The sequence below is a fragment of the Pseudomonas sp. LFS044 genome (assembly GCF_047978245.1).
Taxonomy (GTDB): Bacteria; Pseudomonadota; Gammaproteobacteria; order Pseudomonadales; family Pseudomonadaceae; genus Aquipseudomonas.
The window spans coordinates 113829-224659 of record NZ_JBFPFX010000003.1 but is presented as its reverse complement, the minus strand read 5'-3'; the positions used below and the strand labels follow the sequence as shown (position 1 = coordinate 224659).

Below are 110831 nucleotides of genomic sequence, written 5' to 3'. Positions count from 1 at the left end.
GCGCGTCCTGCTCGCCCTCGGGCAGGCCGTCGACGAAGGTGCGGTCGATCTTCAGCACGTCGATGGGGAACTGCTTGAGGTAGTTCAGCGATGAGTAGCCGGTGCCGAAGTCGTCGACCGCGATGCTCAGGCCCAGCACCTTCAAGCCATCGAGAATCTGCATCGCTTCGTTCACATCGCGCATCAGGATACTTTCGGTCAGCTCCAGTTCGAGGCAGGCGGGCGGCAGGCCGGTTTCTTCGAGAATCGTGGCGATGCGGTTGCCCAACTGGCCGTCGGAGAACTGCCGCGCCGAGATGTTCACCGACACTTTGGGCACGCGCACCTTGGCCTTGTGCCAGGCCTTGAGCTGGCGGCAGGCCTCGCGCAGTACCCAGTCGCCAACATCCACCACCAGCCCCAGCTCTTCGATCACCGGTATGAAGTCGCCCGGCGGCACCAGGCCGCGGGTCGGGTGGCGCCAGCGCAGCAGCGCCTCGGCACCGGTCAGGCGCTTGCCGTCACCGCTGAACTGCGGCTGGTAGTAGAGGATGAACTCGTTCTGCTCCAGCGCGTGGCGCAGGTCGCTTTCCAGCTCCAGGCGCTCCAGGGCGCTGGCGTTCATCTCGGCCTGGTAGAACTGGAAGTTGTTCTTGCCGCGCTCCTTGGCGTGGTACATGGCAGTGTCGGCGTTCTTCATCAGCTGGCTCAGCTCGCTGCCGTCCTGCGGGCTGAGGGCGATGCCGATACTGGCGGTGACGAAGAACTCGCGGCCCTCCAGCACGAACGGCCGTACCAGGCTGGCGAGGATGTTCTCGGCCACGTGAATGGCGCGATTGAGCGCCATCTCGCGGGTGGCGCGCGATTGCAGCAGCAGGGTGAATTCGTCGCCGCCCATGCGTGCCACGGTGTCGTCGTCGTCGACGCAGGCCAGCAGGCGCAGGGCCATGTCCTTGAGCATGCGGTCGCCCGCGGCGTGGCCGAGGGAGTCATTGATCGGCTTGAAGCGGTCGAGGTCGAGGAACATCAGCACCACCCACGACTTCTGCCGTTCGGCCTGCTGCAGCGCGGTGTGCAGGCGGTCCTGGAACAGCGTGCGGTTGGGCAGGTGGGTCAGGGCGTCGTAGTAGGCCAGGCGGTGGATGCGTTGCTCGCTGGCCTTGCGCTCGCTGATGTCGGTAAAGAAGCACACGTAGCTGGCCAGGTCGCCTTCGTCGTCAAGCACCGCAGTAATGCCGACCCAGGCCGGGTAGCGCTCGCCATCGCGGCGCTTGAGCCATACTTCGCCTTCCCAGCTGCCGCGCTGGTGCAGCTGCTTGAGCACGTAGCGCAGGTGGCCTTCCTGTTGTTCGTCGACGGTGAGCATGCCGGGCAGTTGGTCGAGCACGTCGCTGACCGCGTAGCCGCTGACCCTGCTGAACGCTTCGTTGGCCTGCACGATGTACCCGGCCGGGTCGGTGATGAGGATGGCCGAGGTGGAGTGCTCGAACACCGTCGCGGCCATGCGCAGGTCTTTTTCCGCGCGGCGTTGCTGGCTGATGTCGCGGCCTACGCCCAGCACGCCCTCGAAGCGCTCGTGGTCGTCCCACACCAGCACCAGGCGCAGCTCGATGGGGATCTTGCGGCCATCGGCACGCAGGCAGTCGAACAGGAACAGCTGGGTCGGCAGCTGGCTGCGCAGTTGGGCCAGTTGCTCCCTGTCGCCCATGGCTTTGCTGACCCGCTCCATCAGGCTGTAGATGCCGGTGAGCTGGGACGGGTTGGCGACGATCGACTGCCAGCCGTTTTCGAAGATCCAGTCGGCCTGGTAGCCCAGCACGGCTTGCACCGAGGGGCTGACGTAATTGAGCTGCAGGCGGCTGTTGGTGGAGAAGATCACATCGCTGATGCTTTCGGCGAGCATGCGGTAGCGCTGTTCGCTGTCACGCAGCGACTGGCTGGCCTCGATCTGCACGGTGACGTCCTTGCCCACCCCGATGATGCGCGTAACCAGGCCATCGCCGTCGCGGGTCAGCACCTGTTCACGGATGTCGTAGCAGCGCCAGCCGCCGTCGCGGTGGCGAAAGCGCAGCTGGCAATGCAGCGGTTGGCCGTGGCCGTTGTCGCGCTGCTGCTGGCGCAGGGCCTGGTAATGCGCGGCGTCTTCGGGGTGCAGCAACAGCTCCCAGAAGCGGTCGCCCATCTGCGCCAGCTCGGTGCGGTTGTAGCCCAGGGTCTGGCCGAGATGGCGGTTGCTGAAGATCATCCGCTGGCTGAGCACGTCCTGCACATACAGCTGGTCGGGCACTCTACGCACCACGTCCGACCAGAAGCTTTCGCGCTCCAGCAGCGACAACTCCACCTGCTTGCGGCTGGTGATGTCGCTGATGCTGAGTATCACTGCTTGGTAGTCGCGGCGCTGCGTGGGCAGGCGCGCCATCAGCCACAGGTGCAGCTCGCCGCCCAGCGGGGCGGGCAGGCGGACTTCCAGTTCGAGCAACGGGCGCTGTTCGATCAGCGCGTCGATCAGTTGCATGCCAATGCTGTCCCGGCCGTCGCCGCTGCCGGCGATCAGGCGTTGCCAGGCGCCCTCGTGGCATTGGACATTGAGCAGCTGGCGCGCCACCTGGTTGATCTCGGTGATCTTCAGTTCCTGCAGCAGTGAACGGCGCAGGTCAGGGTCCAGCGCCAGGCTTTGCTTGAGCGCGGCGAGGTTGCGCAGGTGGTAGCGGTCGAGCTGGCCGGGCAGGCTGGAGAGGTCGAGCACGCACAGGGCCACGCCGGTGCCCTCGAAGATTTCGTGGTAGCGCCGGCGGTCTTCCTGCAGGGCGCGCTGGCGGCGGCGCATGTTGATCAGCGCCAGCACCGGCAGCAGGGCGCAGAACAACGCCAGCAGCACCTTGCCGAGCAGCGCCGGCAGCAGCTTGTGCTGGGCCAGGCTTGCATCGTACAGCCCACGCAATTGCCAGGCGCTGTTGTCGATGAACGCCAGCATCACGCTTTGCAGGGGCTCGCCGCTGGTCTGTGCGGGTGCATGGCGTTCCAGCACGTTGCCACTGCGGCTGTTTTCCAGCAGCCACAGCGGATGGCCGGGGCCGTCCAGGTGCACGGTGAGGGCGCGGTAATAGTCAGCGGTAAGGCGCAACAGCCAGTAGCCGCGGTCCTGCTCGGTGGCCTGGCGCAATAGCAGGTAGACGGTGCGGTTGTCTGCCGAATTGGAGAAGAAGTAGGGGCGCCCCTGGTTCAGCGTGACCAGCTCGTCAATCAGCTGACGGTCGGGGCTGCCGGCCAGGCTGTCGCCCAGCAACTGGCCACTGTGGTCCAGCCAGGCCATGTCGCGCAGGGTTGGCAGCCGTTCGCGCAAGGTGCCGAGCAGGCTGGGCAGGGCGGCGGGCGTCGGCGCTTTGACGTAGGGCTGGACCACATTCAGCGCCTGCTGGGCCTTGAGCGCCATGTTCAGGCCCAGGTGGTCGGCCAGTTCGGCACTCGCATCGAGGTGCTGCTGGCGTTGGTCGGCCTGGGTGTGGCGGAACTGCGCGAACAGTTGCCAAAGCAGCAAACTCAGCAGCACCAAGGCCAGCATGGCCAGCGCACCCTTGAGCGAACCGCGCAGCGAAGCACGCGGGTGCGGTAAGGCGGGGCGCAGCGGAGACGGATGATTGAGATTGGTCAAGCGTTGATCCTGCTACTGGGCTGGCGATGGCAGGGATTGATCATGCACGGTGTATGCCGGTGCTGCTGTGGCCGGACCGCGGTGGCGCACTATAAGGCCGGACACCTGAAACCGGCTAGCATGCCTGTCATTGTGGCAAAGTGCCAGCTGCGCTTCGAGGTGCCGATGGTCGTGGTGAAGGCTGGCGGTTCGGCAAGGCCTTGCTTCCTGTGCGAGAATGCCGGCCGCTTCAAATGACAACGCATCGGAGATGTTCGGTTTTGGTTACTCACTTTTCCACCAATGGCCTCGATTCCGCCTGCGGGCGCAGCAGTCAGACCCTTGTCAGCACTGCCGTGACCGAGGACGTATCCTGCAAGTCGTGCCAGCGTTCGCTGGTCAAACCGGAGGCTTCGGCCGCCAAGAACAAGACGCCGTCGCTGGCCGAACTGCGCAAGACCGCCAAGGCGGCTGCAGCACCGGTTGAGGTTGTGGCTGCGGCCAAGCCTGCGGCGAAGGTCGTCAGCACCACGCCAGCCAGCAAGCCTGCCGCCCAGCCGGCCAAGGTTGCCGAGCAGCCTGCCCGCAGCGGTGGCTTCACCGTCAAATCCGCCTGGGCCGCGCGCCTGGCGGAGCAGGGCGACCGTTGCCGGTTGCCGCGTGGCAAGGCCAAACAGCGTCACGTCTGATTTTTTGTGTGGCCAGTACTGGCCTCATCGCCGGCAAGCCGGCTCCCACAGGGTCACCACCACAGGCCCGTGGGGGGCGGCTGGCGATGGGCTGCACAGCGGCCCCAATTCGCCCCACCATCCGGCCACCCTGTGCAACGCCGCGCGTTGGCGTAGAATGGTCGACTTTGTTCAATGACACCCCGTAAACACATCCCCCTGGCCACCTGGCTGGGCGATCGTCGATGTCTTTACCTATCTGATTAGAGGGCTTGGTTTTGGCTCAATACGTCTACACCATGCATCGGCTGAGCAAAGTCGTGCCGCCGAAGCGGGAAATTCTCAAGAATATTTCCCTGTCGTTCTTCCCGGGCGCCAAGATCGGCGTACTCGGCCTGAACGGCGCGGGTAAATCGACCCTGCTGCGGATCATGGCGGGCGTCGACAAGGAATTCGACGGCGAAGCCCGTCCGATGCCCGACATCAACGTGGGTTACCTGCCGCAGGAACCGCAACTGGACCCGACCAAGACTGTGCGTGAAGTGGTCGAGGAAGCGGTCAGCGTGATCAAGGACGCCCAGGCTCGCCTGGACGAGGTCTACGCCGCCTACGCCGAACCCGACGCCGACTTCGACAAGCTGGCCGCCGAACAGGCCAAGCTCGAGTCGATCCTGCAGGCAGCCGACGGCCACAACCTCGAACGCCAGCTGGACGTCGCCGCCGACGCCTTGCGCCTGCCGGCCTGGGACGCAAAAATCGAACACCTGTCCGGTGGTGAGAAGCGCCGTGTGGCCCTGTGCCGCCTGCTGCTGTCGGCTCCCGACATGCTGCTGCTCGACGAACCGACCAACCACCTGGACGCCGACTCGGTGGCCTGGCTGGAGCGCTTCCTGCACGACTTCCCGGGCACCGTGGTTGCGATTACCCACGACCGTTACTTCCTCGACAACGTTGCCGGCTGGATCCTTGAACTGGACCGCGGCGCCGGTATCCCGTACGAAGGTAACTACTCGGGCTGGCTGGAGGCCAAGTCGGACCGTCTGGCGCAAGAGTCCAAGCAGCAGAGCGCCCACGAGAAGGCCATGAAAGAGGAGCTGGAGTGGGTGCGCAAAGGCGCCAAGGCCCGCCAGTCCAAGTCCAAGGCCCGTCTGCAGCGTTTCGAAGAAATGCAGTCGCAGGAATTCCAGAAGCGCAGCGAGACCAACGAGATCTACATCCCGGCCGGCCCGCGCCTGGGCGACAAGGTCATCGAGTTCAAGAACGTCTCCAAAGGCTATGGCGACCGCGTGCTGATCGACAACCTGTCGTTCGCCATGCCCAAGGGCGCTATCGTGGGTGTTATCGGCGGTAACGGTGCCGGTAAGTCGACCCTGTTCCGCATGCTGATGGGCAAGGAACAGCCGGATTCGGGCAGCATCGAGATTGGTGAAACCGTACAGCTGGCCTGTGTGGACCAGAGCCGCGAAGACCTGGACGGCGGCAAGACCGTGTTCCAGCAGGTTTCCGACGGTTCCGACATGATCAAGATCGGCAACTACGAGATTCCGTCGCGCACCTACGTTGGCCGTTTCAACTTCAAGGGCGGCGACCAGCAGAAGTTCGTCAAGGACCTGTCCGGTGGTGAGCGTGGCCGTCTGCACCTGGCCCTGACCCTGAAGGAGGGCGGCAACGTCCTGCTGCTCGACGAACCGTCCAACGACCTTGACGTCGAAACCCTGCGTTCGCTGGAAGAAGCCCTGTTGGACTTCCCAGGCGCCGCGATCGTGATTTCCCACGACCGTTGGTTCCTGGACCGTGTGGCCACTCACATCCTGGCGTACGAAGACGACTCGAACGTGATGTTCTTCGAGGGCAACTACACCGAGTACGAAGCCGACCGCAAGAAGCGCCTGGGCGATGCTGCTGCCCAGCCGCACCGTGTACGGCACAAGAAGCTGGCGCAGTAAGCCGGTTTCAGTTGCACAAGAATGGGGCCCTTGGTGGCCCCATTTTTGTGCTTGGGATAATTCGGGTTGGGCCTATCGCGGGCAAGCCCGCTCCTACAAGGGCCGCGCAATGCCAGGGTCAAGGAGGGCCTTTGTGGGGGCGGCCTTGTCCGCGATAGGTCGGCATTTTGTATACACTTATATAAAACGCACCAAATAATTTCATAAAAACGACATTTCGCCCTATTCCAGTGCGATTGCTTCTTGGTACATTCGGGAAAAAACCAATAAGTCCAATCCCTCTTGGTGAGACGTCTACCATGATCGAATCCGTCGACAACTTCCTCGCGCGCCTGAAGCAACGCGACCCGGCCCAGCCCGAATTCCACCAGGCGGTGGAAGAAGTTTTGCGCAGCCTCTGGCCGTTCCTCGAAGCCAATCCCCACTACCTGCAAGCCGGCATCCTCGAGCGCATGGTCGAGCCTGAGCGCGCCGTGCTGTTCCGTGTGTCCTGGGTGGACGACCAGGGCAAGGTTCAGGTCAACCGCGGCTACCGTATCCAGATGAGCAGCGCCATCGGCCCGTACAAGGGCGGCCTGCGCTTCCACCCGTCGGTGAACCTGGGCGTGCTCAAGTTCCTGGCCTTCGAGCAGGTGTTCAAGAACTCCCTCACCTCGCTGCCCATGGGCGGCGGCAAAGGCGGTTCGGACTTCGACCCGAAGGGCAAGAGCGACGCCGAAGTCATGCGCTTCTGCCAGGCGTTCATGAGCGAGCTGTACCGCCACATCGGCGCCGACTGCGACGTACCGGCCGGTGACATCGGCGTCGGTGCCCGCGAGATCGGCTTCATGTTCGGCCAGTACAAGCGCCTGGCCAACCAGTTCACCTCGGTGCTGACCGGCAAGGGCATGACCTACGGCGGCAGCCTGATCCGCCCTGAAGCCACCGGCTACGGCTGCGTGTACTTCGCCGAAGAAATGCTCAAGCGTCGCGACCTGCGCATCGACGGCCGCCGCGTGGCCATCTCCGGTTCCGGCAACGTGGCCCAGTATGCTGCGCGCAAGGTCATGGACCTGGGTGGCAAGGTCATCTCGCTGTCCGATTCGGAAGGCACCCTGTACGCCGAAGCCGGCCTTACCGACGCCCAGTGGGATGCGGTGATGGAGCTGAAGAACGTCAAGCGTGGCCGCATCAGCGAACTGGCTGCACAGTTCGGCCTGGAGTTCCGCAAGGGCCAGACCCCATGGACGCTGCCGTGCGACATCGCCCTGCCGTGCGCCACGCAGAACGAGCTGGACGCCGAAGACGCCCGCACCCTGCTGCGCAACGGCTGCATCTGCGTAGCCGAGGGCGCCAACATGCCGACCACTCTGGAGGCTGTGGATATCTTCATTGATGCCGGCATCCTGTATGCACCGGGCAAGGCCTCCAACGCCGGCGGCGTGGCCGTGTCGGGGCTGGAAATGTCGCAGAACGCCATGCGCCTGCTGTGGACCGCCGGTGAAGTGGACAGCAAACTGCACAACATCATGCAGTCGATTCACCATGCTTGCGTGCACTACGGTGAAGAGGCCGATGGCAAGATCAACTACGTGAAAGGCGCCAACATTGCCGGCTTCGTGAAAGTTGCCGATGCCATGCTGGCGCAAGGCGTGGTCTGATTTTGAAGTCTGGGGCTGCTTTGCAGCCCAATCGCCGGCAAGCCAGCTCCTACAGTCCCTGTGGGAGCCGGCTTGCCGGCGATTGGGGCGCGCAGCGGCCCTGATGTTTTTCAAGCCTCGCTAACGATCTCAATGATCTCGATCATCTGATCCCCCACCGGCCGCCGCCACACCACCTCGTCCCCCGGCGCCGCGCCCAACAACGCCCGCCCCAGCGGCGATGCCCAATTGATCAGCCCCCGGCTGGCATCGGCTTCATCTTCCCCAACCAGTTGCACCCGCTGCTCCTGGCCCTGCTCATCGCTAAACCTCACCCGGCTGCCAATCTGCACCTTGCTGTTCGAGGTAGCGGCAGGCACCACCTGCGCGCTCTGCACCCTGGCGCTGAAGTAACGCAAATCACGTTCGGTATCCGCCAGGCGCTGCTTGTCACCGCGTTCGCCCTGGGCCTGCAGCTCGGCTCGCAGGGCATTGAGTTCGGCGACGCGCTGCTGCAGCTGGCGCAGGCCACTGGCGGTAACGTAATTGGGCTGGTCGCTGACACGCCGCTCCACCGGCTGGTCGGCCTGGGCGGCGGCCTGGTCCTCGTTGACGAATGCTCGGCTCATGCTGGGGCCTCCTTTTGCTGGAGACCATGGTGGCAGGTTGCGGGTTTCAAAGGATGTCCGTTTGCGACTCAGTCGTGGCGGTAGGCCCGCGCGGCGCCGCGGTCCTTTTCCTGCTGCCACTCGCGGTCGCGATCGTCCCAGAAGCGCTCGTGGTACTGGCGCTGCTCTTCGCTGTTCTGCATCGCATGGCACTGGCGAAAGCCGTCGTCCCAGCCGCTTTCGTACTGGCGGTTGTGCAGGTAACGCGGCACGTCCTTGCGAAAGTTGCCCACCATCAGCCCGGCCGCCTGGCGGCCGCTGCTGCAGCCGTCCTGGTAACCGTCGGCGTAGGCAGGGGGATAGCCGCTCTGGACCATCTGCTCGTGAGTGGTTTCGCAACCGGAAAGCAACAATGCGATGCACACGCCAAACCAGTACCGCGACATGGCCACAAGACCCTCGGAATGATGCTGAAAAGTCTAGGTGGCCAGTTGTCGAGGCGCTGTCAAAACAGTGTCAAAGAGTCGGTTGGTTCACAGTGTCTAGTGGAGGCTTTGCCGGCCCTATCGCCGGCAAGGCTGTGGCGTACCTGTGGGAGCCGGCTTGCCGGCGATAGGGCCAGTACAGTCAATAGTGATACCACTTCAGCTCGAGCATCACTTCGTTCTGCGCCGTAGCCAGGTGGCTGAACTCCCGTGAAGCACTCAACCTCAACCCCAGGTTCTGGCTGATCTCCCACTGCTGGTTCAGGCTCACGCTGCGGCGCACCTCGCCATTGGTAAAGTAATCGCCCTTGGCCTCCAGCGTCATGTTGCCCAGGCCGTTGCGCCACAGCAGCCCGCCGTTGAACCCCGCCGCCGGGGCGATGAACTGGGCGAAGTCGTTGTGGTGCTCGACCCGCACGGTGCCCAAGGCAAAGCCCAGCAGCCCGTCGGCCAGTTGCCAGGTGCCGCCGGCACCACCGTTCACATGGCTGACCAGCACCTCGTCGTCATGCTTGCCCGGCACCCGCTCCAGGCCACCGGTAACCTGCCACGACCAGGGTTTGAGTAGTTCGTTACGCGGTGTCAGCGAGCGAATGGTCGCCAAGTCCAGCTGTTGCACCTGCCAGTCGTTGCCTTCGTACTGGCGCACCTTGAGCTGCAGAATCTCGATCTGCGCCCCGAGTGGGAAGCCGTAGGCGTTGTCGTTGAGGTCGTGATAGGCCATGCGCAGCCCGTATTCGGCGTAGGCGCGGTCTTCACGGGTGCCGACGCCAAGCTGCCAGGTGCGCGAGTCGTGGCCGTCCTCGGGCAAGCCTGGGCGTTCGATCTGCAGCGGCGGTGGCGGGTTGCGGTTGATCGCCCGCAGCAGCTCGAAGCTGCGCGTGGCCTGGCCCGGGTCGCGTTGCTGGCCGTTGGCGCGGTAGCGCTCCAGGCGGTAGGCGGCATCCTGTACCAGCGCCTGGCGGTCACGGGGCAGGGCGGTGAACGCGGGGCTTTGCAGCTGCGCGGTGTCGGCGCTCACGGCCAGTACCTGGCGCTTTTCGTCATGGTCCAGCGGCTCGGCGCGGGCCAGTAACTCACGTTCGCGCGAAGGGCGGTAGGTTTCGCTGGCGACCAGGCCGGATTGCTTGACGGCCTTGACCGTGTCGGTGGGGATCGCGGTCAGCGGGAACTGCGAGGTCAGATCAAGGCTCGGCCGGGCCACCTGCAGCAGCTCAAGCAGGCGATAGGAGCAGTTCTCGTCGAAGAAGAAATAATCGAACTGGACCTGCTTGAGCTCCCAGACGTGCTCGACCATTCGCCCGGTCTCTTCCGGCGTCAGGTCCAGCTGGTATTCCCACAGGTCGCGGTTTTCCAGGCTGCGGTATTCGGACAGCTTCTCCTGGTAGGGCATCAGCGCAAACAGGCCGGGATAACCGCCCATCAGGCCTTTCCAGGCATACAGGATGCTGTTGTCGCTGCCCTCGATATAGGCGCCGAAGTTGATGGCGTAGCTCAGCAGCGTGGTGTCGTCGCTGCGGGTATTGGACTGGTCGATGCGCAGCAAGGTATGGCCGAACATCGACGATGGACTGTTCAGGTAAGCGGCCGGGAAGATCAGCGCCGCGCTGTGCGGGTCGATCGACTGGTACCAGGTCTTGAACTCCTGGCAGTCCGGTTGCGGCAGGCCTTGCAGGCCGAGTTGCTCACGCAGCCAGCGGGTGCGCGCGGGGAATACGCACTGGGCATGCTTGTCGCCCAGGCTGGCCGGGGCGTACAGCGCCTGTACGGTGGCGCGCAGTTCCTGGTCCGGGTGGTGTGCACCGTCCTCGGCGAGGAAGAACTTGCGGTCGTCGACATAGCTGCGCCAGCCGCCGAGCTTGGCGGTTTCGTAATGGCCCAGGGCGATCCAGTAGGGGGTGTTGGCCAGTTGCTGGAGGCGGCCTTCATCCAGCGCAGGTGCGGCATGAACAGGGGCGCAGGCACACAGCGCCAGGTAAGCGAGGCGTTTGAGCATGTCGGGCAACTACTTCTTAACGATGCCGATAGAAAGGCGAAAACCCGCCCCGTGATGGGGCGGGAGCAGCCGCGCTTAAGCTTCGGTTGCGTACTTGGCCAGGCGTGGGTCGTTTTTCAGGACGGCCAGGGTGTTGGTGTGGACAGTTTCGGCAGTCACGTCGGCGCTGCTGAAGATCTGGTTGAAGTGCTGGTGGGCGACCGAGTTGAAGTAGCCGCGGTCTTCCGGCGCCACGCCCAGTACCACCGCGTAGGTGGTGAGCGCTTCGCCTTGGCCCATGGCCATGTCTTCGGACAGCTCGTTCATCATGCCATTCATGGCGAACCAGGACTTGCCGCCATAGGTCAGCGAAGCCTTGGTGGAGCAGCCGTTGGTGCCGGAGGTCATGCCGAAGGTGGCGTTGCCGGAGGTGCCGTTGGTGGTGGAGGCCAGGAAGTGAGCCGGGGTGCCGCGCTGGCCTTCGAACAGCATGTTGCCCCAGCCGCAGTTCGGGCCACCTGGCGCTTCGGCCATGGCGTTGAGGGAAACCACGGTGAACAGAGTACCCAGAAGAATCCGTTTCATAGCATTTGTTCTCTATTTGTCTTAACCAAGGGTCAGGTTTCTGGCAACTCGGTTGCCAAGTCGGGAAAGCGTTTCACCCACCCGCGCAGCTTGGAGTTTAGGCACGATCTAAAGGTTGCGTTGTTGATTGCGAAAAATTTGCTTGTGCATCAAGCGACCCGCCTGCGACATAAAGTCCCGAGGAGCCTTGCAAGGCGCGCGCGGGCAGCGCCAGAATGCTGCGTATCTGCCCGCCGAAGTAAGGAAACCCAATGCCCGATCCTGTCGCTGCGCGCCTGCGTCTCGCGCCTGAAGCTTTGACCAGGCGTTTTTCCCCCGAGCAGTTTGCCTTTGCCACCACCGACGATCTGGAGCCGTTTCGCGGAGTCCTGGGCCAGGAACGTGCTGTCGAGGCCCTGCAGTTCGGCGTGGCCATGCCACGCCCGGGTTACAACGTGTATGTGATGGGTGAGCCTGGCACCGGGCGCTTCTCGTTCGTCAAGCGCTACCTCAAGGCCGAGGGCAAGCGCCAGCAGACCCCGGCCGACTGGGTTTACGTCAACCACTTCGATGACACCCGCGAGCCGCGTGCCCTGGAGCTGCCGTCGGGCAGCGCCGCTGAATTCATCAGCGACATGGGTGGCCTGATCGACAACCTGCTGGCGACCTTCCCGGCGGTGTTCGAGCACCCGTCCTACCAGCAGAAGAAGGGCGCCATCGACCGCGCCTTCAACCAGCGTTACGACCGCGCCCTGGATGTGATCGAGCGCGCCTCGCTGGAAAAGGACGTGGCCCTGTACCGCGACGCCAGCAACGTGGCCTTCACCCCGATGGCCGACGGCAAGGCGCTGGACGAGGCGGAATTCGCCCAGCTGCCGGACGAAGTCCGCGAGCAGTTCCACGAGGACATCGCCTTCCTCGAGGAGCGCCTCAACGAAGAACTGGCCAGCCTGCCGCAGTGGAAGCGCGAGTCGAACAACCAGCTGCGCCAGCTCAACGAAGAAACCATCACCCTGGCACTGCAGCCATTGCTGGCGCCGCTGTCGGAAAAGTACGCCGAAAACGCGGCGGTGTGCGCCTATCTGCAATCGGTACAGGTGAACCTGCTGCGCACCGTGGTAGAGCAACTGGTCGATGACAGCAAGGCCGACGCCGTGGCGCGCAAGCTGCTCGAAGAGCAGTACGCGCCAAGCCTGGTGGTTGGCCATCACGCTGCCGGCGGTGCACCGGTGGTGTTCGAGCCGCACCCGACCTATGACAACCTGTTCGGGCGCATTGAATACAGCACTGACCAGGGCGCCCTGTACACCTCGTACCGCCAGCTGCGCCCCGGCGCGCTGCACCGTGCCAATGGCGGTTTTCTGATCCTCGAAGCCGAGAAGATGCTTGGTGAGCCGTTCGTCTGGGATGCGCTCAAGCGCGCCCTGCAGTCGCGCAAGCTGAAGATGGAGTCGCCGATCGGCGAACTGGGCCGCGTTGCCAGCGTCAGCCTGCAGCCGCAGATGATTCCGCTCAACGTCAAGCTGGTGATCATCGGCTCGCGCCAGCTGTACTACGCGCTGCAGGATCATGATTCGGACTTCCAGGAAATGTTCCGGGTGCTGGTCGACTTCGACGAAGACATGCCGATGGTCGACGAGAACCTGGAGCAGTTCGCCCAGCTGTTGCGCACGCGTACCAACGAGGAAGGCATGGCGCCGCTGACCAGCGATGCGGTGGCGCGCCTGGCCACTTACAGCGCACGCCTGGCGGAAAACCAGTCGCGCCTGTCGGCGCGTATCGGCGACCTGTTCCAGTTGGTCAGCGAGGCCGATTTCATCCGCCAGCTGGCCAGTGACGCGATGACTGACGCCGGGCACATAGAACGTGCGCTCAAGGCCAAGGCCACCCGCACTGGGCGCGTCTCGCAGCGGGTGCTCGACGACATGCTTGCCGGCATCATCCTGATCGACACCGAAGGCGCGGCCATCGGCAAGTGCAACGGCCTGACCGTGCTGGAAGTGGGCGACTCGGCGTTCGGCATGCCGGCGCGTATTTCCGCCACGGTGTACCCGGGCGGCAGCGGCATCGTCGACATCGAGCGTGAGGTCAACCTGGGCCAGCCGATCCACTCCAAAGGGGTGATGATCCTTACCGGTTACCTCGGTAGCCGCTACGCCCAGGAATTCCCGCTGGCGATTTCGGCGAGCATCGCGCTGGAGCAGTCCTACGGCTATGTGGACGGTGACAGTGCGTCGCTGGGCGAGGCGTGCACGCTGATCTCGGCGCTGTCGCGCACACCGCTCAAGCAGTGCTTTGCCATCACCGGCTCGATCAACCAGTTCGGTGAAGTGCAGGCAGTGGGTGGGGTCAACGAGAAGATCGAAGGCTTCTTCCGCCTGTGTGAAGCCCGTGGCCTGACCGGCGAGCAAGGGGTGATCATCCCGCGCGCCAACGTCGCCACGCTGATGCTCGACGAGCGCGTGCTGCAGGCGGTCGAGAACGGCATGTTCCATGTCTATGCGGTCAGCCAGGCCGATGAGGCGCTGAGCTTGCTGGTGGGCGAGGAGGCCGGCGTGCTGAACGACGAGGGCCTGTTCACCGAAGGCAGCGTCAATGCCCGGGTGGTCGAGCGCCTGCGGGAAATTGCCGAGATGATCAGCGAGGAAGACATCGAGAAGGCGGAAAAGGAACGCCTGGAAGAGGTCATTGCCCAGGCCAAACCGGCCTGAGTCAATAAATCGGCGCTGGCGGCCATGTGCTACCGTTCAGCGCCGGTTTTCCATCTTTTTACAGCATTATTCTATGCTGGAACTTAAGGACGGCAGCAGGGTTCAGGATGGAGACAGCCCGAACGTTTCGGGCTGAACAGGGCTTATTGGAGGGGGACGCTGCCATGCGCAACCTCAGCCTTACTCGCCAGTGCCTGGGCCTGGTGACCCGTATCGAATGCAGCATTCGTCCGCTGGCCGGCGACAACGGCATGTGGACCTTGCTGTTCGCCGCCGGCATGGCCGGTGAGCAACCCTCTGCCATCAAGGCCCAGGGGCCTTTCCATGGCCCGCTGGTGGCCGAGTCCGTGCTCAATGCCATCGTCGACAGCCTGACCCTGCATGGCTACCAGGTGGCCGAGGATCCGCAGATCTGGTGCCTGCACTTGCAGGCGCAACTACGACGGATCAACGGCGAGCGTTGCCGCAACCTTGGGGATTACCAGTTCCACCCCGAGACCTGAGAGCCTTCAGTCGCCTCACCGCCGACAAGCCGGCCCTCAGAGACGATGCAGGCCATGTGGGAGCCGGCTTGCCGGCGATTGGGCTGCGCAGCGGCCCGCCTTTCAAGCAGGCTTTTGCTGTAACAGGTGGCTGGCTATACTCGCTGTCGCTTTTTTAGTCACCTGACGAGTCCCAAACCCTCCATGGAACGTATTCTCGAAAACGCGATGTATGCCTCGCGCTGGCTGCTCGCCCCCATCTACTTTGGCCTGTCCCTCGGGCTGCTGGCCCTGGCGCTGAAATTTTTCCAGGAAGTTGTCCACGTCCTGCCCAATGTCTTTGCCCTGAGCGAAGCGGACCTGATCCTTGTGATCCTGTCGCTGATCGACATGTCGCTGGTTGGCGGCCTGCTGGTGATGGTGATGATCTCCGGCTACGAAAACTTCGTGTCGCAACTGGACATCGACGAAAGCAAGGAGAAGCTCAACTGGTTGGGCAAGATGGACTCATCGTCGCTGAAGATGAAGGTCGCCGCCTCGATCGTGGCCATTTCCTCCATCCACCTGCTGCGGGTGTTCATGGATGCCCAGAACATCTCCACCGATTACCTGATGTGGTACGTGATCATTCACATGACCTTCGTGGTATCGGCGTTCTGCATGGGTTACCTGGACAAGCTGACCAAGCACTGAGTGCTGCCAAGCCTGCGCCGCCCGTCCGTTGCAAAACGGACGGGCGGTGTCGTATTCGGCTTGTGCTTTCGGCGGGGCTGTACAAAAAATGAGCACTCATGCCTGGTTCCAGCAGCGAGGTGCTCTCATGAACCTGCATCAGCTCAATACCGAGGCCAGGGCCGGCCATGTCAACGAACTGAATCTGATCGCCATCGAAGGCGGGGATTACCTGCTCGAAGCCCGGGTCAACGGGCGCGCCCAGCCGCTCGATGACAGCCAGGGCAAACGCCTGCGCGTGCGCTCGGTGGAAGAGGCGCGGGAGTTGTTGAAACCTTTGCCGATGATGTCGATGAACCTGCTGCATTGGTCTGTGCAGGACGAGATGTGTGGCATGGGGCAACACCCGGAAGAAGACCTCAAGGTGCCCATCTCGCCGCGCTCGGCCTGGTAGCTGCTCGCAGCGCCCCAGTGTGCTAGGCTGCTCGCCCTTTTCATCAAGGGCGCGGCTGCACTGCGCCCTGCAGTGGAGCACGACAATGTCCGAACTCAACCTGTCCACCGACGAAACCCGCGTAAGCTACGGCATCGGCCGTCAGCTGGGCGGCCAGCTGCGCGACAACCCGCCACCGGGCGTTAGCCTGGAAGCTATCGTGGCCGGCCTGACCGACGCCTTCAACGGCGCCGACAGCCGCGTAAACGAAGCCGACCTGTCGGCCAGCTTCAAAGTGATCCGCGACATCATGCAAGCCGAAGCAGCAGCCAAGGCTGAAGCCGCCGCTGGCGCTGGCAAGGCATTCCTGGCCGAAAACGCCAAGCGTGAAGGCATCACCACCCTGGCTTCGGGCCTGCAGTTCGAAGTGCTGACCGCCGGCGAAGGCGCCAAGCCGACCCGCGAAAGCAACGTGCGTACGCACTACCACGGCACCCTGATCGACGGCACTGTGTTCGACAGCTCCTACGATCGTGGTCAGCCAGCTGAATTCCCGGTTGGCGGCGTGATTGCTGGCTGGACCGAAGCCCTGCAGCTGATGAACGCTGGCAGCAAATGGCGCCTGTACGTGCCGAGCGAGCTGGCCTACGGCGGCCAAGGCGTTGGCAGCATCCCGCCGCACAGCGTGCTGGTATTCGACGTCGAACTGCTCGACGTTCTGTAATGCCCCTGGGGCCGCGTTGCGGCCCTTTCGCCGGCAAGCCGGCTCCCACAAGGACCGCGCAGTACCTGAGTGTTGTGCTGTACCTGAGGGCTGCACGGTACTTGAGTGTTGTGCTGTACCTGTGGGCTGCACTGTACCTGTGGGAGCCGGCTTGCCGGCGATGAGGCCGGTACTGCCGGTCTCAATTCCAGTCTGTTCCCACCGGGCGCAAGGCCCGCGCATAGCAGAACAGGAACAGATTGCGCACCAACTCCTTGAGCACCACCGGCTCACTCGAATTCAAACCCTGCAGGTCCAGGTCGCCTTGGTCGCGCAGTTCGTCGAGCGCTTCTTCCTCGAGTACGGCGCACACTTCGCCGGTCTCGCGGTGCAAGATGCGCAGGTAAGGGTGGGGGCGGTCCAGCCAGGCGTCGATCAGATAGGTCATGGCTATTCTCCTTGGATAGCAGTTCCAATGAGAATAATTCTTATTATCAAAATAGCAAGAGACTATTGGAAGAATTCTTCCGAATGGTGCGGCTGATCCTGTTGCAGGATCTGTCAGGGCCACCGTGTGGCAGCCCGTCGCACACTAAAATCAGACCTTTCGCACGAATTCCGACTTCAACTTCATGGCACCGATGCCGTCGATCTTGCAGTCGATATCGTGGTCGCCGTCGCACAGGCGGATGTTCTTGACCTTGGTGCCGACCTTGACCACCAGGGAGGAGCCCTTGACCTTGAGGTCCTTGATCACGGTAACGGTGTCGCCATCCTGCAGCACATTGCCGACCGAATCCTTTTTCACCACGTCATCGCTGGCAGCATCGGCTTCGCCGTTGGCCGACCACTCGTGGGCGCATTCGGGGCAGATCAGCTGGGTGCCATCCTCATAGGTGTATTCGGAATTGCATTTTGGGCAGGCTGGCAGAGTACTCACTTCGGTTCCTTAAACAGACAGGCGGTTAAAGGCCCATATTGTATAAGGTTTTAGCCGGGAAATGTTTTGTCTGTACAAAAGCATTCGCGGGACAAGCCCGCTCCCACAGTTACACCCTCTGCCTTGAGCTTGGTGGGTAACCTGTGGGAGCGGGCTTGTCCCGCGAAGAGGGCGATGCTGGCTTAGTGTGTACGCGCGACCGCAAACTCACTCAGCTCAACCAGCGCATCCCGGTATTCACTGGCCGGCAGCACTTCCAGGCAGGCAATGGCACGCTTGACGTAATCGCGCGCCATTTGCGCGGTGTAGTCCAGCGCGCCAGAAGCCTCGACCGCTACGCGGATCTGCTCCAGGTCTTCCAGGCCACCTTTCTGGATTGCCTTGCGCACCAGTGCCGCCTGCTCAGGCGTGCCTTCACGCATGGTGTAGATCAGCGGCAGGGTAGGCTTGCCTTCGGCCAGGTCGTCGCCGACGTTCTTGCCCAGGGTTTCCGAGTCACCTTTGTAGTCGAGCAGGTCGTCGACCAGCTGGAAGGCCACACCCAGGTGGTCACCGAAGGTACGCAGGGCCTCGCGCTGCTCGTCGGTGGCTTCGGCCAGCGCGGCGGCGCTGTGGGTCGAGGCCTCGAACAGCATCGCGGTCTTGCCGCGGATGACCTCCATGTACACCTCTTCGGTGGTGCTGGCATCGCGCACGCGCGACAGCTGCAGCACTTCGCCCTCGGCAATCACCCGGGTGGCCTTGGAGAGGATCTGCATGACCGGCATCGAGCCCAGTTCGACCATCATTTCGAACGAGCGCGAGTAAAGGAAGTCGCCCACCAGCACGCTCGGCGCGTTGCCCCACAGCGCGTTGGCGGTGGAACGGCCGCGGCGCATGCCCGACATGTCGACGACGTCGTCATGCAGCAGGGTGGCGGTGTGCAGGAACTCGATGGTCGCGGCCAGCAGGCGCAGGTCGTCGCCTTCGCGGCCCAGGGCCTTGCCGCACAGCAGCACCAGCAGGGGGCGCAGGCGCTTGCCACCGGCGGACGTGATATAGTCGCCGATCTTCGATACCAGCGGCACGCGCGAGGTCAGCTGCTTCTTGATGATCTCGTCGACGGCGCTGAAATCGTCAGCTACCGCGCGGTAGAAGGTTTGGGGTTGCATCGGCTGCTCCATTGAGGTTGCGCGGCATGCTAGGTCGCGGGTCCCGTGGTGTCAAGGCGCGGTGCCCGGGCGGCGGGGCCGGTACTTGCAAGCAAAACCCGGGTTGCGTACAATCGCGCACCCTAACTTCCTGGGCAGCACCTGCCTTACGCAATTGCACCGGGCCGTTCCAGCCCCATGCAGCCATGCCAGCCAATACTCAATATATAAAGCGCTGGGTGAGCAGGATTATCGGAGAAATACCCATGTCTTACGCAGTAATCGTTACCGGCGGCAAGCAGTACAAAGTCGCTGAAGGTGAATTCCTCAAGATCGAAAAACTGGAAGTCGCCACTGGCGAATCCGTGACCTTCGATCGCGTTCTGCTGGTTGCCAACGGTGAAGAAGTCACCATCGGCGCTCCAGTCGTCGCTGGCGCTAAAGTTGTTGCCGAAGTCGTTTCGCAAGGCCGTCACGATAAAGTACGCATCATCAAGTTCCGTCGTCGTAAGCACCACATGAAGCGTATGGGCCACCGCCAGTGGTTCACCGAGATCAAAATCACCGGCATCCAGGCTTAATCCCCTAGATCCCCTGAATTTATTTGGAGAATTGAACCATGGCTCACAAGAAGGCTGGTGGTAGTACCCGTAACGGTCGCGACTCAGAATCGAAACGCCTTGGCGTGAAGATGTATGGCAGCCAGGTCGTCAAGGCCGGCAACATCATCGTCCGTCAGCGCGGCACCCAGTTCCACGCCGGCTACGGCGTTGGCATGGGCAAGGATCACACCCTGTTCGCCAAGATCGAAGGCGTGATCAAGTTCGAGAAGAAAGGCGAGTTCAACCGCCGTTACGTGAGCATCGTCGCCGCTTAATCGCGACGTCGCTCCAGAAGCCCCGTCATGCGACGGGGCTTTTTCGTTTGTGGTGAGCCTCTTGCAAAGCTGTTTGTATGGGCTGCCGGCGTGGGTTTCTACGGTCGTACGGGGCCGCCGCGCTCATTTTTGCAAGAGCCTCAGGTTTTTCAAGTATTCAGCTCGCCGGAAGGCGAGGGGCGGTTTTAAATGAAGTTTGTTGACGAAGTATCGATTCGGGTCAAAGCCGGTGACGGCGGCAACGGTTGCATGAGCTTCCGTCGCGAGAAATTCATCGAGAACGGTGGCCCCAACGGCGGCGACGGTGGCGATGGTGGTTCGGTGTACATGGTGGCCGACGAAAACCTCAATACCCTGGTCGATTACCGCTACACCCGTCACCACGAAGCCCAGCGCGGCTCCAACGGTGGCAGCACCGATTGCACCGGCAAGAAGGGTGAAGACCTGTTCCTGCGCGTGCCGGTCGGCACCACGGTGATCGACGCGTCCACCCAGGAAGTGATCGGCGACCTGATTACCCCAGGCCAGAAGCTGATGGTCGCCCAAGGCGGCTGGCACGGCCTGGGCAACACCCGTTTCAAATCCAGTACCAACCGTGCGCCGCGCCAGACCACCCCAGGCAAGCCGGGTGACCAGCGCGACCTGAAGATGGAGCTGAAGGTCCTGGCCGACGTTGGCCTGCTGGGCCTGCCAAATGCCGGCAAGAGCACCTTCATCCGTTCGGTATCGGCCGCCAAGCCGAAAGTCGCCGACTACCCGTTCACCACCCTGGTGCCAAACCTGGGCGTGGTCAGCGTCGACCGCTGGAAGAGCTTCGTCATCGCCGACATCCCCGGCTTGATCGAAGGCGCATCCGACGGTGCCGGCCTGGGTATCCGCTTCCTCAAGCACCTGGCGCGTACCCGCGTGCTGCTGCACCTGGTCGACCTGGCGCCGCTGGACGGCAGCAGCCCGGCCGATGCCGCCGAAGTGATCATCAACGAGCTGACCCGCTTCAGCCCGTCGCTGACCGACCGTGAGCGCTGGCTGGTGCTGAACAAGTCGGACATGCTGATGGACGACGAGCGCGACGAGCGGGTCAAGGAAGTGGTCGAGCGCCTGCAGTGGGAAGGCCCGGTCTATGTGATCTCGGCAATCTCCAAGCAAGGCACCGAGCAGCTCAGCCACGACCTGATGCGCTACATCGAAGACCGCGCGGACCGCCTGGCCAACGACCCGGCCTACGCCGAAGAGCTGGCCGAACTCGACCAGCGCATCGAAGACGAAGCCCGTGCCCAGCTGCAGGCCCTGGACGACGCCCGTACCCTGCGTCGTACCGGCGTCAAGAGCGTGCACGACATCGGCGACGACGATGCATGGGATGACGATTTCGAGGACGACGAAGACGGCCCGGAAATCATTTACGTGCGCGACTGACCGGTTGCAGTACACTAAACGCCGCTCTCTGGAGCGGCGTTTTTGTATCTACGGTATCTACAGATTCGACATAGGTTGGAAGAGAAGATGCGAAGCAAGGTGACTGGCGCCAAGCGCTGGGTCGTGAAGATCGGCAGTGCGCTGCTCACGGCGGATGGCAAAGGCCTCGACCGCGGCGCCATGGCCGTGTGGGTCGAGCAGATGGTCGCGCTGCGTGAAGCAGGCGTGGAGTTGGTACTGGTCTCCTCCGGGGCCGTGGCAGCCGGCATGAGCCAGCTGGGCTGGACTTCGCGACCGAGCGCGATGAACGAGCTGCAGGCCGCTGCTTCGATCGGCCAGATGCGCCTGGTGCAAGCCTGGGAGTCGAGCTTCGGCGAGCACGGCAAGCACACTGCGCAGATCCTTCTGACCCACGACGACCTGTCCGACCGCAAGCGTTACCTCAATGCCCGCAGCACCCTGCGCACGCTGGTCGACCTGGGTGTGGTGCCGGTGATCAACGAAAACGACACCGTGGTCACCGACGAAATCCGCTTCGGCGACAACGACACGCTGGCCGCGCTGGTGGCCAACCTGGTCGAAGCCGACCTGCTGGTGATCCTCACCGACCGTGACGGCATGTTCGACGCCGACCCGCGCAACAACCCCGAAGCACAGCTGATCTACGAAGCCCGTGCCGATGACCCGTCGCTCGACGCCGTGGCCGGTGGTACCGGTGGCGCCCTGGGCCGTGGTGGCATGCAGACCAAGTTGCGCGCTGCGCGCCTGGCTGCACGTTCCGGTGCCCACACCATCATCATTGGTGGCCGTATCGAGCGTGTGCTGGACCGCCTGAAGGCCGGCGAGCGCCTGGGCACTTTGCTGTCGCCCGAGCGCGGCATGCTGGCGGCGCGCAAGCAGTGGCTGGCTGGCCACCTGCAAACCCGTGGCACCCTGGTGCTCGATGCCGGTGCCGTGCAGGCCCTGCGTCAGGCCAACAAGAGCCTGCTGCCGGTTGGCGTGAAGACCGTGCAAGGCAGCTTCCGTCGCGGCGAGATGGTCGTCTGCGTGGGCCCCGACGGCCTGGAAGTAGCCCGCGGGCTGGCCAACTACAGCGCACTGGAAGCCCAGAAAATCATCGGCCAGTCGTCCGAGGCCATCGAATCGCTGCTCGGTTACAGCGCCGAGCCGGAGCTGGTGCACCGCGACAACCTGGTGCTGGTATGAGCCTGCTCAAGCGTGTAATTGCCGTGGCGGCGCTGGCGTTGCCGATGCTGGCCGGGGCAGAGGAGGTCGGCCAGGTCTCGACCGTGTTCAAGTTCCTCGGGCCGAACGACCGCATTGTGGTCGAGGCTTTCGATGACCCCAAGGTCGAAGGTGTGACCTGCTACCTGTCGCGTGCCAAGACGGGCGGCATGAAAGGTGGGCTGGGCCTGGCAGAAGACCGTGCGGAGGCGTCGATCGCCTGCCGCCAGGTCGGGCCGATCAGCTTCAAGGGTGAGTTGAAGGACGACGAGGAAGTGTTCAAGGAGCGCACCTCGCTGGTGTTCAAGACCATGCAGGTGGTGCGCTTCCTGGACAAGAAGCGCAATACGCTGGTGTACCTGGTGTACAGCGACCGCATGATCGAAGGTAGCCCGCAGAATGCGGTGACGGCCATTCCGATCCTGCCTTGGGCGCATTGATGTAATCGGGAGGCCTTTGGCCTCCAATCGCTGGCAAGCCAGCTCCCACAGGGTTATCACTGCGCTTGAGGGCTGTGGAGATCCCTGTGGGAGCCGGCTTGCCGGCGAAAGGGCCGCAAAGCGGCCCCATGACTCCAGACTCAGGCCAACTCCTCAGCCTGATCCTCTAGCACCACAGCCTTCTCCACATCCCGAGGGCTGATGAACTTCCAATCCGCCTCATCGATGTAGATGCCATTCGGCCCGCTACCGCCTTCCAGGTCGATCGCCACGTGCGCCGACACCTGCGGCTTCACGCTCGCCAGAATCGGCACGAAGCCCAACTGCAAACTGGTCTCCAGCAGTGCCGCCTGGTTGCGTTCGTCGATGTCCGCCGCTTCGTCCAGGTAGTACGGCAGGCGAATGCGCCCGGCCAGGTCGCGGTCCATCAGGTGCAGCAACAAGTACATGTTGGTCAGCGCCTTGATGGTCATGGTGGTGCCGTTGGACGCGGCGCCGTCGATGTCGGCGTGGATCACCGGCTGGCTGTTGATCTTGGTGATCTCGAACGCAAGCTCGAACAGGTCTTTGAGGCCCAACTGGTTATGGTTGGCCGCCACCAGCCGTGCCAGGTATTCCTTGGCCTCTTCGTTCTTGTGGTCCTGGTCCGAGTTCTGCGTCAGGTCGAATACCGACAGGGTCTCGCCTTCCTCGTACTGGCCGGCGCTGTGGATGATCTGGTCGATGTGCTTGAGCGCTTCCTTGTTCGGCGCCAGTACCACGCGGAAGCTCTCCAGGTTGGACACCTGGCGCTTGTTGATCTCGCGGTTGAACAGGGCTAGCTGGTGCTCGAGGCTGTCGTAGTCGCTGCGGATGTTGCGCAGGGTCCGGGCGATGTCGGTGACCGCAGCGCGGCGCGCCTTGGCCAGGGTCAGGGCTTCGTCGGTGCGGTGCGCATAGGCGTTCACCAGCAGCTGCAGGCGGCGCTCCATGTCGTCTTCGCTGTCGAACTTGGCCACGCCCTTCAGGCGCACCTGGGCGTACAGCGCCTCGATCTGGTTGTCGACGCGCTGCAAGCCCTGCCAGCTGTCCTGGTAGTCGTTGAGCAGTGGCAGCAGGTTGTCCATGGAGTCATCGACCGCTTCCATGAACGGCGTGCCGAACGGCAGGTCGGCCGGGAGCAGTTGGCGACGGCGCAAGGCGTCTTCCAGCGTGCGCTGTTTGGACTCCAGGTCGCCGATCTGGCGGCCGACCAGTTGCAGCTTGGCCGACAGTTGCTGAACGCGTTCGGTGAAGGCATCGCTGGAGCGCTTCAGCTCGTCCTGGGCGGCTTCCAGCTGCGCCAGTTGCTCCAGCTTCTCGGGCTCTTCAGCGGCCAGGGTTTCGCTGCGGCGGTAGTCTTCCAGGGCCTTCTGAGCATCCAGCACCTGTTGGTACAGGGCTTCGGTCTGCGCCTTGGAGGCGGTGCGGTCGGCGGCTACCGACTGCTGGGTCTTGAGCTGCTTGAGCTCGCGTTCCAGGCGGTCCTTCTGATCGCGCAGGGCGGCACGGTCGGCCAAGGCCTGCAGGGCGGGCGGGTCGATATGGGAGATGTCGATGGAAATGCCCGGGGCCTCGAAACGCTCGCCCTTGAAGCCATCGAGTACCGCTTCGAGCGATTTCACCCACAGGTCGCTGTCGTCCAGCTCGATGCCGCGGTCGCCCAACGGCAGGCTGAACAGCGCGCCGTTGAACAGGCGCATCAGGCGGTCGACGTCGGCCTGCGAGAACTCTTCGCGCAGGCGGGCATAGCTGTTGTTGTCGGCGTGGTCGAGTTGCTGCTTGACCTGCTTCATGCGTTTTTCGAGGTCACGCACGCGCTCGTCGAGGTCTTCGGCGGAGAACTGTCGCGATTGCGCCAGGGCGCCGGCCAGTTCGTCGTGGGCATCCTTGGCCGCCAGCAGTTGCTGTTCCAGAACCTTGACGTCGTCGACCAGGGCGAAGCGGTGCTTGAGCACCGACAGCTCGCCGAGCCAGCGCTGGATGCCCGTGATTTCACGCTCCAGGCGCATCAGCTCCTGGGTGCCGCCGCGCTGGTCGTTCTGCAGCCGGTCTTGTTCGCCACGGAAGTGCTCGGCCTGGATCACCAGCTCTTCCTTGCGCGCCATGGCGTATTCCTGCCAGGTACCCAGCAGGTTATCGAGCAGCGGCGAAAGGCGGTGCAGTTTGCCGCGCAGGATGTCGCGCTGGGCCACGCCGCCAGCCAGGGCCTCGACCAACGGGCCGGCGGCGACCAGGGCGTTATAGTCCTGCTCCATGCGGCGCACGTCGCGGAAGGCTTCTTCGCAGGCAGCAATGTAGTCGACGCTGCCCGAGCGCAGGCTGTGCTCGAAGGCGTCGAGGAACAGCTGCTTGAGCTTGGCGGCGGTGATTTCGCGCATGTGCAGCAGGTTGATGAACAGTGCGCGGAATGTCTTGAGGCTCTGCTCGCTGGTCGAGCGCAGCGGGATCATGGTCAGGTCCAGCGGCACCGACGTGTGGCCGCCGACCAGCAGCCGGCGCAGTTCATCCGGCTTGAGCTCGTAGGCCTTCAGGCCCAGGCGCTCGAGGTTGGTGAACAGCTCTTTCTGGCGCAGGCAGGTGTCGTTCTTCTGGTAGTGGGCCAGGTCCAGCTCGCCTTTGTAGGCGAAGAACTGGTGGCCGAAACCGCCGCCCGGGCCGCGGCCGACCACGCCGACCACGTGCGGGCCGTGGGGCAGGTTCAGTTCGCAAAGGATGTAAGAGGTGTCGCTGGCGAAGTAGAAGCGGCGCGACTGCTCCAGGCTGTACTTGCCGAAGCTCATGTCGGACATGCGCGCCAGGATCGGGAACTGCAGGGCGTTGATCGACGCCGACTTGCCCAGGTTGTTGGCGCCGTAGACCGACAGCGGGTGTTCCAGCGGGAACAGGCCAAGGCTGTAGCCGGCGGTGTTGAGCAGTGCGAAGCGGCGGATGCCGTAGCGTTCCTGGCTCATGCGTCAATCTCCTGTTGCTCTTCGCGGATGGCCCGGGCCAGGGCCTCTTCTTCGCTTTCGTCGCTTTCAAACGGCGCCAGGTCGAGCGGGTCGTCAGTGCGCGCCAGTTCTTCCGGGCTTTCTTCTTCGACCAGCACCGGGGTTGGCAGCGGCAGGTCGCTGTGCAGGGTGGCGGCCAGGTCGCGGTCCTGCTGCACCGACAGGCACACGTCGAGGAAGCGGTGCATCGGCGGCAGGAAGCGGTAGATGCCGCCTTCTTCGTGGGCGAAGCCGAGCTGGGTCATGCGGCGCATGATCTTTTCTTCCAGCTCGTCGACGGTCTGCACTTCGGCCTGCAGGAACAGGTCGCGGTACTTTTCCAGCAGCGACGGCAGCTCGTCGCGGCCAATGCTGCCGCCGTCGAGCACGGCCATCGGGTCGCGGCCCTGGTCGGCCAGGTGTTCGACCAGGATGAAGGTGAACAGCGACAGGCGCTGGGCGGTCTTGTTGACCTGCGCGGCGGCCTGCTCGGGGACGAAGTAGTAGAAGCCGCGGGTATCGCACACCAGCTCGAAGCCCAGGGCCTTGAACAGGGTACGGTACTGGTCCTGGAAGTTCGACAGCTGGGCGTACAGCTCGGGGTCGCGGCGGCTGACATGGAACCCTTTGAACAGCTCGCGGAAGATCGGCGCGAGCTGGGACAGTTCGGAAAGATCAAGATGCATTGGCTGGGCTCGCGTTGGTTTCAGGTGGCGCTTCGCGGCTGGAGGTCAGGGCGAACGAGCGCAGGCTGACCAAGTGTTCCTGGGTGGTGTATTCGCGGCGTTCGAGGCGTTCGCGCTTGAAGCGCTTCTCGCGCGACAGGCGCGAGAACCAGTACAGCAGTTCGTCGGTGGCGCCTTCGGGCTCCTGGTCCAGCAGCCAGACCATCAGGTCGGGCAGCGGCAGGGCATTCTCGCAGCGTTCGAGCATTTCTTTGACCGTGCGTGGCGCACGCGGCAGCGGGCCGTTCTGGGTCTTGTGCGCCTTGGGGAACTTGGCCGGTTTCGGCTCGAAGCGGGCGAGGGCGTAGACATACGCCTCGACCTGGCTGGCACTGCCGAGGAAGGTGCTTTGCGGGCGGGTGAACAGCGGCATTGCTGCGTGCGGCACGGCATCGATGCCTTTGCGGCGGATCACCGACAGGGCCAGGGCAGCGCCGCGGGTCACGGCGTTGTGCCGGCGCGCTTCTTCGCGCAGCGGCAGCAGCAGTTCGCGGGCATGGCGCAGGGTCAGCTGGGCGCTGGTCTGCATTTCGAGGATGCGCGCGTGGGTGCGCAGCAGCATGTCGTCGTCGACCAGGTGGCCCAGGCGCGCCTGTTCGCCCAGCAGTTTCAGCAGCACGGTCTCGACCTTGCGCACGCCTTGTTCGAAGGCGCCGTCGGCGTTGACCAGCTGGATCATCGGCTCGACGTATTCGTCCCAGGTCGCCAGTACCTCGGCATAACGCTGGCGCAACGGGATCTGGCGGTTGCTGGTCTTGGCCCGTTCGGCCACGGCCACCAGTGCCTGTTCGTCGTTGTCGAGTTTCTTCAGTACGTCGCGCACGCGCATGTCGAGCAGGCGCAATTGGCGCGCCAGGTCGTCGCTGTCGCGGTTGTCGAAGGCATCCTGGATGTGCCCGGCAAGGCGCTCCAGGTGGCGCAGGTAGGCCTCGATCTCCAGGCACAGGCCCAGGCGGTGCTCGCGGCGCAGGTAGGCGAGGAAATCGTGGATCTGGGCGTTGAGCTCGAAGCGGTTCGGGCTCTTGGCCACCGGCACCAGGATATCCAGGCGGATCCACACGTCGAGCAGCTGGGTGATGTCCTGCGGCGTGCTTTCCACTTGCTGGCGGCCCAGTTGCTGGCGCAGTTCGACCAGGCTCAGGGTGCCTTGGTCGAAACGCTCGCACAGCGGCTCGATCAGGGCCCAGTGTTCAGCTAGGGCGCGCAGGACGCGCTTGGGTTCGATCATTGGCGTCTACTCGTTGCCAAGTAAAAAGGGGGCGATTGTACTGCATCCCGGGGGGAGGATTTCACCCCTTGGTCTGTAATGAGGAATTACCCCTGATTTTGCTAAGGGATTCACTGGCCTCATCGCCGGCAAGCCGGCTCCCACAGGTACGCCACCGAGCCCTGTGGGAGCTGGCTTGCCGGCGATGAGGCCAGTACTGGCAGCAATTTTCTGCCGACCAGTTGCGGCGCTCGCCTCCCAACAGCGTTAGAATGCGCGATTGATTCAACCCTCCGGATACCCGTGCCTTGCTGACCGAGTCCCGCCGCCGCGCCTACCTTTCCGCCATGCAAGTGGTGCATTGGCTGCCGCGCGCCGAACTGCCGTTCGCCGCCCCGTCGCGCCCCGAGCTGCTGTTGCCGCAGGTGCCGGTCGAGGAAGCCGAATTCGAGATCAGGCCATCCGCACCGGCCGTCCACGAAGCACCATCGGTACCGCAGGCGCGCTCCGGCGAGCGGCCGAAAATCGAAATCCCGCGCCCGGGCAACAGGCCAAAGCCCGTGGCCAAACCGGTCGAGGCCGAGGCGCAGGCCCCCGCGCCACGTCCGGCCCTGGTGCCACCGCCGCGCTTCTCGCTGCAACTATTGCGCGCTGGCAGTTGCCTGCTGCTGGTCGAGCTGGCCACCGGCCAACCGTTCCAGAGCCGCGACCCGTCCTACCTGCTGCTCAAGGACATGCTGCGCGCCGCCGGCCTGCCCGACGCCCCGCAGATCATCGGCGAGCCGGTGCGTTGGCCGCTGCTGGTGCGCGGCAACATGGACCAGGGCCCGGACGCTGCGCGTGATTTCGTCAAAGGCTTCATCCAGGCGCGCCTCGAAGAAACCCCCTGCAGTTGCCTGTGGTTGATCGGCCTGCCGGCCCTGCGTTTTGCCGCCAGTGCCGACACCGAAGCGTATTACCAAGTACTGAAGCTCGACGGCCTGGGCGACGCCTGGGCGTTGCCGGGCCTTGAACTGTTGATGGACGAGCCGCACCGCAAGGCGGACGTCTGGCAAGCGATGCGCCAGCTGATGGCGCGCTGGAAGAGCGTTGAATGAGTGAATCGATCAGTTTCCGCCCCATGACCGAGGCGGATCTGGATGCCGTGCTTAAGATCGAATATGCCGCGTTCAGCCATCCCTGGACCCGCGGGATCTTCCAGGATGCGCTCAAATCCTACGAAGTGTGGTTGATGTTCGATGGCCAGCAGCAAGTCGGCCATGGCGTGATCAACGTGATCATCGATGAGGCGCACCTGCTGAACATTACCGTCAAGCCGGAGAGCCAGGGGCGGGGCATGGGCCTGCGCTTGCTCGAACATTTGATGGCGCGTGCGTATCAGCTCAATGGGCGCGAGTGCTTCCTGGAGGTGCGGGCCAGCAACCAGTCGGCGTATCGGTTGTATGAGCGGTACGGCTTCAACGAGATCGGCCGCCGGCGGGATTACTACCCGGTGGCGGGGGGGCGCGAGGATGCGCTGGTGATGGCTTGTACGTTGTTTGGAGAGTGACCTGCTTTGTCGACTGGCTGCGGGCATTTATAGGGCAATGATGCCGGTCTTGATTCTTGTAGCGTTGTCTAAATCGAGCGCCGCCCGCGCGGCGCATCGCGGATAAATCCGCTCCTACATTTGTTGCAGCGTGCCGTTCCAGCCAGGCCATGGTTGTTCGTCTCGGTGCATGGCTGAAGACCTGCGGGGCGGCGGCAGCGCCAGCCGAAATTTCGCGCCGTACCAACAAGGCTGACTATGGCCTATCAGGCCATGGCGCGTTGCAACAAATGTAGGAGCGGATTTATCCGCGATGCGCCGCGCGGGCGGCGCTCGATCTCCAACCCTCCCAAAACATACCTTCGTGCACCTAGCTGCCCCACGCACTCCCAGGCGTACCTGGGTCAGTCCTAACCATGCTTAACTCTTTTCAGGTCGCCAGGGTTGGCGACGGTGCTCAGGAGCAGTAATGAAAAGTGCAAAGGGCTGGCTGCTGGCGTTGGCGTTGAGCGCAGGTGCGGCGCAGGCGGATGAGCGCGACCTGTGGATGTTCGCGCAATGGGCCGGGGATCATCAGACCCGGCCATTTCGCGAGATGCTGGTGGATGCCCGCCTGTATGGCGTAGTGCCGATTCACCAATTGCTGCGCTCGGCCTCGGACTGGCGGCTGTGCAAGGCTTCACCCTTCGCAGTGCCACCGCCCGGTAACTGGCCTGCGGTGCGTTCCACGCTGGCGCTGATCAAGACACTGGATGACGAGGGTATCCTGCGCCAGTTCGAAGTGGTCTCGGCCTACCGCGATGCAAGCCTCAACCGCTGCGCCGGCGGCGCCGTGGGCAGTGCCCATACCCGAGCGTTTGCGGTCGATATCCTGCTGCCGGCCTGGGCTGACCCCAACCCGTTGTGCAGCTTCTGGCAGCGGCACGGCCAGGCCTGGAACATGGGCCTGGGGCGTTACCCATCAGGCCGTATCCATGTCGACACAGCGGGTTATCGCACCTGGGGCGGCGATGGCAGTGCGGGTTCGTCGTTCTGCAGCAAGCCCAGCTGAGCAAGGCAGGCCTGGCTTTCGCCAATCACCCATTCGGCAAAGCGCTGGCGCTTGCCGCCATCATCCAGCGGCTGCGGGCTCAATAGGTGATAGGCGGAGCCATCGCGCATGAAGCCGAACGGCGCTTTCAGCTGCCCACTGCCGAGTTCATCGCGCACCATCAATGCCGAGGCGATGGCCAGGCCCAGGCCGGCGCTGGCCGCTTGCAGTGACAGGTAGAAATGTTCGTAGTCGCTGCGCTGGCTGTGCCGCGCCTGCTGGCCGCTCAGGCGCAGCCAGGCAGGCCAGGCGCTCGGCCGGGTGTTGCTGTGCAGCAAGCGCTGGCCGTCGAGCGCGATACTGCCATCGCGGTTGATCGGGCCAATCCATTCATCGCAGATCTTCAGGGTGTGCAGCGCGGGTGGCCAGTGGAAGTCATCGCGGCGCAGCGCCAGGTCGACGCCGCTGCGGGCAAAGTCCAGTGGCCCGCCGGCGGCCACCAGATGCAGTTGCAGGTCCGGGTGAGCGGCATGAAAGCGGGGCAGGCGCGGGATCAGCCAGCGCATGGCGATGGTCGGTTCGCACGAAAGCACCAGCACATTGTCCCGTTCCTGCTGCTGCAGGCGCTGCACTGCGCCTTCCAGCTGCTCGAAAATGGCCTGGGTTGTGCCCTGCAGTGCGCGGCCCGCCGGGGTCAGGAAGATCGCCCGGTTGCGCCGCTCGAACAATGCGATGCCGAGGCTTTCTTCAAGCAGGCGCACCTGACGGCTGACGGCGCCATGGGTAACGTGCAGGCGCTCGGCGGCGCGCACGAAGCTCTCGGTCTCGGCGGCAATGTCGAAGTAACGAAAGGCGGTGAGGGGTGGCAGTTTCATGGGCTTCATGGTTGCCGGTGCCGGCCTCTTCGCGGGGCAAGCCCGCTCCCACAGAACGCACACCACCCTGGGTACTTGTAGAGCATGTGTGGGAGCGGGCTTGCCCCGCGAAGAGGCCCGCAGCGGCAATGCACCTCTGTGAGAAAAGCTAGCGGATTTACCTCACTATAAATCGATTTTCCGCGCTTTGCCCGGCCTCGATAATGCGCACATCTGTGCATTTTCATCGTCTATCGAGGAACTACCCGTGACCGAACTGCTTGCCGTTGCTCTGTTCACCCTCCTGGCCGTCATCAGCCCTGGGGCCGATTTCGCCATGGTTACCCGCAGCAGTTATGCACAGGGCCGCAAGGCCGGGTTGGCGGCAGCAGCGGGCATTGCCCTGGGCGTGCAGGTGCATGTGCTGTACACGGTGCTGGGTATCGCCGTGATCATCAGCCAGAGCCCTGTGCTATTCCTGGCCATGAAGGTGCTCGGGGCGGGGTACCTGATCTACCTGGGTTACCAGTCGCTGACCAACACCACGCGCATCAGCCTTGCAGGGCAGCCATCGGCCACCGGGCTGCTCGTGGTAATGCGCACAGGGTTCCTCACCAATGCCTTGAACCCCAAGACCATGCTCTTCGTCGTAAGCGCCTACACCCAGGTCGTGCAGCCGGGCACACCGCTGGGGTTGGATTTCGCCTACGGAGCATTCATGTCATTTGCCCATTGGGTGTGGTTCAGCCTGGTGGCGGTGTTCTTCTCGAGTGCGGGGTTGCGCAAGGCAATGATCGAGCGGCAGGTCGTTGTCGACCGGGTGATCGGTGTGGCGCTGATTGGCTTGGGGCTGGCGGTGGTGGTGGCGGGCGTACGTTGAGGGGAGGGGCGCTGAGCTTTATCGAAGGCAAAAGAAAAGGGCCTACCTTGCGGTAAGCCCTTTTCAAGTTTGGTGGCTACACAGGGACTTGAACCCCGGACCCCAGCATTATGAATGCTATGCTCTAACCAACTGAGCTATGTAGCCGATGGCGCGCATTATTCGCTTGTGAGGCCCCTGTGTCAACACTCATTTCAAAAAAAATTTGCACGCTTTCAAAAACTTAGCCGCCAAGCCCGATTTTATTGGACGATCAGCCACTGCCCGAGCACGGCGTGCACTTGCAAGCGCTGTTCGCTAGCCAGTGCATCGAGGGTTTCGCCGGGCCGGTCGAGGTTGAAGTCACCGCTCACGCGCCGATACGCCGTCTGTTCATCCATCAGCCATACGCGGCGGCCCTGGTAGCTGGCCAGGCGCTCGATCACCTGCCCCAAGGGCATGTCGCTGGCACGAAGGTGGCCAGTACGCCAGGCGTCTGCGGTTTTGACATCGACTTTTTGCACAGGGTTGATACGTGCTTCAGTGAATGTCACCCGTTCGCCGGCCGACACCATGCGTTGGTCGCCCCCCTGAACGATCATGGCCTTGCCGTTGAGCACCACCAGTTCATCGTGATCGGCGTGGCGGGCCACCATCAGGCGGGTGCCGAATACCTGAATGCGCGCATCGTTCACCTGCACTTCCATGGCGCGGCCGTCCAGCATCACTTCCAGGTAGACCTGGCCCTGCACCAGATGCAGCAGCCGCGTGCGCCCTCGCAGGTCGACATTCATCGCGCTGGCGCTGTCCAGGTGCAGCGTCGAGCCGTCGGCCAGGCGCAGGCTGCGCCGTTCGCCCGCGTCGGTGTGCAACTCACTGCCCAGGCGTTGCAGCAGCGGCCAGTACACATACGCCAGCACCGCCAAGGCTGTCAGAAACAGCAAGGCCAGCGCTTTGCCCAGGTGGCTGCGGCGGGCACTGACAAGGCGTGGCCGCGGCCGTGCCGGCGGCACTTGCAGCTGCTGCCAACAGGCTTCCAGCTCGGCATAGGCGTGCGCGTTGAGCGGGGCCTGGCACCAAATGGCGAACGCCTGGCGCTCGCGTCCAGTGCAGCCGGGTTGGCGCAGGCGGGAAAACCATTCCAGTGCTTCCTGCTGAGGGTCAGCCTGAATCTGCGTGGCGGGCATCGGGCTCATGAGGATGTGCTCGCGAAAGGGCGGTTTCGCCCAACGATTACGGGGAAATTAGTTCGAGGATGCTAAATATATTGAGAACCATTTACAAGTACGCGGTGACAGAGGGATAAAAAGGTAGCTATGTATCCATTTGTTTCCTGATAATCGGATCCCAACCCTGCGGACGGAAATCAAGCCCATGGCCATCAGCAGCACCTCCACCGCCAGCTCGGCTAGCCAAGCCAACCCGCTGGTGATGCGCATCATCACCTTCTGCGCGCTGGCGCACCTGATCAATGACCTCATTCAGTCGGTGCTGCCGGCGATCTACCCGATGCTCAAGGCCAACTACGACCTGAGTTTCGCCCAGATCGGCCTGATCACCCTGACATTCCAGATCACCGCCTCGCTGCTGCAACCCTGGGTGGGCTTTTTCACCGACCGCCGGCCCACGCCGAACTTGTTGCCGCTCGGCACCCTGTGCACGTTGGTGGGGATCGTCATGCTGGCCTTCGTTGGCAGCTTCCCGATGATTCTGCTGGCCTCGGCGCTGGTGGGGATCGGCTCGTCGACCTTCCACCCGGAGACTTCGCGTATTGCGCGCCTGGCCTCGGGCGGGCGGTTCGGCCTGGCGCAGTCGACCTTTCAGGTGGGCGGCAACGCAGGCTCGGCTTTCGGCCCGTTGCTGGCGGCCGCCATCGTCATCCCGTTCGGCCAGACCCACGTCGCCTGGTTCGGTGTGGCGGGGCTGCTGTTCTTTGCCGTGACCCTGATGCTGCGCCGCTGGTACACCGAGCACCTTAGCCAGGCCAAGGCGCGCAAGGCGGTGCAGGCCAGCCATGGCATCTCGCGCAAGCGGGTGATCGCGGCGCTGATCGTGCTGGGCCTGCTGGTGTTCTCCAAATATTTCTACATGGCCAGTTTCACCAGCTACTTCACCTTCTACCTGATCGAGAAGTTCGACCTGTCTGTGGCCAGCTCGCAGTTGCACCTGTTCCTGTTCCTGGGCGCGGTGGCGGCGGGTACCTTCTTCGGCGGGCCAATCGGTGACCGCATCGGGCGCAAGGCGGTGATCTGGTTCTCGATACTCGGTGTAGCGCCGTTCACCCTGGCGCTGCCGTATGCCGACCTGTTCTGGACCACCGTGCTGAGCGTGGTGATCGGCTTCATCCTGGCGTCGGCATTCTCGGCGATCGTGGTGTATGCCCAGGAACTGGTGCCGGGCAGCGTGGGCATGATTGCCGGGATCTTCTTCGGCTTGATGTTCGGTTTCGGCGGCATTGGCGCGGCGTTGCTGGGGTACCTGGCGGATTTGCGCGGCATCGAGTACGTGTACGGGTTGTGCTCGTTCCTGCCGTTGTTCGGGTTGTTGGCGGTGTTTCTGCCAAATACCGGTAAGCGCTGAGATTGATCGGGCTGCTTTGCAACCCACTCGCAGGCCAAGCCCGCTCCCACAGGTTCAGTGCTGACCCTGGATTCAGCCGGGCTCCTGTAGGAGCGGGCTTGCCCGCGAATGGGCCGCGCAGCGGCCCCGGCAATTGACGGCTCAAGCTGGCTTGGCCTAGAGTGCCGCCTCTTCTCATCCACCTGCGTAGTAGCCAAAGCAATGCGCCGTAACCAGTCCCTCCCACACGCTCGCCAGCCTGCCTTGCAGGCCATGCGTCGTGCGTGGCCGAGCGATACGGTGCTCAAGCGTCGCCGCAGCGTGCTGTTTGCGTTCACCTTTTCGCCACACCTCGTTCTGAACTGACCTGCGCCTTTGCGTCGCCGCCTTCCGGCGTGCGCGTGGGCGCCTGTATCTGCGCGTCTTTTCAGTTTGCTAGGAGTGGTACATGAACATGCGTTTGCTGGCGGGCCTTCTGTTCGCCGTGTCGGTGGTCGGCTTCAGCCTGGGGGCCAGCCTGCCGCTGGTGTCGTTGCGTTTGCATGAGGCCGGTGCCGGCACCTTGCAGATCGGTATCATCTCGGCCATTCCCGCTGCGGGCATGATGCTTTCGGCATTCATGGTCGACGCCTGTTGCCGCCACCTGACCCGCCGCACCATCTACCTCCTCAGCTTCAGCCTGTGCACCGTCAGCATCGCGTTACTCGAATCAGCGTTCGACTCGATCTGGCTGCTGGCCGCGCTGCGCCTGGGCCTGGGTATCGGCATGGGCATCGCGATCATCCTTGGCGAGTCGTGGGTCAACGAGCTGTGCCCTGACCACAACCGCGGCAAGATCATGGCGCTGTATGCCACCAGCTTCACCGGCTTTCAGGTACTGGGCCCGGCAATGCTCGCGGTGATCGGCGCCAACAGCCCGTGGATCACCGGTGTGGTGACCTTTTGCTATGGCCTGGCGCTGCTGTGCATCCTGTTCACGGTACCCAACGACCACGTGGAGCACGGCGAAGAAGGCGAGAAAAGCTTCGGCCTGGCGGGCTTCTTCCGCGTGGCGCCGGCGTTGTGCGTGGCAGTGCTGTTCTTCTCGTTCTTCGATGCCGTGGTGCTGTCGCTGCTGCCGGTGTACGCCACCAGCCATGGCTTTGCCGTGGGTGTCGCGGCGCTGATGGTGACGGTGGTGTTCGCCGGCGACATGGTCTTCCAGCTGCCGCTGGGTTGGCTGGCCGACCGGGTCGAGCGTACCGGGCTGCACCTGGTCTGCGGGCTGGTGGCGATGGCGATCGGTATTGCCTTGCCGTGGCTGTTGCAGATGACCTGGCTGCTGTGGCCGTTGCTGGTGGTGTTGGGCGCGGTGGCGGGGGGGATCTACACCCTGGCGCTGGTGTTGATCGGCCAGCGCTTCAAGGGCCAGGACCTGGTCACGGCCAATGCCAGCGTGGGCTTGCTGTGGGGCGTGGGCAGCCTGGTCGGGCCGCTGGTCAGCGGCGCGGCGATGGACGTGGCGCCGCATGGGTTGCCGATGGCGCTGGCGATCATGGCCGGGCTGTTTGTGTGTTTTGCGCGGCAGTCGTATCGGCGCGCGGGGAAGTTGCGGGCCGTGGCAGACTGAAATTCTGCTGCTGGCAGTGCTGGCCCTATCGCCGGCAAGCCGGCTCCCACAGTCAAACCACCATTCTGTAGGAGCCGGCTTGCCGGCGATAGGGCCGGAGTTGTCAGCCTCAGTCAAAAGCTCCCGCGCAGGGTCACCGACACATTGCGCGGATCACCCCAGTAATAACCGGTCGGCGTTGGCGCCACCTGGCGGTAGTACTTCTTGTCGAAGATGTTGTTGGCATTGAGCTGCAACGAGTAATGGTCGTTGAAGCGGTAGTTGACCATCGCGTTGTACACCGCATACCCCGACTGCGACGCCTCGACGTTGCCACTGCGGTTATAGATGTCGCTCTGCGCCTGCACACCGCCACCCACGGTCCAGGCCTGCAGCTCGCCCGGCAGGCGATAGCTGGTAAACAGCCGCAGCATGCGCTTGGGGTCGGTGGTGCGGATGGCGTTGCCGGTGTTGCTGGTGGTGTCCTTGAGGTATTCGGTGGTGTTGTAGGTGTAGCCACCGCTCACGTTCCAGCCTGGCAGCACTTCGCCGGAAATCTCCAGTTCGAAGCCCTGGCTGCGGTTCTTGCCGGCGGCCACTTTACAATAGCCCGAGGTGTAGTTGGGCAGGCAAGGGTTGGGCCCGCTCACGTCATCCAGAGCGTTGCCAACCTGGTAGATGCGAAAGAACGCCAGCGAGGTGTTCAGCCGCCCCTCGTAGAACTCGCCCTTGATGCCGGTCTCATACGCCTCGCCGGTGGTCGGCTCCAGGACCGAGCCGCTGACGTCGGTGGCCGTCTGCGGGTTGAAGATTTCGGTATAGCTGGCGTAGGTGCTGAAGTTGTCGTTGAGGTCGTAGATCAGCGCTGCGTACGGCACGATCTTGTTGTCGACGCTGAAGGTGCCGTTCGACTTGGTGTTGTTTTCCTGCTCGTAGTCGTACCAGTTGGCACGTGCGCCGATGATCGCGGTCAGCGGGTCGGCCAGGGAAATGCGCCAGGTGGCGTAGGCCGCTTCCTGAGTGGTGCGGGTACGCACCGGGTGTGCCGTGATGTTGATGTCCGGTTCGGCCAGGCTGGTCTTCGGGTCCCATTCGCGGATGTCGAATACGCCCGAGGATACGAAGTTGGTCGCCGAGGCGTAGGAATCATTACGGATGCGCTCTACGCCGAGCATCAGGTCATGGGTACGGCCCAGCAGGTCGAACGGGCCATTGAGGGTGGCGCTGAGGTTGTTCTGCAGGCTCTCACCGCCATCGCCCTCGGTAACCTGGTAGTTCATCAGGTAAGGGTTGTTGCCGGGGTTGGCGGCGCCGCTGGCGCGGGTGAAGTACGTTTGCTTGAAGCCGTTGTCGTCCAGCTCGAAGTGCGTGCGCTGGGCCATCAGCTTGAGCTTCCAGTCGTTGGCGAAACGGTGCTCGAGCTCGGCGAAGGTCTGCAGGTTGCTGCGATCCCAACGGTTCCAGTCGGCGCCCAGGTAGGTGCTGCGGCCCAACGGCAGGGGCGAACCGTCGTAATCGGCGGGCAGGTTGCCCCAGGCGCCAGTGGCATCGAGCTTGGTCCATTCAAGGCCGGTGGTCAGGGTGGTGCTGTCGGTCAGGTCGAAAGCCAGCACACCGTAGAACACCTCTTTGCGTTCCTGGCGAGAATCCTGGAAGTGGTCCTTGTCATCATGCACAGCGATCACCCGGCCACGCACGTTGCCGGTTTCGGTCAGCGGGCCGGAGATGTCGGCGACATAGCGCTGGGCATCCCATGAACCGAGGGTGACACTGCCTTCGCCCTGAAATTCGTGGGTGGGGCGCTTGCGCACCAGGTTGACGGTGCCGGACGGGTTGCCCGCGCCACGGATCATGCCGGTGGCGCCGCGCAGGATTTCGGCACGGTCGATGATTGCCGAATCACTCTGGATGAACGAGCCACCGCCGCTGCTTTGCACCACAGTGGCGCCGTCGTACTGGATGGCATCGATCGCGTAGCCGCGCGAGTAGTACTGCACGCGTTCGCTGTCGGTCAGGTTCACCACCACGCCGGGGGTTTGCTCCAGCAGGTTGGTGAGGTTGGTGATGTTCTGGTCGTCGATGCGCTGGCGGGTGACCACCGTAACCGACTGCGGGGTGCGGCGGATGCTTTGCGCGGTCTTGCCGATGGTCACTGCGCCAGTGGTGTATGACCCACTGTGCTCGGTGGTCTCGCCCAGGCTATTGCTGGAAATGCTGGTAGCGCCCAGCTCCAGAGCACCGCCAGCGTCCATGGCCGGGATCAGCATAAAGCTGCTGGGGCCCTCCTGTTGCACCTGCACGGCGCTGCCCTGCAGCAGGATGGCCAGCGCCCGGGCTGCCTCGTGGCGGCCCTGTACGCCTTGGGTGGTCTTGCCTTGCAGGCTGTTCGCGTCGTACGACAGGTTCAAGCCGCCTTGCCGGGCAAATTGGTCCAGCGCCGGTGCCAATGGGCCGCCCGGGATGTTCCAGTCGATTTGCAGGTTTTGGCTGGCGGGCGCGGCTTGCACGTGCGCGGGGAGGGTGAAGGCACTGGCCAGGCCAAGGCCTAGCACGGCGCCGCGCACGGCATGGCGCAGCCTGTCGTTGCGGGGGAGACACGGGTGAATCATTGACCGCTCCTGAAGGTTTCTTGGACCACTTTTCGGGTTTTGTTCCTTCAGGCCGCACGAGAATGAGATTCCACCTCATTCTTTTTTGAAAATAATCAGGCAGCGCCGATGCTGACCCAATAGCGTGTGCGGTAATCGATACGCACCGGCAGGCTGCGGGCGAGCAATCGCAGGATCTGTTCCGTGTCGCCAAGCTGGTAGGTGCCGGAGACCTTCAGTTCGGCTACCTCTGGCGCGCAGCGCAACAAGCCCGGGCGGTAGCGCGCAAGCTCTGCGCAGAACTCGGCAAGTGGCATCTGCTGCACGCTCAGCACGCCATCGGTCCAGCCCCACGGGTCGCCATGCAGCGTGGCGGGCTGGTACTGCCCGCTCGGCGAAACTTGCAGGGTTTCGCCCGCGTGTACCAGGCGCGGCGAAGCGGAGGAGGGGAACAGCGTGGCTTCTCCACTGCGCACAGCCAGCAGCAGGCCCTGGTCGTTCTCACGTAGCAGCAGTTGGGCGTCATGGGTGCCGAGTGCACCGACACCGGTGGTGATACGGAATGGTCGGTTGTCGCCGGGATTGCTGGCCAGGCTGACTTCGCCGCGCAGCAGGATCAGCTCGCGTTGTTCGGCGCTGAAGCGCAGGTCGATGGCGGAGGCTGTGTTGAGTTGGATCTGGCTGCCATCGCTGCCCTGTAACCGGCGGCGTTCGCCGGTGCCGGTGCTGCTGTCGGCCATCAGTGCCGGCAGGCCCAAAGGTTCGCGCATGGCCCAGCCGAGGCCGCCGCCAACCGCCAGCACCGCCAACAGCTTGAGGTGGTCACGGCGGTTGATGCGCTGGCGCTGGGTGCCATTGAGGGTGCGACGGCTCAGTTCGGTGGGCAGCCCGGCCAGTTCGTCACTGAGGTTGCTCACCCTTTGCCAGGCTTGGGCATTGAGCGGGTGGCGGGCCAGCCATTGCTGAAACTGCTGTTCGGTTGCCGGGCTCGGGGTATCGAAGCGCAGTTTCACCAACCACTCGATGGCTTGGTCGACTTGCGCCTGCGCGGGTGCGCGATCAGAGCTCGGCATAACGCAACCGATAGCAAACGCCCAAGGCTTTGGCCAAGTCACGTTCGACGGTGGCACGCGACACTTCGAGGTGCAGGGCGATCTGCGGGATGCTCAAGCCATCGAGCTGGGCCAGCAGAAAGGCGTGGCGAGCGCGTGGTTTGAGCTGGTGCAGGGCGCGGTCGAGGCGTTCGAGCGAATCGAGAATCACCAGGCGGTGTTCCTCACTGGGCACTTCCCCTTCGGGCAGATGAGCCAGGCTTTCCTGGTAGGCGCGTTCCAGGGCATGGCGGCGGAACTGGTCGATCATCAGGCCGCGGGCGATGCTGCTCAGGTAGGCGCGGGGTTCGCGCAGCGGCGAAACCTGGCGTGCGCGCAGCAGGCGCACGAAGGTATCTTGCGCCAGGTCGGCGGCGTGTTCCTGGCAACCAACCCGGCTACGCAGCCAGCCGCGAAGCCACGCGTTATGGGACTGGTAGAGCAGGGCGACCTCGGCCGGTTTGAGCGTGTCGTTGATCTGCATCGTAGCGAAGGCCTGACCCCGAGAAACGTGTACGACTGTTAATGGTTCTCAATTCTATGCGGGGACAGTGGCGCGGAGCAATGGTATGCCAGGATTAGCTGCGCAAGATCCGGCGTTTACCCGATGTGCGGCTGGGCTAAGCTGGACCTGCCCTGAACCCGCTGGAGCCCTGGATGATCCTTGCCGACCTCTCCCCTGATGCCTACCGCGACGCCAGCGATTACCTGGCTGCGCTGGACCCGGACTGGGCGCGGCATATCGCTGCCATCGGGCCGTGCCTGCACCGCGCCACACCCGGGCGCGAGCCCTATGAGGCGCTGGTGCGGGCGATTGCCTATCAGCAGTTGCATGCGCGTGCTGCCGAAGCAATTCTGGGGCGAATGCTGGCGTTGTTTCCGGACTCACCGTTCCCCGCACCGCAGCAGTTGTTGGCGGTTGCGCCGGAAACCATGCGCGCCTGCGGGTTTTCAGCGAGTAAGCTGGCCGCTGTCCAAGGCATTGCCCAAGCCACGCTGGACGGTGCGGTGCCTGGCCGCGCTGAGGCATTGGGTATGCCTGACGATGCCTTGATCGAACGCTTGGTCGCGTTGCGCGGCGTGGGCCGCTGGACCGTGGAAATGCTGTTGATCTACAGCCTGGAGCGCATGGATATCTTGCCGGTGGACGATTTTGGCGTGCGCGAGGGGTATCGTCGGCTCAAGGGCTTGGAAAAGGCGCCGACGCCGGCGCAGATGCGGTCGCTGGGTGGCCCATGGAGCCCGCATCGGACAGTGGCAGCCTGGTACCTGTGGCGGGCTTGATGTTCCATGACTTGACGAGGCTTAGCGTGATGAACGCTTTCACAACCGACGACCAACGCTGGCAAGCCGTACAAACCCGCGACCCCAGCGCCGCCAAGCATTTCGTCTACGCCGTACGCACCACGGGTGTGTACTGCCAGCCGGGCTGCAAGTCACGCATGGCCAAACGCGAGAATGTCGAGTTCTTCGCTGATGCCAGCGCCGCAGAAGCCGCCGGGTATCGCGCGTGCCGCCGTTGCCAGGCCAAATCTGCGGCCCACCGCCGCTCCGATCTCGTGGCCCGCGCCTGTCGCCTATTGGAAACCAGCGACAACCCACCCAGCCTGAACCAGCTCGGCACGCAACTGGCCGTTAGCCCGTTTCACCTGCACCGCATGTTCAAGGACGAAACGGGCCTCACGCCCAAAGCCTATGCCTCGGCTTTCCGCGCCCAGCGCCTGCGTGAAAGCCTGAACGATGGGCAGTGCTCTGTGACCGACGCCATCTACGACGCGGGCTACAACTCCAGCAGCCGTTTCTACGAAAGTGCCGACCAGCGGTTGGGCATGCGCCCGCGGCAGTATCGCGCAGGTGGCAACGGCGCGACGATTCACTTTGCCGTTGGCCAATGTTCACTCGGCGCAATCCTGGTGGCGCAGAGCGAGAAGGGCATCTGTGCGATTCTATTGGGCGAGGCCCCTGAAGCGTTGCTCGAGCAATTGCAGGACCAGTTCCCCAAAGCCCGGCTGATCGGCGGTGATGCCGACTACGAACGCGTGGTCGCCGAAGTGGTGGGGTTTGTCGAAGCCCCCGCCTTGGGCCTGGACCTGCCGCTGGACGTGCAGGGCACCGCCTTTCAGGAGCGGGTCTGGCAAGCCCTGCGCGAGGTGCCGGTGGGCAGCCGGGCCAGCTACACCGAAATCGCCGAACGCATCGGCGCACCCAAAGCGGTACGTGCCGTGGCCATGGCGTGCGCGGCCAACCGCATCGCCGTGGCCATCCCCTGCCACCGAATCGTGCGCCGGGACGGCGACATCAGTGGCTACCGCTGGGGGGTGGAGCGAAAACAACAGCTATTGGCGCGAGAGACGGCACTCTCCTGATTGCCATAAGCCGCGTAGAATCCACCGCCAAATCGAGTTGCATAGAGGAATGTTCGATGAGGCGTGTAAGCCTTGCCCGTTATTGCCTGGGTGTCATGGCCCTGATGCTGGCGCTCGCTGCCCCAGCCTGGTCGGCCGCCACGCCAGTGTCCAACCTGGCCGCTGGCGAGCTGCCGGCGCTTGATGAGAATGCCAGCATCGAGCAGCTGAGCGATCGGCTCGATCAGATTCGTCAGGGGGTCACCAGCAACGCCAATGATGACGTGCTCTCGCAGCTACGCATGGCCGCCGTGCAGGTACAACGCCAAGCCGACGCGTTGAGTACGGTGCGCACGGGTGATGTGCAAAAAATCGATGACCAGCTGAAAGTCATCGGCCCGCCGCAGCCTGATGAAGCCGCAAGCCTCACCCTGCAACGCAAGGATCTCGAGGCGCAGAAGAAGGCCTTGGTTGCCGAACAGGACCAGGCCACCAAGCTGACCCAGTCAGCCCGCGACTTGTCCACGCAGATCGTCAACTTGCGCCGCAGCCAGTTCAACTCGCAGGTCACCAGCCGCGCAACCAGCCCGCTGACCCCCGCGTTCTGGCAGTCGTTGATACGCCCGACCGAAGATGACGTGATGCGCCTGCGCGACCTGCGCGGCGAGGCAAGCGATGCCCTGGCCAGCGCCTTGAGTCCTGAACACCGCTGGTTCTTCATCAGCAGCCTGGTGGCGGCGATTCTGGTCTGGACGCTGGTGCGCCTGCTCTTCGAGCGCCTGCTTGCCGATGCCATGATCCGCTGGCTGCCCGAAGGTCGCTTGCGCCGCAGCGCACTGGCCCTGAGCGTAAGCCTGGCCACCCTGGGCACCATCGCCGGTTCCGTGTCGCTGCTGCGCTGGGGCCTGCAGAGCAGCGCCGAGTTGGGTTCCGACATTGCCAGCCTGACCAACCACTTCCTCACCCTGGTGGTGTTCAGTGCCTTCATCACCGGCCTGGGCCGCGCCATGTTGATGCTGCAGCGCCCGTCCTGGCGCCTGCCGCCGATCCATGATGAAGTGGCCAGCGCGCTGGGCTGGTTCCCCAAGTTGCTGGCGCTGGCGCTGATGGTGATGTTGACCATGGAGCGCATCAACAGCGTGATCGGCACCAGCCTGGCGCTGACGGTGGCGACCAACGGCCTGACTGCGCTGGTGGTGGCGGCAATCTTCACGACCGCGCTCGTCCGCTATCGCCGCACCTTGCGCAAGCATGAACTGGAGCGCCCGACCGGCGTGGCCGGGCTGATCCCTTTCGTGATCGTGGTGTGGGTTGGCCTGATCGTGCTGACACTGCTGGCCGGTTACCTGACCCTGGCCTACTTCCTCACCGCCAAGCTGCTGTGGATCAGCGTGGTCGCCACCTGTGCCTACCTGCTGACCACCTTTATCGGTGACCTGTTCGAAACCCTGCTGTCGCCGCGCCAACCCGGCGGCCTGGCGCTGGCCTCGACATTGGGCCTGGCGCCACGCCATCAGGCGCAGGCCAGTACCATCCTGACGGGTATCGGCCGCACGTTCCTGCTGTTCCTGGCCGTGATGCTGGCGTTGATGCCATCGGGCACCAGCCCGGGCGAGCTGCTGCTGAGCCTGGGTGACTGGGATGGCACCGGTGGCAAGATGCTCGGCAACTTGAACATCGTGCCTGGCGACATTCTGCTGGCAGTGGGGATGCTATTCGGCGGCATGCTCGGCATTCGCGTGCTCAAGCGTTGGTTGAGCGAGCGCCTGCTGCCGGAAACCGACATGGACGCCGGCATGCGTGCTTCGCTGGTGACGCTGGTCGGCTACCTGGGCTTCCTGTTCCTGGCCATGCTGGTGATGTCGACACTGCACATCAACCTCACCAGCCTGACCTGGGTGGTCAGTGCGTTGTCGGTCGGTATCGGTTTCGGCCTGCAGCAGATCGTGCAGAACTTCATTTCCGGCCTGATCCTGCTCACCGAGCGCCCGGTCAAGGTGGGTGACTGGGTAAGCCTGGCCGGTGTCGAGGGTGACATTCGCCGGATCAACGTGCGCGCCACCGAGATCCAGATGTCCGACCGCTCCACGGTGATCGTGCCCAATTCGCAATTCATCTCGCAGAACGTGCGTAACGTGACCATGGGCAATGCGCTGGGCGTGGTGGGCATCACCTTGACCCTGCCGCTGGAGACGGATGCCAACCAGGTGCGCGAGCTGTTGCTGGCGGCCTATCACGAGCACGAGGCGATCCTGGATGCGCCAACGCCTTCGGTGACGTTCAAGGACCTGACGACCAGTGGCATGGTGATCAGCGTCAGTGGTTATGTGGCTGGGCCGCGGCAGGTGTCGGGTGCCCGCAGCGATCTACTGTTCACTATCCTCGGCCGCTTGCGAGATGAGAATATTCCGCTGTCCTCGCCACAGAGCATGGTGCTGCTGCAGGAAGGCTCGCGCCCGGCGGACGAGCCGGCGTAAATCAGGGGCCGCTGTGCGGCCCATTCGCGGGGCAAGCCCGCTCCCACAGGGCCTCGCCGCCTTCAGCGGCTGCGCAAAACTTTGTAGGAGCCGGCTTGCCGGCGATTGGGCCGCGCAGCGGCCCCTGTTGGTATCAGCCCAGGCACCGGGTGACGTGCTTCACCGAAAGATAACCTGACAACCCCCAAGGCCCGAGCTCGCGCCCTATCCCGCTGCCCTTGGTCCCGCCCCACGACGTCTCGACGAACACCGCCTGCACCGAGTTGATCCACACATGCCCGACTTCCAGCGCATCGGCCACACGCTCGGCGCGTTCCAGGTCGGCCGAACAGACGGTGGCAACCAGGCCGAAACGGCTGTCATTGGCCTCGGCAATCGCCTGTGCTTCGGTCGAGAAGCGACGTGCGCACAGCACGGGGCCAAAGATCTCCTCCGTCCACAGGCGGCTGTCCACAGGCACGTCGGCATACAGCGTGGGGCTCACGAACCAACCCTCACGGTCCAGCGCATGCCCGCCCGCCAGGCATTGCAGGCCCTCTTCGCGTGCCGTCGCGAAGTAGCTGGCAACTTTCAACCACTGTGCCTGGCTGGTCAGCGGGCCCATGTCCACTTCTTCAGCCAGCGGGTTGCCAACCCGCAGCTTCTCCAAGGCTTGCTGCAGGCGCGCCAGCAGGGTATCGGCGATGCCATCCTGCACCAGCAGGCGGGAGGTGGCCGAGCACATCTGCCCGGCATTCCAGGTGATGCCGGCGACAATCCATTCCACTGCCTGGTCGACATCGCAATCGTCGAACACCACGATCGCCGACTTGCCGCCCAGCTCCAGCGTCACCGGCCGGCACTGTGCCGAAGCACTGCGCATCACCTGGCTGCCGACACTGTTGCTGCCAGTGAACGACAGCTTGTCGAGGCCTGCGTGGTTGCTTAGCGCCGCGCCGGTTTCGGCCTTGCCGTTGACGATGTTCAGCACGCCGGCGGGCAGGCCGAGGGTGTCGGCGATCTGGCCGTAAGCCTGCTCGATCAGCGGTGTGACCTCCGACGGTTTGAGCACCACCGTGCAGCCAGCGGCCAGGGCCGGGGCGAGCTTCCAGGCGCTGGTCACCAGCGGGAAGTTCCACGGCACGATCAGGCCGACCACGCCCACCGGTTCCAGCCGGGTGCGCGCAGTGAATCCGGGCGCAGCCAGGGGGACGTCGCGGTTTTTCGACGGCAGTTGCTCGGCCAGGTCGGCGTAGTAGCTGAATGTGGCAATCGCATCGTCCAGGTCGATTTCGGCCTCGTGGCGCGGCTTGCCGTTGTTGCGCATCTGCAGGGCAATCAACGCTTCACGGCGCTGCCCGAGCTGCTCGGCAAAGCCGCGCAGGTAGGCTGCACGGTCGCTGGCGCTGGTGTGCTTCCAGGCGGGCAGGGCTTCACGCGCTGCAGCAACGGCCTGGTCAACCTGGGCAACGCTGGCAGCCATCAGTTCGGCGAAGGGCAGGCCCAGCGCAGGGTCGGTGACGCTGATGCAGTCGCTGCCCTGGCCTTCGACCCAGCGGCCGGCGATGTAGTGGGAAGTGGTCATGGTCGGTATCCAGTCAGGCCATTTCGGCAGTGGTCAGCACCGGCGTGTGCGGGGTGCTTTTGCAGCGCACCCAGCGCGGGCCGTTGGGGCCATACACGCCAGCAGGTTCAGGGAACAGGTTGAGCAGCAGCAGGTAGAGCACGCCGGCCAGGCCCAGGGTGACCGGCAGGCTCAGGTCGATACCGCTGGCCAGGTCACCCAGCGGGCCGACGAACTGCCCCGGCAGGTTGACGAAGCACAGGCCGACGGCCGCGCTGGGGATCCACGCGCCCATGCCGCGCCAGTTCCAGCCATGCAGGAACCAGTAATGCCCACCACGTTGGCCGCGGGTGAACACCTGCAGGTCGTCAGCATGGTAGAAGCCGCGGCGGGTAATCAGGCCGAGGATCATGATCACCATCCAAGGGCTTGTGCAGGTGATGATCAGCACGGCGAAGGTCGACACGCTCTGCACCAGGTTGAAGGTGAAGCGGCCGATGAAGATGAAGGCAATGGCCAGCACGCCGATCAGCAGGGTGGCGCCGGCGCGGCTGAGCAGGCGCGGGAACACGCTGGACATGTCCAGGCCCGTGCCATACAGCGCCGTGGTGCCGGTGGACATGCCGCCAATCACCGCAATCAGGCACACCGGCAGGAAGAACCAGCTTGGCGCAACGGCCAGCAAACCACCCACGTAGTTGTTGGCGGCGATGTAGTCCGGTGCCTGGGTGGCCACCAGCGTGGCGGTGCACAGGCCGAACAGGAACGGGATCAGTGTGGCGGCCTGTGCGGCGATCACCGCCAGCATGATGCGCGCCTTCGGCGTTTGCCGCGGGATGTAGCGCGACCAGTCGCCAAGGAAGGCACCGAACGATACCGGGTTGCTCATGGCCAGGATCGCAGCACCGACGAAGGCGGCCCAGAACCCGGCCTGCCCGAGGTTGACGCTACCGGCGTAGCCCGCATCGAACGGCCCTGCGAAAGCGACGATGCCCAGCAGGAACAGCAGGCTCGACGCCCATACGGCAATCTTGTTCACCCACAGCATGAAGCGGAAGCCGAAGATGCACACCACCAATACCAGGATGGCGAACAGGCCGTAGGCCAGGCCCAGGGTCAGGTCGGTTTCCGGCAGGCCGGCCAGGCGCTTGGCGCCGCCGACCAGGGCATCGCCCGAGCTCCATACCGACAGCGAGAAGAATGCCACGGCGGTAAGCAGCGACAGGAACGAGCCGACGATGCGCCCATGCACGCCGAAGTGCGCACCTGACGACACCGCATTGTTGGTGCCGTTGAGCGCACCGAACAGGCCCATGGGCGCGAGGATCAGCGCGCCCACGCCGACCCCTAGCAGAATCGCCCAGACCCCGGCCTGGAACGACAGGCCGAACAACACTGGGAAGCTGCCCAGCACGGCGGTGGCGAAGGTGTTGGCACCGCCAAAAATGAGGCGGAACAGGTCCAGCGGGGCGGCGTCGCGTTGATCGTCAGGGATCTGTTCGACGCCATTGGTCTCGATACCGGTCGAGTGGCTCATGGTGATGCTCCAGCGCGTTGTTGTAGGCCGGCGCGGGGCGCGGCCCTCTTGTGGGTGCGATGGCAGGGCGGCAGGGCCGCGTAAGGGTGGATCAGGCTGCGGTGACGACCGACAGGTGCTCGTGGCACGCCAGCCAGCGTTCACCCTGACGGCGGAACACGATGGTCTCGCGTTCGGCCAGTTGCTGTTCTTCGCCCGCGATGCGGATGCGTGTGGCCACATCGTGCATGAAGATCGCCACCTCACCCTGCAGGCTCACCTGCACGTTGCTCGACACGCAGCCCAGCACAGCAAAACCCTCGGCCTGCCATTGAGCCCAGAGGTCTTCATAGGCATGGCGCGACAGCAGCGGTTGCGGCAGGGTGTGGAAGAGGAAGGTGGCGTCCTCGCTGAAACAGGCGAAGTAGCGGGTGGTGTCGTTGCTGGCAAAGGCGGCGACGAGGTCGGCGGCAGCCTGCCGTACCTGGAGTGTCTGGTCCACGGGAGTGGCCTCACGGTTTTTGTGATTGTGGTGAAGCGATTCTGGTGGGGAGGGGCGGGGGGAAAAATCGCTGGGGGGAAATAATTAGTTTAGAAATTCGTGAACCAACAGTCCCGCTTGCTTTACCCATGCCATAGCAGTGGATAAGGTGAAGGCAATTGCGTGTGGCCTTTGGGTGGCAATGCAGCCCTCTTCAGGTCTTTTGAATTCAAGGGAAATACAGGCGATGAGCAATTACCAGCCGCCGCTGACAGTAACGCCGCGAATATTGGCACTGGTCGCCGAGATCAGTGAGTGCGTGGGGCACCTGACGGCTTATCGGGAAGATACCTTCACACCCCAACTGCGCCGAGGTAACCGTGTACGGACCATCCAGGCATCGCTTGCTATTGAAAACAATACCCTTACCGTCGAGCAGGTGACCGCGCTATTGGATGGCAAGCGAGTAATGGGTTTGCCACGCGAGATCCAGGAAGTCCGCAACGCCTTCTCTGCTTACGATGCGATGCCGACCTGGCAGCCGGATCGTCAATCCGATTTGCTGACTGCGCACGGTTTACTGATGCAGGGGCTGATTGATGATGCAGGCCACTTCCGCGAGAGTGGCGTGGGTATCTACCGTGAGGCAAAGCTGCTGCACATGGCCCCACCCGCCAGCCGGGTTGCAACGCTGGTACAAGACCTTCTGCATTGGCTGGCCCGCAGTGAGTGGCATCCTCTGATTGTAAGCTGCGTCTTTCACTACGAATTTGAATTCATCCATCCGTTCGCTGACGGTAACGGGCGGATGGGGAGGTTATGGCAGACACTCCTGCTAAGTCGCTGGCGCCCTGTTATGGCATTCATGCCGGTGGAAACTGTTATCCGTGAGCAACAGGAAGCCTATTACGCAGCGCTTGCAGCTTCTGATCAGGCAGCTGAGGCAACACCGTTTGCCGAGTTCATGCTGAGTGCTCTCCTGCAGGCGCTTGTTGAAGCCAGTGCTACCGATCAAGTAACCGATCAAGTAACCGATCAAGTAGCTAGCCTTTTGAGTATCCTTCCGCCGGGTTCCGCGTTGAAAAGCAATGAGCTGATGCAGCGTCTAGGGCTTTCTCACCGCCCCACGTTTAGCAAAAGTTATCTGAAACCTGCCTTGGCTGCAGGGCTGATCGAAATGACAGAGCCAGATTCACCGCGCAGTCCGACCCAGCAGTACCGACGAGTGCGTAATTGACATGCGGTGGGATGTGATCATCCAGGCCTTCGCCGACTGACGGCAGATCCCAACCTCAATCCTTGCCTACGCTGAAACTCCCAACCTGCGTTCGCAAGGAGATTTGTCATGGCCTTCCAATATAAACGTCTGGACAAGAACAACGCCGCAGTGCTGCTGGTCGATCACCAGGCTGGCTTGCTGTCACTGGTCCGCGATATCGACCCCGACCGCTTCAAGAACAACGTGCTGGCCCTCGCCGATCTGGCCAAGTACTTCAAGCTGCCGACTATCCTCACCACCAGCTTCGAAACCGGCCCCAATGGCCCGCTGGTGCCAGAACTCAAAGCGCTGTTCCCCGACGCCCCGTACATCGCCCGCCCTGGCAACATCAACGCCTGGGACAACGAAGATTTCGTCAAGGCGGTGAAGGCCACCGGCAAGAAGCAGCTGTTGATCGCCGGCGTTGTCACTGAAGTCTGCGTGGCCTTCCCGGCGTTGTCGGCGCTGGAGGAGGGCTTCGAGGTGTTCGTGGTCAGCGATGCATCCGGTACGTTCAACGAGCTGACTCGCGATTCCGCCTGGCGGCGCATGGAGGCAGCGGGGGCGCAACTGATGACCTGGTTCGGCGTGGCCTGTGAGCTGCACCGCGACTGGCGCAATGATGTCGAAGGGCTGGGGACCTTGTTCTCCAACCATATTCCGGACTACCGCAACCTGATGACCAGTTACGACAAGCTGGCGAAGTGAACCGTCAGGTTTGAACCATACTGACTGTTCAGCCGCCTTCAGGAACCTGCCAATGGCCAAGTCCTCCCGCAAGAAAGACCTGCAAGCACCCACCGAGAAACTGGGCGGCAAGGCCTACGAGAAGCAACTGAAAAGCCTGCATGTCGAACTGGTGAAGCTGCAGGAATGGGTCGTGGCCAAGGGCCTGAAGGTGTGCATCGTGTTCGAGGGGCGTGATGGTGCTGGCAAGGGTGGCACCATCAAAGCCATTACCGAGCGGGTGAGCCCCCGGGTATTCCGCGTGGTGGCGCTGCCAGCGCCGACCGAGCGGGAAAAAACCCAGATGTACGCCCAACGTTACCTCAACCACCTGCCGGCAGCTGGTGAGGTGGTGATCTTCGACCGCAGCTGGTACAACCGCGCCGGTGTCGAGCGGGTGATGGGTTTTTGCACCGAAGAGCAGGCCAGCAAATTCCTCACCGTGGTGCCGTTGCTGGAAAAACTGATGGTCGAGTCGGGGATCATCCTCATCAAGTACTGGCTGGAAGTCAGCGCCGACGAACAGACCCGCCGCCTGCAGGACCGCATCAGTGACGGCCGCAAACTGTGGAAGCTCTCGCCCATGGACCTGAAGTCCTATACCCGCTGGGACGAATACACCCGCGCACGTGACGAGATGTTCACCGCTTCGGATTCGTCCTGGGCACCGTGGTTCCTGGCCCACTCCAACGACAAGCGCCGCGCGCGGCTGAACATCATCAGCCACTTGCTGACACGGGTGCCTTACAAGGACATCACCCGTGACCAGGTGGTGAAGCTGCCCAAGCGCGGCAAGATCGGCAAGTACAAGGCGGTGGCGTATCCCTTCAAAGTGGTGGAAGAACGCTTCTGACCCTCGTTTTGGCGCTTCAGGCGTAGGATCTTTCCTAACCTGAAACCAAATGCTTCAGTTCAAGTTAGCTTGGGAATTATCCTACGCGCGCCGCTGCCGTTTCGCTGTTGTCGATGATGAGCATCAGGGCTAATTTCCCCGGGTCGTCATGGTTTGACGATCGGGTGTGAGAGCCCGGTGATACATCGTGCCAGTGCTATGGCAGCCGTTCGTGGGCAGGCGTTTGCCTGGCCGGAATTCCGATGTTCGCCGGTCTCTCACCCCACGTCCGGCTGCCACCCTGCTTCTGTGAGAGGAAGTTGAGTGGGGGCTTCGTGTACTGAACTCGGAGAAGCATCATGAAAAAGCTCGTACCTGATCCGCCCACCGCAAAAACCACCTCCCGCTCGTTCTACACCATCAACAACGACATGCCCTCAGCCGAGGCATTGCTCTACGTGATTCAGCTACTGCGCGGCATCGAAGACACCCTGGACGAATACATCTGCGGCAATGTCGGCGAGCCGGGTATCGGCATGCTGGTCAATTCTGTACACAACGTGCAGATGGGGCGGGCGTTGACCGAATTGGTGCTGACCCGGGAGGCTGGAGATATCAGCTGGCACTGAGGCAGGTGTTGCTCGGCGCATTTGAGCCGTTAGCCGGGCCGCAAGGTTAGCGACTACCCATGTGGGAGCGGGGTTCAGCCACTTGCTGACACGGGTGCCTTACAAGGACATCACCCGTGACTAGGTGGTGAAGCTGCCCAAGCGCGGCAAGATCGGCAAGTACAAGGCGGTGGCGTATCCCTTCAAAGTGGTGGAAGAACGCTTCTGATCCTCGTTTTGGCGCTTCAGGCGTAGGATCTTTCCTAACCTGAAACCAAATGCTTCAGTTCAAGTTAGCTTGGGAATTATCCTACGCGCGCCGCTGCCGTTTCGCTGTTGTCGATGATGAGCATCAGGGCTAATTTCCCCGGGTCGTCATGGTTTGACGATCGGGTGTGAGAGCCTGCTTACAACCAAGAGCAGTACCGTCATGGTAGCTGTGCGTGGGCAGGCCTTTGCCTGGCCGGTTTTCGCTCTTGTTTGGCCGGTCTCTCACCCCACGTACAGCTGCCACCTAATCCTGTGAGAGGGAACGGGGCAGCTTCTGCCATCAAACGAGAGAAAGTCATGAAGAAGATTGTTCCTGATCCGCCCAGCAAACTCACCACACGCTCGTTCTACACCATCAACAACGACATGCCCTCAGCCGAGGCATTGCTCTACGTGATTCAGCTACTGCGGAATTGGTGCTGACCCGGGAGGCTGGAGATATCAGCTGGCACTGAGGCAGGTGTTGCTCGGTGGCCATACTCCGCGGTGGATTGTTCGCGGATAAATCCGCTCCTACACAGCTCAAGTCATCACGGGCGTGAGTCATTCCTTTCCCTGGGCTGAAACGGCGGCGCCCCATTCGCGGGTAAACCCGCTCCTACAGGTTTAGCGCCAGCCTGAAGAGCGGCGCAGTACCTGTGGGGCCGGGTCTACCCGCGAACGGGGCGCCGCGGATTTACTGCCGTTATACGTTGAATCGGAAGTGCATCACATCGCCGTCTTTGACGATGTAGTCCTTGCCTTCCAGGCGCCATTTACCGGCTTCCTTGGCACCGCCTTCACCCTTGAACTGGATGAAGTCGTCATAAGCCACCACTTCAGCGCGGATGAAACCTTTTTCGAAGTCGGTGTGGATCACGCCAGCGGCCTGCGGGGCGGTGGCGCCGACACGCACGGTCCATGCACGGACTTCCTGCACGCCGGCAGTGAAGTAGGTCTGCAGGTTGAGCAGCTCGTAGCCAGCGCGGATAACGCGGTTCAGGCCAGGCTCTTCCAGGCCCAGGGCCTCGAGGAACATGTCTTTCTCTTCACCGTCGTCGAGTTCGGCGATTTCGGCTTCGATCTTGTTGCACACCGGTACCACGACCGCGCCTTCTTCTGCGGCGATGGCGCGGACCACGTCCAGGTGCGGGTTGTTGTCGAAACCGTCTTCAGCCACGTTGGCGATGTACATCACCGGCTTGCTGGTCAGCAGGTGGAAGCCACGGATGACGGTTTTTTCGTCGTCAGCCATGTTCTTCATCAGGCTGCGCGCAGGCTTGCCTTCGGTGAAGTGCGGAATCAGCTTTTCCAGAATGGCCTTTTGCGCCAGGGCTTCCTTGTCGCCGCCCTTGGCATTGCGGGTGACCTTCTGCAGTTGCTTCTCGCAGCTATCGAGGTCGGCGAAGATCAGTTCGAGGTCGATGATCTCGATGTCGCGCTTGGGGTCGACGCTGTTGGAAACGTGGATCACGTTCTCGTCTTCGAAGCAGCGCACCACGTGGGCGATGGCGTCGGTCTCGCGGATGTTGGCGAGGAATTTGTTGCCCAGGCCTTCACCTTTCGAGGCACCGGCCACCAGGCCCGCGATGTCGACGAACTCCATGGTGGTCGGCAGGATGCGGTTAGGCTTGACGATCTCTGCCAGCGCAGCCAGGCGCGCGTCGGGCATCGGCACGATGCCGCTGTTCGGCTCGATGGTGCAGAAGGGGAAGTTCTCCGCCGCGATGCCAGACTTGGTCAGGGCGTTGAACAGGGTGGACTTGCCGACGTTGGGCAGGCCGACGATGCCGCAATTGAAACCCATGGGTATTCCCCTTTCTAAAGTGTCAGGCCTTCTGGCTGTGCAGCTCGCGCATCGCCTTGGCGAAGTCGCCGGCAAGCACGTCCGGCAGCACGCCGAGGGCAAAATCGATGCTGGCGTCGAGCTTCTCCTGCTCGGCGCGCGGCGCGCGGCCCAGGACGAAGTTGGAGACCAGCTTGGCGTCACCCGGGTGGCCGATGCCAAGCCGCAGGCGGTGGAAGTCGTTCTGGTTGCCGAGCTGCGCGATGATGTCGCGCAGGCCGTTGTGCCCACCATGGCCACCGCCGCGCTTGAGCTTGGCGACGCCCGGAGGCAGGTCGAGTTCGTCATGCGCCACCAGGATTGCTTCCGGCTTGATGCGGAAGAAATTGGCCAAGGCCGCCACGGACTGGCCGCTACGGTTCATGTAGGTGGTGGGGATGAGCAGACGAACGTCGTTGCCCTGATGGCTGAATTTTGCCGTCAGGCCGAAATACTTGCGGTCAGCGGTCAAGGAGACGCGCTGGGCGCTGGCAATGCGTTCAACGAAAAGAGCCCCTGCGTTATGCCGGGTCTGTTCGTATTCGGGGCCGGGGTTACCCAAGCCGACGATCAACTGGATGGCGGTCACGTAGGGGCTCTTCCTTGGAGTTGGTGGGTTACGGTGCGCGGCACTGTAACCCGATCAACACCGGCGCGCGAGTGGATTACTCAGCGGCGCCTTCTTCAGCTTCTGGAGCAACGCGTGGCGCGTGAACGTTGGCAACAGCTTTGTCATCACCGTGGGCCAGAGCTACGAACTCTACGCCTTTCGGAGCTTTCAGGTCCGACAGGTGGATGATGGTGCCGATTTCAGCGTTGGCCAGGTCAACTTCGATGAACTCAGGCAGGTCTTTGGCTTCGCAGGAAACTTCGATCTGCGATTCAACGTGCGAGATCTCGCCGCCTTTCTTGGTCGGTGCTTCTTCGTTGATGAAGTGCACTGGAACAACAGCGGTCAGCTTCTGGCCAGCAACGACGCGGATGAAGTCAGCGTGCATGATGAACTGCTTGGCAGGGTGACGCTGCATGGCCTTGACGATGACGTTTTGCTTGACGCCGTCAACGTTCAGCTCGATCACGTGGCTGAAGGCAGCCTCGTCTTCGAACAGCTTGGTGATTTCCTTGGCCAGGATGGTCAGGGACTCGGCGTCCTTGTTACCACCGTAAACAACGGCTGGGATGTGAGCGGAGTGACGCAGGCGGCGGCTCGCACCTTTCCCCAGGTCAGTACGCGCTTGGGCGTTCAGAGTGAAATCAGTCATTTTGTTTCTCCAAAATAGCCCCCCGAGGGCGTTTGCGACCAGCGCCAACGGGGATGGCAAAAAAGCCCCGCCCCAACAAATGCTGGGGCGGGGCGCTTCATATCAATACACGTTCCGCTTAGCGGAACATCGCACTGATCGATTCTTCATTGCTGATGCGGCGGACCGCTTCAGCTACAACCGGTGCGATATCCAGCTGGCGGATACGGTCACAGGCTTGAGCAGCGGCGGACAGCGGAACGGTGTTGGTCACCACCAGCTCGTCCAGTACCGACTTCTCGATGTTCTCGATCGCACGGCCCGACAGGACAGGGTGCGTGCAGTAGGCATAAACCTTGGCCGCGCCGTGTTCTTTCAGAGCCTTGGCCGCATGGCACAGGGTGCCGGCGGTATCGACCATGTCGTCTACCAGGATGCAAGTGCGCCCTTCGACGTCGCCGATGATGTGCATGACTTCGGAGTGGTTGGCCTTTTCACGGCGTTTGTCGATGATACCCAGGTCGACACCCAGGGACTTGGCGACGGCACGTGCGCGCACGACACCACCGATGTCCGGGGAGACGATCATCAGGTTCTCGAAACGCTGGTCTTCGATATCGTCGACGAGTACGGGCGAACCGTAGATGTTGTCGACAGGAATATCGAAGAAACCCTGGATCTGGTCAGCGTGCAGGTCGACGGTGAGAACACGGTCGATACCCACGACAGTGAGCATGTCAGCGACAACTTTGGCGCTGATGGCTACACGTGCCGAACGCGGACGGCGGTCCTGGCGGGCGTATCCGAAGTAAGGAATCACGGCGGTGATTCGGGATGCTGAGGAGCGGCGGAAGGCGTCGGCCATCACTACCAGTTCCATCAGGTTATCGTTGGTCGGGGCACAAGTCGGCTGAATAATGAAAACGTCTTTACCGCGAACATTTTCATTGATCTCAGTGCTGATCTCGCCGTCGGAGAACTTACCGACAGAGACGTCACCGAGAGGGATATGCAGCTGACGTACGACACGCCGAGCCAGATCGGGGTTAGCGTTCCCCGTAAAGACCATCATCTTGGACACGCGCAGTACCTGGAGGCTGAGGGTATACCTGGATGAGTATAAGGAAAATGGCAGGGGCGGCTGGATTCGAACCAACGCATGGCAGGATCAAAACCTGCTGCCTTACCGCTTGGCGACGCCCCTGTATCTGTTGCTGCGAGCGCTAGGCACTCGGCTTCTTGACCAGACTTTGCAGCTTGCGATGCAACATCGAAACATTGCTTCCTTTCGCCACAAACCCTGTTTGGGTCGCTGAAAGAAGGGCCAGAACTTTATCAGCTTCGGCTTTGCTTGGGAAGGCCCCAAACACACAACTTCCAGTTCCTGTTAGTCGAGCTTCGGTGAATTTACCCAGAGAATTCAATGCGTTTCGAACTTCTGGATACCGCTGCTCAACCACCCCTTGGCAGTCATTTCGACTGTTTCCCTCGGGAACGGGGCGCATCTTAAGGGGGAGAGAATCACGTGTCAACTGCGGATGTGAAAAAATTTCTGCTGTACTGACAGGCACTTGCGGCACCAGCACGACATACCACGGCTCGATCGGGTCGACCGGGGTCAGTTGTTCGCCGACACCCTGGGCAAACGCCGCGTGGCCACGGACGAAGACCGGTACGTCGGCGCCCAGGGCAAGCCCCAGATCGGCCAGGCGATCTTCGTCCCAGTCCAGTTGCCACAAATGTGCCAGCGCCAGCAGGGTGGTCGCCGCATTCGAACTGCCGCCGCCGATGCCGCCGCCCATGGGCAGCACCTTGCTCAGCCAGATGTCGGCACCCAGGCGGCTGCCCGACTGTTCCTGAAGCTTGCGCGCGGCACGCACGATCAGGTTGCTGTCGTGGGGGACCGACTCGATTTCGCTGTGCAGGTGGATCACGCCGTCTTCACGCACGGCGAATGTCAGCTCGTCACCGTGGTCGAGGAATTGGAACACGGTCTCCAGTTCGTGGTAGCCATCCGGGCGGCGCCCGATGATGTGCAGCCACAGGTTGAGCTTGGCCGGGGCGGGCAGGGTGAGCGTAGGCATCGATCAATGCCCCAGCTGGCGCGGCTGCCAGTCCTTGACCACCAAGGTCACATCGATGTCTTTGCCGTGCAGCTTCAGGCGTTCGGGCAACCAGTAGCCATTCTGCTCGGTGTAGCTCAGGTATTGCACCTGCCAGCCATCCTGGTCGAGGCTGGCCAGGCGGCTGTCGCCGTCCAGGGTCAGCTTGCTCTTGGTGTCTGGAGCGGGCAGCCCGCGTACCCACCAGACCAGGTGCGAAACCGGCAATTGCCAGCCCAGTTGTTCTTCCAGCAAGGCTTCGGGGCTGGTGGCTTCGTAGCGGCCCTGGTTGGCCACCTCCAGCACCACGCCGCCGGGGCGACCGGTCAGGCGCGCGGCGCCACGGCCCAGCGGGCCGGCCAGGCGAATGTCGTAGTAATCCTGGCGTTGCAGCCAGAACAGCGTGCCGCTGCCGGAATCGCGCGGGGCGCGGATACCGACCTTGCCGTTGATCTGCCAGCCATCGAGGCTGCTCAGTTGCTCTTTATGGGCGCGCCACTGCTGCGGGTCGCCGTGGCCCTGCAGGGCTTCGCGGCTACCAAAACCAGCACAGCCGGCCAGCAGGGCAATCAGGGTGAAGGTGATGCAATGGCGCAAAAACATGGCGTTAAAGGGTCTCGGATCCGGTCAGGCGCAAGACGGTCTTGCGCAGGATAGGGCTGTCGGGCTGGGCCTCGAAGGCCTTGGCCCAGACCTGGCGGGCTTCACGGCGCTTGCCGTTGGCCCACAGGACTTCGCCCAGGTGGGCGGCCACTTCGTGGTCGGGGAAGCGCTGCAAGGCTTGGCGCAGGTAGCCTTCGGCTTCGTCGAGGTTGCCCAGGCGGTAGGCGACCCAGCCCATGCTGTCGAGCACCGCTGGGTCATCCGGGGTCAGCTGGTGGGCTTTGTCGATCAGCGCCTTGGCTTCGGTATAGCGCGTGGTGCGGTCGGCCAGGGTGTAACCCAGGGCGTTCAGGGCCATGGCGTTTTCCGGCTCGCGGGCGATGATGGCGCGCAGGTCTTTTTCCATCTGCGGCAGGTCGTCGCGTTTTTCGGCGAGCATGGCGCGGGTGTAAAGCAGGTTGAGGTCGTCCGGGTAGCGCTGGATGGCCTGTTGCAGCACCTGGTTGGCCTGGGCGTCCTTGTTGTTGTTGCTGTAGCTTTCCGATTCGATCAGGTACAGCTGGATGGCGATGTCCGGCTGTGCTTCGCGGGCTTCTGCGAGCATGCGCGAAGCCTCGGTACCCCGGCCGTTGGCGATGAGAATATCGGCCTGGCGCAATTGCGCCGGCAGGTAATCGGGGCCCGGGCCGACCAGTGCGTATTCACGCAGGGCGCCGGCCGGGTCATGGCGTTCTTCGGCGATCCGCCCCAGGTTGAGGTGAGCAGCATCGACATTGCTGTCGCGCTCGATCATTTCGCGCAGGTAGCTCTCGGCCTCGTCCCAGTCCTTGTTTTCCAGGCATACCAGCGCCAGGGAGTAACGCAGCTCGTCGTCTTCCGGGTAATCCTGCACCAGGCTGATGAACTCGCCCTTGGCGTCGGCGATACGGTCCTGTTCGACCAGGGTACGCGCGTAGGTCAGGCGCAGGCGCTTGTCTTCGGGGTTGTCGCGGATGGCCCCGCGCAGCAGCGGCAGGGCTTCCGGGCCACGGTCCAGGGCCTGAAGCAGGCGCGCGCGCAGCAGGATCGGGGCTATTTCGCCATTTTGCGCCGGGTTTTCTTCAAGTAGTTCCAGGGCTTCTTCGGCCTTGCCGTCCTGGTTCAGCAGCAGCGCCTTGCCGAACACCAGCTGGCTGTTGTCGGGGTACTTGACCAGCAGCCGGTCGAAGCTCTGCAGCAGCCCGTCCCGGGTGCTCTGGTCGGTTTCGGCAGCAGAGAGGGCGAGGAAGTCGAAGTGCGTGTCGCCCTGGCCCTGCAGCACCTTCTCCATATAGGTCATGGAGTCGTCATAGCGACCGGCGCGTGCCAGTTGGATGGCGGCGGCGCGCTGGGCGTCGAGGTTCTGCGGGTCGTTTTTGGCCCAGATGAGCGCGCTGTCCAGCGCCGGCTCGTCGGCGCCGAGGTACTCGGCGATGCGGAAGGCACGCTCGGACACGGCAGGGTCCTGGGTCTTCTCGGCCTGGTGGGCGTAGTTGGCCAGGGCAATGTCGAAGCGGTTGCGCTGGCCGGCCAGCTCGGCCACCAACAAGCTATAGAGCGTGTCCTGTTTGAACGACCCATACACCACGGGCTTTTCGGCCTCACCTTTGCCGGCGTCGGCAACGGGAGGCTCGGCCGTCTGCGGGGCCAGGCTCTGGCAGCCCTGGAGCAGGGCGAAGGCAAGCAGCAGTGCGAAGGGTCTGTTCATATAAGGAGGCTTAAAAGGACTTACCGGCGGTCGGAGCATGATGACACAAGCGCGGGGGCAAACCCACAGGCGAAGGTCGCGGTTTACAGCGTGGGTGTTGCTAGGTGGGACAGTGGGATGAAGTAGAGGTTCGCAAGGGTGTGCAGCAGTAGGGATCCGCATTTTGGGCGTTCGATCCCGTTGGAGGGTGGAGGCGTGAGGGCCCCGATTGGCCTCCCCCTGGCATCCAGCACCTGTTCACCAGAATGTCAGGGAGCATTTGAAGCGGGCGATTGAAAAAAATCGCTGCGTCGGCGTGGAGGATGGTTCAGTTCGAGTGGAATGGCCTGATAGCCCCCTTTGGTGGTTGAGTTAGTTTACTGACTCACCTACCGAAGCCTAACGGAACACGCCTTGATGAATCATCTTTTCGACTTCATCAGGCGTTTCCCGAAATACTCGAACTCAAGGAGATCGCCATGACAGTTATTTCGAAATCGCTTGAAGATTTACTGACCAGGATTTATGCCGACGACAAGGTTTCCATGAAAGAATTCCTGACCCTGCAGGCGGATGCAGACAACCGCTGGGAAAGGGTGATTGCTGAGCTAGGGCCGAATACGACGCTACTGGCATTCCAGAAGGCGATGGATGTTGCAATGCACATGCTGCACCTGAGTGTCGAACATATCAAAAGGCAAGAGCTCACCGATCTTGGCGAAGCAGTAGTGAAAGATGCGGTAACTGCCCAGGTTGAATATGTAAGAGCAGGTTGCGCGCTGAGCCTGAGGGCGTTGAAGGTTGGCCCCAACTCCATTTGATCTGATAGCTATGCCTGTCTAGCAGGGGCCGGCGAGGCGCGTGAGTGCTCCGCGCTCACGTCTCGCTCGAGCCGGGCCGTTTTGCCGAGGTTGGCATGCACCTGGGCAGGGCGCCCGCGGGAAGGGCATGCCCCGGCGATAGTCCAATACCGGGCTGATTGATGACAATAGCGAACGTGCTTTAGCTAATCCTCGCCATATGAATAGTTGAGGAATTGCCAGTACTAGTGAGATGGAGCCTGTACGGATAATTTTTTCTAGTAGTCCTGCGTGTTGATAAATGTTTTTGTTGTCAGCAATATATTTGCAGTTGGCTAAGATGACTCAAAAGAATCGGTGTGCTTATGGGCAATATAGCATTGCGCGATCAGGACGATTGACATGAGGGTGATGATGAGGAAGCCTATTATTCCCGGCTCCATCATGCTCATCTCCGGCGTTCTCGGTACAGAATCTCGCCGAATTCTTTACCCTTCTCTTCGCCGTAGTCACCGGCATATTTTCCTCCTATGGCTCCGCCGACCACTGCGCAAAAAACTCCGCCCGAACCTCCAGTGGCAATTCCCAAACCCACGCACACACCGGGGCCGGCTTGGCAGATCTCGAGATTCAAATGAGATATCGGCACGCGTGAGTTAACAGTAATGCTAGAAATAAGGCGAGGTTGAAGATGACGAGTCTGCAGAGTCGTTTTTTCATTCGTTCGGGTAGCCGATCAACCTCGTCAAAATTTATCAGGCCTCTGCGTGCATACGCCTCTGGGAAAACTAACATCAGAGACAGCGCTCCAAATCGAATGATTTTGCCGGTCAGGCCGAATTCAGAATATAGCTTTCTATTGTCGTTGATGATTTTGCAGCTGGGTAGCAGGGACTCTATATATTCGGTATCACGATGTGATAAATAAAATGTTAGAGGTAGTGAGATAAAAATCGCTGTAAAAATAATGCCATAGGCTGCGCCTAAAGCAAGTTGGGTTGTGGTCACTTTGTCACTCGCTCATACAAAATTTCGCCCAAATATTCTCCTCCTTCACTTCCGAGTTTCCCGCCTACGATTCCTCCCAAGGCTCCGCCCCCTACCCCACACGCGATCGCTCCAGGCCCGCCTGATGCTATTCCTAAGACCACGCTACAGGCTGCCATTCCAATGAGATTTCCACCGATTGCGCCAACTAGGCCTCCTCCCACGCTACCTGCAAGTGCACCACTCTCAACGATGGTAGCTCTTTTGCATTCTTCATCTCTCCCTTCTGCGCATGCTTTTTTGATTGATAAGCTTGTGCTTGCGACCTCCAACGCAATGCCGATATAGGCGCCTTTCTTGATCAGGTTCGCTGCCTTGCCAACCCCTGCGACCTTATCGGCATACCCTGCAATTTCCCCTGCATGCAAATAGCTTTTCGTGGAGATGCCAAGCGTTCTTTTGATCGACCCGTTGTTTCGCAAACTGGCACCAAACGCTGCCATTTTGCTCAACTGCTCATCCAGCTTAGCGAACAACGCCGCACGCCTGGCATAGAACTGATCGCGAGCTTTGAGTGTCCCGGAGCTCATGTGCTCCTGATACAGCTTTTCAATTTCCAGTAATGTGTCTTGAATAGCCTTCAAGTGCTTGCTCCAGCCATCGCTGACCACGCCTGCGCCCATGGATGCATGGGCGAGCAGGCTTTTCAATAATTCGAAATTCTCGAGAAAAAACTCGTCAGCCCCTTGCCCGCTACGCATCAAGCCAATATGCGTAACCGCAGCCTTCGACATCAAAAACGCCTCGTGGCTGGTACAGGTGGGTGTAGACCAGTCCCCCATGATCACCAACTCACCACTTTTGACCACGGTGTTGTAGATGTGCGCGTTGAGCACATCAAACTTGTTCACAGCGTGGCCGCTCAGGATAAGGCCGGCCTTCAGGGTATGGTAGTTCTGCATCCTGGGATTGATGAACGCGCGGGCTTCGGACATGGCGGTTTCCTCACGCGTATTTCTTGTTGCTGATCCGGTCCCATCCGCCAGCGATGTTGCCGCCGCCGGTGCCGTCCGTACGTTTCTGCTGGGTGTAGGTGGTCTTGATTCTGCCGTAGTCGAGCTGCACCACTTCTATTGGAATGCCATCGTCTGCGCTCTGCGTATAGTCGGCGATGATCACCTCTTCAAGGATGATTTCGTAATATTTGAGTTTGTCGCCGCCGGCTCGGCACAGCGCCAGCCTGACTTCTTTCAGATGCTGGCCTGCACAACTGGCCTCCATCAGTTTGCAACTGGCACTGTCGAGAAACTTTTTGAAGGTGAAATGGCTGACGGCAGTGCGGCCTGATGTGGCGCCGCCGGCGGAGCTTGCGGAGGCTGAAGTGCTTTGGCTCACACCGAAGTCATAACCGTTTACTTCGATCCATTTGTTGTACTTTTCATCCAGTGCTTCGCCTGGGATGTCGTCGATTTTCAAATAGGCATCAAATGCCATGCTTACCTCTCCTTGGCAGTCATTGAGTGTTAAGTTTTTATACGCAGGCGGGAGCTTGGCCCGGTCAGTGAGGGGCAAGGCTAGGCGTCGAATTGAGAGGGGGCAATACCTAAGGCTGTGTTTCAGAAACGGACTACAGACTCGTGGAATAAATTGCTTTGAATGTATCGAAAGTTGTCATTGCGCTCCTTATTTTGTAGGAAATATTCCTTAGGCCGACACAGATTTTGTGGGAGCCGGCTTGCCGGCGATCACCGGCAAAGCCGGTGCCATCATCGCGCTGTAGCATCGCCGGCAAGCCGGCCCCCCCAGGGTGCCCCGGTGTGCTTGCCGGCTGTGTTCCCCGTGCGAAAGCAGGCCGAGCGAGCAGGTGCTATCAGCTCAATAGCGAACGGTGGTTGTCCTGAAACCTGCGAAAGAGGACAATTATCGGCTTCCCGTCACAACCAGCGACCTTGCATGGCCTTTCTTGCACTTGGTATCAACCATAAGACTGCCTCGGTAGACGTACGCGAGCGCGTGGCGTTTACCCCAGAGCAGCTGGTGGACGCCCTGCAGCAGCTCTGCCGACTGACCGCCAGCCGCGAAGCGGCGATCCTGTCGACCTGCAACCGTAGCGAGCTCTATATAGAGCAGGACCAACTGTCCGCCGAGGCGGTTCTGCAGTGGCTGGCCGACTATCACCGCCTGAGCCTGGATGAACTGCGCGCCAGTGCCTACATCCACGAAGAGCACGACGCCGTCCGGCACATGATGCGGGTGGCCTCGGGCCTGGACTCGCTGGTGCTGGGCGAGCCGCAGATCCTCGGCCAGATGAAGTCGGCCTATGCCGTGGCGCGTGAAGCCGGCACCGTCGGCCCGTTGCTCGGGCGGCTGTTCCAGGCCACCTTCAGTGCGGCCAAGCAGGTGCGCACCGACACCGCGATTGGCGAGAACCCGGTGTCGGTGGCGTTTGCCGCGGTCAGCCTGGCGCGGCAGATCTTCAGCGACCTTGGCCGCAGCCAGGCGCTGCTGATCGGTGCTGGCGAAACCATTACCCTGGTGGCCCGCCACCTGCATGAGCAAGGCGTGCGCCGTATCGTCGTGGCCAACCGCACGCTGGAGCGCGCCAGCCTGCTGGCCGAGCAGTTCGGTGCGCATGCCGTGTTGCTGGCCGACATCCCCCAGGAGCTGGCCCACAGCGACATCGTCATCAGCTCCACGGCCAGCCAATTGCCGATCCTAGGCAAGGGTGCTGTGGAAAGCGCGCTGAAGCAGCGCCGGCACAAGCCGATTTTCATGGTCGATATCGCCGTGCCGCGGGACATCGAGCCGGAGGTGGGTGAACTCGACGACGTTTATCTGTACACCGTCGATGACCTGCACGAAGTGGTCGCAGAAAACCTCAAGAGCCGCCAAGGTGCGGCTCAGGCGGCCGAGGAGCTGGTTTCGGTGGGCGCCGAGGACTTCATGGTGCGCCTGCGCGAACTGGCCGCGGTGGATGTGCTGCGCGCCTACCGCCAGCAAAGCGAGCGCCTGCGCGACGAAGAACTGCAAAAGGCCCAGCGTCTGCTGGCCAACGGCGGCAACCCCGAAGATGTGCTGGCCCAGTTGGCCCGGGGGCTGACCAACAAACTCCTGCACGCGCCCAGCGTGCAGTTGAAAAAGCTCTCGGCCGAGGGCCGCCTCGATGCGCTGGCCATGGCCCAGGAACTCTTTGCCCTCAACGAGGGCTCGACGGACAAATCCTTGCAATGAAAGCGTCGCTGCTGAACAAACTGGACACGCTCCAGGACCGCTTCGAGGAAATCACCGCGTTGCTCGGTGATGGCGAAGTCATTTCCGACCAGACCCGCTTCCGCGCCTATTCCCGCGAGTACGCCGAAGTGGAGCCGGTGATCGCCGCCTATAAAGAGTGGCGCAAGGTGCAGGATGACCTCGAAGGCGCGCAGGCGCTGCTCAAGGACTCCGACCCCGACATGCGCGAGATGGCTGTCGAAGAGGTGCGCGAAGCCAAGGAGCAGCTGGTCGGCCTGGAGTCGCAGCTGCAACGCATGCTGTTGCCCAAAGACCCCAACGACGGGCGCAACGTGTTCCTGGAAATCCGCGCAGGCACCGGCGGCGATGAGGCGGCGATCTTCTCGGGCGACCTGTTCCGCATGTATTCGCGTTACGCCGAACGGCGTGGCTGGCGCCTGGAGATTCTGTCCGAGAACGAAGGCGAGCACGGCGGCTACAAAGAGATCATCGCCCGCGTCGAAGGTGACAGTGTTTACGGCAAACTCAAGTTCGAGTCTGGCGCGCACCGTGTGCAGCGGGTGCCGGAGACCGAGTCGCAGGGCCGTATCCACACTTCGGCGTGCACCGTGGCGGTACTTCCCGAGCCCGACGAGCAGGTGGCGATCGAAATCAACCCTGCCGACCTGCGCGTGGACACCTACCGCTCCTCGGGTGCCGGCGGCCAGCACGTCAACAAGACCGACTCGGCGATCCGCATCACCCACTTGCCCACCGGCATCGTGGTGGAGTGCCAGGAAGAGCGTTCGCAGCACAAGAACCGCGCCCGCGCCATGTCCTGGCTGTCGGCCAAGCTCAACGACATGCAGACCAGCGCAGCGCAGAATGCCATCGCCAGTGAGCGTAAGCTGTTGGTGGGCTCCGGTGACCGTTCCGAGCGCATTCGCACCTATAACTACCCACAGGGGCGAGTGACCGATCACCGCATCAACCTGACCCTTTATTCGCTCGACGACATCCTCGCCGGTGGCGTGGACGCGGTGATCGAACCATTGCTGGCCGAATACCAGGCCGATCAACTGGCCGCCCTGGGGGACTGATGACCATCATTGCCAGCCTGCTGCGCAACGCGCAGTTGTCGGATTCGCCCACCGAACGCCTGGATGCCGAACTGCTGCTGGCCGCAGCCATTGGCAAGTCACGCAGCTACCTGCACACCTGGCCCGAGCGCATCGTCAGCAGCGAGGATGCCGAGGCCTACGCCGGCTACCTTCAGCGCCGTCGTGCCGGCGAGCCGGTTGCCTACATTCTTGGGCAACAGGGTTTCTGGAAAATCGACCTGGAAGTGGCGCCGCACACGTTGATCCCGCGGCCGGACACCGAGCTGTTGGTCGAGACAGCCCTTGAGTTGCAGCCTGCCGCGCCCGCCAAGGTGCTCGACCTGGGTACCGGCACGGGTGCCATCGCCCTGGCCCTGGCCAGCGATTGCCCGGCCTGGCAGGTCACGGCGGTAGACCGGGTGGACGAGGCCGTGGCCCTGGCCGAGCGCAACCGCCAGCGCCTGGGCCTGGGGAACGTCAAGGTGCTGGCCAGCCATTGGTTCAGCAGCCTGGCCGGTGAGCGTTTCGACCTGATCGTCAGCAACCCGCCGTATATCGCCGCACAAGACCCGCACCTGGTCGAAGGTGATGTGCGCTTCGAACCGAGCAGTGCGCTGGTGGCCGGTGCCGATGGCCTGGATGACCTGCGGCTGATCGTCAGCGAGGCGCCGCAGTATCTGCTGGCTGGTGGCTGGCTGTTGCTCGAACATGGCTATGATCAGGCTGATGCGGTGCGCACACTGCTGGTGGCGCAAGGCTTTATCGATGTCGCCAGCCGCAAGGACCTTGGCGGCCATGAACGTATTTCCCTGGGGCGCCTGCCATGCTGACCGATCAGGAACTGTTGCGTTACAGCCGGCAGATCCTGCTGGCGCAGGTGGACATCGACGGCCAGTTGCGGCTCAAGCACAGCAAGGCGCTGATCGTCGGCCTGGGTGGCCTGGGCTCGCCGGTGGCGCTTTACCTGGCTGCGGCCGGCGTGGGTGAGCTGCACCTGGCCGACTTCGACACCGTCGACCTGACCAACCTGCAACGCCAGGTCATCCATGACAGCAGTAGCGTTGGCATGAGCAAGGTGGACTCGGCGCTGCAGCGGCTTGAGGCAATCAACCCTGAAGTCACCCTGGTCGCCCATCGCCAGGCGCTGGATGAGGACTCCCTGGCCGCCGCTGTTGCCGCCGTTGACCTGGTGCTGGACTGCTCGGACAACTTCGGCACGCGTGAGGCGGTTAACGCCGCCTGTTTCGCGCATGACAAGCCACTGGTCAGCGGCGCAGCGATACGCCTGGAAGGGCAGCTGTCGGTGTTCGACCCTCGGCGTGACACCAGCCCTTGCTACCACTGCCTGTACGGCCATGGCAGCGAATCCGAACTGACCTGTAGCGAAGCTGGCGTGATTGGCCCGCTGGTGGGGCTGGTCGGCAGCCTGCAGGCGTTGGAGGCCTTGAAGCTGCTGGCAGGTTTTGGCGAGCCACTGGTGGGCCGCCTGCTGCTGATCGATGCCCTCGGCACGCGCCTGCGTGAGCTGCGGGTCAAGCGTGACCCGGCTTGCGCCGTCTGTGGCAAGCGCGATGGCTGAGCGCTCGGCGCCGGTCGGCGTGATGGACTCGGGGGTCGGCGGTTTGTCGGTGCTCGCCGAGATCCAGCGCTTGCTGCCCAACGAGTCGCTGCTCTATGTTGCCGATTGCGGCCACGTGCCGTATGGCGAAAAAAGCCCGGACTACATCCGCCAGCGTTGCCGGCGCATCGCCGAGTTTTTCCAGGCGCAAGGCGCCAAGGCAATGGTCCTGGCGTGCAACACGGCAACGGTGGCGGCGGTTGCCGACCTGCGCGAGTTGTACCCCGACTGGCCGCTGGTGGGCATGGAGCCTGCGGTAAAACCGGCTGCTGCAGCCACCCGCGTCGGTGTGGTCGGCGTGCTGGCCACCACCGGCACCTTGCAGAGCGCCAAGTTCGCCGCCTTGCTCGACCGCTTCGCCAACGATGTGCGCGTGGTGACCCAGCCTTGCCCAGGGCTGGTCGAGCTGATCGAGACCGGTGACCTTGGTAGCCCGCAATTGCGCCAGTTGCTGATCACTTACGTGCAACCCTTGCTGGCAGCCGGTTGCGACACGCTGATCCTGGGCTGCACCCATTACCCCTTCCTGCGCCCGTTGCTGGCCGAGATGGTGCCCAGCGACGTGGCGATCATCGATACCGGCGCTGCGGTAGCCCGGCAATTGCAGCGCTTGCTGGCCGCCCGCGACCTGCTTGCCGATGGGCCAGCGCGCGCCGCCGCGTTCTGGACCAGTGCCGATCCGCAATCGCTGAAAAACATCCTTCCTGTGCTGTGGAATAAGTCGGACGCCGTTCAACCCTTTCAGTTGTAAAAAAAATGTGAAAACAGCTGAACTAACGTCCCATTTCTGATTTCTATTTTTTGCCTGACCTAGGCGAACACTTACAACAGCATTGGAAAGAAGGATGTTTCTCATGAGCAAACTGCTCGGCTTAGCGGCGGCTGCCGCTCTTGTTTTGGGGCAAGTCGCGGCGGCGCAGGCTGCCGATGTGTCGTTATCCGTAGGGCAGACGGGTGATTCGACCATGGTCTATCGCTTGGGGCTGCAGTCGAACTGGGATACGAGCTGGTGGCAAAGCAGTGTCGGTCGCTTGACCGGCTACTGGGACGGCGCCTACACCTATTGGGACGGTGACGAGACGGCCAGCAACCACAGCCTGTCGTTCGCACCGGTATTCGTTTACGAGTTTGCCGGGGAATCGGTAAAGCCGTACATCGAGGCAGGCATCGGGGTCGCTGCGTTTTCACGCACCAAGCTTGAGAGCAATGACCTGGGGTCTTCTTTCCAGTTCGAGGACCGAATCGGTTTTGGCCTGCGCTTTGCCGGTGGGCATGAGATCGGTGTGCGGGCCATTCACTATTCCAATGCCGGGATCAAGCAACCCAACGATGGGGTTGAAAGTTACAGCCTGCATTACCGCATGGCGCTTTGATCCTTCCGTAGCCGCCTCTTCGCGGGTCAGCCCGCGAAGAGGCGGCTACTGCCGATACAGGATTCAGCGTGGCAACGGCCACAAACTGCTGACATCGAGCACTTCCAGCACCAGCTCCGGCTCGCGCAGCGGCAAGCGCTGCAGCAACTCCTCAGCGGCACTCTCAGGTGTCCAGGCATCCGGCACAGCTTGCACCGATGTAACCGGTGTCTTGAGCGACTGCGGCGCCACCACGGTCAGGTCGATACCCTTGTCCTTCAACGCCTGGCGCTCTTCGCGTAGCCACTGCGGCATGTTGTTCCAGCCCGCTGTCACTTGCGTCGGCGCATACAACTGCAGCGCCGAATAGCGGTTGAATATCGCCATTACCTGCGGTGCGTCGCCCTTGGCCAGCAACGGCTGGACCTTGGCTAGGCAATGCTCGCCGGCCAGCTGGTTGCTGCTGACGATTGCCTCGAACAGCTCGCTGTGCGGCACATTGTCGGCCAAGTACTCACTGGTACCTGCGTTGATGATCAGGGTGTCCAGTGAGCCCCAGGCATGACAAAGCTGCTGGCAGGCGCTTGCCGCCTGGTCTTCTTCATGCAGCTGCGAAGGCAGGCGCAACAGCTTGCTGCCATAACGCGCTGCCAATGCGCCGAGTTCATCGCCTTCCTTGGCACTTGCGGCAACACGGTGCCCTTGTTCGAGCAAACGCGTTACCAGGGCCAAACCCAGTCCATTGGAGGCGCCCGTAACCCAGAAAATACGCGATTGATTCAATTTGCTGCCCTCTGATCCGACCGGCGTGGCAGGCCTTTGAAGGCTTCGAGCGCACGCTTACGGCTACTGCTGAGATCGACTATAGGACTGTGATACGAATTATTAACCAAAAGGTCCGTAACCTTCATGGGCTGATGGATGTTTTTTTCATCTTCCCCGCTTAATTCGGGTAACCAGTGGCGGATGAACGCCCCCTGGGGGTCGAAGCGTTGCGACTGTGAAACCGGGTTGAAAATACGGAAATAGGGCACTGCGTCGGTGCCCGTGGAGGCGCTCCACTGCCAGCCGCCGTTGTTCGCGGCCAGATCACCGTCTATCAGGTGGCGCATGAAATGCCGTTCGCCCTTGCGCCAATCGATCAGCAGGTTCTTGCTGAGGAACATCGCAACGATCATGCGCAGGCGGTTATGCATCCAACCTGTGTGCAGCAGTTGGCGCATCGCCGCGTCGATGATCGGGAAGCCGGTGCGCCCCTGTTCCCAGGCCTCGAGGTCTGCTGGCGCATCGCGCCAGGGCAGGGCTTCGGTCTGGGCGCGGAAAGCGCGGTGGCGCGACACCTGTGGATAACCCGTCAGTATGTGTTTGTAGAATTCACGCCAGAGCAATTCGTTGATCCAGGTCTGGATGCCGCTGCTGCCACTGTCGAACTCGCCGCGGTTGCTGGCCAGGGCCGCGTGCAGGCATTGGCGCGGCGAAATTACCCCTGCTGCCAGGTAGGCCGACAGCTGGCTGGTGCCGGGTTTGGCCGGGAGGTCTCGCAGATGCTGGTAATCGTCGACCGTCTCGTCGAGAAAGCGTGAGAGCCGGGCCTGCGCCTCTTCTTCGCCGGCAGGCCAGTGCTGGCTGAGGGTGTGCGGTGGTGTGTCGAAGCCTTCGATGTGCTGGGGGATCGGGTCGCTGGCAATCTCCAGCGGCGCCTGGCGTTTTACCCGTGAGGCTTGCGATGGCGGGCTGCGGTGCAAATGTTCCAGGCAGACCTTCTTGAACTGGCTGAAGACCTGAAAGTAGTCGCCGCTGCGGGTCAGAATTGTGCCAGGGCGGAACAGCAGCTGGTCGAGGTAGCTGTGGGCCTGAATGCCGGAAGCTTCAAGCAACGTGCGGGTGGCCTGGTCACGGTTGTTTTCGTTGATGCCATATTCATCGTTCCAGTGCACCGCTTCGATGGCGTGCTGGCGGCATACCTTGAGCACCGCGGGCGCGGCCTCGTCCCAGGTGTCGATGGTGCGGATCAGCAGCGGAATATTCAGTTTTTCCAGCGACTGGCGCAGGTCGCGCAGGTTGCGCAGCCAGAAGTCGACCTTGCACGCGGCATCATCGTGGGCCTGCCACTGGCCTGGGCTGGCCAGCCATAAGGCCACGGTCGGGCCGCGCTCGCAGGCCGCGCTCAGGGCGCTGTTGTCGTCAATGCGCAGGTCGCTGCGCAGCCAGATCAGTTGCATGGGGCAATCATCTCTACAGGTGGGCGGTCATTGCCTTGCAGCGCACGCAATGCCGCCTGGGGGGTATCGAACAGGGCAAGGTCGGGAAGGCCGAAGGCTTGCAGTTGAGCTTGATGAAGGGAGACCGTGGCGCCGCCCAGCAGTTTTGGCCCGGGCACCCCTTGCAGCGTGCGCAGCAACGCCCGGCTATCGATGCGCGGGCCCAGGTGCAACAGCAGTGCGCGAGGTTGCAGCGCAGTGACGGCCCGTTGCAGTTCCACGCCGCTGACCGGTTGTTCGAGCACTTCGACGGGGATGCCGTTGTTGCTCAGCAGCCAGGCGCATAGCCACAGGCTGGGGTCGAAGGCGTGCTGACTGTCTTGTGCAAGCAGCACGGGCGGCCCTTGCAGCGATTGATTGTCGTGGTACACCCGCGCTCCCAGCTTGCTGCGCAGCCAGGTATGGAAGAACACCTGTTCCAGCCGGGCGTTGAAATAGTTACGCCAGCGTTGTGCCAGGCTGTCCATCAACGGCAGCAACAGCTGCTCGCAAAGCGTGATGGCCGGGTACAGCGCCATGGCCTGGTTGAGTTGCTGGTCGAGGGCGCGTTGAGACAGGTTGGCGATGGCCTCGATCAACTGTTGCTGACGGGTTTGCCAGTCACCGCGCGGGGCCACGCCGGCTGGCTTGTCGAGCAGCTCGCGCACCTGGCCAACTGATGCACCGCGCTCCAGCCAGGCGAGGATGGCCTCGACCCGCTCGACTTGATCGCTGCCGTACAGGCGGTGACCCTTGGCAGTACGTTGCGGCTTGAGCAGGCCGTAGCGTCGCTCCCATGCACGCAGGGTCACCGGGTTCACACCCGTGCGCCGCGCCAGTTCACCGATGGGCAGGGGCGTGTCAGACGGCATTGCGCAGCCCCAGGCTGTCGGGGTGAGGCTGAAGGTAGGCCTGCTGCTGCAGGTACGGGTCAGGGTATTTGCGCAGGTAGTGTTTGAGCAGGGTCAGCGGCACCACCAGCGGCACCACACCTTGCTGGTACTGGTCGATCAGGTGCTGCAGCTCGGCCTTGTCCTGATCCGTCAGTGCGCTTTTGAAATAGCCGCTGAGGTGCTGCAGCACGTTGCCATGGGTGCCACGGCTGGCGCAGCGGCGCAGGGCCTGCATCAGCTGGCTGAAATAGCGCGGGCCGATCTCCTGCGGGTCGTCCTCTCGGCGCATGGTGCCCAGCAGGCGGCCGAGCTGGCGATAGGCATGGGGGTTGTTGGCCATCAGCAAGTACTTGTAGCGCGAATGGAAGCGCACCAGTGCGCCGCGGCTCAAGCCTTCGGCAAGCAGGTGCTGCCAGTCTGCATAGGCGTAGACGCGGCTGATGAAGTTCTCGCGCAGTACCGGATCGTGCAGACGGCCTTCTTCTTCGACCGGCAGGTCGGGGCGACGTGCGCAGAAGGCTGCTGCGTAGGCACCTGTGCCGCCTTGAAGGGCGGGGTAGCCGTTTTCCTGATACACCTTGACCCGCTCCAGCCCGCAGGAGGGCGACTTCTGCATGAAGATGTAGCCACAGATGTCATCGAGTTCCATTGCCATTCGTTCGCCGTACAGGGCGAGCGGGCCGGTCACGTCCATGTCGGGGTCACGGGTGCCGACCACCGAAGGGTTTTGTGGGTCGCCTACCAGGCGGATAGGATCGCGCGGTATACCCAGGCCGATGGCCACTTCGGGGCAGACTGGCGACCAGTCGAAATGCGCTTCGAGCTGCGTACGGCACAAGTCGGATGCTTTGTGCCCACCGTTGTAGCGCACACTGTGGCCAGTCAGGCAGGCGCTGATGGCGATGCGAGGCTTGCTGTGGGCGGATGGGTCGTGCATGGCTGCCTCCGAAATACTTGTACATGAACGCATGCGTGTACAAGGTTATTCCAGCACAGCCACAAACTTATGCAAACTAGTATTTTTGTATAGCTTTGCAGCGCGCGTTAATCGAGATGCTCCAGCAGCCGTCGTGCTGCCTCCTGGCCACTGAGCCAGGCGCCTTCAACTCGGCCGGACAAGCACCAGTCGCCACACGCATACAAGCCCTGGTCGGCATCGGCCAGCGCGCCCCATTCGTGATTGCCGGCGGGCCGTGCATACAACCAACGGTGGGCCAGGGCGAAAGAGGGTGCCGGAATCACGCAGCCGACCAGCTCGGCAAATTCGCCCCACAGCTGTTCGATCACTTCTTCCTTGGCCAGGTCGATATGCTGCTTGCTCCACTCGGACGTGGCGTGCAGTACCCAAGTGTCGAGGTGCTCGTCCCGGCCAGGCTTGCTGCGGTTGCGCGCCAGCCAATCGAGCGGGTTGTCCTGTACGAAGCAGCCTTGCATCGGCGTGTCCAGCGCGGTGGCGAAGCCCAGGGCGACAGCCCAGGTGGGTTCCATCACCACGCCGGCCGCCACGGCGGCGAGTTTCGGTGTGGCAGCGAGCAACGGCGTGGCCTGCGGGGCAGGCACTGCGATCACCACGCGGCTGAACGGCCCATGGCTGCAGCCTTCGGTGTCTTGCAAGTGCCAGTACTGCTTGCCACGAAACACCTCGGCGATGCGGCAGCCGAAGTTCACCGTGACGTCCTTGAGCAGGCCGCGGGTAATGGCGCTCATGCGCGGTACGCCCACCCAGCGGGTTTGCTCGTCAGGGGAGGGGGTGAGTTCGCCATTGCGGTAGTTGTACAGCTGCGGCTTCCATTGTGCGGCCCAGCCAGCGGCGACCCACTGCTGCACCTGTTCGACAAAACGCCGGTCGCGGGCAGTGAAGTACTGGGCGCCAAGGTCGAGCGCACCGGCGTCGCTGCGTTTGCTGGCCATGCGCCCGCCACTGCCGTGGCCCTTGTCGAACAGATGAACGGATTGCCCAGCCTTTTGCAGGGCCTGAGCGGCGGAAAGTCCGGCGATACCGGCACCGATGATGGCAATAGGTACTGTCATGATGGCCTCTTCGAACCTTGCTATACGCAGACTACGCTGTCAGGCAAACCTGTACAATGCACAAAGTTTGTATAAGGTTATTCCGCTTCAGAAAGCCGGTTGGCCTATGATTCATCCGAGAGCGTTTGGTTAAAAAAGTGCCTTGTTGTTAAAAATAGACCATCGCCGGACTCTGCGAGGACACAGCCATGCATATATTGCTGACGGGCGGTACTGGTTTGATCGGCCAGCATCTTTGCCAGTACTGGTCAGGCCAGGGCCATCGCCTGACCGTATGGAGCCGACGCCCCGAGCAGGTTGCGCGCCTGTGCGGCAGCGGTGTGCGCGGTATCGCCAAGTTGGAGGATCTGTCGCCCGATGAGCCAGTGGACGCAGTCATCAACCTGGCCGGTGCGCCCATCGCTGACCGGCCGTGGACTGCTGCCCGACGCAACCTGCTGTGGGCCAGCCGCATCACCCTGACCGAACAGCTGCTGGCTTGGTTGGCCAGTCGCGAACAGCGCCCTGAGGTGTTGGTTTCCGGGTCTGCCGTGGGCTGGTATGGCGACGGCGGTGAGCGCGAGCTCACGGAGGCGTCGCCGCCGGTGCGCGAGGACTTCGCCAGCCAGCTGTGCATTGCCTGGGAAGAAACCGCGCTGCGTGCACAGGCGCTGGGCGTGCGCGTGGTACTGGTGCGCACCGGCTTGGTACTGGCCAGTGATGGCGGCTTTTTGTCGCGCCTGCGCCTGCCCTTCAAGCTTGGGCTGGGTGGCCCGCTGGGTAATGGTCGGCAGTGGATGCCCTGGGTTCATATAGACGACCAGGTCGCCCTGATTGATTTTCTCATGCAGCAAAAGGATGCCAGCGGTCCTTATAATGCCTGCGCGCCAGAGCCTGTGCGCAACCGCGAGTTCGCCCGGCGCCTGGGCCGGGCGCTGCATCGGCCCGCGCTGTTACCCATGCCAGGCCTTTTGCTCAAGGCCGGCCTGGGCGAGCTTTCGACCCTGCTGCTCGGCGGCCAGCGGGCGCGCCCGGTGCGCTTGCTGGCAGCGGGTTTCACCTTCCGTTTCAACGATCTGCAATCGGCCCTGGACAACCTGTCCAGGCGCCTCTGACATAGGACGCTGCATGACCGATCACGCCCTGCTGCTGGTCAACCTGGGTTCACCAGCCTCCACCTCGGTGGCCGACGTGCGCCGCTACCTCAACCAGTTCCTGATGGACCCTTACGTGATCGACCTGCCATGGCCGGTGCGACGCTTGCTGGTGTCACTGATCCTGATCAAGCGCCCGGAGCAGTCGGCGCATGCCTACGCCTCGATCTGGTGGGACGAAGGTTCGCCGCTGGTGGTACTCACGCGCCGCCTGCAGGCCGCGATGGTCGAGCACTGGCCCCATGGCCCGGTCGAGGTTGCCATGCGTTATGGCCAGCCGGCGCTACCGGACGTGCTTGCGCGCCTGGCGGCCCAAGGTGTGCGCAAGGTGACCCTGGCGCCACTTTATCCACAGTTCGCCGACAGCACGGTGACCACAGTGGTGACGCTGGCCAACCAGACCGTCGCCGAGCGCGGCTTGCCGCTGGAGCTGCGCGTGCTGCAACCGTTCTACGATCACCCGGAATACATTGATGCCCTGGTGGCCAGTGCCCGGCCGTATCTGCAGCAGGACTATGACCATCTGTTGCTGAGCTTCCATGGTTTGCCGGAGCGGCACCTGAAGAAGCTCGACCCAACCGGCACGCATGATTTCCAGGCGGCAGATTGCTGCAAGGACGCCAGTGCCGAGATGCGTGCGGTGTGTTACCGCGGGCAATGCCTGGCCACGGCCAAGGCGTTTGCGGCGAAGATGGGCATCCCGGCCGGCAAGTGGTCGGTTTCGTTCCAGTCGCGGTTGGGGCGGGCCAAGTGGATCGAGCCCTACACCGAGACGCGCCTGGATGAGCTGGGCAAGGCGGGCGTGAAGAAGCTGCTGGTGATGTGCCCGGCATTCGTCGCCGATTGCATCGAGACGCTGGAGGAGATCGGCGACCGCGGCAAGGAGCAGTTCATCGAGGCGGGGGGCGAGGAGTTGGTGCTGGTGCCATGCCTGAATGATCACCCGGAGTGGGTAAGGGTGCTGGCAGGGATGTGCGAGAAGGTCTGAATCAAGAAGGGGCTGCAATGCAGCCCCTTTGGTTCAACGCTTGGCACGCCTCAAGGCAGCTGATCATCCAGCTTCTTGTGCTTCCAGCCATCATTGCCCGGCAGAATCAGGTTCAGGGCAATGGCCACGATGGCGCACAGGGCAATACCCTTCAGGCCCCAGTCGTCCGGGCCGTCACCGCTGCCGATCAGCACACCGCCAATACCGAACACCAGGGTCACCGACACGATCACCAGGTTGCGTGCTTCGCTCAGGTCGATCTTGTGGCGAATCATGGTGTTCATGCCCACCGCCGCGATCGAGCCGAACAGCAGGCAGAGGATGCCGCCCATCACCGGTACCGGGATGCTCTGCAGCAGCGCGCCGAACTTGCCGATGAAGGCCAGGGTGATGGCGAAGACCGCCGCCCAGGTCATGATTTTCGGGTTGTAGTTCTTGGTCAGCATCACCGCGCCGGTCACTTCGGCGTAGGTGGTGTTGGGCGGGCCGCCGAACAGGCCAGCCGCAGTGGTGGCCAGGCCGTCACCCAGCAGGGTGCGGTGCAGGCCAGGCTTTTTCAGGTAGTCGCGGCCGGTCACGCTGCCTACCGCAATCACGCCGCCGATGTGCTCGATCGCCGGTGCCAAGGCAACCGGGACGATAAACAGGATGGCCTGCCAGTTGAATGCTGGCGCTGTGAAGTTGGGGATCTCCAGCCACGGTGCGGCGGCGATCTTGGCGGTATCGACCACGCCAAAGGCGAACGACAGGGCAAAGCCTACCAGCACACCCGAGATGATCGGCACCAGGCGGAAGATGCCCTTGCCGAAGACCGCGACGATCAGCGTGGTCAACAACGCCGGCATCGAAATCAGCATGGCGGTCTTGTAAGGCATCAGCGCGGCGCCGTCACCGCCTTTGCCCATGGCCATGTTGGCAGCGATCGGTGCCATGGCCAGGCCGATGGAAATGATCACCGGGCCAATCACCACAGGTGGCAGCATGCGGTCGATGAAGCCGGTGCCCTTGATTTTCACCATCAGGCCCATGAAGGTGTACACGAAGCCTGCGGCCATCACGCCGCCCATGGTCTCGGCCAGGCCGAACTGGCCCTTGGCGAGAATGATCGGGGTAATGAAAGCGAAGCTGGACGCCAGGAATACCGGGACCTGACGGCCGGTGACCAGCTGGAACAGCAAGGTGCCGATGCCGGCGGTGAACAACGCGACGTTCGGATCGAGGCCGGTGATCAGCGGCATCAGCACCAGCGCGCCAAATGCCACGAAGAGCATCTGCGCGCCCGAAACGACCTGGCGCCAGAGCGGGTCGTTGAAGCCGTCCTGCATGGTCAGGCGTCCTTCTGCTTGGTGCCGAAGATCTTGTCGCCGGCATCACCAAGGCCTGGAACGATGTAGCCGTGTTCGTTGAGGCGTTGGTCGATCGAGGCGGTGTAGATCTGTACGTCCGGGTGGGCTTGTTCCACCGCGTCGATACCTTCGGGTGCTGCAACCAGTACCATCGCGCGGATTTCCTTGCAGCCGGCTTTTTTCAGCAGGTCGATGGTCGCGACCATCGAGGCGCCGGTGGCCAGCATCGGGTCGATGATCAGCGCCAGGCGCTGGTTGATGTCCGGCGCGAGCTTTTCCAGGTAGGTGTGTGCTTCGAGGGTTTCCTCGTTGCGGGCGACGCCCACGGCACTGACCTTGGCGCCCGGGATCAGGCTGAGCACGCCATCGAGCATGCCGATGCCAGCGCGCAGGATAGGTACCACGGTGATCTTCTTGCCGGCGATTTTTTCAACTTGTACCTTGCCACACCAGCCATCGATCTCGTAGGTTTCGAGTGGCAGGTCCTGGGTAGCTTCGTAGGTCAGTAGCGCGCCGACTTCCTGGGCGAGTTCGCGAAAATTCTTGGTGCTGATGTCAGCACGGCGCATCAGGCCGAGCTTGTGGCGGATCAGCGGGTGGCGGATCTCACGAGTGGGCATAGGGGGGCTCCGAAAGGCGGGCAAAAAAACCGCGCTAGATTAATCTATTCAGCCTTTGCTGTCGTGTAGTCCTTTTGCACGTTAGTCCATAAATGCTTGATCTGTGACGAGCGGATGCGTACCTTTGCCCGCTTTTCCAAAATCCCCCCGGAGAGCGCCATGTCCGCTGATCTCGAGCACATCCGTCAAGTCATGCGCGAGGCAGACTGCCTGTACAACGAAGCCGAAGTGGAAGCGGCCATTGCCAAGGTCGGCGAGCAGATCTGCAAAGACCTGCACGACAAGAACCCGGTGGTGTTCTGTGTGATGAACGGCGGCCTGATCTTCGCTGGCAAACTGCTGACCCACCTGCAGTTCCCGCTGGAAGCCTCGTATCTGCACGCCACGCGCTACCGCAACCAGACCAGCGGTGGTGAGCTGTTCTGGAAGGCCAAGCCGGAAGTGTCGTTCATCGACCGAGACGTGCTGATCGTCGACGACATCCTCGACGAGGGCCACACCCTCAGCGCCATCATCGAGTTCTGCAAGCATGCCGGTGCGCGCTCGGTGCACACCGCCGTGCTGATCGACAAGGACCACGACCGCAAGGCCAGCCCTGATCTGAAGGCCAGCTATGTCGGCCTGCCTTGCGTGGATCGCTATATCTTCGGTTACGGCATGGACTATAAAGGTTACTGGCGCAACGCGAACGGCATCTTCGCCGTAAAAGGACTGTGATCATGAGCCAGCCTGCATTCATCGACCAATCGCTGTTCGCTGGGCTGGCACACAAAGCCGCAGGCTCCGCGCGTGGTCGTCATCACCACAATTTCCACGCCATGGAAGACCCTTGCCACCGCCTGGCAGTCGGTTTGCAGCCCTCCACCTACATTGCCCCGCACAGGCACCTGAGCGATGACAAGGCCGAGACCTTGCTGGCGCTCAAGGGCCGCTTGGGCCTGTTGATGTTCGATGAGCAGGGCGTCGTGACCGACAAGCGCGTGCTCGAGGCCGGGGGGGATTGCCTGGGCGTGGACCTGCCCCCGGGCATCTTCCATTCCCTGGTGGTGCTGGAAGCAGACAGTATTCTGTTCGAGTGCAAGGCCGGGCCCTACCGGCAGTTGGTCGAGGGCGAGCATGCCCACTGGGCGCCCCGTGAAGGTGCAGAGGGCATGGCCGAGTATCACGCCTGGATGCTCGCGCAGTTCGATTGATAGCCGCCGTCACTGCGCATGCTAGAGTGCTCCCTCATGCCAAGGAGCCTCACATGCGTGCGATTCTTCCCCTGCTGCTGGCGGTCAGCCTGCCCCTCGCTGCGGCACCGCTGCACAGCCAGTTTCTCCCGCCCGATGACCAGTCTCTGCGCCAGGAAGCGCCGACTGGCCAGCAGTTGCTGCAGGTAACCGACTATTCGGTGGTGGTGGGCGCTCAGCGCCAGTCTGACCAGCAACCGATCCCGATCACGGCCACCCTGCAAATTCGCCTCAAAGGCAAGCCGCTGAGCAAAGGTGCGACCATCGCCCAGGTGCTGCTGAACTTCGATGGCGAGGCCAACAAGAGCCTGAAAAAACCGGTGTATGACGAGAAGTCCCGTACGCTGAGCTTGAACTACCCGGGCAGCGACTACCGTGTGGTCATGGACCTGCTGCGCAACGAGACCGTCTATGTGCAGTTTCTGACCTACGCCAACGGCCATGTCTGGGCCGACTTGCACACGGGGACCGTACGTACGCGTTGAGGCCCGTTGCCTGTGGGGGGTACACTGCCGGCCTTCGAAATCCCGTGATGGTCCAGTTGGAGCCGGCAATGCGTAAAGACAAGAAGCAGGTGATTGGTGACGAAATCAGCGACGACTATATCAAGTCGTTCCTCCAGTTCGAGCCGGCCGATGGCGTGACCTCGCCGTCGCTGCACAAGCTGGTCAAGGCTTACCGTGGCCTGCGCGTGGACGACTTCGAGCGTTTTGTCGGCTTCTTCGTCGAGGCGGGCTACGACCTCGATGGCAAGGACGAGCATGGCAAGACCTTCGTCGAGCAGATCGCCGACCAGCGCACGGCGCCCGAGTACATCGAGATCATCGACAACGCTCGCGGCTGATGCTCTGCAGGTAGAATCTGCAGGCACAAAAAAACGCCCCTAGGGGCGTTTTTCCGTTTCAGCTGGTTCAGGCGTAATGCTTGGCCGGGCTGTCTTCCACCAGGTCCAGCGCTGCATCGTTGTCGGCGCTGATCTTGTGGTACAGGGCCGCATCGGTGGCCAGGGTCTTCTCGCGAGCCGGGAAGATTTCCTTGAGCTTGGCAGCCCAGGCACCTTTGGCCTGCTCGGGGAAGCAGCGTTCGATCAGCTCGAGCATGATCGAGACAGTCACCGACGCACCTGGGGAGGCGCCGAGCAGCGCCGCCAGGCTGCCGTCCTGGGCCGAAACCAGCTCGGTACCGAACTGCAGGATGCCGCCTTTTTTCGGGTCTTTCTTGATGATCTGCACGCGCTGGCCTGCAACTTCCAGGCGCCAGTCTTCGGCCTTGGCCTGCGGGTAGAAGCGGCGCAGAGATTCGAGACGCTGTTCCATCGACTGCATCACTTCGCTGACCAGGTACTTGGTCAGGTCCATGTTGTCGCGGGCCACGGCCAGCATCGGGCCGATGTTGCCCATGCGCACCGACAGCGGCAAGTCCATCAACGAACCGTGCTTGAGGAACTTGGTGGTGAAACCGGCGTACGGGCCGAACAGCAGCGAAGTCTTGCCGTCCACCACACGGGTATCCAGGTGCGGTACCGACATCGGCGGTGCACCGACCGCGGCCTGGCTGTAGACCTTGGCCTGGTGCTGTTTGACGATTTCCGGGTTGTCGCAACGCAGCCACTGGCCGCTGACCGGGAAACCGCCGAAGCCTTTGCTCTCCGGGATGCCGGAAGCTTGCAGCAGCGGCAGGGCCGCGCCACCGGCGCCGAGGAACACGAAGCGGGCATCGACTTCACGGCTGCCGCCGCTGTTGACATCCTTGATGCTGACGGTCCAGCCAGTGCCGTTACGGCGCAGGCCAACGACCTTCTTGCTGTACTTGACCTGTGCGTCCGGCGAATCACCCAGCAGCTTGAGCAGCTTGTTGGTCAAGGCCCCGAAATTGACGTCGGTGCCTTTCGTCACGCGGGTGGCGGCGATGTGCTGGTCGGCCGGGCGGCCGGGCATCATCAGCGGCATCCAGTCATTCATCACGGCCTTGTCTTCGGTGTATTCCATCTCGGCGAAGGCATGGTGCTGCTTGAGCAGCTCGAAACGCTTCTTGAGGAAAGCCACACCCTTGTCACCTTCGACATAGCTCAGGTGCGGGACAGGGTTGATGAAGGCACGGGCCGAGCCGAAATTGCCCTTCTTGCTCAGGTAAGCCCAGAACTGGCGCGAGACCTCGAACTGGGTGTTGATGTGCACGGCCTTCTTGATGTCGATGCTGCCATCGGCGGCCTGCGGCGTGTAGTTCAGCTCGCACAGGCCAGCGTGGCCGGTGCCTGCGTTGTTCCAGGGGTTGGAGCTTTCCGCGGCCCCGGAGTCCATCGCCTCGACGACCTCAAGCTTCAGGGTCGGGTCGAGCTCCTTGAGCAGTACGGCCAGGGTGGCACTCATGATGCCCGCGCCTACCAGTACTACATCAACCGATTCGTTCTGCGCCATTTAACGCGTCTCCACAATCTACAGCTACCTAATTGACAGCACAGGACCCCAGGGTGCCGGGATCGCCATGTCCGACTCTTCGCAGTTCTTGCAACTTCCGCGGACACCGCCAATCAGTCTTCGGGTTCAGCTATTGAACGCCGTTTGCCACAGGTGCGGCAATTCGACTTATGGTCAAGGTGTCATGCGTGCGCTATGGAGCGACCTCAGATGCCCATGTGAAATGAGCGCTTCAGCCGCCTGTTCAGGGCTGTAAGGGACACATCAGCTGCTTTTGCACATGCCAGACTGTTCATTTGCTCGCCACACTCTCGTGAAGTTGTGAAAAACCGTTTTTTCACGCTCTTTTGGAGACGTGAACCTCAAAAGGGGACTGCGCGATGGCAACCCACAGGTTCATGCAGTGCGAAGGGCCGGAAAAGCAGGCACGACAGCCGATGCAAGACCTGAGTGGAAGGCTCTCTGTGGGCGAAGCGGTGAAGGTGCCGGGGTCAAACGGCGAGTGCGGGGCCCGATCAGGAGACGTCCTTATAATCGGGGGGAGATTATAACGATGTCGCGGGCAGAAAGGTCGTTATTCGTGCTTTTTATTGCAGCGTTTGTCAGGCTGGCAGGGTGCGTCGCTGCCAATGGCGGCTTGCGTCAGCGCAAACCCGGGCGCTGGCGGGCAGTGGGCGGCCCAGCCAGGTGAGCTGTATTTCCTCGACCTGGACCCAGTTGCTGCCGCTTGGCGGCTGGCGGCATTGCTTGAAGGCCAGGCAGTTGCCGTCGCTGTCGAGGCGGGCATAGGTGGTGTGGCGCGGGCGTTGGAAGAGCAGGGTCCAGAGCGAGGCCATGATCGTCAGTCCTGTGCGTTTGGGCTTGTGCCAAGCTTAACGGTGCGGCCATGAAACGATTATGACAACAGCGGCCAAGCTGCAAGCTGCAAGCGGCAAGATAAAAGCCGGCCCAGCGCGATCCGCTTTTACTTGTAGCTTGCCGCTAGTAGCTTGCCGCTAGGTATACTGTGGGCCTTTGCCGCATTTTCTGGAGAAACGCGCATGTTGCAACGTCTGTTGTTCGGTGTGCTGGCCGTGGCCAGCCTCAGCCTGGTCGGTTGTGCCCACAGCCCGCAACAACTCAGCCCGCAACCCAAGCTCAACGCCCAGCTCGCTGCGGTCGGCCATGGCCAGCCGGTGGTGGTGAAGGTCGTCGACGGTCGGGCTTCGCAGTCCCTCGGTACGCGCGGTGGCATGTACCCCGAGACCAGCACCATCAGCGTCAATGGCAATGACGTCGTGCCCAAGCTGCAGGCCCAGGCCGAGGCCGCCGTGCGCCTGCTGGGCTTCACGCCTACGCCCAATGCCTACAATGCGCCACAGTTGACCGTGACCCTGGCAGAGCTCAAGTACCAGTCGCCGAAAGACAACATGTACGTGACCGAAGCCACCATCGGCGCCACCTTCCGTGCCGATGTGTCGAACGCCAACCGCCGTTACAGCGGCCGTTACGGCGCCTCCCTGGACCAACGCTTCGGCATGGCGCCGAACCAGGAAACCAACACCAAACTGGTGGGTGACGTACTCAGCGATGCGTTGACCCGCCTGTTCAAGGACCCGACCATCGGGCAAGTGCTGGGCGAATAAGCCTCTCGCCGGGTCAGAAGAAACCCGCTGCCTGTTACCAGGTAGCGGGTTTTTTATGGCCTGTGCGGTCTTACGCTGCTTCGATATGGAAATCCAGCAGGCTGACGCCAGTCAGCATGTCCACCTCTGGCAGGTGTTCATGCACATACCCCCCCAGCGCGCAGTAAACCAGCCACTGACGGTCCTGGACGTTGATGGCAAAACCATCGATCAGCGCCTGCTGCTCATCGCTCTGGGCAACGAAATAGAGGCGGTCCTGGTTTTCGGCATGCAGCATGAACGCGCTCCGGATCGGGAAAAGGCCGACAGGGTGGCCTGTTCTGATGACGAGCATGTGACAGATGAAATTAAGTGACACTTTGTCGCCAAACCCGGGCGCCAAGGTTGCGCTTCGGTAGAATGCCGGCCTTCGCCGTCGTTCAAACCGAGGTTGTGTAATGTCCTTGCAAGTGTTCTGGGGGTTTCTGGCCGCCCACCCGACCAAGCTGATCAACCTGCTGGCGCTGCTGATGACCTGCCCTGGCGGGCTGCTGCTACAGAATGCACGGCGCCGCGAGGCCATCAGTCGGGAGAGCCTGGCGATGGATGAAGGGGTGGTGGATGCATTCGACCAGCGCGTGCCGCGCTACTACTACATCCTCGGTTTTTCCTGCCTGGCCATGGCCTTGCTGCTGTCCTGGTTCAGTACCTGGGTCTGATGCTTCCGGGCCGCTTTGCGGCCATTGGCCGGCAAGCCGGCCCCACAGGTACAGCGGCGCGCTCAAGGATAGCGCGGGCATTGTGGGAGCCGGCTTGCCGGCGAAAGGGCTGCACAGCAGCCCCACGGTCAGGCAACCGGCGCCTGCAGCTTGACCTGATACTGGTTGCGCACTGGCGTTGCGTACTGCAAGACCAGATACGGCCGCTGCTCTTGTGGGCACGCGTCCAGGCGGCGCTGCCACTCTTCCTTGGCCTTGGCCAGCTCTTCGGCCGGGAACACCTGTTCGGCGCTCGGCACCTGCAGTGCCTCGTCCTTCTCGCCCCACATCGCATAGGCCAGGTAGTGCACCGGGAACAGCCGGTAGCCACCGAGGATCTGCCGGTCGATTTCCTGCGCCAGCTGCTTGGTATCCTCGTAGAACTCGGTCACCGGCGGCGCGAAGTTGATGTGCACACGGCCCTTGTAGCCGGTGATGCCCTTGGCAATGCTGTTGTCGTCCTCGCCCGGCGCCTTCTGGTAAGTGCCGGTGGTGGCGCGGATATACAGCTCGCGCGCCTTGGCCTGGTCGCAGGGGTCGTACTCGTAGCTGATCGACACCGGTGTCAGGTTCAGGCTCTGGATCACTGCGCCGAACGGCTCGTCCTTGCGGCTCATGTGGAACATCTTGAGGATGGCCGAGTCGGTGCGGTCGTCACCATCCTTGGCGCGGCCTTCGGCCTGGGCGATCCAGATCGAGGCGCTGTCGTTGCGGATGGAGTGATTGATGTAGGCCGAGAGCAGCTGATAGGCCGCGAGCTTTTCGCGACGGCCGCTCAGCGAACGGTGGACGATAAAGCTCTTGTTCAGGCGCATCATGTCGCTGACGAACGGCTTTTGCAGCAGGTTGTCGCCGATCGCGATGCGCGGTGTCGGCAGGCCGGCGTGGTACACCGCGTAATTGACGAAGGCCGGGTCCATGACGATGTCACGGTGGTTGGCCAGGAACAGATAGGCAGTACCGGACTTGAGCTGTTCGACGCCGGTGTAGGTGACGCCGTCCGTGGCGCGCTCGATGGTCTGGTCGACGTAGTATTCGACCTTGTCCTGCAAGGTGGAAACGCAGGTGACCCCAGCAAACTCCTGGCGCAGGCGGCGGGCGATCAGCGGCTTGAGCAGCCAGCCGAAAGCGCCAGCGGCGCGCGGGAAGCGGAAGTGGGTGAGGATATCGAGGAATGCCGGGTCGCTGAGCAGGCGTGCCAGAACGGCAGGGACCTCAGCATCGTCGTACGGTCGGATGGCATCGAATTCGCCCATCATGCTCTCTTGTTGGAAACGGCTAGGGTAATAGGTAGGGACGGGGTCCGAAAAACGGCTCGGACACACGCAGGCCCTGTAAACAGACCGGCAATTATACGCACAAGTCACCCCGGAGGCCGCGATGCTGGAAACTGCGTTCTACGATTGCCCTTATTGTGGCGAGGAAGTCGAGACCACGGTGGATCTTTCCGGTGGCGATCAGGACTACATCGAGGATTGCCAGGTGTGCTGCAAGCCGATTCGCTTCGTGCTGCAGGTTCACGGCGACGAATGGATGCTCGATGTCTACGGTGAGAACGACTGATGCGACGAATCTACGAACCGGAAAACCTGCTGGAGGCCGAAATGCTGGTGGGCATGTTGGCCAGCGAGGGGATCGAGGTGCACCTGGTCGGCCGCGACCTGATGGGCGCCGTTGGCGAGCTACCGGTGCAAGGCTTGCTCGGCCTGGCGGTGCCCGATGAGCAGGCCGGTTACGCACGGCAACTGATCGATGCGTACAATGGTGCCCAGCCGCTTGCCGGCGACGAACCGGAGAGTTATCCCGGTACCTTGATCTGCTAGGTTCTGAATTCGCCCATGTGTGGACGCTACGCCCTGTTTCGCTGGCCCCAGGAGCTGGCAAGCCTGCCAGGTTTTCCTGCCGGCCAGCCGGCGCAATGGAATATCTCGCCCGCCGCTTCGGTGCTGATCGAGCGCCAGGTCGACGGCCAGTTGCAACTGGCCAAGGCGCGCTGGGGGCTGACCCCCGCCTGGCTCACCGACCTGTCTCGCACCCCAGCCCATGCCCGTGCCGAAACCCTGGCCGAGCAACCCATGTTTCGCGAAGCGCTGCGCCTGCGGCGTTGCCTGATGCCGGCCAACGGCTTTTACGAATGGCGCGGGACGGTGCGTAAACGGCCGTACTGGCTGACGCCCGGTGAGGGCTCGTCGCTGTATTTCGCGGCGATCTGGGAGGCCTACCCGGTGCAGGACCAGGTGTGGTTGAGCTGCGCGGTGGTGACCCAGGCGGCCATGAGCCAGCGGCGGCCGTTGATTCTGGACAAGGAGGGGCAGGCCGCCTGGCTGGACCCTGAAACACCGCTGCCGCGTTTGCATGAACTGCTGGCCAGCCCGCCGGCCACGCTGCGGGAGCGGGCGTTGGCGAATTTCGTCAACGATCCCAAACTGGATGCGCCGGAGTGCCTGACGCCGGCCTGATCGTGGCCTTCACCGGCCTCTTCGCGGGCAAGCCCGCGATAGGGCTCGCATAGGCGAAGAAATCTTACCTGCGGCTATGGCAGCCGTGGACGACTCGGCCTAGGATACGGCGCATGTAAAAAGGGAGTGTTTTCATGCGTAAGTCTTTTGTCGTCAGCCTGTTGAGTGCTGGCATCCTGCTGGCTGGCTGCCAGGCGGTGAATACCACCAGCGGCGGTGCTGTAGGCGTCGAGCGCAAGCAGTACATGTTCAGCATGCTCTCGACCGATGAGGTCAACCAGATGTACGCCCAGTCGTACCAGCAGACCCTTGGCGAAGCCTCGACCAAAGGCGTGCTGGACAAGTCCAGCGCCGATGCCAAACGGGTGCAGGCCATCGCCAACCGGCTGATCGCCCAGGCGCCGAAGTTCCGCCCTGATGCCGCGCAGTGGCAGTGGGAAGTCAACGTGATCAAGAGCGATGAGCTCAACGCCAACTGCGGCCCGGGCGGCAAGATCATCGTCTACACCGGCCTGATCGATCAGCTCAAGCTCACCGATGCCGAGATCGCCGCGGTGGTCGGGCACGAAATCGCCCACGCCTTGCGTGAGCACAGCCGTGAAGCCATGTCCAAGGCCTATGGCGTGGAAATGGCCCGGCAGGGCGCGGGTGCGTTGTTTGGCCTTGGCCAGAACAGCATCGCCCTGGCAGACCAGGTGGTGAACTACGCCATGACCCTGCCCAACAGCCGTGCCAACGAGAACGAAGCCGACCTGATCGGCCTGGAGCTGTCGGCACGGGCCGGCTACGACCCGAATGCCGCGATCACCTTGTGGAACAAGATGAGCAAGGCTTCGGAGGGCGCACCGCCCGAGTTCATGAGCACTCACCCGGCGTCTGATAGCCGGATCGCTTCGTTGCAGGCGGCGATTCCGAAAGTGATGCCGTTGTACGAAGCGGCCAAGAAGTAATTCGAGCTGCCGAGGGGCCGCCCCTGCAAGGTCCGCGCTGTTCTGTAGGCGCGGCCTTGTGACGCGATAGCGCTGCACAGCAGCCCCAGCGTCGAACGTTACCCCACCCAACCACTGGTCTTCATCGCCGAGTAGACGGCGACGATCGCCAGCACGACGAACGCGGTCGCCGCCAGCCGGCGAATCAGCGTCAGCGGCAGCTTCTCTGCAGCAAAGTTACCCGCCAGCACCACTGGCACGTTGGCAATCAGCATGCCCAATGTGGTGCCGATGATGACCATGATCAGGTGCGGGTACTGGGCAGCCAGCATCACCGTGGCCACCTGGGTCTTGTCACCGATCTCGGCCAGGAAGAACGCGATCAGCGTGGTAAGGAACGGGCCGAAGCGGCGGGCAGGGTTCTCGTCGTCATCCATTTTGTCCGGCACGAGTGTCCACAGGGCCGTGGCGGTAAAGCTCGCGGCAAGGATCCAGTGCAGCGTGGTTTCGCTGAAGAACCCGCTGACCCAGGCACCCACGGCACCTGCGGCGGCATGGTTGGCCAAGGTGGCGGCGATGATACCGGCGATGATCGGCCAGGGCTTGCGGAAGCGCGCGGCAAGGATGAGTGCGAGCAATTGCGTCTTGTCGCCGATTTCGGCCAGGGCGACGATCGCAGTGGGGACCAGCAAAGATTCCAGCATCAGGTTTCCTACGGGGGCGGGTCGACACGGCTATGACACGTACAGCCTTCCCGCCCCGGGTAAGGTGTGCGTGTCATAGGTCTTGTCAAACCCTGGATCCGTCTGTGCGGATCTTGCTCATCAGAGCTGGGTCGCACGCGCCATGGCCTGTGGGCCAAGTATGTTGACGCGTGCCGGGCAAGCAGGGCGCTTGCGGGAGACTACTCCCCTAGGACGGAGCGGATTCTGCCTAGCCGAAACGGTTTCGGCAAGCCCTGTTTTTAACCGCGTGTTGCCCTGTATATCCGAAAACCGTCGGCTTCGGCGCAGGTCTGGCAGTTGCCCAACGTGCCTTCTATCAGCGGTTGATAGCGCAGGAAACTGTTGGCGACCAAGCGCATTTCGCCGCCTTTTCGCAGATGTTGCCCTGATTTTTTCAGCAGGTTTTCCGATGCCTGATAGTTCGTGTGCACCCCGGTGTGGAACGGCGGGTTGCTCAGGATAAGGCTCAGGTCGCCGGGCGCGGCATCAATCCCGTCACCACTGATGACTTCTCCTACAAGGTTGTTGGCTGCCAGGGTGAGACGGCTGGCGGCCACGGCGAAGGCGTCCACGTCCAGCAGGGTGACCTGGCTCTGTGGATAACGGCGCTTGACCGTGGCGCCAAGCACCCCGGCACCGCAGCCGAAGTCCAGCACATGGCCCACCGGCAAGTTGTCCAGGTGCTTGAGCAGCAGCGCCGTGCCCCTGTCGAGGCGGCCATGGCTGAATACGCCGGGCAGGCTGACCACCTGCAGCGGGCCGTCGTCCAGTGCAAGCTCGAAGCGCTCGGCCAGGCTTTCCAGCGCCTTGGCTTCGGGCGCGTTGTCCACGGTGACCTGCCACAGCTGGCAGTGCCGGGCGCTGTCCAGCTTGCGTGGCTTGCCGAAGGCTTGCAGCTGCTTCGCTGCACCCTCGATGCCGCCGCGTTTTTCGCCCACCAGGTACAGTGCGCGGCCGGCCAGGCGCGAGGCCAGCGCGTTGAGCAGGTAGGCCGCCAGTTCGCGCGACTTGGGCAGGAACAACACCGCCGTTTCAAAGGCTACCGGCGGCACTTCGACGCCGTAATGGCTACGCCCGACAAAACGGCCGTCGAGCATGGCCTGGTCGCCGGCATGCCAGGTCCAGCCATGGGCGTTGGGCAACTGGCCGAGCAGGTCGTCAGCCGGCGCGCCGGCGAGCAGCAGCGGACCCTGGACCAGGTCCGCCTGGCGGAGCAATACTTCACTGCGCGGGTCCATGGACGGCGCCTCCTGAAAAAAGTGGCGCAGTGTAGCAGAGCCGGCTTGTGTGCTCAGCTGACCACGCGGCGTGGCTGGCCGGCGAAGAAGGCCTGAGCGTTCTCGCTGAGTTGACCGACGATGCGCTGGCGCGACTCCACGGCGCCCCAGGCGCTGTGCGGGGTGACGATCAGGCGCGGGATATCCCCGGCCAGCAGCGGGTTGCCGTGGACCGGCGGTTCGACGCTGAGCACGTCGGTGGCAGCGCCGCCCAGGTGGCCGTTGCGCAAGGTGTCGGCCAAGGCTTGTTCGTCGATCAGGCCGCCACGGGCGGTGTTGACCACCAGTGCCCCCGGCTTCAGCAGCGCCAGTTCACGGGCGCCGATCATGTGCCGGGTGTGCTCGTTGAGCGGGCAGTGCAGGGTCAGGGCGTCGACCTGGGGCAGCAGGTCTTCCAGCGGCAGGCGATCGTCGCGTGCCGGGCGCCCTGGGATCTGCCCGCTCAGCACGCGCATGCCGAAGGCTTCGGCAAGCCGCGCCACCGCGCCGCCCAGTTCGCCATGGCCGAGCAGGCCGAGGGTCTTGCCCTCCAGTTCGACGATGGGAAAGTCCAGCAGGCAGAACTGGCTGGCCTTGGCCCATTGGCCGTCGGCCACCGCCTGGTTGTAGTCGCACAGGCGCGTGGCCAACGCCAGCAGCAGGGCGATGGTGTGCTGGGCCACCGAGGGCGTGCCGTAGCCCTGGCAGTTGCACACTGTGATGCCCTGTGCGCGGGCCGCTGCCAGGTCGACGTTGTTGGTGCCGGTGGCGGCCACCAGGATCAGCTTGAGCTGCGGGTTGGCCGCCAGGGCCTCGGCGTCGAGCATGACCTTGTTGCTGACCACCGCCACGGCGCCCTGCAGGCGCTGGGCCACCTGGTCCGGGCGGGTGGCGTCGAACAGTTCGAACTCATCGAACTGGCTTTGCAGCGGGGAAAGGTCCAGGTCACCAAGGTCCAGGGATTGGTGATCGAGAAACACGGCGCGACGCGGGCTGGGCATCAGTAGGGCTCCGTTGGCAGGGCAGGGATGGTCCGTCACCCGAACAATGCCACTCATACCTTGCGCAGCCAAATCATTCCTTCGGCTGATTTGACCGTCACATTGGCGAACTACAGTAGATCACAGACTTGTTCGGCCCGCTTTCCAGATAAGGGATACCCATGTTGCAGACCCGCATCATCAAGCCCGCCGAGGGCGCCTATGAATACCCGCTGTTGATCAAACGCCTGCTCATGTCCGGCAGCCGCTATGAAAAGACCCGCGAGATCGTCTATCGCGACCAGTTGCGGCTGACCTATCCACAGCTCAACGAGCGCATCGCCCGCCTGGCCAACGTGCTGACCGAGGCCGGGGTCAAGGCCGGTGACACCGTGGCAGTGATGGATTGGGACAGCCACCGCTACCTGGAATGCATGTTCGCCATCCCGATGATCGGCGCGTTGGTGCACACCATCAACGTGCGCCTGTCGCCGGAACAGATCCTCTACACCATGAACCACGCCGATGACCGCGTCGTGCTGGTCAACAGTGACTTCGTCGGCCTGTACCAGGGCATTGCCGGGCAGCTGACCACGGTCGACAAGACCTTGCTGCTGACCGATGGCCCGGACAAGACCGCCGAGCTGCCGAACCTGGTCGGCGAGTACGAGCAACTGCTTGCAGCGGCCAGCCCGCACTACGATTTCCCCGACTTCGACGAGAATTCGGTCGCCACGACCTTCTACACCACCGGCACCACCGGCAACCCCAAGGGCGTCTACTTCACCCATCGCCAACTGGTGTTGCACACCCTTGCCGAGGCTTCGGTGACGGGCAGCATCGACAGCGTGCGCCTGCTCGGCAGCAACGACGTGTACATGCCTATCACGCCCATGTTCCATGTGCATGCCTGGGGCATCCCGTACGCGGCCACCATGCTCGGCATGAAGCAGGTGTACCCGGGGCGCTACGAGCCAGAGATGCTGGTCAAGCTGTGGCGCGAAGAGAAGGTCACCTTCTCGCACTGCGTGCCGACCATCCTGCAGATGCTGCTCAACTGCCCAAGCTCACAGGGCCAGGACTTCGGCGGCTGGAAGATCATCATCGGCGGCAGCGCGCTGAACCGCTCGCTTTACCAGGCTGCGCTGGCGCGGGGCATTCAGCTGACGGCGGCGTACGGCATGTCCGAAACCTGCCCGCTGATCTCCGCCGCACACCTTAACGATGAGTTGCAGGCCGGCAGCGAAGACGAGCGCGTTACCTACCGCATCAAGGCCGGGGTGCCGGTACCACTGGTGGAAGCGGCGATCGTCGACGGCGACGGTAATTTCCTCCCGGCCGACGGCGAGACACAGGGCGAGCTGGTGCTGCGCGCGCCCTGGCTGACCATGGGCTATTTCAAGGAGCCGGAAAAAAGCGAAGAGCTGTGGCAGGGTGGCTGGTTGCACACCGGTGACGTCGCCACCCTCGACGGCATGGGTTACATCGATATCCGCGACCGCATCAAGGATGTGATCAAGACCGGTGGCGAGTGGATTTCTTCACTCGATCTTGAGGACTTGATCAGCCGTCACCCTGCCGTGCGCGAAGTGGCGGTGGTGGGGGTCGCCGACCCACAGTGGGGCGAGCGCCCGTTTGCCCTGCTGGTGGTGCGCGAGGGGGAGGCTGTCGATGCCAAGGCGTTGAAGGAACACCTCAAGCCGTTTGTCGAGGAAGGCCACATCAACAAGTGGGCGATTCCCAGCCAGATTGCCGTTGTTACAGAAATTCCCAAGACCAGCGTAGGAAAACTCGACAAAAAGCGTATCCGCCAGGACATCGTGCAGTGGCAAGCCAGCAACAGCGCGTTCCTTTCCACGCTGTAACCGCGCTGCGGGTCATGTACCTCGGAACATGACCCGCAGGCCAGAGCGGCCCGCGCCTTGCCAAACGAAAAAAATGCGCCATGCTTCTGCCTTGCCAGCGCGCAACCCGCAACCACGCGGGGGCGAATTGGCGGCTAGTGTGCAAATCACACTTTAGAGGGATCAAGCACCCAAGTCTGCTGGCTATAGTCGGGGCCAGGGGATTTTCAGGAATGGGGGAGGGCGACACGCGCAACACGTGTCGCTGCAGGCGAAAGCCTGCATACCGGTCGCTCGGGCCGTTCTTGAAAGGACTCACTGCCATAACAAAAAAGTACATGGAGTAGCGTCGATGACATCTGCAAACCCGTTCTGGCGTCGGGCCAAGCTGCCCTTGGCCGTCAGCCTTGCTTCCACGCTCGCAAGCCCTGCTTTCGCAGTCAGTTTCAACATCGGGGAAATCGAAGGTCAGTTCGACTCGTCGCTCTCTGTCGGCGCCAGCTGGTCGACCGCCAACCCGAACAAGAACCTGATCGGGGTCAACAATGGCGGCAAGGGCCTGTCGCAAACCTCTGACGATGGCCACCTCAACTTCAAGAAGGGTGAAACCTTCTCGAAAATCTTCAAGGGCATCCATGACCTCGAACTGAAGTACGGCGACACCGGCGTCTTCGTGCGAGGCAAGTACTGGTACGACTTCGAACTGAAGGATGAGAGCCGCGAGTTCAAGGACATCAGCGACTCCGGCCGCAAGGAAGGCGCCAAGTCTTCCGGCGCCCAGTTGCTCGATGCGTTCGTGTACCACAACTACTCGATCGGCGATCAGCCCGGTTCGGTGCGCTTCGGCAAGCAGGTGGTGAGCTGGGGCGAAAGCACCTTCATCGGTGGTGGCATCAACTCGATCAACCCGATCGACGTCGCCGCCTTCCGCCGCCCTGGCGCCGAGATCAAGGAAGGCCTGATCCCGGTCAACATGTTCTACATCTCGCAGAGCCTGACCGACAACCTGTCGGCCGAAGCCTTCTACCAGGTCGAGTGGGACCAGACTGTCGTCGACAACTGCGGCACCTTCTTCTCGCAACCCGACATCATCGCCGACGGCTGCACCGACAACCTGCGCGTGCTCAACAGCAGCCGCACAGTGCCGGCAGCGGCCCAGCAGTTCCTCGCGACCCGTGGCGTGAACATCAACGAAGAAGGTGTGATGGTGGCCCGTGGCGCCGACCGCGACGCCCGTGACAGCGGCCAGTTCGGGGTGGCCATGCGCTACATGTTCGAACCGCTCGACACCGAGTTCGGCGCCTACTTCATGAACTACCACAGCCGTGCGCCGATCTTCAGCGCCACAGGCGCCTCGCCGTCGGTGTTTGCCGGCCTGAGCCAGCTGCCAGCGCAGTTGCGTGCATTGGCGCCATTGATCGTGGCGGGCAACTCGAAGTATTTCGTCGAGTACCCCGAGGACATTCGCCTGTATGGCCTGAGCTTCTCCACCACGCTGCCCACCGGCACCGCGTGGAGCGGTGAAATCAGCTACCGGCCCAATGCCCCGGTGCAGTTGAACACCACCGACATCCTGTTCGCTGGCGTACGCCCGATTGGCGGCGCACTGAGCAACGCCTCGCTGCTCACCGGTACCCCAGGGGAAGACCTGCACGGCTACCGCCGCAAGGAAGTTACCCAGTTCCAGACCACCCTGACGCACTTCTTCGACCAGGTGATGGGTGCCAGCCGCATGACCGTAGTGGGTGAAGTGGGTGTCACCCACGTGGGTGGCCTGGAGAACGCGCACGAAACCCGTTACGGCCGTGACCCGGTATTCGGCCCAGGCCCGCTGCCAGCCACCGGCGGCGCCGATACCTGCCAGGCGCTCAATACCAGCACCATCGCTGGCGCAGGTGCCGGGGCTTCGACCACCAACCTGAACCGCAAGTGCGAAAACGACGGTTACACCACCAGCACTTCCTGGGGTTACCGCGCCCGGGTCATCTGGGACTACAACGACGTGTTCGCCGGGGTCAACCTCAAGCCCAACGTGGCCTGGTCGCATGACGTGTCCGGCTACTCGCCAGGCCCTGGCGGCAACTTCGAGGAAGGCCGCAAGGCAGTCAGCCTTGGCCTGGACGCCGAGTACCAGAACACCTACACCGCGAGCCTGTCGTACACCAACTTCTTCGACGGCAAGTACAGCACCGTGGATGATCGCGACTTCGTCGCCCTCAGCTTCGGCGTGAACTTCTAAGCAATCAGATCCAGGACGACACGACATGAACAAGACCAGAAGTCTGCTGCAAGCCGGTGTACTGGGCCTGTCCCTGCTGGCGACCAGCGTCATGGCTGCGGTTTCCGCCGATGAAGCGGCAAAGCTGGGCAGCACCCTCACACCGATGGGCGCGGAAAAGGCCGGTAACGCTGATGGCTCCATCAGCGCGTGGCAGCCGCTGTCGAAGACCGCCGGCAGCGTCGATGCCAAAGGCTTCCTCTCCGACCCGTATGGCAGCGACAAGCCGCTGTTCACCATCACCGCGCAGAACGTCGAGCAGTACAAGGACAAGCTGTCACCGGGCCAGGTGGCCATGTTCAAGCGCTACCCGGATACCTTCAAGATCCCGGTGTACAAGACCCACCGCGGCGCTACCGTGCCTGATGAAGTGTTTGCCGCCATCAAGAAGAACGCCACCGCGACCACGCTGGTCGAGGGCGGCAACGGGCTGAACAACTTCCAGACCGCCGTACCGTTCCCGATCCCCAAAAGCGGCCTCGAGGTCATCTGGAACCACATTACCCGTTACCGTGGCGGCAGCGTGACGCGCCTGGTAACCCAGGCCACTCCTCAGCAGAACGGCTCCTACAGCCTGGTGTACTTCCAGGACCAGTTCGTCTTCCGTGACCGGATGAAGGACTACGACCCGAACAACCCGGGCAACATCCTGTTCTACTTCAAGCAGGAAGTGACCGCGCCAGCCCGCCTGGCCGGGACCGTACTGCTGGTACACGAGACACTCGACCAGGTGAAGGAGCCGCGCAAGGCGTGGATCTACAACGCCGGCCAGCGCCGCGTGCGCCAGGCCCCGCAGGTGTCGTATGACGGGCCGGGCACCGCCGCCGATGGCCTGCGCACCTCGGACAACCTGGACATGTACAACGGTGCGCCGGACCGCTACGACTGGAAGCTTGAAGGCAAGAAGGAAATGTACATCGCCTCCAACGCCTACAAGCTCGACGATCCGAAGCTCAAGTACAGCGACATCCTCAAGGCCGGCCATATCAACCAGGACTTGGCCCGTTACGAGCTGCGCCGGGTATGGCATGTGGTCGCCACGCTCAAGCCTGGCCAGCGTCACATCTACGCCAAGCGTGATTTCTACATCGACGAGGATACCTGGCAGGCAGCGGTAATCGACCAGTATGACGGCCGTAACCAGCTGTGGCGCGTGTCTGAGGCGCATGCCCAGGACTACTACAACGTGCAGGTGCCGTGGTACACCCTGGAAACCATCTACGACCTGCAATCGGGCCGTTACCTGGCTTTGGGGATGAAGAACGAAGAGAAAAGATCCTACGACTTCGGCTTCAGTGCCAGCAAGGCTGACTTCCAGCCCGCTGCGCTGCGCCAGTCGGGCATCCGTTGAACCGCTAGTCCACACCTCCGTGTGATCCCCAGAACGCCCCGGCTTGCCGGGGCGTTTCTGTTCCAGCGCTGCGATAAAGCTGCTGAATACCCTGCCAAACCCGCGTTACAGCTGCTGTCCACCAGGGTTGTCGCTTTTTGTCGTAGTCTTTTCCGGACGATTTGCGCCCATCATCTTCAAATGCGCCGCGTTACCCGCTAGTCTCGCAACAATCCGTACCGCCGTAGTTTTTCAACCAGAACGAGCCGGTCATGACAGATTTGTCCCGTACGCATGGATTCGCCAGCCAGGCCCTGGGCCTGCTGGACGGGCGTTTCTTCCGGCCACCGCTGCCGGACGGTCACGTGCACCGCGCACGCCTGTGCCAGCGCCTGCAGGCCGGCCTTGGCGGGCGCTTGCTGCTGGTCAATGCCCCGGCAGGCTTTGGTAAAAGCTCCCTGGCCATCGAATTCTGCGAGGCGCTGCCTGGCCACTGGCGTAGCCTCTGGCTTGGCCTGAGCCAGCGCGATGCCGACCCCGGCCGCTTCCTCGAGCGCCTGCTCGAGGGGCTGCAGCAATATTGCCCGGCCCTCGGCGGCCAGGCGATGGGCCTGTTGAAGATGCGCCAGCGCCATCAGCCCTTCGCCTTCGAGGAATGGATCGACGGTCTGCTCGATGAACTGGCGTTGTACCTGCAAGCCGATACGCCGCTGCTACTGGTGCTGGACGACTATCACCTGGCGCAGGGCCCGGTTCTCGATCGCTGCCTGCAGTTTTTCCTCAACCACTTGCCGGGCGGCCTGGTACTGCTGGTCACCAGCCGCCAACGGCCAGACTGGCACCTGGCGCGCCTGCGTTTGTCGCGGCAGCTGGTCGAGCTCAATGAGCAGGAATTGCGCCTGACGCCCGACGAGTCCCTGGCTGTCATTGGCCGGCAGCCCACCGGCCTGCGTGGCCAGGCCTTGGATAACCTGATCCAGCGCAGTGACGGCTGGGTGGCCGGGCTCCGTTTCTGGCAGCTGGCGGCCAGCGAGTCCGGCGATGAACATGCCTTGCCCCACGCCTTGCATGGCGGCGAAGGGCTGATCCGCGATTACCTGCTCGAAGAAGTCATCGATATCCTGCCGGCCGAAGTACAGGCCTTCCTGTTCGACACCGCCTGCCAGGAGCGCTTCTGTGCGGCGTTGTGCGATGCCCTGCGCGAGCGCGACGACAGCGCTGCCATCCTGCGCTACCTGCAGGCCCACCAGGTGTTCCTGGTGCCACTGGACGAGCATGGCCACTGGTACCGATACCACCACCTGTTCTCCGACCTGTTGCGCAGCCGCCAGTCCAGCGAGCCGCAAGCGCGCCTGCACCTGCGTGCCTGCCGCTGGTTCCAGGCCCAGGGGCTGCTCGACGAAGCGGTGGAGCAGGCGTTGCGCGCCGGCCACCTGGATGTCGCCGCCGACCTGGTGCAGAGCCTGTCGGAAGAGCAACTGCTGGCCGAGCAGAATGTCGGCATGTTGCTGCGCTGGAAAATGGACCTGCCCGATAGCCTGCTGATCAGCACGCCACGGTTGATCGTGCTGTACAGCTGGGCGCTGGGCCTGGCCTGTCAACTGGATGCTGCGCAGGAGCTGGCAAGCTACCTCAGCCGCTTCCTGCCAGCGCCTTCGGCCACCGCGCAGAAGTCCATGCTGGCGCAGTGGCTAGCCTTGAGCGGGGTAATCGCCCGTGGCCGCGGCGACCGTGAACGCACCCTGGCCTACTGTGGCGAGGCGCTGCAGAGCCTGCCGTGCAAGCGCTATGGTCAGCGCCTGGTGTGCCTGTCGACACTGTCCAACCTGGCCATTGCCGATGGCGATTTCTGGCGCGCGCGGGGGTGGAACCGCGAGGCGCTCGAACTGGCCCAGCGGGTCGGCAATCCGTTGTTCGAAGCCTTGGCCCACTACGACCGTGCGCGGGTGCTGCATGCCCGCGGCGAAGCACTGCGCGCCCTGGATGAAGTGCGCCAAGGGTTGCAGCGCTTGCAGGATCTATCGGCCCAGCGGCTGTATGCGGTACGTGCACGGCTGACCTTGTACGAGGGCTACCTGTTGGTTACGCGCCTGCAACCTGCACAAGGGCGTGCGCGTTTGCGTGCAGGGCTGGGTGAAGCGCGTGCCTGCCGTGATATCAGCGTATTGATCGGCCATTGCGTGATTGCCACGCTCGACGGCCGCGAAGGCCATTACGCTGAGGCGTTCGCCGAGCTGGCGGAGGCCGAGCGGTTGATGCATATCTGGGATGTGCCGCCGATCTTCTACCTGGCCATGATTACCCTGGTGAAGTGTGAGCTGTGGCTGGCCCAGGGCCGTACCGACCTGGCCGAATCCTGGTTGCTGCGCCTTGGCCAGACCTATGGCGGCGAACACCCGGCCGCGGCGCCGGAGTTCCACCCATTGCTGCCCTTGCACATCGAATTGCAGCAGGCATTGCTCGACCGCATCCAGGGGCGCAGTGAAGATGCTGTGGTGCGCCTGCGCGGTCTGGTCGAGCGTGGGCAGGGCAGCGGCGGCATGATGTTGACCCTCAGCGCGCTGTGCCAATGGATCGCATTGATACTGGAGCAAGGGCGCGAAGCGCAGGCCACGGAGTTGCTGCCTGCGGCCCTGTCGGCGGCTCAGGGTGGGGTGATGCAGCCATTCCAGCGGCTGATCGAGCAGCACCCGCTATGGTTACGCGAGCAACTGCTGGCGCGCCCGGCCTGCAAGGTGCAAGCCGACCTGCTGGCGCGCCTGCCCGAGCTGGTGGCGCCCAGCAGCGGCACCAACGAAGCCCTGAGCGGGCGTGAGCTGGCGGTACTCGAGCTGATCGCGCAAGGCTGTTCCAACCAGCAGATCAGCGAGCGCCTGTTCATCTCGCTGCACACCGTCAAGACCCACGCCAGCCACATCAACAGCAAGCTTGGCGTGGAGCGGCGAACCCAGGCGGTGGCGCGGGCCAAGTCGCTGGGCTTGCTCGCCTGACGGTAGCTGCCGAGGGTTTGTCTGATAAAAAAGCAGTGGCTTGAGGGGGCAATCCTGGCGTAGCAATGCCTGGCTAATCTTTTCCGACCAGCGGCCGATACAGTATTCGGCGGTATGCATCACCCCGCGCCATCCTCCCATCATCCAATACAGGTCGTGTTGATGCTGCAGTACGGGCAAAAGAGCTTTTTGATCGTCGATGACTTCACCGACTTTCGTACGTCGACCCGCTCCATGCTGCGTGAGCTGGGCGTGCGCGACGTCGACACTGCCGACAGCGGCGAGCAGGCCCTGCGCATGTGCGGGCAAAAGCGCTACGACTACATTCTTCAGGATTTTCACCTGGGTGATGGCAAGAAGAATGGCCAGCAAGTGCTCGAGGACCTGATCCTCGACAAGCTCATCAGCCATGAGTGCGTGTTCATCATGGTGACCGCCGAAAGCAGCCAGGCCATCGTGCTCAGCGCGCTCGAGCACGAGCCCGATGCGTACCTGACCAAACCGTTCAACCGGGTTGGCCTGGCCCAGCGCCTCGACAAACTGACGCAACGCAAGACCTTGCTCAAGCCTATCCTCCAAGCGCTGGACCGCGGCCGCCCGGCCGAAGTGCTGGCGGCGTGCGCCGAGCTGTGCAAGAAAGACCCGCGTTTCGCGCCGCTGTGCCTGCGCTACCGCGCCGATGCCCTGCGCGGCCTCAACCGTTTCGAAGAGCTCGACAAGTTCCTCAAGGGCATCCTTGCCAGCCGGCCGCAGCCTTGGGCGTACGCAGCATTGGGCAGCCTGATGCACAAGCGTGGCCAGAACGCCCAGGCCCAGGGGGTTTACGAGCAAGGCCTCAAGGCGTTCCCGATCATGCCGAGCCTGTATGACGGCATGGCCGACGTGCTGGTGGCCCAAGGCGACACCAAGCGCGCCCAGGGCATGCTTGAAGAAGCGGTGCGCCTCTCGCCCCTGGCAGTGCGGCGCCAGGCTGCACTGGGCAAGCTGGCGCTGGGTAACGAAGACTTCGAGAGCGCGGCCAAAGCCTTCCGCCATGCGGTGAACCAGGGGCAGAGTTCGCGCTACAAGGATGCCGAGAGCAACCTCGGGTTGGTGCAGGCACTGATGAGCAAGAACGCCGGTTTTGGCCTGGATGCGCGCACCCGGGTCGAGATCAACACCGTGCTCAGCGAGGTGGCCAAGGACAACCTCGACGATCAAGGCCTGCAGGTGCGGGCGCGCATGATGAAGGCCGCCAGCCTGCAGCAGGCCGGTGATGCCGATACCGCCGCCAAGCTCACCGAACAGGCCCTGCAGCGGCTGGAAAAGATGGATCAGTTCTTCTCGGTCGAAGCAGCACTGACCGTGGCCAGGCAGCTGCAAGGGCTCGACCAGGCTGGCGCGGCGAACACCATCCTCAAGGCGTGTGTGGAAACCTATGGTGATGACCCCAAGGTCATGCAGAGTGTAGCCGCGCTGACCGACGACCCGGCAGTGCTCAACGCCGTCACCGAGGCAGTCGACCTCAACCGCCAAGGCGTGCGCAGCTACCAGGCTGGGCAACTCAACGAGGCCTTGCAGATGTTCCGCAGGGCATTGTCGCTGCAGCCCAAGAACATCAGCATTGCCCTCAACACCTCCCAGGCGCTGTTGCGGATTGGTGGCGAAGTGACCCCGCCTGCCATCCTGGAGGAGTGTCGCAGCTGCCTGACCAGCGTCGCAGGCATCCCTGCCAGTGACAGCCGCTATGACCGCTACCGCAAATTGCACATCAAGGTTTTCGGCGCATGAGCCAGGATAATCAGGGGCTGGATTTTTCCACGGTGATCGCCTCCACCGTGCACGACCTGAAAAACTCGTTGTCCGCGCTCATCCAGTCCCATGACCAGTGGCTGGCGCGCCTGCCCGAAGAGCTGCGCAGTGGCACCGAGCAGGGCGTAATGGAGCATGAGTTCCGTCACCTCAACGGCATGCTGGTGCAGTTGCTGGGCCTGTACAAGCTGGGCGTCAACCAGCTTCCGGTGTGCCCGGACTACCACGAGCTGGACGACTTCATCGAAGCGCAACTGGCGGCCCACCAGCAGGTGCTTGAGCACAACGACATCCTCGCCACCTGGCGTGTCGACAGCGACAACCCGCTGGGCTTCTTCGACCGTGAGCTGGTCGCTTCGGTGATCGCCAACGTGATCACCAATGCCACCCGTTACGCCGGGCATGCGCTGCTGATCAGCATCGAGGAAGAAGACGAGCAACTGGTAATCAGCGTCAACGACGACGGCCCCGGCTACCCCGCGCGCCTGCTCGAGCGGCAGCAGGACTACGCGCTCGGGATCGACGGGCAGAGTGGCAGCACCGGGCTTGGCCTGTATTTCGCGGCACGGATTGCGGCGTTGCACGAGCGCGATGGGGTGCAAGGGCGGATCGAGATTGCCAATGGCGGGGCGCTTGGGGGTGGGTTGTTCCGGTTGTATTTGCCGTGATTGAGCGCGTGGGGCCCAGGGCTTGCCTTGGGTTATCCTGCGCACATGAAATCGAGCGCCGCCCGCGCGGCGCTCGATCTGCTTGGCGCCATACCACTAAAGGCAAGCGCCCGGTTCCACCCACTCACGACTCGCAGCGGTAGCCCCAGATGCTTTCCCAGCCCCCCCTCATCCGCGAAACCTTCCCCGTAGGCCCGCTGCAGTGCAACTGCACCCTGATCGGCGACCCGCTCAGCAAAAAAGCCATCGTCGTCGACCCAGGCGGTAACCCGGACAAGATCCTCGCCCGCCTGCAGGCCCACGGCCTGACCCTGGTGAGCATCATCCACACCCACGCGCACTTCGACCATTTCCTGGCCTCGGGCAAGCTCAAGGAGCTGACCGGCGCCACCTTGCACCTGCACAAGGACGACCAGCCGCTGTGGGACAACCTGGAGATGCAGTGCCAGATGTTCGGCGTACCCTACACCCCGGTGCCACCGCCGGACCGCTGGCTGGGTGATGACGAAGCGCTGGCCTGCGGCTGTGGCGTGGCCCTGCACACCCCAGGGCATACGCCGGGCTCGATGAGCTTCTGGTTCGCCGATGCCAAGCTGTTGGTAGCGGGGGATACGCTGTTCCGCCGTGGCATTGGCCGGACCGATTTGTGGGGGGGCGACCAACGGGCTATCGTTCGTTCGATCAAGGAGCGGCTGTACCGTCTGGATGAAGACGCCATCGTGGTCACCGGCCACGGGCCGGATACCCGCCTTGGCGACGAAATGCGCGAGAACCCGTTCGTGCGGGCATGAACAGGTTTTCATGGAATTATTTCGCCGCGCTGTAATCCAAGGCTGGCATAGATCCATTCACGATTTGCCGCACACACGAATTTTTGTAGGAGCTTGTCCATGTTCACCATGCGTCGTCTGATTATCGTCGCGACCGCTGCAGCCCTGATGACCGGCTGCGCCAGCCAGAACCCTTATGACAACCAAGGTCAGGCACAGGGCGGCTCGACGGGCATGAGCAAGACCGCCAAGTACGGTGGCCTGGGCGCGCTGGCCGGCGCCATCGCCGGTGCCGCCATCGATCACAACAACCGTGGCAAGGGCGCGTTGATTGGCGCCGCCGCTGTCGGTGCCGCCGCTGCCGGTTACGGCTACTACGCCGACAAGCAGGAAGCCGAACTGCGTGCGCAAATGGCCAATACCGGCGTTGAAGTGCAACGCCAGGGTGACCAGATCAAACTGATCATGCCGGGCAACATCACCTTCGCCACCGATTCGGCGAACATCGCGCCGAGTTTCTACTCGCCGCTGAACAACCTGGCGACCTCGTTCAAGCAGTTCAACCAGAACACCATCGAAGTGGTCGGTTTCACCGACAGCACCGGCAGCCGCCAGCACAACATGGACTTGTCCCAGCGCCGCGCCCAGGCGGTCAGCGCCTACCTGACCTCGCAAGGTGTGGATGCCTCGCGCGTTACCGTACGTGGTATGGGCCCGGACCAGCCGATTGCCAGCAACGCCGATGCCAATGGCCGCGCTCAGAACCGCCGGGTAGAGGTCAACCTGAAGCCGATCCCGGGTCAGCAGTATGACCAGCAGGGGCAGGTTCAGCAGTACCCGTGAGTTTTCAGGGCCGCTGTGCGGCCCTATCGCCGGCAAGCCGGCTCCCACAGGATCGCAACCGCTGCACATCGCTGGGGGGCCGGCTTGCCGGCGATTGGGCTGCACAGCAGCCCCCAGGTTTCAGCGCACGACGCTGGCCTGAATAGCTGTAAGGGCGATGGTATGCACGATGTCATCCACCTGAGCACCGCGTGGCAGGTCGTTTACCGGCTTGCGCAGGCCTTGCAGCATCGGCCCCAGGCTGACCCCGTCGGTACTGCGCTGCACCGCCTTGTGGGTAGTGTTGCCGGTGTTCAGGTCGGGGAACACGAACACCGTGGCGCGCCCGGCCACCGGGCTGTTGGGGGCGAGCTGGCGGGCAATATCAGGGTTGGCGGCAGCGTCGTACTGCAACGGCCCATCAATCAGCAGGTTCTGCTCCGCGCTCTGCGCCAGGCGCGTGGCTTCGCGCACTTTTTCCACTTCTTCATCGCTCGCCGAGTCGCTTGAGTAGCTGATCATCGCTACCCGTGGCGCGATGCCGAAGGCTTGTGCCGATTCGGCGCTCTGCCGGGCGATCTCGGCCAGTTCGCTGGCGCTGGGGTGCGGGTTCATCACGCAGTCGCCGTACACCAGCACCTGTTCGGGAAACAGCATGAAGAACACCGATGACACCAGGCTTGCGCCCGGCGCGGTCTTGATCAGTTGCAGGGCAGGGCGGATGGTGTTGGCGGTGGAGTGCACCAGGCCCGAGACCAGGCCATCGACTTCGTCCAGTGCCAGCATCATGGTGCCGATCACTACCGGGTCTTCAAGCTGTTGCTCGGCCATGGGCGCATTGAGGTTCTTGCTCTTGCGCAGGTCGACCATCGGCTCCACATAGCGACCGCGAATCAGCTCGGGGTCGAGAATTTCAAGGTCCGCCGGCAAGGTGATGCCCTGCGCGCGGGCCACGGCTTCGACTTCTTCCGGTTTTGCCAGCAGCACGCAACGGGCGATACCTCGCGCCTGGCAGATAGCGGCAGCCTGCACCAGCAATGGCTCGGCGCCTTCGGGCAGGACGATGCGTTTATTCGCCTGCTGCGCCCGCTGTATCAGCTGGTAGCGGAACACCGCTGGCGACAGGCGCAGCTCGCGCGGGGTGCCGCAGCGTTGGTGCAGCCAGGCCGCGTCGAGGTGGCTGGCGACGAAGTCGGTGATGAACTCGGCGCGCTCGCGGTCATCCACCGGGATTTCGCGGTTGAGCGAGTTGAGCTGGTTGGCCGTGTCGTAGGAGCCAGTGCTCACCGAGAGGATCGGCAGCCCGGCCTGCAGGGCGCCGCGGCACAGGCCGAGGATGCGTGTATCGGGCTTGCTGTCGCTGGTCAGCAGCAGGCCGGCCAGCGGCACACCGTTGATCGCCGCCAGGCTGACGGCGAGGATGATGTCGTCGCGGTCGCCCGGCGTCACCACCAGCGTGCCGGGGGTGAGCAGCGGCACGGTATTGGCCACGGTGCGTGCACAGATGATGATCTTGTTCATGCGCCGTTGTTCGTAGTCGCCGGCATTGAGCACTTGCGCGCCCAGCAGGTCGGCCACGTCACGGGTGCGCGGGGCATTCAGGTCGGGCTGGTAGGGGATGCAACCGAGCAGGCGGAAGTCGCCGCCACGCAGCAGCGGCGAGTGCTCGCGCAGACGCGTGGCGAACTCGGCCATGCTCTCGTCGGTGCGCACCTTGTTGAGGATCACCCCAAGCACTTTCGGGTCGCGCGGGCCACCGAACAGCTGGGCCTGCAGTTCGACCCGTCCGGACAGTTCGCTGAGCACTTCGTTTTCCGGCGCCGACACCAGAATCACTTCGGCGTCCAGGCTCTTGGCCAGGTGCAGGTTTACCCGCGCCGCATAGCTGGCATGGCGGGTCGGCACCATGCCCTCGACCACCACCACGTCATTGCCGATGCAGGCTTGCTGATAAAGACGAATGATTTCCTCGAGCAGCTCGTCCAGCTGGCCATCGCCAAGCATGCGCTCGACCTGGGCCAGGCTCAGTGGCTTGGGCGGCTTGATGCCGTGGGTGCGGGCTATCAGCTCTGTGGAACGTTCCGGGCCGGTGTCGCCAGGGTGCGGCTGGGCAATCGGCTTGAAAAAGCCGACCTTGAGCCCGGCGCGCTCCAGGGTGCGCACCAGGCCCAGGCTGATCGAAGTCAGGCCGACACCGAAATCGGTCGGCGCTATGAAAAATGTCTGCATGCGTGCTTCTCGAAATAAAGCGTTGCAAGGAATCAACGGGCAAGGGTAGCGCTATCGGCCCCTTGTGCACACCAGCCACAGGCGAAAGCCTGGCCGATGCGCTGCGCGCGCTGTTCGGGGTCGAGCACCCAAGGGCGCGCTTGCCACGGTGGCTGGTGGCGCAGGTGCTGGGTGTGGCCGCAGGACAGGTCGACCACCCAGTGGCCCTCATCGTCCTGGTGGAAGCCAATGATCCGACTGATGGGGCACCCCTCGTCCCTGCTGGGTTCGCAATCAGACGATGCGTTGGTTACACTTGTCCGTTCTACATACTTTTGCAAAAGGTCTTGCCCCATGCTGATCGCCGCCAACAAGGCTGTCTCCATCGACTATACCCTGACCAACGACGCCGGGGAGACCATCGACAGCTCCGCCGGTGGCGCGCCGCTGGTCTACCTGCACGGTGCCCAGAACATCATCCCGGGCCTGGAAAAAGCCCTGGAAGGCAAACAGGCTGGCGACGAACTGAACGTCACCATCGAGCCTGAAGATGCCTACGGCGAATACCTGGCCGAACTGGTCAGCACCCTGAACCGCAGCATGTTCGAAGGCGTCGACGAACTGGAAGTGGGCATGCAGTTCCACGCTTCTGCGCCGGACGGCCAGATGCAGATCGTCACCATCCGTGACCTGGACGGCGACGACGTGACTGTCGACGGCAACCACCCGCTGGCCGGCCAGCGCCTGACCTTCCAGGTCAAGGTTGTTGACGTGCGTGACGCCACCCAGGAAGAAATCGCTCACAAGCACATCCACGGTGAAGGTGGCCATCACCACTGATTTTCTGCGCTAAGCTCAGAAAGTCGCCAGGCGCTCGGACAAGCCGACACGCCTCCCGCGGGAGGTGAACGGCTTGGACGAGCGCCTTTTTAGTGGGCGCAATTCGCCCCAGCGACAACTGGGAACCTGAGAGGGGATTCATCATGAGTGCATTTCACGACCTGACGTTGAAGGCGCTGAACGGCCAGGACCTGCCCTTGGCACCGTTCAAGGGCCAGGTGGTGCTGGTGGTCAATGTCGCCTCCAAGTGTGGCCTGACGCCGCAATACGCTTCGCTGGAAAAGCTCCATCAGCAGTTCAAGGGCAAGGGCTTCAATGTGCTGGGCCTGCCCTGCAACCAGTTTGCCGGCCAGGAGCCTGGCAGCGAGAAGGACATCCAGGAGTTCTGCAGCCTCAACTATGGTGTGAGCTTCCCCCTGGGCGCCAAGCTTGAGGTCAACGGGCCGCAGCGTCATTCGTTGTATCGCCTGCTGGCCGGCGAGGGTGCCGAGTTTCCGGGTGACATCAGCTGGAACTTCGAAAAATTCCTGGTGGGCAAGGATGGGCGCGTACTGGCCCGCTTCGCGCCGCGTACTGCACCGGATGACCCGACGGTGGTGCAGGCCATCGAGAAAGCGCTGGGTTGAATATCCAAGGGGCTGCCAAGCGGCCCCGGCGATACTGCAGAATCACCCGGATCAATAATGCTGGGCCAACCTTTCCACTGCTCCTAACCTCAGCGCATTTCCTCACCCTGACGGAAGCGCCCCCATGTCCACCCATCCCCTGTTCAAGCCGTTCACCCTTGGCGCACTCGAGCTGCCGACCCGTGTCGTCATGGCACCCATGACCCGTACCTTCTGCCCCGGTGGCGTGCCCCACGACGGTGTGGTCGAGTACTACCGCCGCCGCGCCGCCGCCGGGGTAGGCCTGATCATCACCGAAGGCACCACGGTTGGGCACAGGGCTGCCAACGGCTACGCCAATGTCCCCCGTTTTTATGGTGAGGATGCACTGGCTGGCTGGAAACGTGTGGTCGATGCAGTGCACGCCGAAGGCGGCCGTATCGTGCCCCAGCTGTGGCACGTCGGTGCGGTGCGCCGCCTGGGTACCGAGCCTGATGCCAGCGTGCCGGGCTTCGGCCCGAGCGAGAAGGTCAAGGACGGCCAGGTGCAGGTGCATGGCATGACCCACGACGACATCCGTGAGGTGATCGCAGCGTTCGCCGAGGCGGCCCGCGATGCCCAGGCCATCGGCATGGACGGCGTGGAGATTCATGGCGCCCACGGCTACCTGATCGACCAGTTCTTCTGGGCGGCCAGCAACCGCCGCGACGATGAGTACGGCGGCGATCTGGCTGGCCGTTCGCGCTTTGCCATCGAGCTGATCCAGGCTGTGCGGGCAGCTGTAGGGCCGGGCTTCCCGATCATCTTCCGCTTTTCGCAGTGGAAGCAGCAGGACTACAGCGCACGGCTGGTGGACACACCCGAGGCGCTGGCGGCGTTCCTCAAGCCACTGTCCGACGCGGGTGTGGATATTTTCCACTGTTCCACCCGCCGGTTCTGGGAGGCGGAATTCGAAGGCTCCGAGCTGAACCTGGCCGGTTGGACTCGCGCACTGACGGGCAAACCGACCATCACGGTGGGCAGTGTCGGGCTCGATGGCGAATTCCTGCAGTTCATGGTCGCTACCGACAAGGTGGCCCAACCCGCCAGCCTGGAAGGCTTGCTGCGGCGTCTGGGCGATGAGGAGTTCGACCTGGTGGCGGTAGGCCGGGCCCTGTTGGTGGATGCCGAGTGGGCGCAGAAAGTGCGCGACGGGCGTGAAGCGGACGTGTTGCCGTTCAGCCGCGAGGCGCTGGCGACGTTGGCTTGATTTCCAGGCCGGGGCCTGCGGGCTCGCGGCCCGCACGTACCGTGTGGCAGGCGGCGTAAAGGTGCGCCTCGAACTGCTCGATTATCGCCGACCAGCCTTGGCGGCTGGCATGTTGGCGGGCATTGAGGCGCACTCGGCGCAAGGTTTCGCTTTCCTCCAGCAGCCAGCAGGCCGCATCGATGAAGGCGGCCTGATCACCCGGCATGGCCAGCGCGCCGCTGTGGCCATGACGGATGTGCTGGGCGGCGGCGGCTTCGTCATAAGCGACCACGGCCAGCCCCGAGGCCATCGCTTCGAGCACCACATTACCAAAGGTTTCGGTCAGGCTCGGGAACAGGAACAGGTCGCCACTGGCGAAGTGTTCGGCCAGCGCCTCACCGCGCTGGGTACCGCAGAACACGGCATCCGGCAACTGCTGTGCAAGGGTGGCGCGCTGCGGCCCATCACCGACCACGACAAGGCGCAGCCGCCGCTGTGGATAAGTGTTCTGCAAGGCTTGCAGGCACGGGCGCAGCAGGCCCAGGTTCTTTTCTGCGGCCAGGCGCCCGACATGCAGCACGGCGATATCTTCCGGGCCGAGCCCCCAGGCATCGCGCAAGGCCTGGCTGCGCCGGGCCGGGTTGAACAGCCCGGCATCCACGCCACGGGCCATCAGCACCAGGCGCTCGAAGCCGCGCCGCTGCAGTTCAAGGCGCTGGCTGGCGCTGGGTACCAACGTAGCAACGCTACGCCGGTGAAACCAGCGCAAGTAATGCGTAAGCAGACGTGCCAACAAACCGAGGCCGTATTGCCCGCAATACTGCGGGAAATTGGTATGAAAACCGCTGACGACGGCCACGCCCAGGCGCCGCGCTGCTCGCAACGCACTCAGCCCCAGCGGGCCTTCGGTGGCGATGAAGAGCACATCCGGGCGGTGCCGGCGCCAGCGGCGCAACAGTGTGTGCATCGACACCTCACCCCACTGCAGGCCCGGGTAGCCCGGCACGCCCCAGCCACGGCACAAAAACAAGTCAGGGGCATCACCTGCAGGCTGTTCACCCACCTGCCTGGGCCGCACGACTTCCACGTGATGCCCGCGCTGGCGCAACCCATCGCCAAGGCGCCCAAGGGTATTGGCCACGCCGTTGATTTCGGGCGGGAAGGTTTCGCTGACGAGGGTGATGCGTAGGGCAGGTGTGTTCATGACAAAAAGTTTCCGCCTGCTGCGTTGCGCTCATGTGACAGCCTGGTGATGCGCAGATGACGCGTATAACGTCTGCGTGAATATTTCCGTGCCGTGCACTCAAGAACCGACCCTGGGCAGCCGATGGAGATGCATTCGATCAGGTGATGCGCTCCGGGAGCGGTGATGTTCAACAACAAGCTCAAGCAAGAAATCCAGCAACTGCGCGAGGAGCTGTTTTCCGTCGAGCAGGTCAAGAACAGCCTGGATAGCGAAATGCTGGTGCTCCAGCTCGACCCTCAGGGGCGTATCGAGATGGTCAACGGCAACTTCGAGAAAGAGATGCGCTACCGCCCCGAGCAACTGATCGGGCGTCACATCGAAGATATCGTGCCGGCCCATGTGAAGAAGCTCGACTTCCATCAGCGCATGAAAACCGCCATCACCCGCGGTGAGCACCTCAATGGCGCCTTCCGCCTGCTGCGTGGTACCGGTGAAGAGGCCTGGCTGCGCTCGATCCTGCAACCGGTAAAGGGCAGCGACGGGCGCATCAAGTACTTCACGATGCACTCCAGCGACCTGACCCGCACCATCGAAGCCTCACGCGAACACGAAAGCCTGATCAAGGCGCTGATGCGTTCTACAGCCGTGATCGAATTCAACCTGGATGGGCAGGTGCTGACCGCCAACGACCGTTTCCTGCAAACGGTCGGGTATAGCCTTGAGCAGGTGCGCGGCAAGCATCACCGCATGTTCTGTGAACCGGAGGAAGCCAACTCGGCAGGTTACCAGGCGTTCTGGGACAAGCTGCGCCGCGGCGAGTACGTGGCCGATCGCTTCAAACGGATCGATGCCCATGGCCGCACGGTATGGCTGGAGGCGTCCTACAACCCGATCATGGATGCCCATGACGTGCTGTACAAGGTGGTCAAGTTCGCCACGGTGATTACCGATCAGGTCAATCAGGAGCAGGCCGTGGCGCAGGCAGCAGACATTGCCTACAACACCTCGCTGGAAACCGACAGCAGTGCCCGCAAGGCCACCGATGTGGTGACCCAGACGGTTGAGGTGATGCGTGGCCTGGAAGGTTCGATGCAGGATGCCGCCGAAGGCATTCAGGCGCTGGACAAGCAGTCCAAGGTGATTGGCGCGATCATCAAGACCATCAGCGACATCGCCGGCCAGACCAACCTGCTGGCGCTCAATGCCGCCATCGAGGCCGCCCGGGCCGGTGAGCAGGGGCGTGGTTTTGCGGTAGTCGCAGACGAAGTGCGCCAGCTGGCTTCACGTACCAGCACCGCCACTGAAGAAATCGCCAAGGTGGTGCAACAGAACGAGCAGTTGGCCCAGGCGGCGGTGGATATCATCGACACCAGCAAACGCCAGGCCGAGCAAGGGCTGGCGCTAGCCGCAGATACCGGTGGCGTGATCGTCGAGATTCAGGAAGGGGCGAAGAGGGTGGTGGATGCAGTCGGGCAGTTCTCAAGCCAGCTCAGCCACTAGGGTTTGTAACTGTAGGCGCAGGCAAGCCAGCGCCTACAGTGACGGCGTTACACAGTTTTGGTACAGCGCCTACTCAGCCTTGCAGCTGTTGATAAACATCGCTGGCGATGGCCGCGAAGGTTTCAATGCTAGCGAACCTGCTATCGATGCGGTGTTCGTCCTGGAAGGAGAACGCCACACCAAATACACCGCTGAACTCATCTGTGATCACAGGATGATTGTTTTCTAGAACTGCGTTGGCAATAAAGGTTGGCAATGCAGTACTGCTGGTGACAATCCTGTCGACGGGATTGTTCACGCTGTTGATGAACAGCTGATCGGCAGGTATGTCGATGCCTTGCCCCTGCAGTGCTTCATCGAGTCTCCAGGTTGCCTTGTGCTTGAGCACTTCGAACCCGTGTAAATGTGCCGGTATGTCGGTAAGGTCCAGATAATCTCTATCTTCATTCATGATCAAGTGCCTTTTTCAAGTACTCATCCGAGCGGGCGGTTATTGATGCATGAGTCTGCGTTCAACGCGTGTGTGCAGGCCCATGCACTCTCACATTTGCGCGTCAGGCAATGGGTGGCATTTCCATCATCCGGTCGAACGTTTCCTGCAAGGCGGCCCAGAAGTTACCGTCGCTGTCGAGCATGCGCTCGCCGCCGCTGTCATCCGAGTACTCAACGCTTTCCGGCTTATGCAGTGCTCCGCTGATCAATGCCCATGTCAGGAAGTTAATGGCAGAGCGCTGTTCGGCAAACTCATCGTTGCTGTAGACGAACCAGTTGGTTGCAGATTCCAAATCATGTTTTGCAAGCGTCTCCTTGAGGACGTTGTAAACGCGTCCCTGGATCTTTTCGAATGCTTCGTTTTCTTCATTCGTGAGCGACGGCCCTTCCAAGCCTACTCGCCCGCGTAGGCCTAGTGGGCCTTTCGGATCTATTGGGCCCGTTGCTTCAGGTTCTTCAAGCTCTTCTGGGGCCGGTTCTGCTTCTGGCTCCAGTACTACCTCATCGACCTCTTCAGGCGCTTCTGGACGATCAAGAGTCTCAGCTTCATCCTGAATTTCCTTTTTGA

General features: G+C 62.8%; 105 protein-coding genes, 2 tRNA genes, 1 pseudogene and 1 riboswitch (2 of these 109 cut by a window edge). Of the genes and pseudogenes, 59 read left to right on the top strand and 49 right to left on the bottom strand.

Annotation, left to right across the window (positions count from 1 at the left end; genetic code table 11):
* On the bottom strand, nucleotides 1-3631 hold the 5' portion of the coding sequence (locus ACNQPL_RS03840) for an EAL and GGDEF domain-containing protein (protein ID WP_416465996.1). Its footprint begins 200 nt before the window's first position; 3631 of the gene's 3831 nt are visible here — the first part of the coding sequence; it begins with the start codon at nucleotides 3629-3631; the stop codon falls past the left edge of the window.
* Nucleotides 3632-3891: 260 nt separating this feature from the next.
* Between ACNQPL_RS03840 and ACNQPL_RS03835 the strand changes: the two genes are divergently transcribed.
* The 3 genes from ACNQPL_RS03835 (at nucleotide 3892) to gdhA (ending at nucleotide 7864) form a co-directional block, all read left to right on the top strand.
* Complete coding sequence (locus ACNQPL_RS03835; protein WP_416465994.1) at nucleotides 3892-4299, top strand: hypothetical protein; 408 nt, start codon at nucleotides 3892-3894, stop codon at nucleotides 4297-4299.
* A gap of 257 nt (nucleotides 4300-4556) precedes the next feature.
* Entirely contained in the window at nucleotides 4557-6224 is a 1668-nt protein-coding gene (gene ettA / locus ACNQPL_RS03830; RefSeq protein ID WP_346614845.1) for an energy-dependent translational throttle protein EttA, read from the top strand.
* A 299-nt stretch (nucleotides 6225-6523) separates the two neighbouring features.
* Nucleotides 6524-7864, top strand: a complete 1341-nt coding sequence (gene gdhA / locus ACNQPL_RS03825; RefSeq protein WP_346614846.1) for an NADP-specific glutamate dehydrogenase — start codon at nucleotides 6524-6526, stop codon at nucleotides 7862-7864.
* A gap of 110 nt (nucleotides 7865-7974) precedes the next feature.
* Here gdhA and ACNQPL_RS03820 read toward each other — a convergent pair whose 3' ends face one another.
* The 4 genes from ACNQPL_RS03820 to ACNQPL_RS03805 all read right to left on the bottom strand — a co-directional run bounded on the left by ACNQPL_RS03820 (nucleotide 7975) and on the right by ACNQPL_RS03805 (nucleotide 11496).
* A complete protein-coding gene (locus tag ACNQPL_RS03820) occupies nucleotides 7975-8472 on the bottom strand; it encodes a GreA/GreB family elongation factor (RefSeq protein WP_416465992.1) in 498 nt (165 codons plus the stop codon).
* Nucleotides 8473-8540: 68 nt separating this feature from the next.
* Nucleotides 8541-8897 carry a hypothetical protein gene (locus ACNQPL_RS03815; RefSeq protein ID WP_416465990.1) on the bottom strand — a complete coding sequence of 119 codons (357 nt, stop codon included), beginning with the start codon at nucleotides 8895-8897 and terminating at the stop codon, nucleotides 8541-8543.
* A gap of 181 nt (nucleotides 8898-9078) precedes the next feature.
* Nucleotides 9079-10932: a DUF4105 domain-containing protein gene (locus ACNQPL_RS03810; RefSeq protein WP_416465988.1), complete on the bottom strand. Its 1854-nt coding sequence runs from the start codon at nucleotides 10930-10932 to the stop codon at nucleotides 9079-9081.
* A gap of 75 nt (nucleotides 10933-11007) precedes the next feature.
* Nucleotides 11008-11496 carry a DUF3015 domain-containing protein gene (locus ACNQPL_RS03805; protein WP_346614850.1) on the bottom strand — a complete coding sequence of 163 codons (489 nt, stop codon included), beginning with the start codon at nucleotides 11494-11496 and terminating at the stop codon, nucleotides 11008-11010.
* Between the two features lie 251 nt (nucleotides 11497-11747).
* On the opposite strand from ACNQPL_RS03805, the gene ACNQPL_RS03800 reads away from it, so the two are divergent.
* From ACNQPL_RS03800 to ACNQPL_RS03780, 5 genes are all read left to right on the top strand, one after another.
* Entirely contained in the window at nucleotides 11748-14186 is a 2439-nt protein-coding gene (locus ACNQPL_RS03800) for a Lon protease family protein (RefSeq protein ID WP_346614851.1), read from the top strand.
* A gap of 164 nt (nucleotides 14187-14350) precedes the next feature.
* The gene (locus ACNQPL_RS03795) at nucleotides 14351-14689 is read left to right on the top strand and encodes a hypothetical protein (protein WP_003247487.1); all 339 of its coding nucleotides are present in this window, start codon (nucleotides 14351-14353) and stop codon (nucleotides 14687-14689) included.
* Between the two features lie 183 nt (nucleotides 14690-14872).
* Entirely contained in the window at nucleotides 14873-15361 is a 489-nt protein-coding gene (locus ACNQPL_RS03790) for a TIGR00645 family protein (RefSeq protein WP_003247486.1), read from the top strand.
* Between the two features lie 127 nt (nucleotides 15362-15488).
* Nucleotides 15489-15794, top strand: a complete 306-nt coding sequence (locus tag ACNQPL_RS03785; RefSeq protein ID WP_387528970.1) for a DUF6482 family protein — start codon at nucleotides 15489-15491, stop codon at nucleotides 15792-15794.
* 85 nt (nucleotides 15795-15879) lie between these two features.
* Entirely contained in the window at nucleotides 15880-16497 is a 618-nt protein-coding gene (locus ACNQPL_RS03780; protein WP_416465985.1) for an FKBP-type peptidyl-prolyl cis-trans isomerase, read from the top strand.
* 181 nt (nucleotides 16498-16678) lie between these two features.
* Here the strand turns inward: ACNQPL_RS03780 and ACNQPL_RS03775 are convergent, their stop codons facing one another.
* The 3 genes from ACNQPL_RS03775 to ACNQPL_RS03765 form a co-directional block, all read right to left on the bottom strand.
* Nucleotides 16679-16924: a hypothetical protein gene (locus ACNQPL_RS03775; protein WP_346614854.1), complete on the bottom strand. Its 246-nt coding sequence runs from the start codon at nucleotides 16922-16924 to the stop codon at nucleotides 16679-16681.
* 150 nt (nucleotides 16925-17074) lie between these two features.
* Nucleotides 17075-17416 carry a zinc ribbon domain-containing protein YjdM gene (locus ACNQPL_RS03770; protein ID WP_346614855.1) on the bottom strand — a complete coding sequence of 114 codons (342 nt, stop codon included), beginning with the start codon at nucleotides 17414-17416 and terminating at the stop codon, nucleotides 17075-17077.
* A 182-nt stretch (nucleotides 17417-17598) separates the two neighbouring features.
* On the bottom strand, nucleotides 17599-18567 hold the full coding sequence (locus tag ACNQPL_RS03765) for a polyprenyl synthetase family protein (RefSeq protein WP_346614856.1): 969 nt from the start codon (nucleotides 18565-18567) through the stop codon (nucleotides 17599-17601).
* Nucleotides 18568-18812: 245 nt separating this feature from the next.
* Here ACNQPL_RS03765 and rplU point away from each other — a divergent pair, with 245 nt between their 5' ends.
* The 5 genes from rplU to ACNQPL_RS03740 all read left to right on the top strand — a co-directional run bounded on the left by rplU (nucleotide 18813) and on the right by ACNQPL_RS03740 (nucleotide 22503).
* Nucleotides 18813-19127, top strand: coding sequence for a 50S ribosomal protein L21 (gene rplU, locus ACNQPL_RS03760; RefSeq protein WP_003247466.1), 315 nt, complete (start codon nucleotides 18813-18815; stop codon nucleotides 19125-19127).
* Between the two features lie 38 nt (nucleotides 19128-19165).
* A complete protein-coding gene (gene rpmA / locus ACNQPL_RS03755) occupies nucleotides 19166-19423 on the top strand; it encodes a 50S ribosomal protein L27 (RefSeq protein WP_008092023.1) in 258 nt (85 codons plus the stop codon).
* A gap of 189 nt (nucleotides 19424-19612) precedes the next feature.
* The gene (gene cgtA / locus ACNQPL_RS03750; protein ID WP_346614857.1) at nucleotides 19613-20839 is read left to right on the top strand and encodes an Obg family GTPase CgtA; all 1227 of its coding nucleotides are present in this window, start codon (nucleotides 19613-19615) and stop codon (nucleotides 20837-20839) included.
* Nucleotides 20840-20926: 87 nt separating this feature from the next.
* A complete protein-coding gene (gene proB / locus ACNQPL_RS03745) occupies nucleotides 20927-22045 on the top strand; it encodes a glutamate 5-kinase (RefSeq protein WP_346614858.1) in 1119 nt (372 codons plus the stop codon).
* Complete coding sequence (locus ACNQPL_RS03740; RefSeq protein ID WP_416465982.1) at nucleotides 22042-22503, top strand: CreA family protein; 462 nt, start codon at nucleotides 22042-22044, stop codon at nucleotides 22501-22503. The genes proB and ACNQPL_RS03740 overlap by 4 nt, the downstream gene beginning before the upstream one ends.
* A 140-nt stretch (nucleotides 22504-22643) precedes the next feature.
* Here ACNQPL_RS03740 and mksF read toward each other — a convergent pair whose 3' ends face one another.
* From mksF to mksB, 3 genes are read right to left on the bottom strand one after another with little or no spacing between them, the layout of a single operon-like run.
* On the bottom strand, nucleotides 22644-25475 hold the full coding sequence (gene mksF / locus ACNQPL_RS03735; protein ID WP_416465981.1) for an Mks condensin complex protein MksF: 2832 nt from the start codon (nucleotides 25473-25475) through the stop codon (nucleotides 22644-22646).
* The gene (gene mksE / locus ACNQPL_RS03730) at nucleotides 25472-26179 is read right to left on the bottom strand and encodes an Mks condensin complex protein MksE (protein WP_416465979.1); all 708 of its coding nucleotides are present in this window, start codon (nucleotides 26177-26179) and stop codon (nucleotides 25472-25474) included. The genes mksF and mksE overlap by 4 nt, the downstream gene beginning before the upstream one ends.
* A complete protein-coding gene (gene mksB / locus ACNQPL_RS03725; RefSeq protein WP_387528995.1) occupies nucleotides 26169-27446 on the bottom strand; it encodes an Mks condensin complex protein MksB in 1278 nt (425 codons plus the stop codon). The genes mksE and mksB overlap by 11 nt, the downstream gene beginning before the upstream one ends.
* 287 nt (nucleotides 27447-27733) lie before the next feature.
* Here mksB and ACNQPL_RS03720 point away from each other — a divergent pair, with 287 nt between their 5' ends.
* The 3 genes from ACNQPL_RS03720 (at nucleotide 27734) to ACNQPL_RS03710 (ending at nucleotide 30004) form a co-directional block, all read left to right on the top strand.
* Nucleotides 27734-28522 carry an energy transducer TonB gene (locus tag ACNQPL_RS03720; protein ID WP_416465977.1) on the top strand — a complete coding sequence of 263 codons (789 nt, stop codon included), beginning with the start codon at nucleotides 27734-27736 and terminating at the stop codon, nucleotides 28520-28522.
* Nucleotides 28519-28974 (top strand): ribosomal protein S18-alanine N-acetyltransferase, encoded by a 456-nt coding sequence (rimI, locus tag ACNQPL_RS03715; RefSeq protein ID WP_346614864.1) that lies wholly within the window; start codon nucleotides 28519-28521, stop codon nucleotides 28972-28974. Before ACNQPL_RS03720 ends, rimI begins: the two co-directional genes overlap by 4 nt.
* A 448-nt stretch (nucleotides 28975-29422) precedes the next feature.
* Nucleotides 29423-30004 (top strand): D-Ala-D-Ala carboxypeptidase family metallohydrolase, encoded by a 582-nt coding sequence (locus ACNQPL_RS03710; RefSeq protein WP_416465975.1) that lies wholly within the window; start codon nucleotides 29423-29425, stop codon nucleotides 30002-30004.
* Here ACNQPL_RS03710 and ACNQPL_RS03705 read toward each other — a convergent pair.
* Nucleotides 29944-30858 (bottom strand): LysR substrate-binding domain-containing protein, encoded by a 915-nt coding sequence (locus ACNQPL_RS03705; protein WP_416465973.1) that lies wholly within the window; start codon nucleotides 30856-30858, stop codon nucleotides 29944-29946. The two genes, ACNQPL_RS03710 and ACNQPL_RS03705, sit on opposite strands and share 61 nt — an antisense overlap.
* 247 nt (nucleotides 30859-31105) lie before the next feature.
* On the opposite strand from ACNQPL_RS03705, the gene ACNQPL_RS03700 reads away from it, so the two are divergent.
* Nucleotides 31106-31717, top strand: coding sequence for a LysE family translocator (locus ACNQPL_RS03700; protein WP_416465971.1), 612 nt, complete (start codon nucleotides 31106-31108; stop codon nucleotides 31715-31717).
* 70 nt (nucleotides 31718-31787) lie between these two features.
* Here the strand turns inward: ACNQPL_RS03700 and ACNQPL_RS03695 are convergent.
* Both ACNQPL_RS03695 and ACNQPL_RS03690 read right to left on the bottom strand, forming a co-directional pair.
* Nucleotides 31788-31864 (bottom strand) — tRNA-Met (locus tag ACNQPL_RS03695).
* 95 nt (nucleotides 31865-31959) lie between these two features.
* The gene (locus ACNQPL_RS03690; RefSeq protein ID WP_416465969.1) at nucleotides 31960-32892 is read right to left on the bottom strand and encodes a FecR family protein; all 933 of its coding nucleotides are present in this window, start codon (nucleotides 32890-32892) and stop codon (nucleotides 31960-31962) included.
* Between the two features lie 178 nt (nucleotides 32893-33070).
* Between ACNQPL_RS03690 and ACNQPL_RS03685 the strand changes: the two genes are divergently transcribed.
* Nucleotides 33071-34276, top strand: a complete 1206-nt coding sequence (locus ACNQPL_RS03685) for an MFS transporter (RefSeq protein ID WP_416465967.1) — start codon at nucleotides 33071-33073, stop codon at nucleotides 34274-34276.
* A gap of 427 nt (nucleotides 34277-34703) precedes the next feature.
* Nucleotides 34704-35864: an MFS transporter gene (locus ACNQPL_RS03680; protein WP_416465965.1), complete on the top strand. Its 1161-nt coding sequence runs from the start codon at nucleotides 34704-34706 to the stop codon at nucleotides 35862-35864.
* A 113-nt stretch (nucleotides 35865-35977) separates the two neighbouring features.
* Here ACNQPL_RS03680 and ACNQPL_RS03675 read toward each other — a convergent pair whose 3' ends face one another.
* The 3 genes from ACNQPL_RS03675 to ACNQPL_RS03665 all read right to left on the bottom strand — a co-directional run bounded on the left by ACNQPL_RS03675 (nucleotide 35978) and on the right by ACNQPL_RS03665 (nucleotide 40006).
* Nucleotides 35978-38452, bottom strand: a complete 2475-nt coding sequence (locus ACNQPL_RS03675) for a TonB-dependent siderophore receptor (RefSeq protein ID WP_416465963.1) — start codon at nucleotides 38450-38452, stop codon at nucleotides 35978-35980.
* A 95-nt stretch (nucleotides 38453-38547) separates the two neighbouring features.
* Entirely contained in the window at nucleotides 38548-39504 is a 957-nt protein-coding gene (locus ACNQPL_RS03670) for a FecR domain-containing protein (protein ID WP_416465961.1), read from the bottom strand.
* On the bottom strand, nucleotides 39491-40006 hold the full coding sequence (locus ACNQPL_RS03665) for a sigma-70 family RNA polymerase sigma factor (RefSeq protein WP_416465959.1): 516 nt from the start codon (nucleotides 40004-40006) through the stop codon (nucleotides 39491-39493). The genes ACNQPL_RS03670 and ACNQPL_RS03665 overlap by 14 nt, the downstream gene beginning before the upstream one ends.
* Nucleotides 40007-40179: 173 nt before the next feature.
* On the opposite strand from ACNQPL_RS03665, the gene ACNQPL_RS03660 reads away from it, so the two are divergent.
* From ACNQPL_RS03660 to ACNQPL_RS03650, 3 genes are read left to right on the top strand one after another with little or no spacing between them, the layout of a single operon-like run.
* The gene (locus ACNQPL_RS03660; RefSeq protein WP_346614874.1) at nucleotides 40180-40806 is read left to right on the top strand and encodes a DNA-3-methyladenine glycosylase; all 627 of its coding nucleotides are present in this window, start codon (nucleotides 40180-40182) and stop codon (nucleotides 40804-40806) included.
* Between the two features lie 29 nt (nucleotides 40807-40835).
* A complete protein-coding gene (gene ada, locus ACNQPL_RS03655) occupies nucleotides 40836-41888 on the top strand; it encodes a bifunctional DNA-binding transcriptional regulator/O6-methylguanine-DNA methyltransferase Ada (RefSeq protein WP_416465957.1) in 1053 nt (350 codons plus the stop codon).
* Nucleotides 41889-41944: 56 nt separating this feature from the next.
* Nucleotides 41945-44344: a DUF3772 domain-containing protein gene (locus tag ACNQPL_RS03650; protein WP_416465955.1), complete on the top strand. Its 2400-nt coding sequence runs from the start codon at nucleotides 41945-41947 to the stop codon at nucleotides 44342-44344.
* 133 nt (nucleotides 44345-44477) lie between these two features.
* Here the strand turns inward: ACNQPL_RS03650 and ACNQPL_RS03645 are convergent, their stop codons facing one another.
* The 3 genes from ACNQPL_RS03645 to ACNQPL_RS03635 form a co-directional block, all read right to left on the bottom strand.
* Nucleotides 44478-45908: an aldehyde dehydrogenase family protein gene (locus ACNQPL_RS03645; protein ID WP_416465953.1), complete on the bottom strand. Its 1431-nt coding sequence runs from the start codon at nucleotides 45906-45908 to the stop codon at nucleotides 44478-44480.
* A gap of 13 nt (nucleotides 45909-45921) precedes the next feature.
* Complete coding sequence (locus tag ACNQPL_RS03640; protein ID WP_416465951.1) at nucleotides 45922-47424, bottom strand: purine-cytosine permease family protein; 1503 nt, start codon at nucleotides 47422-47424, stop codon at nucleotides 45922-45924.
* Nucleotides 47425-47515: 91 nt separating this feature from the next.
* Entirely contained in the window at nucleotides 47516-47905 is a 390-nt protein-coding gene (locus tag ACNQPL_RS03635) for a YybH family protein (RefSeq protein ID WP_416465949.1), read from the bottom strand.
* 226 nt (nucleotides 47906-48131) lie between these two features.
* Here ACNQPL_RS03635 and ACNQPL_RS03630 point away from each other — a divergent pair, with 226 nt between their 5' ends.
* From ACNQPL_RS03630 to ACNQPL_RS03605, 6 genes and pseudogenes are all read left to right on the top strand, one after another.
* On the top strand, nucleotides 48132-49121 hold the full coding sequence (locus ACNQPL_RS03630) for a Fic family protein (protein WP_416465947.1): 990 nt from the start codon (nucleotides 48132-48134) through the stop codon (nucleotides 49119-49121).
* Between the two features lie 108 nt (nucleotides 49122-49229).
* Nucleotides 49230-49850: an isochorismate family cysteine hydrolase YcaC gene (ycaC, locus tag ACNQPL_RS03625; protein ID WP_346614881.1), complete on the top strand. Its 621-nt coding sequence runs from the start codon at nucleotides 49230-49232 to the stop codon at nucleotides 49848-49850.
* Nucleotides 49851-49902: 52 nt separating this feature from the next.
* Complete coding sequence (ppk2, locus tag ACNQPL_RS03620) at nucleotides 49903-50721, top strand: polyphosphate kinase 2 (RefSeq protein WP_346614882.1); 819 nt, start codon at nucleotides 49903-49905, stop codon at nucleotides 50719-50721.
* Nucleotides 50722-51059: 338 nt separating this feature from the next.
* Nucleotides 51060-51329 carry a hypothetical protein gene (locus ACNQPL_RS03615; protein ID WP_387529054.1) on the top strand — a complete coding sequence of 90 codons (270 nt, stop codon included), beginning with the start codon at nucleotides 51060-51062 and terminating at the stop codon, nucleotides 51327-51329.
* Between the two features lie 76 nt (nucleotides 51330-51405).
* A pseudogene (locus ACNQPL_RS03610) lies at nucleotides 51406-51537 on the top strand (polyphosphate kinase 2); the annotation flags it as partial.
* A gap of 338 nt (nucleotides 51538-51875) precedes the next feature.
* Nucleotides 51876-52001 (top strand): hypothetical protein, encoded by a 126-nt coding sequence (locus ACNQPL_RS03605; RefSeq protein ID WP_416465944.1) that lies wholly within the window; start codon nucleotides 51876-51878, stop codon nucleotides 51999-52001.
* Between the two features lie 262 nt (nucleotides 52002-52263).
* Here the strand turns inward: ACNQPL_RS03605 and ychF are convergent, their stop codons facing one another.
* The 8 genes from ychF to ACNQPL_RS03565 all read right to left on the bottom strand — a co-directional run bounded on the left by ychF (nucleotide 52264) and on the right by ACNQPL_RS03565 (nucleotide 59054).
* On the bottom strand, nucleotides 52264-53364 hold the full coding sequence (ychF, locus tag ACNQPL_RS03600) for a redox-regulated ATPase YchF (RefSeq protein WP_346614885.1): 1101 nt from the start codon (nucleotides 53362-53364) through the stop codon (nucleotides 52264-52266).
* Between the two features lie 22 nt (nucleotides 53365-53386).
* A complete protein-coding gene (pth, locus tag ACNQPL_RS03595; RefSeq protein WP_008099045.1) occupies nucleotides 53387-53971 on the bottom strand; it encodes an aminoacyl-tRNA hydrolase in 585 nt (194 codons plus the stop codon).
* A 76-nt stretch (nucleotides 53972-54047) separates the two neighbouring features.
* The gene (locus ACNQPL_RS03590) at nucleotides 54048-54644 is read right to left on the bottom strand and encodes a 50S ribosomal protein L25/general stress protein Ctc (protein ID WP_346614886.1); all 597 of its coding nucleotides are present in this window, start codon (nucleotides 54642-54644) and stop codon (nucleotides 54048-54050) included.
* A gap of 118 nt (nucleotides 54645-54762) precedes the next feature.
* On the bottom strand, nucleotides 54763-55704 hold the full coding sequence (locus ACNQPL_RS03585) for a ribose-phosphate pyrophosphokinase (protein WP_003247410.1): 942 nt from the start codon (nucleotides 55702-55704) through the stop codon (nucleotides 54763-54765).
* A 48-nt stretch (nucleotides 55705-55752) separates the two neighbouring features.
* A tRNA-Gln gene (locus ACNQPL_RS03580) sits at nucleotides 55753-55827 on the bottom strand.
* A 19-nt stretch (nucleotides 55828-55846) separates the two neighbouring features.
* Nucleotides 55847-56707 carry a 4-(cytidine 5'-diphospho)-2-C-methyl-D-erythritol kinase gene (gene ispE / locus ACNQPL_RS03575; RefSeq protein ID WP_416465941.1) on the bottom strand — a complete coding sequence of 287 codons (861 nt, stop codon included), beginning with the start codon at nucleotides 56705-56707 and terminating at the stop codon, nucleotides 55847-55849.
* Nucleotides 56708-56710: 3 nt separating this feature from the next.
* Nucleotides 56711-57328 (bottom strand): lipoprotein insertase outer membrane protein LolB, encoded by a 618-nt coding sequence (gene lolB, locus ACNQPL_RS03570; protein ID WP_416465939.1) that lies wholly within the window; start codon nucleotides 57326-57328, stop codon nucleotides 56711-56713.
* A gap of 4 nt (nucleotides 57329-57332) precedes the next feature.
* Nucleotides 57333-59054, bottom strand: coding sequence for a tetratricopeptide repeat protein (locus ACNQPL_RS03565; RefSeq protein WP_346614889.1), 1722 nt, complete (start codon nucleotides 59052-59054; stop codon nucleotides 57333-57335).
* Between the two features lie 458 nt (nucleotides 59055-59512).
* On the opposite strand from ACNQPL_RS03565, the gene ACNQPL_RS03560 reads away from it, so the two are divergent.
* Nucleotides 59513-59854, top strand: coding sequence for a hypothetical protein (locus tag ACNQPL_RS03560; RefSeq protein ID WP_416465937.1), 342 nt, complete (start codon nucleotides 59513-59515; stop codon nucleotides 59852-59854).
* Between the two features lie 983 nt (nucleotides 59855-60837).
* Here ACNQPL_RS03560 and ACNQPL_RS03555 read toward each other — a convergent pair.
* The gene (locus ACNQPL_RS03555) at nucleotides 60838-61815 is read right to left on the bottom strand and encodes a hypothetical protein (protein ID WP_416465935.1); all 978 of its coding nucleotides are present in this window, start codon (nucleotides 61813-61815) and stop codon (nucleotides 60838-60840) included.
* A 10-nt stretch (nucleotides 61816-61825) separates the two neighbouring features.
* Complete coding sequence (locus ACNQPL_RS03550) at nucleotides 61826-62314, bottom strand: Hcp family type VI secretion system effector (protein ID WP_416465933.1); 489 nt, start codon at nucleotides 62312-62314, stop codon at nucleotides 61826-61828.
* Between the two features lie 459 nt (nucleotides 62315-62773).
* Between ACNQPL_RS03550 and hemA the strand changes: the two genes are divergently transcribed.
* The 6 genes from hemA to ACNQPL_RS03520 all read left to right on the top strand — a co-directional run bounded on the left by hemA (nucleotide 62774) and on the right by ACNQPL_RS03520 (nucleotide 68121).
* On the top strand, nucleotides 62774-64051 hold the full coding sequence (gene hemA, locus ACNQPL_RS03545) for a glutamyl-tRNA reductase (protein ID WP_012316263.1): 1278 nt from the start codon (nucleotides 62774-62776) through the stop codon (nucleotides 64049-64051).
* Entirely contained in the window at nucleotides 64048-65130 is a 1083-nt protein-coding gene (gene prfA, locus ACNQPL_RS03540) for a peptide chain release factor 1 (protein ID WP_416465931.1), read from the top strand. The genes hemA and prfA overlap by 4 nt, the downstream gene beginning before the upstream one ends.
* Complete coding sequence (gene prmC, locus ACNQPL_RS03535) at nucleotides 65130-65960, top strand: peptide chain release factor N(5)-glutamine methyltransferase (RefSeq protein WP_416465929.1); 831 nt, start codon at nucleotides 65130-65132, stop codon at nucleotides 65958-65960. The genes prfA and prmC overlap by 1 nt, the downstream gene beginning before the upstream one ends.
* Entirely contained in the window at nucleotides 65954-66709 is a 756-nt protein-coding gene (locus tag ACNQPL_RS03530; RefSeq protein ID WP_416465927.1) for a molybdopterin-synthase adenylyltransferase MoeB, read from the top strand. The genes prmC and ACNQPL_RS03530 overlap by 7 nt, the downstream gene beginning before the upstream one ends.
* Complete coding sequence (gene murI / locus ACNQPL_RS03525) at nucleotides 66702-67499, top strand: glutamate racemase (protein ID WP_346614895.1); 798 nt, start codon at nucleotides 66702-66704, stop codon at nucleotides 67497-67499. The genes ACNQPL_RS03530 and murI overlap by 8 nt, the downstream gene beginning before the upstream one ends.
* Before the next feature lie 103 nt (nucleotides 67500-67602).
* Nucleotides 67603-68121 (top strand): acyloxyacyl hydrolase, encoded by a 519-nt coding sequence (locus ACNQPL_RS03520; RefSeq protein WP_416465925.1) that lies wholly within the window; start codon nucleotides 67603-67605, stop codon nucleotides 68119-68121.
* A gap of 63 nt (nucleotides 68122-68184) precedes the next feature.
* Here ACNQPL_RS03520 and ACNQPL_RS03515 read toward each other — a convergent pair whose 3' ends face one another.
* From ACNQPL_RS03515 to ACNQPL_RS03495, 5 genes are all read right to left on the bottom strand, one after another.
* Entirely contained in the window at nucleotides 68185-68883 is a 699-nt protein-coding gene (locus ACNQPL_RS03515) for an SDR family oxidoreductase (RefSeq protein ID WP_416465923.1), read from the bottom strand.
* Nucleotides 68880-70322, bottom strand: coding sequence for a deoxyribodipyrimidine photo-lyase (gene phrB / locus ACNQPL_RS03510; protein WP_416465921.1), 1443 nt, complete (start codon nucleotides 70320-70322; stop codon nucleotides 68880-68882). Before phrB ends, ACNQPL_RS03515 begins: the two co-directional genes overlap by 4 nt.
* Nucleotides 70313-71212: a MerR family transcriptional regulator gene (locus ACNQPL_RS03505; protein WP_416465919.1), complete on the bottom strand. Its 900-nt coding sequence runs from the start codon at nucleotides 71210-71212 to the stop codon at nucleotides 70313-70315. Before ACNQPL_RS03505 ends, phrB begins: the two co-directional genes overlap by 10 nt.
* A complete protein-coding gene (locus ACNQPL_RS03500) occupies nucleotides 71202-72170 on the bottom strand; it encodes a YbgA family protein (RefSeq protein WP_387529094.1) in 969 nt (322 codons plus the stop codon). Before ACNQPL_RS03500 ends, ACNQPL_RS03505 begins: the two co-directional genes overlap by 11 nt.
* A gap of 107 nt (nucleotides 72171-72277) precedes the next feature.
* Nucleotides 72278-73264: an NAD(P)/FAD-dependent oxidoreductase gene (locus tag ACNQPL_RS03495; RefSeq protein WP_346614901.1), complete on the bottom strand. Its 987-nt coding sequence runs from the start codon at nucleotides 73262-73264 to the stop codon at nucleotides 72278-72280.
* Between the two features lie 188 nt (nucleotides 73265-73452).
* Between ACNQPL_RS03495 and ACNQPL_RS03490 the strand changes: the two genes are divergently transcribed.
* Nucleotides 73453-74358 (top strand): TIGR01777 family oxidoreductase, encoded by a 906-nt coding sequence (locus ACNQPL_RS03490; RefSeq protein ID WP_416465917.1) that lies wholly within the window; start codon nucleotides 73453-73455, stop codon nucleotides 74356-74358.
* Nucleotides 74359-74371: 13 nt separating this feature from the next.
* The gene (gene hemH / locus ACNQPL_RS03485; protein ID WP_416465915.1) at nucleotides 74372-75385 is read left to right on the top strand and encodes a ferrochelatase; all 1014 of its coding nucleotides are present in this window, start codon (nucleotides 74372-74374) and stop codon (nucleotides 75383-75385) included.
* A 50-nt stretch (nucleotides 75386-75435) separates the two neighbouring features.
* Here the strand turns inward: hemH and ACNQPL_RS03480 are convergent, their stop codons facing one another.
* On the bottom strand, nucleotides 75436-76710 hold the full coding sequence (locus ACNQPL_RS03480; RefSeq protein ID WP_346614904.1) for a uracil-xanthine permease family protein: 1275 nt from the start codon (nucleotides 76708-76710) through the stop codon (nucleotides 75436-75438).
* A gap of 2 nt (nucleotides 76711-76712) precedes the next feature.
* Nucleotides 76713-77351: a uracil phosphoribosyltransferase gene (upp, locus tag ACNQPL_RS03475; protein ID WP_346614905.1), complete on the bottom strand. Its 639-nt coding sequence runs from the start codon at nucleotides 77349-77351 to the stop codon at nucleotides 76713-76715.
* Between the two features lie 159 nt (nucleotides 77352-77510).
* Between upp and ACNQPL_RS03470 the strand changes: the two genes are divergently transcribed.
* The 4 genes from ACNQPL_RS03470 (at nucleotide 77511) to ACNQPL_RS03455 (ending at nucleotide 79427) form a co-directional block, all read left to right on the top strand.
* Nucleotides 77511-78068, top strand: coding sequence for a hypoxanthine-guanine phosphoribosyltransferase (locus ACNQPL_RS03470; protein WP_217886500.1), 558 nt, complete (start codon nucleotides 77511-77513; stop codon nucleotides 78066-78068).
* Between the two features lie 2 nt (nucleotides 78069-78070).
* Complete coding sequence (locus tag ACNQPL_RS03465; RefSeq protein WP_416465912.1) at nucleotides 78071-78544, top strand: WbuC family cupin fold metalloprotein; 474 nt, start codon at nucleotides 78071-78073, stop codon at nucleotides 78542-78544.
* 53 nt (nucleotides 78545-78597) lie between these two features.
* Nucleotides 78598-79068 (top strand): hypothetical protein, encoded by a 471-nt coding sequence (locus ACNQPL_RS03460; RefSeq protein ID WP_416465910.1) that lies wholly within the window; start codon nucleotides 78598-78600, stop codon nucleotides 79066-79068.
* 68 nt (nucleotides 79069-79136) lie between these two features.
* Nucleotides 79137-79427, top strand: coding sequence for a PA4642 family protein (locus ACNQPL_RS03455; protein ID WP_346614908.1), 291 nt, complete (start codon nucleotides 79137-79139; stop codon nucleotides 79425-79427).
* Between the two features lie 67 nt (nucleotides 79428-79494).
* On the opposite strand, the gene mqo is transcribed toward ACNQPL_RS03455, so the two are convergent.
* On the bottom strand, nucleotides 79495-81000 hold the full coding sequence (gene mqo / locus ACNQPL_RS03450) for a malate dehydrogenase (quinone) (protein WP_346614909.1): 1506 nt from the start codon (nucleotides 80998-81000) through the stop codon (nucleotides 79495-79497).
* 602 nt (nucleotides 81001-81602) lie between these two features.
* Entirely contained in the window at nucleotides 81603-81836 is a 234-nt protein-coding gene (locus ACNQPL_RS03445; protein ID WP_416465908.1) for a hypothetical protein, read from the bottom strand.
* A 204-nt stretch (nucleotides 81837-82040) separates the two neighbouring features.
* Between ACNQPL_RS03445 and ACNQPL_RS03440 the strand changes: the two genes are divergently transcribed.
* Nucleotides 82041-82625 carry a YajG family lipoprotein gene (locus tag ACNQPL_RS03440; protein ID WP_346614911.1) on the top strand — a complete coding sequence of 195 codons (585 nt, stop codon included), beginning with the start codon at nucleotides 82041-82043 and terminating at the stop codon, nucleotides 82623-82625.
* 70 nt (nucleotides 82626-82695) lie between these two features.
* Here ACNQPL_RS03440 and ACNQPL_RS03435 read toward each other — a convergent pair whose 3' ends face one another.
* Nucleotides 82696-82902 (bottom strand): hypothetical protein, encoded by a 207-nt coding sequence (locus tag ACNQPL_RS03435; RefSeq protein WP_416465905.1) that lies wholly within the window; start codon nucleotides 82900-82902, stop codon nucleotides 82696-82698.
* A gap of 160 nt (nucleotides 82903-83062) precedes the next feature.
* Here ACNQPL_RS03435 and ACNQPL_RS03430 point away from each other — a divergent pair, with 160 nt between their 5' ends.
* Nucleotides 83063-83323: a hypothetical protein gene (locus tag ACNQPL_RS03430; RefSeq protein ID WP_346614913.1), complete on the top strand. Its 261-nt coding sequence runs from the start codon at nucleotides 83063-83065 to the stop codon at nucleotides 83321-83323.
* A gap of 128 nt (nucleotides 83324-83451) precedes the next feature.
* On the opposite strand, the gene ACNQPL_RS03425 is transcribed toward ACNQPL_RS03430, so the two are convergent.
* Nucleotides 83452-84621: a 1-acyl-sn-glycerol-3-phosphate acyltransferase gene (locus ACNQPL_RS03425; protein ID WP_346614914.1), complete on the bottom strand. Its 1170-nt coding sequence runs from the start codon at nucleotides 84619-84621 to the stop codon at nucleotides 83452-83454.
* A 121-nt stretch (nucleotides 84622-84742) separates the two neighbouring features.
* Here ACNQPL_RS03425 and ACNQPL_RS03420 point away from each other — a divergent pair, with 121 nt between their 5' ends.
* The 4 genes from ACNQPL_RS03420 to ACNQPL_RS03405 all read left to right on the top strand — a co-directional run bounded on the left by ACNQPL_RS03420 (nucleotide 84743) and on the right by ACNQPL_RS03405 (nucleotide 86771).
* Nucleotides 84743-84925 carry a CPXCG motif-containing cysteine-rich protein gene (locus ACNQPL_RS03420; RefSeq protein WP_416465903.1) on the top strand — a complete coding sequence of 61 codons (183 nt, stop codon included), beginning with the start codon at nucleotides 84743-84745 and terminating at the stop codon, nucleotides 84923-84925.
* On the top strand, nucleotides 84925-85185 hold the full coding sequence (locus ACNQPL_RS03415) for a DUF2007 domain-containing protein (RefSeq protein WP_416465901.1): 261 nt from the start codon (nucleotides 84925-84927) through the stop codon (nucleotides 85183-85185). The genes ACNQPL_RS03420 and ACNQPL_RS03415 overlap by 1 nt, the downstream gene beginning before the upstream one ends.
* A gap of 15 nt (nucleotides 85186-85200) precedes the next feature.
* The gene (locus ACNQPL_RS03410; RefSeq protein ID WP_416465899.1) at nucleotides 85201-85821 is read left to right on the top strand and encodes an SOS response-associated peptidase; all 621 of its coding nucleotides are present in this window, start codon (nucleotides 85201-85203) and stop codon (nucleotides 85819-85821) included.
* Between the two features lie 134 nt (nucleotides 85822-85955).
* On the top strand, nucleotides 85956-86771 hold the full coding sequence (locus tag ACNQPL_RS03405) for a M48 family metallopeptidase (RefSeq protein WP_346614918.1): 816 nt from the start codon (nucleotides 85956-85958) through the stop codon (nucleotides 86769-86771).
* 98 nt (nucleotides 86772-86869) lie between these two features.
* Here the strand turns inward: ACNQPL_RS03405 and ACNQPL_RS03400 are convergent, their stop codons facing one another.
* From ACNQPL_RS03400 to ACNQPL_RS03390, 3 genes are all read right to left on the bottom strand, one after another.
* Entirely contained in the window at nucleotides 86870-87451 is a 582-nt protein-coding gene (locus tag ACNQPL_RS03400) for a TMEM165/GDT1 family protein (RefSeq protein ID WP_346614966.1), read from the bottom strand.
* Between the two features lie 91 nt (nucleotides 87452-87542).
* Nucleotides 87543-87675, bottom strand: a riboswitch (yybP-ykoY riboswitch).
* Between the two features lie 39 nt (nucleotides 87676-87714).
* Nucleotides 87715-88713 carry a methyltransferase gene (locus ACNQPL_RS03395; RefSeq protein ID WP_416465897.1) on the bottom strand — a complete coding sequence of 333 codons (999 nt, stop codon included), beginning with the start codon at nucleotides 88711-88713 and terminating at the stop codon, nucleotides 87715-87717.
* A 53-nt stretch (nucleotides 88714-88766) separates the two neighbouring features.
* Entirely contained in the window at nucleotides 88767-89732 is a 966-nt protein-coding gene (locus tag ACNQPL_RS03390) for a 2-hydroxyacid dehydrogenase (RefSeq protein WP_346614920.1), read from the bottom strand.
* A gap of 161 nt (nucleotides 89733-89893) precedes the next feature.
* Here ACNQPL_RS03390 and ACNQPL_RS03385 point away from each other — a divergent pair, with 161 nt between their 5' ends.
* From ACNQPL_RS03385 to ACNQPL_RS03350, 8 genes are all read left to right on the top strand, one after another.
* Nucleotides 89894-91576: a fatty acid--CoA ligase gene (locus ACNQPL_RS03385; protein WP_416465895.1), complete on the top strand. Its 1683-nt coding sequence runs from the start codon at nucleotides 89894-89896 to the stop codon at nucleotides 91574-91576.
* Nucleotides 91577-91907: 331 nt separating this feature from the next.
* Nucleotides 91908-93794, top strand: coding sequence for a DUF1302 domain-containing protein (locus ACNQPL_RS03380; protein WP_346614922.1), 1887 nt, complete (start codon nucleotides 91908-91910; stop codon nucleotides 93792-93794).
* 25 nt (nucleotides 93795-93819) lie between these two features.
* Nucleotides 93820-95184 (top strand): DUF1329 domain-containing protein, encoded by a 1365-nt coding sequence (locus tag ACNQPL_RS03375; RefSeq protein ID WP_346614923.1) that lies wholly within the window; start codon nucleotides 93820-93822, stop codon nucleotides 95182-95184.
* A gap of 251 nt (nucleotides 95185-95435) precedes the next feature.
* Nucleotides 95436-98153, top strand: a complete 2718-nt coding sequence (locus tag ACNQPL_RS03370) for a LuxR C-terminal-related transcriptional regulator (RefSeq protein WP_416465893.1) — start codon at nucleotides 95436-95438, stop codon at nucleotides 98151-98153.
* A 162-nt stretch (nucleotides 98154-98315) separates the two neighbouring features.
* Nucleotides 98316-99923, top strand: coding sequence for a response regulator (locus ACNQPL_RS03365; RefSeq protein WP_416465891.1), 1608 nt, complete (start codon nucleotides 98316-98318; stop codon nucleotides 99921-99923).
* Nucleotides 99920-100612 (top strand): HAMP domain-containing sensor histidine kinase, encoded by a 693-nt coding sequence (locus ACNQPL_RS03360; protein ID WP_346614926.1) that lies wholly within the window; start codon nucleotides 99920-99922, stop codon nucleotides 100610-100612. The genes ACNQPL_RS03365 and ACNQPL_RS03360 overlap by 4 nt, the downstream gene beginning before the upstream one ends.
* Before the next feature lie 149 nt (nucleotides 100613-100761).
* Nucleotides 100762-101403, top strand: a complete 642-nt coding sequence (locus ACNQPL_RS03355; RefSeq protein WP_416465889.1) for an MBL fold metallo-hydrolase — start codon at nucleotides 100762-100764, stop codon at nucleotides 101401-101403.
* Nucleotides 101404-101502: 99 nt separating this feature from the next.
* Nucleotides 101503-102225: an OmpA family protein gene (locus ACNQPL_RS03350; protein WP_346614928.1), complete on the top strand. Its 723-nt coding sequence runs from the start codon at nucleotides 101503-101505 to the stop codon at nucleotides 102223-102225.
* A gap of 120 nt (nucleotides 102226-102345) precedes the next feature.
* On the opposite strand, the gene pta is transcribed toward ACNQPL_RS03350, so the two are convergent.
* Both pta and ACNQPL_RS03340 read right to left on the bottom strand, forming a co-directional pair.
* Entirely contained in the window at nucleotides 102346-104433 is a 2088-nt protein-coding gene (gene pta, locus ACNQPL_RS03345) for a phosphate acetyltransferase (protein WP_416465887.1), read from the bottom strand.
* Nucleotides 104434-104465: 32 nt separating this feature from the next.
* Nucleotides 104466-104768, bottom strand: coding sequence for a DUF3565 domain-containing protein (locus ACNQPL_RS03340; RefSeq protein WP_346614930.1), 303 nt, complete (start codon nucleotides 104766-104768; stop codon nucleotides 104466-104468).
* Here ACNQPL_RS03340 and ACNQPL_RS03335 point away from each other — a divergent pair.
* From ACNQPL_RS03335 to ACNQPL_RS03325, 3 genes are all read left to right on the top strand, one after another.
* The gene (locus ACNQPL_RS03335; protein ID WP_346614931.1) at nucleotides 104767-105252 is read left to right on the top strand and encodes a peptidylprolyl isomerase; all 486 of its coding nucleotides are present in this window, start codon (nucleotides 104767-104769) and stop codon (nucleotides 105250-105252) included. The two genes, ACNQPL_RS03340 and ACNQPL_RS03335, sit on opposite strands and share 2 nt — an antisense overlap.
* 143 nt (nucleotides 105253-105395) lie before the next feature.
* The gene (locus ACNQPL_RS03330; RefSeq protein ID WP_346614932.1) at nucleotides 105396-105878 is read left to right on the top strand and encodes a glutathione peroxidase; all 483 of its coding nucleotides are present in this window, start codon (nucleotides 105396-105398) and stop codon (nucleotides 105876-105878) included.
* Between the two features lie 124 nt (nucleotides 105879-106002).
* The gene (locus ACNQPL_RS03325; RefSeq protein ID WP_416465884.1) at nucleotides 106003-107106 is read left to right on the top strand and encodes an NADH:flavin oxidoreductase; all 1104 of its coding nucleotides are present in this window, start codon (nucleotides 106003-106005) and stop codon (nucleotides 107104-107106) included.
* Here ACNQPL_RS03325 and ACNQPL_RS03320 read toward each other — a convergent pair.
* On the bottom strand, nucleotides 107075-108289 hold the full coding sequence (locus ACNQPL_RS03320) for a glycosyltransferase family 4 protein (RefSeq protein WP_416465882.1): 1215 nt from the start codon (nucleotides 108287-108289) through the stop codon (nucleotides 107075-107077). The genes ACNQPL_RS03325 and ACNQPL_RS03320 overlap by 32 nt on opposite strands.
* Nucleotides 108290-108454: 165 nt before the next feature.
* Between ACNQPL_RS03320 and ACNQPL_RS03315 the strand changes: the two genes are divergently transcribed.
* Nucleotides 108455-109771: a methyl-accepting chemotaxis protein gene (locus ACNQPL_RS03315; protein WP_416465880.1), complete on the top strand. Its 1317-nt coding sequence runs from the start codon at nucleotides 108455-108457 to the stop codon at nucleotides 109769-109771.
* A 73-nt stretch (nucleotides 109772-109844) separates the two neighbouring features.
* On the opposite strand, the gene ACNQPL_RS03310 is transcribed toward ACNQPL_RS03315, so the two are convergent.
* The gene (locus tag ACNQPL_RS03310) at nucleotides 109845-110222 is read right to left on the bottom strand and encodes a hypothetical protein (protein WP_346614936.1); all 378 of its coding nucleotides are present in this window, start codon (nucleotides 110220-110222) and stop codon (nucleotides 109845-109847) included.
* A 103-nt stretch (nucleotides 110223-110325) separates the two neighbouring features.
* On the bottom strand, nucleotides 110326-110831 hold the 3' portion of the coding sequence (locus ACNQPL_RS03305) for a hypothetical protein (RefSeq protein ID WP_416465878.1). 19 nt of this gene lie beyond the right edge of the window; 506 of the gene's 525 nt are visible here — the last part of the coding sequence; its start codon lies off the right edge, out of view; it ends in the stop codon at nucleotides 110326-110328.

What these genes read in the sequence shown, in the direction of transcription:
- ispE (WP_416465941.1), bottom strand. Translation starts at nt 56,707, where the DNA reads ATGCCTACGCTCACCCTGCCCGCCCCGGCCAAGCTCAACCTGTGGCTG.
- ACNQPL_RS03550 (WP_416465933.1), bottom strand. Translation starts at nt 62,314, where the DNA reads ATGGCATTTGATGCCTATTTGAAAATCGACGACATCCCAGGCGAAGCA.
- pta (WP_416465887.1), bottom strand. Translation starts at nt 104,433, where the DNA reads ATGCAGACATTTTTCATAGCGCCGACCGATTTCGGTGTCGGCCTGACT.
- ACNQPL_RS03425 (WP_346614914.1), bottom strand. Translation starts at nt 84,621, where the DNA reads ATGATGGGCGAATTCGATGCCATCCGACCGTACGACGATGCTGAGGTC.
- prmC (WP_416465929.1), top strand. Translation starts at nt 65,130, where the DNA reads ATGACCATCATTGCCAGCCTGCTGCGCAACGCGCAGTTGTCGGATTCG.
- ACNQPL_RS03565 (WP_346614889.1), bottom strand. Translation starts at nt 59,054, where the DNA reads ATGAACAGACCCTTCGCACTGCTGCTTGCCTTCGCCCTGCTCCAGGGC.
- ACNQPL_RS03645 (WP_416465953.1), bottom strand. Translation starts at nt 45,908, where the DNA reads ATGACCACTTCCCACTACATCGCCGGCCGCTGGGTCGAAGGCCAGGGC.
- gdhA (WP_346614846.1), top strand. Translation starts at nt 6,524, where the DNA reads ATGATCGAATCCGTCGACAACTTCCTCGCGCGCCTGAAGCAACGCGAC.
- ACNQPL_RS03815 (WP_416465990.1), bottom strand. Translation starts at nt 8,897, where the DNA reads ATGTCGCGGTACTGGTTTGGCGTGTGCATCGCATTGTTGCTTTCCGGT.
- ACNQPL_RS03670 (WP_416465961.1), bottom strand. Translation starts at nt 39,504, where the DNA reads ATGCCGAGCTCTGATCGCGCACCCGCGCAGGCGCAAGTCGACCAAGCC.
- ychF (WP_346614885.1), bottom strand. Translation starts at nt 53,364, where the DNA reads ATGGGTTTCAATTGCGGCATCGTCGGCCTGCCCAACGTCGGCAAGTCC.
- ppk2 (WP_346614882.1), top strand. Translation starts at nt 49,903, where the DNA reads ATGGCCAAGTCCTCCCGCAAGAAAGACCTGCAAGCACCCACCGAGAAA.
- ACNQPL_RS03340 (WP_346614930.1), bottom strand. Translation starts at nt 104,768, where the DNA reads ATGGGGCAAGACCTTTTGCAAAAGTATGTAGAACGGACAAGTGTAACC.
- ACNQPL_RS03335 (WP_346614931.1), top strand. Translation starts at nt 104,767, where the DNA reads ATGCTGATCGCCGCCAACAAGGCTGTCTCCATCGACTATACCCTGACC.
- ACNQPL_RS03385 (WP_416465895.1), top strand. Translation starts at nt 89,894, where the DNA reads ATGTTGCAGACCCGCATCATCAAGCCCGCCGAGGGCGCCTATGAATAC.
- prfA (WP_416465931.1), top strand. Translation starts at nt 64,048, where the DNA reads ATGAAAGCGTCGCTGCTGAACAAACTGGACACGCTCCAGGACCGCTTC.
- ACNQPL_RS03355 (WP_416465889.1), top strand. Translation starts at nt 100,762, where the DNA reads ATGCTTTCCCAGCCCCCCCTCATCCGCGAAACCTTCCCCGTAGGCCCG.
- ACNQPL_RS03395 (WP_416465897.1), bottom strand. Translation starts at nt 88,713, where the DNA reads ATGGACCCGCGCAGTGAAGTATTGCTCCGCCAGGCGGACCTGGTCCAG.
- ACNQPL_RS03630 (WP_416465947.1), top strand. Translation starts at nt 48,132, where the DNA reads ATGAGCAATTACCAGCCGCCGCTGACAGTAACGCCGCGAATATTGGCA.
- ACNQPL_RS03495 (WP_346614901.1), bottom strand. Translation starts at nt 73,264, where the DNA reads ATGACAGTACCTATTGCCATCATCGGTGCCGGTATCGCCGGACTTTCC.
- mksE (WP_416465979.1), bottom strand. Translation starts at nt 26,179, where the DNA reads ATGCATCTTGATCTTTCCGAACTGTCCCAGCTCGCGCCGATCTTCCGC.
- ACNQPL_RS03505 (WP_416465919.1), bottom strand. Translation starts at nt 71,212, where the DNA reads ATGCCGTCTGACACGCCCCTGCCCATCGGTGAACTGGCGCGGCGCACG.
- ACNQPL_RS03615 (WP_387529054.1), top strand. Translation starts at nt 51,060, where the DNA reads ATGAAAAAGCTCGTACCTGATCCGCCCACCGCAAAAACCACCTCCCGC.
- ACNQPL_RS03690 (WP_416465969.1), bottom strand. Translation starts at nt 32,892, where the DNA reads ATGAGCCCGATGCCCGCCACGCAGATTCAGGCTGACCCTCAGCAGGAA.
- rplU (WP_003247466.1), top strand. Translation starts at nt 18,813, where the DNA reads ATGTCTTACGCAGTAATCGTTACCGGCGGCAAGCAGTACAAAGTCGCT.
- upp (WP_346614905.1), bottom strand. Translation starts at nt 77,351, where the DNA reads ATGCCCACTCGTGAGATCCGCCACCCGCTGATCCGCCACAAGCTCGGC.
- mksB (WP_387528995.1), bottom strand. Translation starts at nt 27,446, where the DNA reads ATGATCGAACCCAAGCGCGTCCTGCGCGCCCTAGCTGAACACTGGGCC.
- ACNQPL_RS03360 (WP_346614926.1), top strand. Translation starts at nt 99,920, where the DNA reads ATGAGCCAGGATAATCAGGGGCTGGATTTTTCCACGGTGATCGCCTCC.
- ACNQPL_RS03800 (WP_346614851.1), top strand. Translation starts at nt 11,748, where the DNA reads ATGCCCGATCCTGTCGCTGCGCGCCTGCGTCTCGCGCCTGAAGCTTTG.
- ACNQPL_RS03555 (WP_416465935.1), bottom strand. Translation starts at nt 61,815, where the DNA reads ATGTCCGAAGCCCGCGCGTTCATCAATCCCAGGATGCAGAACTACCAT.
- lolB (WP_416465939.1), bottom strand. Translation starts at nt 57,328, where the DNA reads ATGTTTTTGCGCCATTGCATCACCTTCACCCTGATTGCCCTGCTGGCC.
- ACNQPL_RS03370 (WP_416465893.1), top strand. Translation starts at nt 95,436, where the DNA reads ATGACAGATTTGTCCCGTACGCATGGATTCGCCAGCCAGGCCCTGGGC.
- rimI (WP_346614864.1), top strand. Translation starts at nt 28,519, where the DNA reads ATGAGTGAATCGATCAGTTTCCGCCCCATGACCGAGGCGGATCTGGAT.
- ACNQPL_RS03320 (WP_416465882.1), bottom strand. Translation starts at nt 108,289, where the DNA reads ATGAACACACCTGCCCTACGCATCACCCTCGTCAGCGAAACCTTCCCG.
- ACNQPL_RS03605 (WP_416465944.1), top strand. Translation starts at nt 51,876, where the DNA reads ATGAAGAAGATTGTTCCTGATCCGCCCAGCAAACTCACCACACGCTCG.
- ACNQPL_RS03390 (WP_346614920.1), bottom strand. Translation starts at nt 89,732, where the DNA reads ATGCCCAGCCCGCGTCGCGCCGTGTTTCTCGATCACCAATCCCTGGAC.
- ACNQPL_RS03415 (WP_416465901.1), top strand. Translation starts at nt 84,925, where the DNA reads ATGCGACGAATCTACGAACCGGAAAACCTGCTGGAGGCCGAAATGCTG.
- ACNQPL_RS03380 (WP_346614922.1), top strand. Translation starts at nt 91,908, where the DNA reads ATGACATCTGCAAACCCGTTCTGGCGTCGGGCCAAGCTGCCCTTGGCC.
- ACNQPL_RS03410 (WP_416465899.1), top strand. Translation starts at nt 85,201, where the DNA reads ATGTGTGGACGCTACGCCCTGTTTCGCTGGCCCCAGGAGCTGGCAAGC.
- ACNQPL_RS03660 (WP_346614874.1), top strand. Translation starts at nt 40,180, where the DNA reads ATGATCCTTGCCGACCTCTCCCCTGATGCCTACCGCGACGCCAGCGAT.
- murI (WP_346614895.1), top strand. Translation starts at nt 66,702, where the DNA reads ATGGCTGAGCGCTCGGCGCCGGTCGGCGTGATGGACTCGGGGGTCGGC.
- ACNQPL_RS03805 (WP_346614850.1), bottom strand. Translation starts at nt 11,496, where the DNA reads ATGAAACGGATTCTTCTGGGTACTCTGTTCACCGTGGTTTCCCTCAAC.
- ada (WP_416465957.1), top strand. Translation starts at nt 40,836, where the DNA reads ATGAACGCTTTCACAACCGACGACCAACGCTGGCAAGCCGTACAAACC.
- ACNQPL_RS03405 (WP_346614918.1), top strand. Translation starts at nt 85,956, where the DNA reads ATGCGTAAGTCTTTTGTCGTCAGCCTGTTGAGTGCTGGCATCCTGCTG.
- mqo (WP_346614909.1), bottom strand. Translation starts at nt 81,000, where the DNA reads ATGGCGCAGAACGAATCGGTTGATGTAGTACTGGTAGGCGCGGGCATC.
- ACNQPL_RS03460 (WP_416465910.1), top strand. Translation starts at nt 78,598, where the DNA reads ATGCGTGCGATTCTTCCCCTGCTGCTGGCGGTCAGCCTGCCCCTCGCT.
- ACNQPL_RS03795 (WP_003247487.1), top strand. Translation starts at nt 14,351, where the DNA reads ATGCGCAACCTCAGCCTTACTCGCCAGTGCCTGGGCCTGGTGACCCGT.
- ACNQPL_RS03765 (WP_346614856.1), bottom strand. Translation starts at nt 18,567, where the DNA reads ATGCAACCCCAAACCTTCTACCGCGCGGTAGCTGACGATTTCAGCGCC.
- ACNQPL_RS03455 (WP_346614908.1), top strand. Translation starts at nt 79,137, where the DNA reads ATGCGTAAAGACAAGAAGCAGGTGATTGGTGACGAAATCAGCGACGAC.
- ACNQPL_RS03420 (WP_416465903.1), top strand. Translation starts at nt 84,743, where the DNA reads ATGCTGGAAACTGCGTTCTACGATTGCCCTTATTGTGGCGAGGAAGTC.
- ACNQPL_RS03785 (WP_387528970.1), top strand. Translation starts at nt 15,489, where the DNA reads ATGAACCTGCATCAGCTCAATACCGAGGCCAGGGCCGGCCATGTCAAC.
- ACNQPL_RS03740 (WP_416465982.1), top strand. Translation starts at nt 22,042, where the DNA reads ATGAGCCTGCTCAAGCGTGTAATTGCCGTGGCGGCGCTGGCGTTGCCG.
- ACNQPL_RS03820 (WP_416465992.1), bottom strand. Translation starts at nt 8,472, where the DNA reads ATGAGCCGAGCATTCGTCAACGAGGACCAGGCCGCCGCCCAGGCCGAC.
- ACNQPL_RS03470 (WP_217886500.1), top strand. Translation starts at nt 77,511, where the DNA reads ATGTCCGCTGATCTCGAGCACATCCGTCAAGTCATGCGCGAGGCAGAC.
- ycaC (WP_346614881.1), top strand. Translation starts at nt 49,230, where the DNA reads ATGGCCTTCCAATATAAACGTCTGGACAAGAACAACGCCGCAGTGCTG.
- ACNQPL_RS03650 (WP_416465955.1), top strand. Translation starts at nt 41,945, where the DNA reads ATGAGGCGTGTAAGCCTTGCCCGTTATTGCCTGGGTGTCATGGCCCTG.
- ACNQPL_RS03325 (WP_416465884.1), top strand. Translation starts at nt 106,003, where the DNA reads ATGTCCACCCATCCCCTGTTCAAGCCGTTCACCCTTGGCGCACTCGAG.
- ACNQPL_RS03440 (WP_346614911.1), top strand. Translation starts at nt 82,041, where the DNA reads ATGTTGCAACGTCTGTTGTTCGGTGTGCTGGCCGTGGCCAGCCTCAGC.
- ACNQPL_RS03790 (WP_003247486.1), top strand. Translation starts at nt 14,873, where the DNA reads ATGGAACGTATTCTCGAAAACGCGATGTATGCCTCGCGCTGGCTGCTC.
- hemH (WP_416465915.1), top strand. Translation starts at nt 74,372, where the DNA reads ATGACCGATCACGCCCTGCTGCTGGTCAACCTGGGTTCACCAGCCTCC.
- ACNQPL_RS03560 (WP_416465937.1), top strand. Translation starts at nt 59,513, where the DNA reads ATGACAGTTATTTCGAAATCGCTTGAAGATTTACTGACCAGGATTTAT.
- ACNQPL_RS03490 (WP_416465917.1), top strand. Translation starts at nt 73,453, where the DNA reads ATGCATATATTGCTGACGGGCGGTACTGGTTTGATCGGCCAGCATCTT.
- ACNQPL_RS03365 (WP_416465891.1), top strand. Translation starts at nt 98,316, where the DNA reads ATGCTGCAGTACGGGCAAAAGAGCTTTTTGATCGTCGATGACTTCACC.
- ACNQPL_RS03435 (WP_416465905.1), bottom strand. Translation starts at nt 82,902, where the DNA reads ATGCTGCATGCCGAAAACCAGGACCGCCTCTATTTCGTTGCCCAGAGC.
- ACNQPL_RS03530 (WP_416465927.1), top strand. Translation starts at nt 65,954, where the DNA reads ATGCTGACCGATCAGGAACTGTTGCGTTACAGCCGGCAGATCCTGCTG.
- ACNQPL_RS03665 (WP_416465959.1), bottom strand. Translation starts at nt 40,006, where the DNA reads ATGCAGATCAACGACACGCTCAAACCGGCCGAGGTCGCCCTGCTCTAC.
- proB (WP_346614858.1), top strand. Translation starts at nt 20,927, where the DNA reads ATGCGAAGCAAGGTGACTGGCGCCAAGCGCTGGGTCGTGAAGATCGGC.
- ACNQPL_RS03465 (WP_416465912.1), top strand. Translation starts at nt 78,071, where the DNA reads ATGAGCCAGCCTGCATTCATCGACCAATCGCTGTTCGCTGGGCTGGCA.
- ACNQPL_RS03775 (WP_346614854.1), bottom strand. Translation starts at nt 16,924, where the DNA reads ATGACCTATCTGATCGACGCCTGGCTGGACCGCCCCCACCCTTACCTG.
- ACNQPL_RS03640 (WP_416465951.1), bottom strand. Translation starts at nt 47,424, where the DNA reads ATGAGCCACTCGACCGGTATCGAGACCAATGGCGTCGAACAGATCCCT.
- ACNQPL_RS03685 (WP_416465967.1), top strand. Translation starts at nt 33,071, where the DNA reads ATGGCCATCAGCAGCACCTCCACCGCCAGCTCGGCTAGCCAAGCCAAC.
- ACNQPL_RS03500 (WP_387529094.1), bottom strand. Translation starts at nt 72,170, where the DNA reads ATGCACGACCCATCCGCCCACAGCAAGCCTCGCATCGCCATCAGCGCC.
- ACNQPL_RS03780 (WP_416465985.1), top strand. Translation starts at nt 15,880, where the DNA reads ATGTCCGAACTCAACCTGTCCACCGACGAAACCCGCGTAAGCTACGGC.
- hemA (WP_012316263.1), top strand. Translation starts at nt 62,774, where the DNA reads ATGGCCTTTCTTGCACTTGGTATCAACCATAAGACTGCCTCGGTAGAC.
- cgtA (WP_346614857.1), top strand. Translation starts at nt 19,613, where the DNA reads ATGAAGTTTGTTGACGAAGTATCGATTCGGGTCAAAGCCGGTGACGGC.
- ACNQPL_RS03350 (WP_346614928.1), top strand. Translation starts at nt 101,503, where the DNA reads ATGTTCACCATGCGTCGTCTGATTATCGTCGCGACCGCTGCAGCCCTG.
- ACNQPL_RS03675 (WP_416465963.1), bottom strand. Translation starts at nt 38,452, where the DNA reads ATGATTCACCCGTGTCTCCCCCGCAACGACAGGCTGCGCCATGCCGTG.
- ACNQPL_RS03310 (WP_346614936.1), bottom strand. Translation starts at nt 110,222, where the DNA reads ATGAATGAAGATAGAGATTATCTGGACCTTACCGACATACCGGCACAT.
- ACNQPL_RS03705 (WP_416465973.1), bottom strand. Translation starts at nt 30,858, where the DNA reads ATGAAACTGCCACCCCTCACCGCCTTTCGTTACTTCGACATTGCCGCC.
- ACNQPL_RS03445 (WP_416465908.1), bottom strand. Translation starts at nt 81,836, where the DNA reads ATGGCCTCGCTCTGGACCCTGCTCTTCCAACGCCCGCGCCACACCACC.
- ACNQPL_RS03430 (WP_346614913.1), top strand. Translation starts at nt 83,063, where the DNA reads ATGTCCTTGCAAGTGTTCTGGGGGTTTCTGGCCGCCCACCCGACCAAG.
- ACNQPL_RS03330 (WP_346614932.1), top strand. Translation starts at nt 105,396, where the DNA reads ATGAGTGCATTTCACGACCTGACGTTGAAGGCGCTGAACGGCCAGGAC.
- ACNQPL_RS03680 (WP_416465965.1), top strand. Translation starts at nt 34,704, where the DNA reads ATGAACATGCGTTTGCTGGCGGGCCTTCTGTTCGCCGTGTCGGTGGTC.
- rpmA (WP_008092023.1), top strand. Translation starts at nt 19,166, where the DNA reads ATGGCTCACAAGAAGGCTGGTGGTAGTACCCGTAACGGTCGCGACTCA.
- ACNQPL_RS03315 (WP_416465880.1), top strand. Translation starts at nt 108,455, where the DNA reads ATGTTCAACAACAAGCTCAAGCAAGAAATCCAGCAACTGCGCGAGGAG.
- ACNQPL_RS03590 (WP_346614886.1), bottom strand. Translation starts at nt 54,644, where the DNA reads ATGACTGATTTCACTCTGAACGCCCAAGCGCGTACTGACCTGGGGAAA.
- ACNQPL_RS03710 (WP_416465975.1), top strand. Translation starts at nt 29,423, where the DNA reads ATGAAAAGTGCAAAGGGCTGGCTGCTGGCGTTGGCGTTGAGCGCAGGT.
- ACNQPL_RS03375 (WP_346614923.1), top strand. Translation starts at nt 93,820, where the DNA reads ATGAACAAGACCAGAAGTCTGCTGCAAGCCGGTGTACTGGGCCTGTCC.
- ACNQPL_RS03480 (WP_346614904.1), bottom strand. Translation starts at nt 76,710, where the DNA reads ATGCAGGACGGCTTCAACGACCCGCTCTGGCGCCAGGTCGTTTCGGGC.
- ACNQPL_RS03810 (WP_416465988.1), bottom strand. Translation starts at nt 10,932, where the DNA reads ATGCTCAAACGCCTCGCTTACCTGGCGCTGTGTGCCTGCGCCCCTGTT.
- ACNQPL_RS03520 (WP_416465925.1), top strand. Translation starts at nt 67,603, where the DNA reads ATGAGCAAACTGCTCGGCTTAGCGGCGGCTGCCGCTCTTGTTTTGGGG.
- mksF (WP_416465981.1), bottom strand. Translation starts at nt 25,475, where the DNA reads ATGAGCCAGGAACGCTACGGCATCCGCCGCTTCGCACTGCTCAACACC.
- phrB (WP_416465921.1), bottom strand. Translation starts at nt 70,322, where the DNA reads ATGCAACTGATCTGGCTGCGCAGCGACCTGCGCATTGACGACAACAGC.